The following is a 113,328-nucleotide window of genomic DNA, read 5'->3' as shown; positions in this document are numbered from 1 at the left end:
TACTGGGTGCAGAACACCGTCGAGCCGGTGTCGTGGCGGCGTTCAAGCAGTTCCAGCAGCATCGCGCGCACGTCGTCGTCGGGATGGTCCAACAGGCATTCATCGATCACGAGCAGCGAGAACGCGGCATACTTCCGCAGGAACTTCGCATGGCCTTGGGGTTTGTCCTTCGCCAGTGCCCAGGCTTCCGCGAGGTCGGGCATACGGATGTAGTGCGCACGGATCCTGTGCAGGCAAGCCTGCTTCGCCAGTGCGCAGCCGAGGAACGACTTTCCCGAGCCGGTGAAGCCCTGGAAGACCACGTTCTGCTGGCGCTGGATGAACGAGCAGGTCGCGAGCTGCGTGATCGTGTGGCGGTCCAGGCCTCGTTCCTCGACGAGGTCCAGGCGGCGCAGGTCCGCGTTCGGGTAACGCAGCCCGGCGCGGCGGATGAGGCCCTCGACCTTGCCGTGGTTGAACGTGGAGTGGGCCTCGTCCACGACCAGCTGGATCCGGTCCTCGAACGGCATCCCCAGCACCAACGCCTCATCCTGGGCCTCGATGGCATCCAGCATCGCGGTCGCACCCATCTCGCGCAGCTTCCGCTTGGTCTCGATATCGATCCCGGTCACTTCGCACCCCCTCCTGCGTAGTAGCCCGCGCCCCGCACGAATCCGCCGACTTCGGCGGGTTCCTCAGCACTCGGGCGGAGGCCCGTGGCCTTGTCCTGCCCGGTCACCAACAGCGGCTCCAGATGCGCGTAACGCGGTGACCTGATCCGTCCCGCCAGGGCGAGGGCGCAGGCGGCTTCGACCCGGGTCGCCGAGAAACGGCGTGAGAGCCGCAGAACGGCCAGCGCCGGATCCAGGCCCTGCTCGATGATCGGAACGGACTCGAAGATCCGCTCGACCACCACCACCGTGGCCGGCCCGATCCGCTCGGCCCAGGCACGAACCCGGGCCGCATCCCAGGGCTGGTAGCGGTCCCCGGCAGGCAGGTCCGCATCATGAGTGCGGTACTCATTCCTGGCGGCCTCCGGGAACAAGAGGTGGCTGCTGAGGCGCTGGGAGCCCTGGTAGACCTCCAGCGTCCGGGCCGTGATGCGCAGATCCACCTTGGCACCGATCTGCGCGAACGGCGCCGAGTAGAAGTTCCGCGCGAACGCCACGTGCCCGTTCCGGCCCACTCGGCGGCCGTAATGCCATGTCGAGATCTCGTAGGGCACCGCCGGCAACGGGGTCAGCAGCGGCCTCTCCTCCGCGGTGAAGACGCTGTTCCGGGAGCCGGGCCGCTTCTGGAACGGCTCCGCGTTGTAAGCCTCCATCCGCGCCTCGATGGCGACGGCGAGTTCAGGCAGCGTCGTGAACTGCTGATCCCGCAGCCCGGCGATGACCCAGGTCGCCACGTGGCTGACGGTGTTCTCCACGCTCGCCTTGTCCTTCGGCTTCTTCACCCGTCCCGGCAGCACCGCCGCCGAGTAATGCGTGGCCATCTCGCGATACGCATCGTTGAGCACGATCTCGCCCTCGCGAGGATGCTTGATCACGCCGGTCTTGAGATTGTCCGGCACGATCCTCGGCACCGACCCACCGAACGCCTCGAACATCGCCACGTGGGCCCGCAGCCACGAGGACTGCTTCATATCCAGCGACGGCCAGCAGAACGCGTAACGGGAAAACGGCAGGCAGGCCACGAACAAGAACACCGGCGCCCTCGCGCCGGTGATCGGATCCAGCAGCTCCATCGTGGGGCCGGACCAGTCGACCTCCACGCTCTGGCCCGCCTTGTGCCCCACGCGCGAGGCAGCTCCCGTGACCAGGACGTGGCGCTGGTAGGTGCGGCAGAACCGGTCATACCCCATCGCTGGCTCCCCGGCCGCCGCGGTCGCATCCACGTACTCGCCGTGCAGGAGCTTCAGCGTCACCCCGACCCTCGCCATCTCCCGATGGACTCGTTCCCAGTCCGGCTGGGCGAACACGCTCTCGTGCTCACCCCGGCCTGGGAACAGCTTCGCGTAAACCTGCTCGTCCTCGAGCTCGGCCACCCCGTCCCAGCCGATACCGGCCGCTTCCGCGGCGTCCAGCACCGCGGTGATGCTCTTGCGCGACATGCCCTGCGAGGCTGCGATCGCTCGCCCCGACAAGCCGTCCGCGCGCAGCTGCAGAATCAGCTTCGCTCTGATCTTCCGTACCATTCCAGATTGCTCCTTCCGCCGCGTGCCCAATACACGCGGCGGAGGGAGCGTAAGCAGGGTGGCCCCCGAGCACACCATCACTGGCCCCCACGCCCACTACCGGGCGAACAGCGGACTGGCCCCCAGACCCGCTACCGATGGACCCCAGCGAGGCGAATATTCAACCGGCGAGCTCCGCCGCGAGGCCGTCGAGCTCCGCCGTCGATGTCCTGTCGTCGATGTCGTCGAAGCGCTCCTGGGCCGCAACGATTCTCGACCGCACCTCGGGTCGGAGCTGGTTCGGCCCAAGCGCAGTGAAGTCCCGTTCAACCAGGTCAGGACGACGATCGGATACTCCCGAGGGGGTAGTCGTGAGCGCTTTGCGGCCACGGCGAACCCCTTCCAGGCCACCTACTTTCATCAACCGAGCAGTCTGGTCCCGGCCGATGTCCCAACCGGCCCGGCGCATCGCCTGGTGCATCTTGCGATACCCGTAGACGCCGTAGTTCTCGGCGTGGATCCGTCGGATCTCACCAATCAGCACCTCGTCGCGGAGGGCCCGGGCAGAGCTCGGGCGCTGCGTCGCGGCTCGATAGCTGCGGGAGGCGAGGAACCCACAGTCTGTCGCGCTGAGCACGCGGCAGAAGGCCTCGACCCCGAACTGATCACGGTGCACGTCGATGAACCGGATCATTTCGGCTGCGGAGGCTCTCGCGTGACATACGAGAGATCATTTCTCGCTCTTAACTCGCTCCTCCGCGTCCCGGAATGTACCGAAACGGGTAAACCTGCTGGTCAAGTAGCCCAGGCGGGGCTTGAACCCGCGACCGACGGATTATGAGTCCGCTGCTCTAACCAGCTGAGCTACTGGGCCGTGCGCCCTGTGCAGGGCCGCAACGAATCTACCATGATCTCGCCCTGTGACCTGGAGAGATACCGATGCTCACTGCGTTCGGCGCAGTGAGTTCTGTGCGAGTCGCTCTGCACAAGGTTCTGTGAGATGACCTGCGCTCGCTCAGGCACCCATCCGAGTGGCCGCGGCGCCTCCGGTGCGCGTGTCCCCGGCCCTCACCTCGGCGCTCTCGCGCACGACCTCCACGGTGGGCCGCTCCCCGGCGCGGGAGGCGTCCATCCATTCCTCGAACACCGAGCCCCCGGGAGCGGCGGCGCTGCGACGGAGCAGCGGATCCGGGCCGACGGGCAGAGCGATCGCCCGGCCGCGCGGCGCCGGGGGAGTGGACTCCCGGGCACCGGCGATCGCATCGCGGAAGGCCTCGCCGGCCCCCTTGATCCGCCCGTGCTCGTCGAAGAGGCCGAGCGTGTGCTCGAGCGGTGGGAAGTCTGCGAGGTCGCGGGAGACGTCGTGCGAGCACCACCAGGTGATGCCCCACAGCTCGGGACAGTCCAGGGAGGTCTCCACCGTGCTGCGCACGAACCAGGGCACGTCCGCCTCTTCGAGGATGCTCCGCGGAGCGCCGACCTCCTGCAGCCACAGCGGACGCTGCGGAGCAGGGGAGAAGGCCCGGGCGAGCTCGAGGTAGTACTCGGCGCGGTGTGCGACCTCGTAGGAGCGAGCGCCGTAGCGCTGGCCGGTGCCGTCGAAGATCCAGGAGTGCACCACGGTCGCGTCGCCGAGCTCCGCGGACTGGTCCGGGGTGAAGGCGTGATCATCCATGAACCAGGCGGCGTCGTAGTTCGCGACCGTGTGCAGGCCGCGCGGCGCTCCCTGGCGCGCGGCATCCAGCAGGGTCGCGGTCCAGGTACTCGCCTGCTCGACGTCCACGGCATCCGGGTCGGGATGGTTCGAGGCGGAGAACTGGTTGACCTCGTTGCCCAGTGTGAGTCCCAGGAGATTCGGCGCTCCGGCCACCCGCTCGGCCAGCGCACGCACCAACGCGGCGGTGGCGGTCACGACCTCGGGATCGGTGAACATGTTGCGGCGATGCCAGGTGGTCAGCCAGCTGGGGATGAAGTCGAAGCTCGACAGATGGCCCTGCAGGGCGTCGACGACGACGTCCAGGCCCACCGTCGCGGCGACGTCGACCACGGCGCGCACATCATCCAGGCCTCGTGGCCGGATCAGGGTGCGGTTGGGCTGGAGCAGCGGCCACAGGGGAAAGATGCGCACATGGTCCGCACCGAGGGAGGCGATCGCTGCGAGATCCTCGCCGACGGCGTCGAGGTCCAGGTCGAGCCAGGAGTGGAACCACCCCGTGCGAGGGGTGTAGTTCACGCCGAAGCGCACCGGGCGGGTGCCGGTCGGGTCCGGGGCGTGGGCAGACATCATCGTCCTTCCGTCGAACAGGTGTGGTGGTCGCCGTGCTGGAGGGAGAATCCTGGGTGGAGCGCATGCACGCGCCCACTGCCTCAGGAGGGCACTTACCTTCCAGCTGTTACTATAGCGCTCAAGTAGCGGCGTTCGGGGGTCGTGCGCCGAACTGCCGACCCAGGAGGTCGCCCGATGTCCACCAGAAACTCTTCTCCGGCGCCAGGCAGCGGCCGGGGCCAGCGGGTCACGATCGCCGACATCGCCCGTCGAGCGGGCGTGACCTCCGCAGCAGTCTCCCTCGCCGTGAACGGACGCCCGGGCGTCTCCGCCGCGACCCGCGAGCGCATCATGGACATCGCCCGGGAGCTCGACTGGGAGCCGTCGCCCGCGGCGCGGGCCCTTGCCGGAGCCCCTGTGCTCACCGTGGGCATGGTCCTCGCACGTCCCGCCGAGGTGCTCGGCAACGAGGCCTTCTTCGGGGCGTTCACCGCCGGGCTGCAGGAGGTGCTCAGCGCCCAGGACTACTCCCTGCAGATGAAGATGGTGGAGTCGCCGGAGGCGGAGATCGAGACCTACCGGCGCTGGTTCGCGCAGCGACGCGTCGACGGCGTGGTCATGGTGGACCTGCGGGTCGATGACCCGCGGATCCCGGCCCTGGAGGAGATCGGCCAGCCCGCACTGGTCGTCGGAGGGCCCGGCCATCACGGCTCCCTGCCCTCGGTCTACGTCGACGATGCCCAGGCGACGAACCTGCTCGTGGATCACCTCGCCTCCCGCGGGCACTCCCGGATCGCCCGCGTGGCCGGAACTGCCGAGTTCTTCCACACCGCACAGCGCGATCGGGCGTTCCTGGGCCGCTGCACCGAGCTCGGCATCGAGGGGAGCCTGCAGGACGCCGGATACGGTGCGCAGGATGCAGCGGTCGCCACGGCAGAGCTGCTCACGGCCACGCCGCCTCCGACGGCGATCATCTTCGACAGCGACGAGATGGCCCTCGCCGGCACTCATGTGCTGCTCGAGAGCGGGGTCCAGGTCCCCGAGCAGATCGCGGTGGCCAGCTATGAGGACTCGGCGCTGGCCCGCACGCACCGCCCGGCCATCACCGCGATCGGCCGCTCCGCGATCGAGTACGGACGGCTCGCCGCCACCCGGCTGCTGGAGATCATCGCGGCGAGCAGGAAGCGCCCCCAGGGCGACGCCACCGCGACGACCGCCGGCGGAGCGCCCGGATCCGAGGCCGCCGAGGTCAGGGCGATCGAACCCGTGCTCCTCGTGCGCGGGTCGACCGACCCGGACGCAGAACCGGCCTTGAGCACCCCTCCGATCCGAGGTTAGATAGGTCATACTCGCCGGTCGGAGCCGCAATCGGAGGTGCGACCGCCGAGGAGTCCTGCTATTGTTGCTCAGGTCGATCCCGCATAGCTCAATCGGCAGAGCATTCGACTGTTAATCGAAGGGTTGTTGGTTCAAGTCCAACTGCGGGAGCCACAGCAGGTACGCAGCCCCGGGGATCTCCCCGGGGCTGCGTTGTTCCCGCCCGATGGTTCTCGCGAAGGAGAGCACGATGCCCGCCGTCCCCGATGAGGTCTTCCCGATCCCGGACTCCGCCGGTCCCGACAGCGTCTGGGCGGACCGATCCGGTCCTCGCACCCTGGTGGGTCGCAATCAGCGCGGGGTCGAGATCCCGATCGGCAAGGGCGAGGGCGAGATCAGCCCCGGCGAGCTCCTGAAGCTCGCACTCATCGGCTGCGCCGGGATGTCCTCCGACGTCAACCTCGCCCGCCGACTCGGCGACGACTTCGCCATGCGGCTGTGGGCGCACGGCGACTCCGACGCCTCCGAGAACCGTTACCCCCGCATCGACGAGGAGGTCCAGCTGCCCCTGGACGGCCTCACCGACGCCGAGATCGCGTCGGTCAGCAAGGTCTTCGGGCGTGCCGTCGCCGCCGGCTGCACCGTCGAGCGCACCGTCGTCCCCGGAGTCGAGGTCACCCACACGATCCTCGGGGCCGATGACCTGCAGGGACACAGCGATCGTGACGGGCAGGAGCGCGCATGAGCATCCGCCCGATCCGCGTCGTCGGCGACCCGGTGCTGCGCACCACCTGCGATCCGGTCCGCACGATCACCGACGGCACCCGCGGCCTCGTGCGCGACCTCATGGACACGGTCGATGACGACGGCCGCGCCGGGGTCGCCGCGAACCAGATCGGCGTGAGCCTGCGCGCGTTCTCCTGGAACCTCGAGGACCACGGGATTGGCTGCATCCTCAACCCGGTCATCGTCGAGCTCTCCGACGAGCTGCAGGACGACGACGAGGGCTGCCTCTCCGTGCCGGGCCTGTTCTTCCCGCGCACCCGCTCCGCCTACGCCCGGTGCGTGGGCATCGACGTCGACGGCCAGGAGATCGAGCTGGCCGGCGAGGGGATCACCGCACGGCTGATCCAGCACGAGGTCGCCCATCTCGACGGCGAGCTCTACATCGACGGGCTCGAACGGTCCGTCAAGAAGAAGGCATTGCGCCAGATCAGGGAAACCCTCTAAGCTCTGCATCAGCAGTAGAAGCATGAGCAGTCCGGCATCTCGCATCACCCGGGCGGTTCCGATTCGTTGGGGAAGACGTATCGGAGACCGGAAGGAACGAGATGACTCAGGGCGTTCTCTATATTCACTCCGCGCCGCGAGCCCTCGCACCACATATCGAGTGGGCCGCCAACGGAGTCCTCGGTGTGCCCTCCCGCATCCGCTGGGAGGAGCAGTACGTGGGCCGAGGCCTCGTGCGCGCCGAGCTGACCTGGCGGGGCCGTGACGACACCGGTCCCCGACTCGTCAGCGCCCTGCGGGGGATGCACGACGTGCGCTTCGAGGTCACCCAGGAGGCGACCGTCTCGAGCGATGGTGCCCGCTGGAGCTGCACCCCGGAGCTGGGCATCCATCACGCGGCCACCGACCGCGCCGGCAACGCCGTCCTCACCGAGGACCATGTGCGAGGCTGCATGGACCGCGCCGGAGACGACGCCGGTGCTCTGCGCCGCGAGCTGTCGATCGCACTCGGCGAGGCCTGGGACGAGGAGCTGGAGATCTATCGCCACGCCGGCGAAGGTGTCCCGATGCGCTGGCTGCACCGCGTCAGCTGAGCCCTGAGTCCCGAACCCGGAACGCGGCTGCCGGAACGTATCCGGCAGCCGCGTTCTCTGCAACGAGCCCCTGCACAGGGCGGAGCACGATCACGCGCTGGTGAAGACCACTGCGATGTCGTGACCGCCGAAGCCGAAGGCATTGTTCAGCACGGCGATGTCCCCGCCGGGCAGATCCACCGGGGCGTTCTGTGCGATCCGCATCGGGGTCTCGGGATCGAGGTTCTCGATGTTGATCGTCGGCGGGGCGATGCGGTGGTAGGCCGCGAGCGTCGAGAAGATCGACTCGAGCGCGCCGGCGCCACCCATCAGGTGGCCGGTCATCGACTTCGTGGACGTGACCACGATCTGGTCGGTGACGCCGTCCAGGGCCGTCGCGACGGCGTTGAGCTCGCCGATGTCCCCGAGCGGGGTGGAGGTCCCGTGCGCGTTGACGTGCACGATGTCCTTCGCCGAGACCTCAGCATCCCCGATCGCCTCACGCACCGCGCGGGCCTGGCCCTCGGCCGAGGGGGCGGAGATGTGGTGGGCGTCCGACGCCATGCCGCGACCGGAGGCATAGGCGTACACGCGCGCCCCACGTGCGGCGGCATGCTCCTCGCTCTCGAGCACGAGGATGCCTGCGCCCTCGCCGAGCACGAAGCCGTCACGGTCCACGTCATAGGGGCGCGAGGCGGTCTGCGGGTCATCGACCCGGCCGGACAGCGCGCGGATGTTCGCGAAGGCTGCGAGCGTCATCGGGTGGATGCACGCCTCGGTGCCTCCGACGACGACCACATCGGCCCGGCCGTCGCGGATCATGCTCATGCCCAGGGCGACGGCCTCCGCGCCGGAGGCGCAGGCCGAGACCGGGGTGTGCGCACCGGCACGGGCCCCGAGCTCCATGGAGATCTGGGCGCTCGAGGAGTTCGCCATGAGCATGGGCACGGTGAACGGATTGACCCGGCGGGCGCCGCGCTCCCGCACCACGTCCCACTGATCCAGCGTGGTCCAGATGCCGCCGATACCGGTGCCGACCACGACGCCGAGCCGTTCGGGCTCGACCTCGGGGGAGCCGGCGTCGGCCCAGGCCTGACGGGCCGCGACCATCGAGTACTGGCCGGAGGGGTCCAGCTTCTTGGACTCGGGCCGCGTGAGGGAGTCGAGGGCGCCGGGGACGACCTGGCAGGCGAAGTCCACGGACAGGCCGTAGGTCTCCTTCCAGTCGTTGTCCAGCGTGCGGGCGGTCGACGTCCCGGCCAGGGCCGCCTCCCAGGTGGAAGCGATGTCGCCGCCGAGGGGATTGACGGTGCCGAGACCGGTCACGGCGACGCGAGAGCGGGAAGCGGACATACGGGCGGACCTCCGGGTCGGGGAGCGTGGTGCGAACGGCGACGCCCGGGACAGAAGTGTCCCGGGCGTCAGGAGGGGGTCAGGACTGCGCGCCCTCGATGAACTTGACGGCGTCGCCGACGGTGGCGAGGTTCTTGACCTCTTCGTCGGGGATGCGCACGTCGAACTTCTCCTCGGCGTTGACCACGATGGTCATCATGGAGATGGAGTCGATGTCGAGGTCGTCGGTGAAGGACTTCGCGAGCTGGACGTCCTCGGTCGCGACACCCGTCTCCTCGTTGACGATCTCGGCCAGGCCCGCGAGGATCTCGTTCTCGGTGTGTGCCATGGGGTTCTCCTTAGGTGAATGGATTGTGTGGCGGTGACAGACTACCCGCGCCGCCGCCGGTGTCCCGGCAGCCGCGACGATGTGGCCCGGGTGGCGTGATGCGCGCGACAGCCCGCCCGCACGCCGCGGGGATCAGGGGAGGATCAGCACCTGTCCGGCATAGGCCAGACCGGCGCCGAAGCCGAACTGCACGAGCACGTCACCGCTCGTGGCGGCGCCCTCCGCGAGGAGGCGATGCGTGGCCAGGGGGATCGAGGCGGCCGAGGTGTTGCCGGTCTCGGCGATGTCGCGGGCGATCACCACGCTCTCGGGCAGTTTGAGCTGCTTGGCGAGCTCGTCGACGATGCGCATGTTGGCCTGGTGGGGAACGAACACGTCGATGTCCTCCACCGTCAGGCCCGACTGCTCGAGCATCTCGCGGATCTTCTTCGCGGTGTGCCAGACGGCCCAGCGGAAGACGGTGCGACCATCCTGCTCGAGCGTGGGCCAGGGGCCGTCGCCGTCGCGGAAGTTCACGAGCGAGTTGGTCATCCGGATGGTGTCCCAGTTCTCGCCGTCGCTGCCCCACACGGTGGGACCGATCTTCGGCTCGTCGCTGGGGCCGACGATCGCGGCGCCCGCGCCGTCGCCGAGCAGGAACGAGATCGAGCGGTCGGTGGGGTCGACGAAGTCGGAGAGCTTCTCCGCCCCGATGACCAGCACGTGGCGGGCGGCGCCGGTGCGGACCAGGGCGTCGGCCTGACCGATGCCGTACGCGAAGCCGGCGCAGGCGGCCGAGATGTCGTACGCGATCACATCGGGGCGGCCCAGCTCGCCGGCCAGCAGCGTGGCGAGCGAGGGGGTCGGGTACGGGAAGCTGATCGTGGAGACGATGATCGCATCGAGAGTCTCCAGCTCGATGCCGGATGCCTCGATGGCTTCCTTCGCGGCGGTCAGGGACAGGTCCTTGACACCGACGTCCTTGCTGGCGCGGGTGCGGGTGATGATGCCGGTGCGCTGCTGGATCCACTCGTCCGAGGAGTTGATCGGCTCGATGAGGTCGTCGTTGGGCACGATGACGTCGCCGCGGGCGGCCCCATAGGCGAGGACCTGCGATCCCGGCACGGTGGGCCGGGGCTTCAGCGATACGGCCATGTCAGTTCTCCTGGTCCGCGGTGGGGGCGATGCCGGCGTGCTCGCGCACGAGTGCACGGGCGGCGTCGAGGTCGTCGGGGGTGTTGAGGTCGGCCAGGGCGATGCCCTTGAGGTCGCGCTTGGCGAGCCCGGTCAGGGTACCGGCCGGGGCGACCTCGATCATCGCGGTCACGCCGCGGTCGCGCAGGGTGGCCATGCAGGCCTCCCAGTCGACCGGGGAGGCGACCTGCGTGACGATCAGGTCGAGGTAGCGCGAGCCCTCCGTGACGACCTCGCCGCTCGCGTTCGAGACCAGCGGGACCGTGGGATCGGTGGGGGACAGGCTCGGGGTGAAGGCGGTGAGCTCCTCGCGGGCGCCCGCCATGAAGGGCGTGTGGAAGGCCCCGGCGACCTGCAGCGGGATGACGCGCGCCTTGGCCGGCCCGTCCTCACGGAGCGCCGCGATGGCGTCGAGTGAGCCGGCGGCCACGATCTGCGCGGCGGAGTTGATGTTCGCCGGGTGCAGGCCATGGCGCTCGATGACGGCCAGGACCTCGTCCCGGGAGCCGCCGACGACGGCGGCCATCCCGGTGGGCTCGGCGGCGGCGGCCGTCGCCATCGCCTGGGAACGCACCGCGACCAGACGCATCGCGTCCTCGTCGCTCAGCACACCCGCCAGCGCGGCGGCAGTCAGCTCGCCCACGCTGTGCCCGGCGATCACATCGGCACCGGGGAGAGATTCGTCGGCGTTCAGCTGGGCGGCGGCGACGATGCCGGCGGCGACCAGCAGCGGCTGGGCCACGGCGGTGTCGCGGAGGGTGTCGGCGTCGGACTCGGTGCCGTGGCGCAGAAGATCCACGCCCGCCGCCTCGGAGAGAGAGGCCACCGTCTGCTCGACGCCCGGCAGCTCACGCCACGGGCTCAGGAATCCGGGCTTCTGCGCCCCTTGGCCGGGGCAGACGATCGCGAGCACGGGAACCTCCAGGAGGGAGAGAGAGGAAAGAACGAGAAGGGAAGTGAAAGAAGAATGCCGGGCTCGTCATGGAGGAGGGCCCGGGGAGAACAGGACCACCGGCCCGCCCCTCCCGCAGGAGGGGCGAGCCGGTGGGGTGATCAGGACTCGCCGCCGAAGGAGCCGGACTGGCCCGCGTTGACGTTGGTCAGGTCGTACTTGTCGATCGCCTGACGCACGAGGGACGGATCGACCTTGCCCTCGCGGGCGAGCAGCTGCAGGGCCTTGACGACCATGGAGTGCGCATCGATCTTCAGGTGACGGCGGGCCGCCGGACGGGTGTCCGAGAAGCCCCAGCCGTCGGCTCCGAGCACGCCGTACTGGCCGGGGATCCACTCGCGGATCAGGTCCGGGACCAGGAAGTCGTAGTCGGAGGTCGCGACGAACGGGCCGTCGACGCCCTGCAGGCGCTGCGAGATCCACGGGGTGCGCGGGTCCTCGGGGTTCAGCAGATTGTGCTTCTCCGCCTCCTGGGCGTCCTTGCGCATCTCCGCCCACGAGGTCACGGACCAGACCGTGGCGCGGACGCCCCAGTCCTCGAGCAGGAGCTGGCGGGCATGGCGGGCCCACGGCACACCGACGCCGGAGGCGAGCAGCTGGGTCTGGGGCCCGTCGCCCTCGGGGGCGTCGTCGAGCACGTACATGCCCTTGAGGAGCCCCTCGACGTCCAGGCCCTCGGGCTCGGCCGGCTGCACCATCGGCTCGTTGTACACGGTGATGTAGTAGAAGACCTCCTGCAGGCGGTCGTCCTCGCCGTACATGCGCTGAAGGCCATCACGGATGATGTGGCCGAGCTCGTAGCCGTAGGCCGGGTCGTAGATGACCGTGCCGGGGTTCGTGTAGGCCAGGATCGGCGAGTGGCCGTCCATGTGCTGCAGTCCCTCGCCCGCCAGCGTGGTCTTTCCGGCGGTCGCGCCGATCACGAAGCCCTTGGCCATCTGATCGCCGGCTGCCCAGAAGAAGTCACCGGTGCGCTGGAACCCGAACATCGAGTAGAAGATGTAGAACGGGATCATCGGGAAGTCATGCGTGGCGTACGAGGTGCCCGCTGCGGTGAAGGCCGCGGTGGAGCTGATCTCGTTGATGCCCATGTGCTTGATCTGGCCGGAGGTGGACTCCTTGTAGGCCAGGAGCAGATCGCGATCCACCGAGAGATAGTTCTGACCGTCGGGGTTGTAGATCTTCGCCGTCGGGAACAGCGAGTCCATGCCGAAGGTACGAGCCTCGTCGGGAACGATCGGGACCCAGCGCTTGCCGGTCTCCTTGTCGCGCATGAGGTCCTTGAGCAGGCGCACGAGGGCCATCGTGGTGGCGATCTCCTGCTTGCCGGAGCCGCGACGCATCACCTCGTAGGCCTTGTCCCCGGGCAGGTCGAGCGCCTTGTGCTCGGTGCTGCGCGAGGGGACGGGGCCGCCGAGCTCTCCGCGACGGGACTTCAGGTACTTCATGACCGGGGTGTCGTCGGCCGGCATGTACAGCGGCGCGTCGTAGACGCTGCCGCTCTCGAGCTGCTCATCGCTGAAGGGGATGCGCAGCGTGTCGCGCAGTGCCTTGAGGTCCTCGAGGGTGAACTTCTTCATCTGGTGGGTCGCGTTGCGGCCGGCGAAGTTCTTGCCCAGGCGGTAGCCCTTGATGGTGTGGGCGAGGATCACGGTGGGCTGGCCCTTGTGGTCCATCGCGGCCTGGAAGGCGGCGTGGATCTTCTTGGCATCGTGGCCGCCACGGTTGAGCTTCCACCAGATGTCATCGTCCGAGAGGTCCTCGACGAGGGCCTTCGTGCGGGGATCGCGACCGAAGAAGTTGTCGCGGATGAAGGCGCCGTTCTCGGCGCGGTACGTCTGGTAGTCGCCATCGGGCGTGACGTTCATCAGGTCGATGAGCGCACCGTCGGTCGAGGACTCCAGCAGCGGATCCCAGCCGGAGCCCCAGATCACCTTGATGACGTTCCAGCCGGCGCCGCGGAACTGGCTCTCCAGCTCCTGGATGATCTTGCCGTTGCCGCGCACCGGGCCGTCGAGGCGCTGCAGGTTGCAGTTCACGACGAAGGTCAGGTTGTCCAGGTGCTCCTTGGCGGCAATGTGCAGCGCGCCGCGGGACTCGACCTCGTCCATCTCGCCGTCGCCGAGGAACGCCCAGGTGTGCTGCTCGCTGGTGTCCTTGAGGCCACGGTTGGTGAGGTACTTGTCGAAGGAGGCCTGCTCGATCGCGGCGACCGGGCCGATGCCCATGGACACCGTGGGGAACTCCCAGAAGTCCTGCATGGCGCGCGGGTGCGGGTAGGACGGCATCCCGTGCTCGCTGGAGAACTCCTGACGGAAGCCGTCGAGGTCCTCCTGGCCGAGCCGACCCATGAGGTAGGCGCGGGCGTAGATGCCGGGGGAGGCGTGGCCCTGGAAGAAGATGTGATCGCCGCCACCGGGGTGGTTGCGGCCGCGGAAGAAGTGGTTGAAGCCGACTTCGTACATCGTGGCGATCGAGGCGTAGCTGGAGAGGTGGCCGCCCACCCCGATGCCGGGAGCCTGCGCGCGGTGCACCAGCATCGCGGCGTTCCAGCGGTTGATGTTGCGCAGCTCCTTCTCGAGCTCCACATCCCCGGGGTACTGGGGCTGCTCATCGGCCGCGATGGTGTTGACGTAATCGGTCGCCAGGGAGTCGGGCAGGTGAAGATCCTGGTCACGGGCATGCTGGATCAGGCTCTGGACGACCTCGGAGGCGCGGTCCGAGCCGCGATGCTCGACGAGGCCGTCGAACGAGTCAATCCATTCCTGCGTCTCCTCCGGATCCGGATCCTGCGCATGACTGGGCAGGTTGATGCCGATGGGGCGAGGGGTCTCGTGCGAAGTCACGATGTCCTTCTCTCTACGGGAGGCGATGGACCGGCCGTGGGGAGCTGTGGAGCGCCGGTGGGCACGGCTCCTCGGCCTCGGTTCCGGCAAGCCTACCGTTGCGAAAGGCGCTGGGAGCCTTCACAAGTCCTCCCCACATGTGAGACGCCGAACACCCGCCACGGTGCTGGGAGTCCCACCCTCGTCGGTGCGACGAGGGTGGCATGCCGGGGGAGGGGACTGCGGTGTCCGGGCGCGCCCTCCTGGCTAATCTCACCCACGTGCCTGCTCGAAGTGCGGTGGGTCGGCTCGTGACATAGCATTGGGCCCGCACAGTTCGGTCCCGGCGCCCGCAGCGCCCCCGATGCTGCTGCGATTTCTTATCCCAACCTGTGAGGAGCTCTTTCTTGTCACCGTCGGCCGACGCCCCTTCGTCCAGCTCTCCTGCCGAGGCGCTGGCCTTTACCTCGGGTCAGATCGTGCAGGAATTCGGCTATGACGACGATGTCGATCTCGACCTGCGCGATGCGATCGAGGACGTCCTCGGTGACGAGCTCGAGGACGAGGACTGCCAGGAGATCGTCGACGGCGTCATCATGTGGTGGCGCGAGGGTGACGGTGACCTGACCGACGCCATGGTCGACACGCTCACGACCCTCGCACCGGGAGCTCCCGTGTGGGTGCTCACCCCGAAGGCCGGCCGCGACGGCCACGTCGCCCCGGCGGACATCCAGGAGAGCGCCGGCACCGCCGGTCTCCGCGTGATGAGCACGGTGAGCCTGGCTCAGGACTGGACCGGTACGCGCCTCGCGAGCCGCACCAACTGATCTCCCGCATGATCTGCACCCCGTTCGCGGGGTGCGAGCCCTCCCTCTGCGGAGGATGAGGGGCGTCCAGCCCCGCTCGGGTCGTTAGCTCAGTTGGTCAGAGCGCCTGGTTTACACCCAGGAGGTCGGGGGTTCGAGCCCCTCACGACCCACCCACGAGAAGGCCCCTGACCTGCACCGGGAGTGCGGAGTCAGGGGTCTTTCGGCGTCGTCGAGCGTATTTTGAGCACACGGCCGCGGGGAGTGCCGTGGCGACAGGGCAGGCTCCCGTCCGCTCCTGGGCACGACAGCGGGAACGCCCGCCCCGCTCAGCGCGAGACGACGTACAGCAGGACCAGTGCGCAGGGCACCAGCAGCACGAGGCAGCCCCAGATCTTCGCCGTCTGCCCGTCCCGCGCCTTCTGCTCCTCGGTGCGGGGCATCTCGCCGGAGGGGTATCCGGCCGCACGTGCCTCGTCACGGGTGCGTCGGCGCAGGGAGATCATCCGGTAGATCGCCACCGCGAGGATGCCGATGGTGGCGACGCCGAAGGCGAGCAGGATGAGGGTGTCGATGGCGAATCCTCCGAGAATGAACGGGACGGGCGAGGACTGGTGTGGACAGCGTCTCACGGCAGCCCGGCGCAGCCTGGACGGTTCCTATACTGGGATCAGCGTCGTGCGCGGGCCGAGCAGTCCCTTCCGGTCCTGGTCAGAGCCCCGCCCACGGCATCGCATGGAGGAGGAAACGCGCAGGTGAATGCACCGAGCAGACCGTTCGACATCGAGGCGATCCGGGCTGACTTCCCGATCCTGGGTCGCATGCTGGATCCGGAGACCCCGATGATCTACCTCGACGGCGGTGCCACCTCGCAGCGCCCCCGTCAGGTCATCGATGCCGAGGTCGCCTATCTGACCCACGACAACGCCGCCGTCAAACGCGGAGCGCACCGGATGGCGTCGGCGGCGACAGATGCCTACGAGGACTCACGAGAGACCGTCGCGCGCTTCCTCGGTGCCCCTTCGCCCGATGAGGTCGTCTTCACGAAGAACGCCACGGAGGCGCTGAACCTCGTCGCGTACTCCCTGGGCAACGGTGACGCCTCGACCCCGGCGCATCTGCGGGTGCGCGAGGGCGACGAGATCCTGGTGACCGAGATGGAGCACCACGCCAACCTGGTGCCGTGGCAGGAGCTCGCCCGGCGCACCGGGGCGACGCTGCGCTGGATCCCGATGGCCGATGACTTCACCCTGGATCTGACGGACCTGGAGTCGCTGCTCACCGAACGGACCCGGGTGGTGGCTTTCGCCCACCAGTCCAACGTGCTCGGCACCGTCAACCCGGTCGCGCGGCTGGTCGAGGCTGCTCGGGCCGTCGGCGCGCTCACCGTGCTCGATGCCGCGCAGTCCGCGCCGCACATGCCGTTCGACGTCGCCGAGCTCGGCGTCGACTTCGTGGCGCTGTCCGGGCACAAGATGCTCGGACCCACCGGCATCGGGGTGCTGTGGGGCCGCTACGAGCATCTTGCGGCCATGCCGCCCTTCCTCACCGGCGGCTCGATGATCGAGATCGTCCATCTCGACCATTCGACGTACGCCGAGCCGCCCGCCCGCTTCGAGGCCGGCACCCCGCCGATCAGCCAGGCCGTGGGCCTGGCGGCGGCCTGCGACTATCTCTCCGCCCTCGGCATGGGTGTCATCGCCGAGCATGAGCAGGCGCTGACCGACCGTGCGCTGCGCGGCCTGGCAGGCATCGACGGCGTGCGCATCATCGGCCCGGCGGCCGGGCCGGACCGCGCGGGCGCGGTGTCCTTCGATCTCGCCGGCCGGCATCCGCACGACGTCGGCCAGGTGCTCGACTCCCTCGGCCTCGAGGTACGGGTGGGCCACCACTGCGCGTGGCCGCTGCACCGCCGGTTCGGTCTGCACGGCACCACTCGGGCCAGCTTCTCCGTCCACACCACCGCCGCGGAGGTCGACGCCCTCATCGCGGGCGTCGCGCACACCGCCGACTTCTTCGGAGCGTTCTCATGAGCTCTGCCCTGAACTCCCTCTACACCGAGCTGGTCATCGAGCACGACAAGCGTCCCCTGCATGCGGGGCTGCGCGAACCGTTCCAGGCGGAGGTCCACCACGTGAACCCCACCTGCGGCGACGAGATCACGCTGCGCCTGCAGCTTTCCGGCCACGGCCACGGCCACGGCCAGGAGCAGCGCATCGAGGACGTCTCCTACGAGGCGATCGGCTGCGCCATGAGCCGCGCCGCCGCGTCGATCATGGCGGACCTCCTCATCGGGCAGACCGTCGATCAGGTGGAGCCCGTGCGTGAGCACTTCGAGGCGGCCATGGGATCCCGCGGCCGGATCGAGGGCGACGAGGCCCTGATCGGTGACGGCGTGGCCCTGCTGGGCGCGGCGAAGTTCCCTGCCCGGGTCAAGTGCGTCCTCATGCCGTGGAAGGCGTATCAGGCGGCGCTCGTCGAGATCCGGACTCTGGAGTCGTGATGCCCGAGCAGTCTGCGACCGTCGGCTCCGTCACCGGGATCCTGGAGGACGCGTTCCCGCTCGCCTGGGCGGAGGACTGGGACCGCGTGGGCCTGGTGCTCGGGCGGCGCACCGCCGAGGTCACCCGGGTGCTGCTGGCCGTCGATCCCACGGTCGCCGTGGCCCGGGAGGCGGTCGACCTCGGAGCGCAGCTGCTGATCACCCACCATCCGCTGCTGCTGCGGGGCGCGAGCTTCCTGCCGGCGGATCAGGGCAAGGGCGCAGTGGTCACCGATCTGCTGCGAGCCGGCACCGCTCTGTGGTGCGGGCACACCAACGTGGACCGGTCCACCCGCGGCACCGTCGGGGCCTGGATTTGCGCCCTCGACCTCCGCGATGCGCGCCCGCTGGCACCGGGCCGTGAGGCCGACGACGGCGCCCACGGCTCGGCACTGTTCGGTCTCGGTGCGGTCGGTGCTCTCCCGGCCCCGACGACCGTCGCAGCCCTGACCTCCGCGGTCGCCGACATCGTCCCGGCCACCGCGCGCGGCATCGTGCACACCGGGGATCCCGAGCGCGAGGTCCGCACGGTGGCCGTGTGCCCCGGCGCCGGAGACTCCTTCCTGGAGGCTGCCGTCGCCGCCGAGGTCGATGCGTACATCACCTCGGATCTGCGGCATCATCCCGCGCTCGAGCATCTGGAGACCGCCGCGGATCACCTCGCCGTGCCCGCACTCGTCGACGTCCCCCATGCGGCGAGCGAGGCCCTCTGGCTGCCTCTCGCGCAGGAGCTGCTCGCGGAGACCGCCCCGGAGCTGGAGGTGCTGATCAGCGAGCAGACCACGGATCCGTGGGGCGGCCGCGCCGGCTGAGGACACCCATCCCGCCGAACTCAGCCCACCCGGTCCACGACGACCAGCCGGTCGCCGTCGAGCTCGACCTGCAGCGCAGCGCCGAACGCGGCACGGACCACGTCGACGACCTCGTCGGCCGTCGTCGGAGTGTGCTCGGCCTGCACGAGCGCGCGGGTGACGAGCCCGCGGTACCGCTTCGCATCGTGGGAGATCACCTTCCGCACTCCTCCGCGCTCCTGCACGGGGGAGACCTCCAGCACTCGGACGCCGTCCGCACTGCGCATGGTCATCATCGAGCGGTAGGAGCCGGATCGGCTGTCGATGACCAGCGGGGAGCCGCTCGCGGCGAGCTCGGTGCGCAGGCGTGCGGCCACCGGCTTCAAGCGGGACGTCCACCAGGAACCAGCCCGGCCCAGGCGCGACACCGTCGAGGCTGCCGAGAGCCGGTAGGCCGGGATCCGGTCGGTCGCCGCGTCCACGAGCCCGAACAGCGCGCTCTGCACGAGGATCCGTCGGTCGTCGCCGAGGACGAGGGCGGGGTCCAGCTGGTCGTAGAGGACCCCGGAGTACACGGTCAGCGGCGCATCCGTCGGCTCCTCCTCGAGCTGCGCCATCCGCTCCACGAGCTCGGGGGAGGAGGCCGGGACGCCGAGCTTGTCCGCTCCGCCACGGGCCGCGGCGGTGCGCACAGCGGCGCGCAGCATCATGCGGCGGGAGTCGGTGAGCTCCGGCATCCCGAACGCGTCGAGATCGAGCGGCGCGGCCTCCGCGTGCACCGGGCGGGTCTTGGTCTCCGAAGGGGGAAGCAGGATCAGCACTCCACCATTCTCGGTCGCGGCCACCCGATCCGGGTTCCCGGACCCGCGAGACCTTCCGCACGTCAGGGCGTGGGGAGCGCTGATCGTGATGGCGGCCGACGGCACGGATCGGCGTAGACTCCGGGGCGGACCAGTCGGCCGGGCAGTCGCGTCCTCGGGGCTCACGCCTCGGGGCCGAGGAAAGTCCGGGCTCCATCCGGCACGGTGGTGGGTAACGCCCACCCGGAGTGATCCGCGGGACAGTGCCACAGAGAGCAGACCGCCGCCAGCGCCCCTCGGGACGCCGGCGGTAAGGGTGAAAGGGTGGTGTAAGAGACCACCGCGGCCTCGGTGACGAGGTCGGCATGGTAAACCCCACCGGGAGCAAGGTCAGACAGGGAATGTTCGAGGGCGCCGGCCCGAGTTCCCGGGTAGACCGCTGGAGGTCGTCGGCAACGGCGATGCGAGATGGATGGCTGCCGATAACAGAACCCGGCTTACAGGCCGGCTGGTCCGCCCCACGTCCTGACCCGGGCCGCGCATCCGTGCGCGTCCCGGGTCAGCGGGGACTCCTCGCGGCGAGGACCTCCTTCGACGAGCTACTTCGACGAGCTCTTCGTGTCCTTCTCGGACTACTTGTGCTTCTTGGGCTTCTTGTCCTCGGTGCCCTCTTCGCCCTTCTCCAGCGCCTTCTGCTCCTTGCGGGCCAGCACTGCGGCACCGATGATCCCGGCCTCGTTGCGCAGCTTCGCCGGGACGATCTCGGCCTTCAGATCCAGCAGCGGCAGGAACTTCTCGTGCTTCTTCGAGATGCCGCCGCCCACGATGATCTTCGTCGGCGAGAACAGGAACTCGATGTGGGAGAAGTACTCCTGCAGGCGCCCGCCCCAGGTCTCCCAGTCCAGGTCCTCCTTCTCGCGGATGGAGCTGGCCATGTACTTCTCGGCGTCGTCGTCGTGCAGCAGCACGTGCCCGAGCTCGGTGTTGGGGACCAGCTTCCCGTCCACGAACATCGCACTGCCCACTCCGGTGCCCAGGGTGATCACCAGGACGACCCCGGAGGATCGACGACCCGCCCCGAACTCCATCTCGGCGATGCCCGCGGCATCGGCGTCGTTGACCACGAAGACGTCGTGACCGGTGCGTTCGGTGAGCAGCGCATCGACGTCGGTCCCGATCCAGGCGTCGTCGACGTTCGCCGCCGTGAGCGCGACGCCGTTCTGGATGACGGCGGGGAAGGTGACGCCCACCGGCATGCCGTCGGCGATGTCGTAGGAGCTGATGAGCTCGGCGACCGTATCGGCGACCGCATCGGGTGTCGAGGGCTGCGGGGTCGTCAGACGGATCCTGTCCGCCACCAGATCGCCCTTCTTGAGATCGACGGGCGCGCCCTTGATCCCGCTCCCGCCGATGTCGATCCCGAACGCTGTGCGGTGCTTCGCCTTGGCCATCGCCACTCCTGATCGCGGTGAACCGGGCGGAGGGACCGCCCGGCGGGGCCCCGTCGTCGGGGCCCCTACGGTGCGTTCACGATACCGGGAGCAGGGCGTGATCGGCCCCCGGGTCCGGGAACCGGGCGGCGGGCCGTCGAGCGGGGGCGTCAGACGACGGTGAGGAGCTCGGGGCCCTCCGCGGTGATGAGCATCGTGTGCTCGAACTGGGCGGTGAAGGAGCGGTCCTTCGTGACCACGGTCCAGCCGTCGTCCCACTGCTCCCAGGACTGCGACCCGATCGTCACCATGGGCTCGATCGTGAAGGTCATGCCCTCCTCGATGACGTCGTCGAACAGGGGGGCCGAGTCGTAGTGGGGGATGACGAGTCCGTTGTGGAAGCCCTCGGCGACGCCGTGCCCGGTGTAGTCCTGCACCGACTCGTAGCCGTGGCGGGCCACGAACTTCTCGATCACGCGACCGATGACGTTGACCTGACGGCCGGGCTTGGCGACCTTCACCCCGCGCATCATCGCCTCGTGGGAGATGTCGATCAGCTGCTGCGCCCGCGGATCGATGTCTCCGACCGCGAAGGTGGCGTTGGTGTCTCCGTGGACGCCGTGGAGGAAGGCGGTGACGTCGACGTTGAGGATGTCCCCGGACTGCATCACCGTGGAGTCCGGGATGCCATGGCAGATCACCTCGTTCAGGCTGGTGCAGCACGACTTCTCGAATCCGAGGTAGCCGAGCGTCGAGGGATAGGCGCCGTTCTCGACCAGCACGTCATGCACCACGGCGTCGATGTGGTCCGTGGTGACGCCGGGCTCGGCGGCCTCACCGGCGGCCTGGAGTGCAAGGGCGGCGATGCGGCTCGCCTCGCGCACCCGCTCGATGATCTCGGGGGTCTGGACGCGGGGCCCGGAGTCGGAGACCGCCTCGTCCTTGCCCACGTACTCGGGGCGCTCGATGCGCGCGGGCACCGTGCGTCGGGGGCCGACGGTGCCGGGCACCAGCTCGTCGCGGCCTTCTGGACGGAACCACACCTGCTCTACAGTCATACCCACCAGTCTCTCATCGACGCGGAAGGAGACCGACGTGACCGACGGCACGGAGTTCTTTTACAACCTCAGCACGGGCAGCGTGGAGGAGGGTCGGCAATCACCGGCGACGGACCTGATGGGCCCGTACGCCTCGCGGGCGGAGGCTCAGCAGGCGCTGAAGACCGCTGCGGCCCGCAACGAGAAGTGGGAGCAGGACAACGATGCCTGGGAGGGCACCGACGAGGCGTAGTGCCTGGCGGGCATCGCCTCGCGGAACGTCCCGGGCAGGGCACCGCCCCGGTGACCACGAGCAGGTTCTCGCGGTCACCGGGGCGGTGTCATGCGGCGGGCGGAGCGCGGTGCTGATCAGTCGAAGGAGTGCTCGGGTCCGGGATAGGAGCGCTCGGCGACCTCGACCCGGTACTGCTCGGCGGCGTGGGTGAGGTCACGGCGCAGATCCGCGAACGCCTTGACGAACTTCCCGTGGAAACCGGACAGGCCCGCCATGTCCTGCCACACCAGCACCTGGCCGTCGCAGGACGGCCCTGCCCCGATCCCGATCGTCGGGACCGTCACCACCTCGGTGATGCGTGCGGCGACCTGTGCAGGGACGAGCTCGAGCACGATCGCGGAGGCGCCGGCCTCCTGGATCGCCAGGGCATCCTCGGCCAGCTGATCGGCTCCGGCGGCATCCCGGCCCTGGACCCGGTGCCCGGAGAGCGCATTGACCGACTGCGGGGTGAACCCGAGGTGGCCCATCACCGGGATCCCGGCCTCGACGAGCGCGCGGATCTGCGGCACGATCGCGCGCCCGCCCTCGAGCTTGACCATCTCCGCACCGGCGCGGATCAGCTCGACGCCATGGCGCACGGCGTCGGCCGGGCCGGTCTCGTAGGTGCCGAAGGCCAGATCCGCCACAATCAGCGGGCGGTGGACGCTACGGGCCACGGCACCGGTGAAGGTGAGCATGTCCTGATGGGTGGTCGCGGTGGTCGAGGAATGGCCGAGCACCGTGGTGCCCACGGAGTCACCGATCAGCAGCACGTCGATCCCGGCCGCCTCGAAGGCCTGCGCCGAGTACTGGTCGTAGGCCGTCAGCATCGAGAAGGGACGCCCGCGGTCCTTGGCGTCGTGCAGATGACGGATACGGACCTTGGCCGGGCCGACGGGGCCGGTGCCGGAGGGGGTGCTCACGATGTGCTCCTGGACGGGTGGCTGAGTGATGCGGACATCCTGCGGTCCTCGCGGGGACGGGTCGTCCGTGGCGGACCAGCGGGTGCGGCGCACGCTCAGCCTATCGGTGATGGGGAGTTCTCCCCCTGGCAGTCCGATAGTCGTTCATGCCAGAGTTGCCTCCAGTCGGTATCGGTGCCGGCGCCGAGATGGAGGATATGGAAATGACGTCGATCATGCGCAAGTCACTGCGGGGTGCGGCAACGGGTCTGGGAGCTCTCGCCATCGTCGCGGGCGCTTCGGGCTGCGGAAGCCTTCTCGGGGGAGGCGACGAGGGCGAGCAGAAGCCCGCGGACGAGAAGGAACAGCCCGCCGAGGATGACGGCGCCGCTGAGGACGACGGCGCGGCAGAGGACGACGGCGCGGCTGAGGATGACGGCGCTGCCGAGGACGACGGCGCTTCGGACGCGGGTGGGGATGACGCCGCGGCGGCCGGCGGCGACACCGCGGCCTCGGACGGGGGCGGGGACGTCGCCGCCTCGCTGAGCGACGAGGACCTGACGGCCGCGAGCGAGACGTTCGTCGTATTCCTGCAGACCCTCGATGACGACACCGCCGCCGCCTGCGAGATGATCTACGACCCCTCGACGAAGGGCGCACCCAGCGAGGAGTTCCTGACCGGTTGTGCACCGGGCCTGGAGGCCGGGTTCGAGCAGCAGGGGCTCGAGCTCCAGCCGGGCATGTTCGACGCGATCGATGCCTCCATGATCGAGCTGGCGGACAACGGCGACGGCACCGCAGCCGTCTCCATGGCCGGCCAGGAGATGGGCATGAACGTGATCAAGGCCGACGACGGCGAGTTCTACATCCAGGCTCCTATGTGATCGTCAGCCGCAGCGGTCGTCCTCGGACGACCACATCGCGCCCCGACATCCGCTGTGGATGTCGGGGCGTCGTGCTGTCGTCGGGCGGCGCATCCTGGGGCAGACTGAGCGCATGGAACATCTCCACGACGACGTCATCCGAACGGTCTCCGATCGCGACGTGCGGTTCATCCGCCTGTGGTTCTGCGATATCGCGGGGACGCTGAAGTCCATCGCGATCTCCCCGTCGGACCTCGAAGCGGCGTTCACCGAGGGCATCGGGATCGACGGCTCCACGATCGAGGGCCTCACCCGCAGCTACGAGTCGGACATGATCCTGCGCCCGGACCCCGGCACCTTCGAGCTGCTGTCGTGGCGCGGCGAGACCAACGCGACCGGCAGGATGATGTGCGATGTGCTCACCCCGGACGGCGAGCCGGCCGCTTCGGACCCCCGCCGCGTGCTGCGCGAGGCGCTCTCCCGCGCCGAGGAGAAGGGCCTGGAGTTCTACGCCCATCCCGAGATCGAGTTCTACCTCTTCGAGCAGCCGTACCGGCAGGGCGAGAGGCTGCGCCCGATCGACAGCGCGGGATACTTCGACCACGTGCACCGCGGGCAGGGGCAGGACTTCCGTCGGACCGCGATCCAGCACCTGGAGGCGATGAACATCCAGGTCGAGTTCTCACACCACGAGAACGGTCCCGGCCAGAACGAGATCGACCTGCGCTACGCCGATGCGCTCACCACGGCGGACAACATCGTCACCCTCCGCACGGTCGTCAAGGAGGTCGCCCTGTCGATGGGACAGGTCGCGACCTTCATGCCCAAGCCGATGATCGACCAGCCCGGCTCGGGCATGCACACCCACCTGTCGATGTTCCAGGGCGGCAAGAACGCCTTCCACGAGCCGGGCGCCGAGTACGGCCTCTCCCGCATCGGCCGGCAGTTCATCGCCGGGCTGCTGCGCCATGCTCCCGAGTACAGCGCGGTCACCAACCAGTGGGTGAACTCCTACAAGCGGCTGTGGGGCGCGCAGGAGGCCCCGAGCTACATCTGCTGGGGCCACAACAACCGCTCCGCGCTGGTTCGGGTGCCGTTCCACAAGCCCACCAAGGGGACCAGCTCCCGCGTCGAGTTCCGGGGGCTGGACTCGTCCGCCAACCCCTATCTCGCCTTCGCCGCCCTGCTGGCCGCCGGGATGGCGGGCATCGAGGGGGAGTACGAGCTGCCCGAGGGCGCCGAGGATGCGGTCTGGGACCTCTCCGAGCGGGAGCGCCGTGCCATGGGCATCGAACCGCTGCCCACCGACCTGTTCCGCGCGCTGGAGAACTTCGAGAGCTCGGAGCTGATGGCGGCGACTCTCGGCGAGCAGGTCTTCGAGTTCTTCCTGCGCGATAAGAAGCAGGAATGGGATCGCTACCGCGAACAGGTGACCGATCACGAGCTGGCCTCGACCTTCAGCCGGGTCTGAGACCCCGGGAGCTCCTGCCTGCACCTGCCCGCACCTGACCTCGAGGGAGCGCATATGACGATCGAACCACCCACGACGACCGGCGCCCTCGCTCGGCTGGGATTCAGCAGCACCGACCGTGTCCACCGTTTCCTCGCCGAGCCCGTGCTCGCCGCACTGGGCTCCCGTGGGCCCGCCCGCCTCGGGGCGACGGCCGACGGCGACGATGCCGTGCTCGGCCTGCTGCGCCTGGCGGAATCCGCCCACGAGAGCGGGCAGTCGGCGCTGATGGACGACTTCCTCGCCTCCGTCGGCACGCCCGGCAGCCATGGGGAACGGCTGATCCGTCTGCTGGGCACTTCGGTCGCGCTCGGTGACTTCCTCGCACGCCATCCCGAGCGGCTCGAGTCGCTGCGGGAGGGCGATGATCAGCTGACGCTGCCGGCGGCGAGGGTCCGCGAGATGCTGCTGGCGGCCGTCGACGCCGATCCGTCGGCCGAACTCCCGGTGGCGGGGGCGGGCGCGCGGGAGATGCGCGATGCGCTGCGCATCGCGTACCACGAGCGCCTGGTGCAGATCGCCGCCGCGGATGTCATGGCCCCCTCGCCGACGGCGCTGCAGCCCCAGGTCTCCGCGGCGATCAGCGATCTCGCCGACGCCGCCCTGGACGCGGCCGCGGCGATCGCCCGGGCGGCGGTCGACGGGCACGAGAAGGTGCGCTGGGCCGTGATGGCGATGGGCAAGACGGGCGCCCGCGAGCTCAACTTCATCTCCGATGTCGACGTCATGCACGTGGTCGCCCCGGCCCAGGACGTGGCCCCGGGGGAGCCGGCGGACGAGGAGGAGCTCGTCGTCATCGGATCAGCCCTGGCCCGCGAGCTGGCGCGGGCCTGCTCGGATCGCACCTCCGAGGGGTCCCTGTGGCAGGTCGACGCGAACCTGCGCCCGGAGGGCAAGGACGGCCCGCTGGTGCGCACCATCGATTCCTACGCGCACTACTACGAGCAGTGGGCGAAGTCCTGGGAGTTCCAGGCCCTGCTCAAGGCCCGCGCCGCCGCAGGTGACGCGGAGCTCGGCGCCCGTTTCGAGGAGCTCGTCGAGCCCTGGATCTGGCAGGCCTCCACCCGTGACAGCTTCGTCGAGGACACCCGTGCCATGCGTCGCCGCGTCGTCGCGCACATCCCGCGCGGTGAGGTGGACCGCAACATCAAGCTCGGCCCCGGCGGGCTGCGCGACGTCGAGTTCACCGTGCAGCTGCTGCAGATGGTCCATGGCCGCACCGACGACCGGCTCCAGAGCCGATCCACCCTCGAGGCCCTCGCGCGGCTCGGGGAGGGCGGGTACATCTCCCGCGGCCACGTGGTGGAGATGGACGACGCCTATCGCTTCCTGCGCTGCGTGGAGCATCGCCTGCAGCTGCATCGCCTGCGTCGCACCCAGGTGCTGCCCACCTCCGGGGCGGACCTGCGCCGCCTCGCCCGCACCATGGGACTGAGCCGGGACGAGTTCGACAGGCAGTACAGCCGCACCCGGCGCCGCGTGAGGCAGCTGCACGAGGAGATCTTCTACCGGCCGCTGCTGGTGACCTCCTCCCAGCTCAGCGACGGACAGATCGCGCTGACGCCGGAGTCGGCGAAGGCTCGTCTCGCCGCGATCGGCTATCGCGACGGCGCCCGCGCCCTCAGCCATATCTCCGCGCTGACCGGGGGCATCTCCCGGCGCGCGAAGATCCAGCGCCAGCTCCTGCCGGCCATGCTCGAATGGTTCGCCGACGGGATCGACCCCGACATGGGCCTGCTCGCCTTCCGTCGCATCTCCGACGAGATCGGCTCGGAGCACTGGTATCTGGGCCTGCTGAGGGACTCCGGGCTCGCCGCCAAACGGCTCACCCGGGTGCTCTCCGCCAGCCGCTTCGTCGGCGAGCAGCTCGAGAAGATCCCCGGTGCCGTGCGCTGGCTGGCCCGCGACGAGCACCTCAGGCCGCTGCCCCGCGACGTGCTGGGGCGTGAGTTCCTCGCCGTCATCTCGCGCGTGGACTCCGTCGAGGTGGCCCAGGACGTGCTGCGTCGCACCCGGCGCCGTGAACTGCTGCGCATCGCCCTGGCGCATCTGACCGGGGTGGCGACCCCGCGCGAGGTCGCCCGGGCGCTCACCGATCTCGCCGAGGCTGTGCTCGAGGCGGGGCTGCTCGTGGCCTTCCACGTCGTCGCCCTGGAGCGGGAGGTGGTCGACGAGGACACGGAGACCCTGGACGAGGTGGACGTGGTCGACGTCGGCACCGCGAAGCGGCTGCGTGAGCGGCGTTCCGATCCGGCGCGCGCGCTCGGTGTGGAGATGGCGATCCTCGCGATGGGCAGCTTCGGGGCCCGGGAGATGGGTTACTCCTCCGATGCGGACGTCCAGTTCCTGGCGCTCGACCGCGGGGCCGGTGGGGCGACGGGGGAGATCGCGATCGCCGTCGCCACCCAGACCCAGCGGATCCTCAATGCCCCGGCCGCCGGCGCGGACATGAAGGTCAGCGCCGATCTGCGCCCCGAGGGCAAGATGGGCCCGCTGGCCCGCAGCATCGAGGCGTGGACGACCTACTACCGACGGGACGCCCAGACCTGGGAGAAGCAGGCCCTGCTGCGCGCCCGTCCGGTGGTGGCCTCCGAGGCGGTCGCCGCCGGGCTGCGGGAGGAGATGGATCGGCACCGCTACCCGTCGGGCGGCCTGGACGCGAGCGCGCGGCGCGAGATCACCCGGATGAAGGCTCGCGTGGAATCGGAGCGGCTGCCCCGCAACGCCGAGCCGTCCCGGCACGTGAAGCTGGGCCGCGGAGGGATGACCGACGTCGAGTGGAGCGCGCAGATCCTGGCCCTGGACCACGGGCACGAGATCGAGGGCCTGCGCACCACGTCGACGATGGATCAGCTCGAGGCCGCCGCCGAGGCGGAGCTCATCACCGGACGCGAGGCGCGGGAGCTCACGAAGGCCTGGGACCTGGCCTGGCAGGTGCGTCGCTGCCTGTTCCTGTGGAAGGGCCGGGAGGGGGACGTGCTCCCGTCGGACCGCAACGAGCTGCGCGCCCTGGCCTGGCTGATCGACGGCGACGACTGCACCGCGTCGGACCTTGAGGAGCGGTACCTGCGCCGCACGAGGCGGGCCCGGATCATCGCCGAGCGCCTCATCTTCGGCACCGAGGAGTGAGGTCGACGAGACCGAACATCTTCTGGCGAGGTGACGTGGGCGCGGTGCGCGGCGCGTCCGTCCCCAGCGCCCCCGCCGCGACTCCGGCACGTCGTACCGTGGTCGCTGTCCCTGCACCCTGTGCGGCCTCCGCACGCCATCGCACTCCGTCGCACCCTCCTGAGGAGCTATGACCACCCCGAAGCTCAGCGCCGACACTCCGCGCGGCCGCATGTACCGACTCGAGCCCGACGGGCCGCTGCTGTACCCCTCGATCACGAATGTCGCGGGGATGCGGGCGAAGGACTTCCTGCAGGGCTGGTACGCCACCATGGCCTCGAAGCGCGCGCTGGAGATGTACTCCTGGCTGGACCGGAACCCCGATCGTGCCGCCGCCGAGATCTCCCGGGTCTCGCGGGACACCTGGGGCACCCAGAAGCGCATCGCCGCGGCCGCCCCGGAGTACACCCGCACCACCGCCGATTTCGGTACGCTCGTCCACGCCGCCTGCGAGCTGTGGGGCACCAGCGGCTCCCGGCCGTCCGACGCCGAGATCGGTGAGCTCGCCGACTCCATGCGCACGACGCAAGGGGCGTTCGTGACGGAGAAGGATCCGCAGGCGCTCATCGCACGGGCCGGCATCCGCCTGGACGGCTACGGTCGGTTCCTGGAGGACTACCAGCCCGAGTTCGTCGAGATCGAGCAGACGGTCGTGAACCACACCGTGGGCTACGCCGGCACCACCGATGCGATCGTGCGGATCGGCAACACGCTGCTCAGCGCCGATATCAAGACCTCCAAGAAGGTGCGCGGCGACTACGCGCTGCAGGGCGTGGCCGTGTGCCGCGCCGAGGAGCTCCTGGACGACGACGGCACGCTGCGCGAGATGCCGGAGCTCACGGGCGCGTTCATCATCCACCTGCCGGAGGCCGGCGGATACCGGGCCGTCCCCCTGCGCACCGGGGACGCCGAGTTCGAGGTGTTCCGCTCCCTGCGCAGCGCCTGGTCGTTCGAACCCGACGAGTGCGCGCTCGAGCCGAGCTCGGGGCCCAAGGATCTGCTGCTGTCGCTGCTGCGGGCCAAGGGTGGGATGGACGGGCTGGGCTGACCTGCCGGGCTGGCTGACCCGCCAGGCCGGTTGCCCCGCCGGCTCAGGCGGGTTCACGCACGTTCAGGACGTCGTCGTCACTCTGGCCGCAGCATGCCGGTGGCCCGGGCACGGGCGACCGCCTCGGTGCGCCGGGTGACGCCCAGCTTGTCGAAGACATGCACCAGGTGCGTCTTGACGGTGGCCTGGGAGAGGAACAGGTCGCTCGCGATCTGGGCGTTGGTGCGGCCGGCTGCGACCAAGGTGAGCACCTCGAGCTCCCGGGCGCTGAGCGAGGTGTCCAGGTGCCGCTCCCGCAGCCGCTGCGAGATCCGTGGATCGACCGTCCCTGCCCCGTCGGCCGCGCGGCGCACGGCGGCGACCAGCTCCTCGGCGGGGGAGTCCTTGAGCAGGTAGCCGCCGGCTCCGGCATCCATCGCGGCGGTGACGTCCTGGTCGTTGTCGTAGGTGGTCAGCACCAGCACGGTTGGCGGGGAGGCTGCCTGGCGCAGGGCCGGGATGACGTCCGTGCCGCGCTCCTGGCCGACCCCGAACTGGAGGTCCAGCAGCACCACGTCCGGGGCCGTGGAGCGTGCCAGCAGCACGGCTTCCTGCGGCGTCGCGGCCTCGCCGACCACGTCGAGGCCGTCCTCCGCGCTGAGCACGGCGATCAGTCCGCGACGGACGATCGCATGGTCATCGGCCAGGAGAACTCTGATCATGCGGACTCCTCAGGAGCAGGGATGGTCGGGCGGTCGAGGTCGACGGAGTCGTCGGGCGCGGGGTGGTCGGGCACGGAGTCATCGGGTGCGGCCGCAGGGTGGGGGAGCGGCATGACCACCTGCACGGCGGTGCCGCTGCCCGGAGCGGATTCGATGAGCAGGGTGCCTCCGGCAGAGGCGGCGCGGGCACGGGCGGAGCGGAGCCCGAAGCCCGCCACCTGTTCGGGGATGAAGCCTCGGCCGTCGTCGACCACGTCCAGCATCACCTCATCGCCGTGGACCTCGAGGGTCACCATGGTGCGCGAGGCCTCGGCGTGCTGGACCGTGTTGGCCAGCAAGGACTCGACCAGGCGCAGCACGGCACGGGCGGTGCTGCGGGGCAGGGCCTCGAGCTCGCCGTCCGTGATCTCGTCCCGCAGCGTGATCTGCGTGCGGCCCACCCGCCCGGCATCGGCCACGAGGCGCTGCAGCTCGTCGCGCAGGGCGGCGCCCGAGGGGACCTCAGGATCGGCGGCATCGACGAAGCGGCGGGTCTGCATGCCGGTGCGGGCCGCGGCGGCCCGGGCCTCCTGCACGAGCCCGCGGGCCTCCTGCGTGTCCTGGCGGTCCAGGGCGACATCGGCGGCGTCCAGCAGCAGATGGATCGAGAGGTTCGACTGCGCGACCGTGTCATGCAGCTCGCGGGCGATCCGGTCCCGTTCCGCGGCCGTGGTCGCCGCGCGGGTCTGCTCGGCGATGGTGTCCCGGGCGGTGGCGAGCTGGCGGGCCAGGCGGGTGCGCCGGTCGACCTCCCGCTGGAGGGCACGGACCGTGACCACCACGGCGAGGGCGACCAGCGCCCCGATCACGGGGCCGGCCACCTCGCCCGGCATCGGATCGGAGGACCACGCGGTGTACCCGAGCACGCCCACGGCCGTGACGAGCACGAGGACGATCAGACCGCCGACGAACGGCAGGGCGTAGAGCACGGCGAAGTCCAGGCCGAAGGCCACCCACACCGTCTCCGGGCCTAGGGCGAAGGTGCAGGCCCAGACGGCGATGCTCGGCGCGAGATATGCCAGAGCGCTCCAGGACCCGTCGGGGCCGGCCCGATGGCGCAGGGTGCGCCGGGCGCCGATGGAGTAGACGGCGGTGAACACGACGAGCAGGGCGACCATGAGCCAGCTGCGGGCGGTGGTTGGCGGGGCCAGGGCGAGGCCCGTGACCAGCATGACCAGGAGGTAGACGAGGGCATGGACGGCCCAGCGCAGGGAGGCGGCGAAGGGCGTCGGGGCGAGATCGGCGTGCGACACCTCAGGAGTCTGGTCGATCGCCTCGTGCTCGGTCATACCGCGACCCTATCCGGGGCAGGGCCAGGATTCCTCTTGCCAGGTGTTGAACACACGTATAGCGTGTTGAACAGTCGTTCAGCGGTCGGCAGTCCGGGCTCCGTCACGCACAGCTCCCGTCTCGCCTCTCGTACCGCGTCCCCTCACCCGTCCTCCGCCGGCACACCCTGAGGAGCACCATGGATCATCCACCTCCCTCCGACGAGAGGATCCTGAGCGCGGCGCTGCGACGCTTCGCGGTCGACGGGCTGTCCGCCTCGCTGCGACGCGTCGCCGAGGACGCCGAGGTCAGTGCAGGCCTGATCATCCACCATTACGGCTCCCGTGGCGCCCTGCTCGAGGCCTGCGACCGGCGTGCCCTCGAGGTCACCCGTCGGGAGAAGTCGAGCCTCTTCGCCGGAGGATCCGCGGAGCTGTTCGCCCAGCTCGCGCAGACCACGCGGTACGCCCCCGTCGTCGGATACGTGCTGCGGCGTCTTCAGGCCGGCGGGCCCCTCGCCGTGGAGCTGGTCGGCGACTTCGCCGCCGACGCCGTCGAGTACTTCGCCGACGGGGAGCGGGCGGGGACGATCACCCCCAGTCGCGATCCACAGGCGCGAGCGCAGGTGCTCACCGAGATGGCCCTGGGTGCCCTGCTCCTCCAGCTCCCCGCCCAGCGCGACCAGCTCGACCTCGAGGAGCTGCCCGCCTGGTTCGAGCAGTACTCCGCTCGGATCATCGGCCCGATCCTCGAGCTCTACAGCATCCCGTTGCTGGCCGATCGATCGATGCTCGACGCCTACCTGGCCGCTACGCAGGGCGACGACCCAGCACCGCAGACCATCCGACCACCAGCAGGAGAGACCTCATGAGCGCCGGACGCCGCCCGACAGCCAGGACAGCCACGACGGCCACGACCGCCGGCGCGTCGGGCGCGATCGACGCGGCGGTCGAGATCCGCGACCTCGGCAAGACCTTCGGGGCGACCCACGCCCTGGAGGGGCTCTCGCTCACCGTCCCCACCGGGCAGGTCACCGGATTCCTCGGACCCAACGGGGCGGGCAAGTCGACCACGATCCGTGTCCTGCTGGGCCTGCTCCGGGCGAGCTCCGGATCCGTCCGGGTGCTGGGCATGGACCCGTGGTCCCATGCTGTGCAGATCCATCGGCGGCTCGCCTATGTTCCCGGGGACACCAGTCTCTGGCCGAACCTCACCGGGGGAGAGGCGATCGACGTGCTCACCTCCTCCGAACGGTCGACGACGCATCGTCGACGCCGCCAGGAGCTCATCGAACGCTTCGAGCTGGATCCCACGAAACGCTGCCGCACCTATTCCAAGGGAAACCGCCAGAAGATCTCCCTCATCGCGGCGCTCTCGCGGGATGTGGACCTCTACGTCATGGACGAGCCCACGTCCGGGCTCGACCCCCTGATGGAAGCGATCTTCACCGATGAGGTCGACCGCCTGCGGAGCGAGGGTCGCACGGTGCTCCTGTCCAGCCACATCCTCGCCGAGGTGGAGAAGCTCTGTGACACGGTCACCATCATCCGCGCCGGTCGCGACGTGGAGAGCGGGACGCTGGCCCAGCTGCGCCATCTGACCCGCTCCACGGTCGCTGCGACCACGCATGCCGATCCCGGGGCGCTCTCGCGAACGCCCGGCGTGCACGACCTCGTCGCCGACGGCGGGCGGATCCGGTGCGACGTCGACGAGTCGGCGGTCCACGAGGTGCTGCCGATCCTGACCGCGATGGATGCACGGGGCCTCACCATCACCCCGCCGTCCCTCGAGGACCTCTTCCTGCGCCACTACGGCGACGACCTCGGTGCGGGCGCGGCTGGACCAGCAGGCAGCGCGGAGACCACCTCCGGGGAGGCGAGGACATGAGGACTGCTGCGGACCGTGCGACCAGCATGCGCCACAGCCACCTGCTCGAGGTCGGACCCGCCACTGCGCTGACCGGTCTGGGGACCCTCGTGCGCCTGTTCTGGCGCCTGTCCAGGCGCCAGATCATCCTCTGGGGGCTGGTCATGCTGGCCACCGTCCCTGCCTCGGTCGTGGCCCTCAAGGAGGCGTACCCCGACCAGCAGGCGCTCGATGCCCGGGCCGCCCTGCTCGGGAATCCGTCGGCCGTGCTGATGACCGGACCGGCGTTCGCCCGGGACCACTACACGCTGTGGGCGGCGGTCGCCAACGAGCTCTTCCTCTACATCCTCCTCGCCGGAGCGATCATGAGCATCCTGATGACGATGCGGCACACCCGCCTGGAGGAGGAGTCGGGGCGGTTGGAGCTGCTGCGGTCGCTGCCGATGGGTCGCCTCGCCCCCGCGGCGGCAGCCCTGGCGATCGTGGTGATCGCGAACCTCGCCCTCGGGGCCGGCGTGAGCATCGGTGTGCTGATCACCGGGGCGCCTGCCGTCGACGCCCTCGCACTCGGCCTCGCCACCGTGCTGACCGGGCTGGTGTTCGCCGGGCTGGCAGGGGTCGCCGCGCAGCTCACCGAGCACGCCGGGACCGCCTCCGGGCTCTCCCTCGGCGCCCTCGCCGTCGCCTTCCTACTGCGCGGGGTCGGGGACGTGCTCGACGCGGAGGGGTCGTGGCTGTCATGGCTCTCCCCGCTGGCCTGGGCCCAGCAGACCCGGGTCCTCGTGGACCTGCGGTGGTGGCCGCTCGCCGTCTCCGGAGCCGCGCTGATCGTGCTCCTCGTGCTCGCCGCCGCGCTCTCCCGGCGTCGTGACGTCGGTGCGGGGCTGCGCGCGGCCGCAGCCGGACCGAGCGGTGCCTCCCGCGCGCTGCGAGCCCCGGGAGGACTCGCACGGCGCCTGGTGACTCCGACGATGCTCACCTGGGCGATCGGGCTGTTCCTTTTCGCGATCGCCTTCGGGTCCCTGGCGGCCTCCCTCGAGGACATGGTCGACCAGCTCCCGACGATCGGGGAGTTCGCCCCGATCGATGTCGACGACCTCACCAGCTCTTTCACGGCCTACATCCTGCTGATGCTCGCTCTGGGGCCCGTGGGCCTGATCGTCGCCGGCGTGCTCCGGCTGCGCGCCGAGGAGCAGGAGGGGAGGCTGGCCGGGTTGCTGGTGGCCGGGACCTCGCGAGTCGACGTCGTCTCGCGATGGGTGCTGGTCGTGGCGCTCGAGGTCGTCGCCCTGCAGGTCCTGCTCGGTCTCGGCACGGGCATCGGGGTCTGGCTGGCCACCGGCGACCTCGCGTGGATCGGGGAGTGCCTGCTCGCCGCCCTCGTCTATCTGCCCGCCGAGGCACTCGTCGGAGCCATCACCCTGGCCCTGTACGGACTGCGGGCGCGATGGGCGGGCCTCGCCTGGCTCGTCGTCGTCTGGGCCGCGCTGGACACCTTCCTCGGCGATCTGCTGCAGCTGCCGGAGTGGTCGCGCGACCTGTCGGTGCTCCATCACGTGCCGTTCGTGCCCCACGACGACCTCGACGTGGTCCCGCTGGTGGTGATGGCCGTCCTCGCGCTCGCGCTCGCAGCGGTGGGCCTGATCGCCCTGCGCCGACGCGACCTCGTGGCGGGCTGAGCCCGGGCCGACAGGACGGGCCCCGGATCCGCCGCACGGCAGATCAGGGGCCCGTCCTCGTCAGAGCTGGACCTCAGCGGTCTCAGATCTGCCGTATCGGCCAGGGGACTCGAGGGAGCCCGGTGGCTCAGATGTCGTAGTAGAGCTCGAACTCGTGCGGGTGCGGGCGGTAGCGGAACGGATCGATCTCCGTGGTGCGCTTGAGCTCGATCCACGTCGAGATGAGGTCCTCGGGGAACACATCGCCCTCGGTGAGGAAGTCGTGATCGCGCTCGAGGGCATCGAGCGCGGCGCCGAGAGACTCGGGCAGCTGCTTGATCTGCTTGTGCTCCTCGGGGGGCAGCTCGTACAGATCCTTGTCGATCGGCTCGGGCGGCTCGATGCGGTTGCGGATGCCGTCGATGCCGGCCATCAGCTGCGCGGCGAACGCCAGGTACGGGTTGGCCGACGGGTCCGGCGCACGGAACTCCACCCGCTTGGCCTTGGCGGATGCACCGGTGACCGGGATGCGGATCGCTGCCGAGCGGTTGCGGGCCGAGTAGACCATGTTCACCGGAGCCTCGTAGCCGGGCACCAGGCGCTTGAAGGAGTTCACTGTGGGGTTGGTGAACGCCGTCAGCGAGGGGGAGTGCTCGATGATGCCGCCGATGTACCAGCGGGCGATGTCGGAGAGACCGCCGTAGCCGCGCTCGTCGAAGAACAGCGGCTCGCCGTCCTTCCACAGCGACTGGTGGGTGTGCATCCCCGAGCCGTTGTCACCGAACAGGGGCTTGGGCATGAAGGTCGCCGTCTTGCCGGCGTCCCACACGCAGTTCTTCACCACGTACTTGAACTTCATGACGTCGTCCGCGGCCTGGAGCAGCGTGTTGAAGCGGTAGTTGATCTCCTGCTGGCCCGCGGTGCCGACCTCGTGGTGGGCACGCTCGACCTGCAGGCCGGTCTCCTCCAGCACGGCGCAGATCTCATCGCGCAGATCCGCCATCTGGTCGTTCGGCGGAACGGGGAAGTAGCCGCCCTTCAGTCGGGTCTTGTAGCCCTGGTTGCCGCCGTACTCGGACTCGTCACGGTCCGTGTTCCACACGGCCTCGTCGGAGTCGATGCTGTAGAAGCCGGAGTTCACGGTGGTCTTGAAGCGCACGTCATCGAAGATGTAGAACTCGGCCTCGGCCGCGAACAGCGCGGTATCCGCGATGCCCGTCGACTTCAGGTACTCCTCGGCCTTCGACGCCACGGTGCGCGGATCGCGGGAGTACGGTTCGTCCGTGAAGGGATCCACGATCGAGAAGTTGACGATGAGCGTCTTGCGCTCACGGAACGGATCCAGGTAGGCGGTCTCCAGGTCCGGCACGAGCTTCATGTCGGACTCGTGGATCGCCTGGAACCCACGGATCGACGAACCGTCGAACAGCTGGCCGGTTGCGATGGCCTCCTCGTCGAACGTGCTCGCGGGGATGTTGAAGTGCTGCATGATGCCGGGCAGATCGCAGAAGCGGATGTCGATGAACTCGACACCCTCCTCTTCGATGTACTTGACGACCTCGCTGGGATTGTTGAACACATTTCCTCCATCCGCACCGTGGGGGCGCGTGTTGTGCTGACTGTCCCCGTGGGGTGATCACCGGGCCGAGCTCCGCAGAGCCCGGGAAGTCCGGGCAGTCCGGGCAGTCCGGGCCGGGGGCTCGGTGCATCCAGCTTATGCCGTGCGGCACCCGGCTCCGGGGGAAACCTGGATCTCCCAGCCGCGCGCACTAGGGTCGACCCGTGATCGATCGCAAGGACCTCGGCTCCTGGATGGAGGGTGCCCCGAGCACCCCGGACTACGTCAAGGGCTCCTCCCTCGGACTGCCCGCCGACGGGCCGGGATCCGTCGCCCCCTTCTGGCGCCGCCCGCTCTCGCTGCTGATCGACTGGGGCCTGTCCATGGCGATCTCCGCCGTGGTGTTCGACGCCGACGCCCTGGCCAACCTCCTTCTCTTCGTGAGTGTGAACGTGCTGTTCCTGAGCCTTTTCGGGGGCACCCCGGGCCAGTTCGTCATGCGGATCCGGGTGCACCCGGTGCGGGGCCGCACCCCGATGGTGCTGCGCGCCCTGACCCGCACCGGCGCGATGCTCCTGCTGCTGCCGGCCTGCGTGTGGACCCGTGACGCCCAGCCCCTGCACGACCTGGCCGCCGGCACCGCCGTGGTCCGGATCTGACTCCACCAGTCGTCCGCCCAGGCCTCGTCGCCGAGGGGACCCGGACGCTCGGTGCGCCCCAGGCACGCCGAGCAGGGACGGGCACGTTCCCTGTCAGATAGCTTTCTGACCTGCGGCGACACCAAATGTCACGATAAGGTTACGAAGGTAACGGAAAGATAACGGCCGCTCGATCCCGCTGCCGCGCAGCGGTCGCCGTCGAGCCCGCGCACGAGGAAGCCCCCCGCCGGCCGTGGGGCCGATCGGGGGGCTTCGTGCAGCAGCGTCCGTGCAGCGGCGCGAGGGCTCAGCGGCCGCGCATCGCCTTGCGATTGGGGCGGGCACGTGAGGGGTCCACGCCCTTGGGGACGGACTGGCGGATCGAGCGGTGCAGCGCCGCCAGGCGCTTGCTGACCTGAGCCGACTCGTCCTTCGTGAGGGTCTTCTTCATGCGGGTCATGTAGCTGGGCAGCTTGTGCAGCGCCACCTCGCCCTCCCCGTCGCCGACCACGATCTGATGGACCGGGACGTTGTCGTGCTGGAGCACGCGCCGGATGTTGCGACGCTCCTTCTCGAGCAGCTTCATCGAGAGCGACGAGGAGTCCTCGGCGACGATGGCGATGCCGGCACGCCCGGAGGCGCGGAACAGCATCTTCTGACTGCGGGGATCGACCTGCACGGGCTCTTCGGCCACGTCCCAGCCACGGCGGATCGACTGCATCGCCGCGAGCGCAGCGCCGGGCTGGCCCTTGATGCGGCTGAACGCGGCACGCTCGGCCTTGCGGGCCAGGATCAGCATGGCCACGAGCAGGCCGACGGCCAGGCCCATGAAGATGCCGTACCAGGGGCTGTTCAGCACGAGCCAGCTCACGAGCACGCCGACGACGACGGCCGCGAGGAGCGCACCGATCATCCACGGCAAGGTGGTGCGGTCCACCTCCTGGGTGTACTTGAACACCTCGATCATCTGCTTGAAGCGACCGGGCTTCTTCGTGCCGTCGGCCTTCTTCTCACCCTTGGCGGGTTTGGTCTCGCTCTTGCGGGCCATCATGTGTGGGGGATCCTCTCGGGGGCGCGCGAGCGTCAGCTCGCGGCGGCCTGGTTGCGGCGTGCGACGACGCTCGCTGCTTCTTGACGGGCGGGCTGGTTCTGGTCCAGGTGGCGCAGGTTCTCGGGGATCTCGCGTCCCAGCTTCTTCATCGACTGCGCCCACAGCTTCCCGGCGCGGTACGAGGAACGGACCATCGGTCCGGCCATGACGGCGAGGAAGCCCATCTCCTCGGCGGCCTCCGAGAGCTCGACGAACTCCTCGGGCTTCACCCAGCGATCGATGGGGTGATGCAGCTTCGACGGGCGCATGTACTGGGTGATGGTGATGATGTCGCAGCCGACGTCATGGAGGCGCTGGAGGGACTCGAGGATCTCCTGCGTGGTCTCGCCCATGCCCAGGATCAGGTTGGACTTGGTGATCATCCCGGCGTCCTTGCCCATCGTGATCACGTCGAGCGAGCGCTCGTAGCGGAACGCGGGGCGGATCTGCTTGAAGATCCGCGGGACGGTCTCGAGGTTGTGAGCGAACACCTCCGGCTGAGCCTCGAAGACCTGCTCGAGCGCCTCGCCGTTGCCCTTGATGTCGTCGATGAGCAGCTCGACGCCGGTCCCGGGATTCATGGTGTGGATCTGGCGGCAGGTCTGTGCGAACAGCCCGGCGGCACCGTCGGGCAGGTCGTCGCGGGCCACGCCTGTGATCGTGGAGTAGCGCAGGCCCATCTCCTTGACGCTCTGGGCGACCTTGAAGGGCTCCATGGGGTCCACGGCCATCGGCTTGCCGGTGGCGATGTTGCAGAAGTCGCAGCGGCGCGTGCAGGTGTCGCCGCCGATGAGGAAGGTGGCCTCGCGGTCCTCCCAGCACTCGAAGATGTTCGGGCACCCTGCTTCCTCGCAGACGGTGTGCAGTCCCTGGCCGTGCACGCGCTTCTTCATCGCGGTGTACTCCGGGCCCATCACGGCGCGCGTCTTGATCCATTCCGGCTTGCGTTCGATGGGAACTTCGGCGTTCCGTGCCTCGACGCGCAGCATGCGCCGGCCTTCGGGAGCAATGGTCACCCTCATGCCTCCTACATTCGACGTTTCGGGAAGTCTATCGAGCGCCTCGGGCCCGGGGCGCCTCATACGGCGTGTGCGGAGGTGCGGTGCGCCACGAGTTCGGTCATCGCCTCCGCCGCGGTGTCGACCACATCGGCGACGGCGATGCGTCGTCCCGCCTCCTGGCTGAGGCTCGTCACCCCGGCATCATCGATGCCGCAGGGGATCACGTTCCGCGCCCAGGAGAGGTCGTTGGCGCAGTTCAGCGCGAAGCCGTGCATCGTGGAGCGTTTGGAGACCCGCATGCCGATGGCGCACACCTTGCGTGCCTCCTCGCCCTCCGGCGCGACCCAGACCCCGCTGCGGCCCTCGACCGGGACGGTTGCGACGCCGTGCCGGGTGCACACCTCGATGAGGGTCCGTTCGAGATCCCGGACGAAGCCGACGACATCGATCGGGATGGGGAGCTTCACGATCGGATAGCCGACGAGCTGCTGAGGGCCGTGCCAGGTGATCTTGCCTCCGCGATCGATGTCCACGACCTCGGCGCCGTCACGCGGCCTCTCGTGCTCCGCGGTGAGCTTGCCGGCGGTGTACACAGGGAGGTGCTCGAGCAGCAGCAGCGTGTCTGGACGTGTCCCCGCCACGACCTCGGCGTGGATGCTCCGCTGCAGCGCCCACGCCGCGCGATAGTCGACCGGGCCCGCGGGCAGGCCGAACTCCTCGTGGCGGTCGCCACCAGGGAGGGATTCGCTGAAACCGAGTCGGATCACATCGAGCACGAGCTCAGGCTACTCCGGCTCCCACCAGTGCGTTGTGGATGACCACGGGGGCGCCCGCGTGCGATGGGGTTCACTGCGACCATGGACGACTTCGACGAAGCCCGGTACGCGCAGGGGCCGTCACCCCTGCCTGGCTCTCCGGTGCGGCCGCGGCACGCGGCGAGGGCGGCCGGCGAGGGAGCGGTGAGCGCATCCTCCTGGCTGCGCGAGGAGGAGGACGTGGTGGAGACGGTCCTTCCTCCGCACGGGGCCGGGGCTCCGGTGAAGGTGCAGGGGCTCACCGCCGGAGGCCGGATCCGGGTGCGGGCGGAGATGCAGCTGCTGGCGGCGCTCGAGGTCGCCGGGGCTCTCGCGGTTCCCGGCATCCTCTCGATCGAGGACGACGGCTATGTCCGGGAGACCGCACCGTCCCTGGATCCGCGGGGCGGGCGCCGTGCGGCGGAGATCGGCACGCCTGCCACGGCGGAGCGCGCAGGGACCCGACGGGCCCGGGATCAGCTCGATGCGCTGGTCGATGCCCTGCACCAGCGGGGATGGGTGCTCGGGGCGGAGGACGGGCAGGGGGTGGGCCTGCGAGAGGACGGCACCGTCGTGGTGCTCGATCTGCGGGGTCTGATGCCCCATGACGATCTCGCGTCCTGCAGGGCGGATCGGCGGTGGGTGGATTCCGTGCTCACCGACTCGGAACGGACGCTCCGGCGACGGATCCAGGAGCCGGGTCCCGCCGGGCTGTACGGGGGACTCGCCCCTGAGGGGGCCGAGCCGGCAGCGGAGCTCGCTGACACTGCTCCGCGCGGCACGCCCGGCGCGATCCCCGCGCCCAGAGACGTGGGGCATTCCGAGCCGGCTGCCGTGAGACCCGTGCTCCGTGCCGGACAGCACCTCGCGCCGCACGCTCAGGGCCCTCCGGACCTCTCGATCCCATCGGGGGACCCATCGATCCCATCCGGTCCATCGAGTCCATCGAGTCCATCGGGTGCATCGGACAGATCGCGGGCGACACGTGGACGTCTCCGCCGGCTCCTGCCTCGGCTGCGGGAGCCGCTGCTCGCCCGGCGGTCGCGCCGCACGGTGCTGACGACTGCAGCCGCGGTGCTGCTCGCGGGGTCGGTGCTCGGGACCGGCACCTGGCTCGTCATGCCGTCCACGGGCCACCAGCCGAGCGATCGGGCCACGGGGGCCGACGGAGCGACTGCTCCCGCTCCGCCGATCGACGATGCCTGGGCGCTGGCCGCAGAGCTCGCCGGGGCCCGCCACGCCTATGTCACGGGGCTGTCCTCGCAGCCCATCGCGACACCGGGGAGCGACGCCTTGACGGCCGACATCGCGGTGCGAGCGGCCTACGAGGGGTACACCGTCGACGGAGGCGGCCCGGTGATCCACGAGGCGGAGGTCCTGGAGGAGCCGACGGCGGAGGGCACGGCATTGCTGCGGGTGCTGACGTCCTCCGAGGAGGCGGAGCTCGTCGCGGCCGACGGGTCCTGGCGCCTGGTCCCGGCCACCGCGCAGGAGAGCATCGAGCTCGAGATCCGTTGGGACGGGACGGGGTGGAGGGTGCAGAGCACGAGGCCGACCCCGGGATGAGCACGCCGATCACCGGACGAGGGCCCGGCACCGTGAACGGTGCCGGGCCCTCGTCGATGGGCTCCTGCGGGGTGAGCGGCTGTCCAGAGGAAACCGCTCAGGGCATCAGAGGCCGAGCTCGGCCTCGAATGCCCCGTCCTCGAGGCGCTTCTTCATGAAGGTGAGGAAGCGTGCCGCGTCGCCGCCGTCGACCAGGCGGTGGTCGTAGGACAGGAACAGGTACATCATCGAGCGGATCGCGATGGAGTCATCGCCCTCGGCGTTCTGCACGACCGCCGGGCGCTTGGTGATGGTGCCGCAGCCCAGGATGCCGACCTGCGGGCTCGGCACGATCGGCGTATCCCAGAGGGCGCCGCCCGACCCGGTGTTGGTGATCGTGAAGGTCGCACCCTGCAGATCGTCCGGCGTGAGCTTGTTGCCCTTGGCCCGGGAGCCGAGGTCACCGATCTGGCGGGCCAGGCCTGCCAGGTTCAAGTCGCCGGCGTTCTTGATGACCGGGACCACGAGGCCGCGCTCGGTGTCCGCCGCCATGCCGATGTTCTCGGAGGCCGCGTACTTGATGGTCTCCTCATCGATCGAGGCGTTGACCTTCGGGTACGTCTTCAGAGCCTCGACGGCCGCCTGCATGATGAACGGCAGGAAGGTGAGCTTGGCACCCTCTCGCTGGGCGAAGGGCTCCTTCGCCGAGGCGCGCAGCTTCGCGATACGGGTCATGTCGACCTCGACCGCGGTGGTCAGCTGAGCCTGCCCGTGCAGCGACTCCATCATCCGCTTGGCCGTGACCTTGCGGATGCGGCTCATCTTCTCCTCGGTGCCGCGCAGCGGGGAGACCTCGACCTTGGCAGGTGCCGCTGCCACGGCGGGGGCGCCGGCAGCAGCCGGAGCAGGGGCCGACGCAGCGGCCTTCTGCGCATCGATCGCCTTCTGCACGTCCTGCTTGCGGATACGGCCACCCAGACCGGTGCCCGCGACGGAGGACAGGTCGACGCCGGCATCGGCGGCCATCTTCCGCACCAGCGGGGTCACATAGCCGGATGCCTCGGCGCCGGTGACGGAGTCGGCAGCCTTGGGTGCCGGGGCAGCAGCGGGAGCGGACGGCTCCTGGGACGTCTGCTCCGGTGCCTTCGGAGCCACGGTCTTCTCGCTCGCTGCGGGCTTCTCCGCCGGCTTCTCAGCGGGCTTGTCCTCGGACGTGGGCTCCTCGGCCGGCTTCTCCTCGGGCTCGGGGGCCGGGGCGGCGGGCTTCTCCGCCGGAGCGGAAGCCCCGGAGGAGTCGCCGACGACGGCCAGCACGGAACCGACCTCGGCATCCTCGTCCTCCTGGACGCGGATCTCGAGCACGGTGCCCGCGACGGGCGAGGGGATCTCGGTGTCGACCTTGTCGGTCGAGACCTCGAGCAGGGGCTCGTCGACCTCGACGGTGTCGCCGACGGCCTTGAGCCAGCGGGTGACGGTGCCCTCGGTGACGGACTCGCCCAGAGCCGGCATCGTGACGTCCTGTCCGGAGGCCGCGCCCCCGGCGGTCCCGGACTCGGCGCCGGCATCGGCGGGCTTCTCGTCCTCGCCGGCGGGTGCTTCCTCGTCGGTGGACGGTGCGGTGGTCTCGTCGGAGGCGAGGTCCTCACCGCTGTCGGAGGGCTCGTCCTGCTGGGCCTCGGACTCTCCGGCGTCGGCCCCGGAGTCGTCGGAGGACGACCCCTCGGAACCGGACCCATCGCCGATGAGGACGAGATCGGCGCCGACCTCGGCGTCCTCGTCCTCCTCGACCAGGATCTTCTCGATCGTGCCCGCGACGGGCGAGGGGATCTCGGTGTCGACCTTGTCGGTCGAGACCTCGAGTAGGGGCTCGTCGACCTCGACGGTGTCGCCGACGGCCTTGAGCCAGCGGGTGACGGTGCCCTCGGTGACGGACTCGCCGAGAGCCGGCATCTTCACGGTTTCAGACATGGGGATTCTCCTCTGGGGGACTCAGGCGTGTGCGTGCAGCGGCTTGCCGGCGAGGGCGAGGGCGGCCTCGCCCATGGCCTCGTGCTGCGAGGGGTGGCCGTGGATCAGCGAGGCGACATCCTCGGGGTAGGCCTCCCAGTTCACCATCAGCAGCGCCTCGCCCATGAGCTCGGAGGTGCGGGCCCCGATCATGTGCACGCCGATGATGGGCCCGTCCTTCTCGCGGATGAGCTTGATGAAGCCGGTGGTGCCGAGGATCTGCGACTTGCCGTTGCCGCCGAGGTTGTACTCGTAGGACTCGACGCCCTCCTCGCCGAACTGCTCCTTGGCCTGCTTCTCGCTGAGGCCGACGGAACCGATCTCCGGCTCGCAGTAGGTGATGCGCTCGATGCCGGACTCGACGATCGGGGCGGGATTCTGGCCGGCGATGCGCTCGGCGGCGAAGATGCCCTGCGCGAAGCCGCGGTGGGCCAGCTGCAGGCCGGGGACGATGTCGCCGACGGCGTAGATGCCGGGGACGTTGGTCTCCAGGGTCTCCTTGTTCGCGAGCACGAAACCGCGATCCATCTCGATGCCCTGGTCCTCGTAGCCGAGGCCCGAGGTGTTCGGGCCGCGACCGACGGCGACCAGCAGGTAGTCGCCCTCGAGGACCTTGCCGTCGGCGAGGGTGACCGTCACGCCGCTGTCGTTCTGCTCGGCCTTCTCGGTGAAGACACCGAGCGAGTAGGCGATGCCGCGCTTCTTGAACGCGCGCTCGAGCGCCTTGGAGATCGACTCGTCCTCGTTGGCGACCAGGTGGGGGAGGCCCTCGACAATGGTCACCGACTCCGCCCCGAGGGACTTCCAGATCGAGGCGAACTCGACGCCGATGACGCCGCCGCCCAGGATGATCGGGTTCTTCGGGACCTCGGGCAGCTGCAGAGCCGTCTCGGAGTCCAGGAAGCGACCACCCAGGTCGATGCCGGGGATCGACTTCGAGAAGGACCCGGAGGCCAGGATGATGTTCTTGGCGGTGAGCTCGCGCGTCCCGCCGTCCGTCTCGACCGAGACCGTCTTCGGCCCGCTGAGGCGGCCGAAGCCCTCGACGTACTCGACCTTCGAGGACTTCACGAGTCCCTGCAGTCCCTTGTAGAGGCGCGAGACGATCTTGTCCTTGAAGCCGAGGACCTTCTCGGCATCGATGGAGTTCAAGGTGAGGTCCAGGCCGACGGCCTTGGCCTCGGACGGGGCGTCGGCGAGCTCGCCGACGTGCAGCATGGCCTTCGTCGGGACGCAGCCTCGGTGCAGGCAGGTGCCGCCGAGCTTGTCCTTCTCCACGAGGGCGATCTTCTGGCCGAGCTGGGCTCCGCGCAGCGCGGCCGCATAGCCGCCGCTGCCACCGCCCAGGATCACGACGTCGAACTGGTCAGTGGATGTGTCAGCCACCTGTGTGCTCCTCGGTGTGTACGTTTCTCCGCAGCACGCGCTGACCCTGATGGCCGACGGCGCCGCCTGCGTGTCCCATGCTAGGCCACGAGGCGGCGCCGACAGGCCCGCTCCACGGGATGTTCCATGCCGTGGCGCGGCGAGGATCACTCGCCGGAGGCCGCCGCGCGGTCCTCGAGCACCTGCAGGACCGTGCGCACGCTCATACCGGTCGCACCCTTGCCCATGTACCCCAGGGGGGCGGAGGCGAAGCCGGGGCCCGCGATGTCCAGGTGGGCCCACTCGGTCTCGCCCACGAACTCCTGCAGGAAGACGCCCGCGGAGAGCGCTCCGCCGGGACGGTCCCCGATGTTCCGGAGGTCCGCGACGCGGCCGGTGAGATCAGCGCGCAGCTCCGCCGGGAAGGGCAGCGGCCAGAAGGGCTCTCCGGTGGTGCCGGAGGCCGTCATGACCACGTCGCGTCCGAGCTCGGTGCCCATCACCGCGGCGGTGCGCTTGCCCAGCGCCACCACGGCGGCGCCGGTCAGCGTCGCCACGTCCATCACCAGATCCGGCTTCTCAGCCACGGCGTCGACCAGGGCGTCGGCCATGACCATACGTCCCTCGGCGTCGGTGTTGAGCACCTCGACCGTCTTCCCGTTACGCATGGTGACCACGTCACCGGGGCGCTGGGCACCGCCACCGGGCATGTTCTCGGCGATCGCGAGATAGGTGGTGACCTTGACGTCGAGGCCGAGCCTGGCGGCGCCGATGGTCGCGCCGAGCACGGTGGCTGCGCCGGTCATGTCAGAGGTCATGTCGTCCATGCCGGCGGCAGGCTTCAGCGAGATGCCGCCGGTGTCGAAGGTGATGCCCTTGCCGACCAGGGCGACGGAGCTGCGGGCGCTCTGGGGGGCGTAGTCGACGCGCACCAGACGCGGCGGACGGGTCGACCCCTGGCCCACACCCACGATGCCGCCGTAGCCGCCGTCGGCGAGCTGCTTCTCGTCGAGCACGGTGACGGTGAGGGGCAGGCCCTCCACGAGCTCCTGGGTGCGGCGCGCGAACTCCTCGGGGTAGAGCAGGTTCGGCGGGGTGTTGACCAGGTCGCGGGTGAGATCGACGATCTCGGAGAGCACGGTGGCGCGCTCGGCGGCGCCCGCTGCCGACTCCTCGGAGCTCAGGGCGGTGACCGCCGTGAGGGCGCCCTTGGGGGCCGGGCCACCGGTGGCGGTCTTGTGTGCGACGAAGGCGTAGGCCCCCAGGGCTGCGCCCTCGAGGGCGGCGGCAAGCTGGTCGGCGGTGCCGCCGGGCAGGGCGATCGCGGCGGAGCCGACGCCGGCCAGAGCTCGGGTCGCCGCGCCGAAGGCGAGACGGAGGTCCTCGGCGGAGGTCGCGGCGAGATCCTCCTCACCGAGACCGACCAGCAGCAGGGAGCCGGCGCCGGTCAGCCCGAAGGACGGGATGCGGTGCACGTCGCCGCGGGCGGCGGAGGGGTCGAGACCGGCGATGGCCTCGGTGATCTCGGGTGCGCCGGGCACGCTCGAGGGGGCGTCGCCCGCTCCGCGGAGGAGGGGCAGGATGAGGACGTCGGCCTCGACGTCGCGCAGGGATGTATCGGTCACTGAAATGGTGGGCATGGTTCTATCGTAGAGGCGGCCCGGACCGGATGTCCGCGCCCCACGGAGCCACGTCGGATCGTCGACGACGGTGCCGTGCGCGCTCACGCGAGCGAGAACACAGGAACAGGACGGGCGGGTCGATGCTGGCACTGAGCATCCTGGTGTCGGTGGTGTGCTCCCTGACGGCACTGCTGGGGATCTACTACGCCGTGCGGGACCTCAGCGCGGATCTGGTCCTCCTCGGTGCCTGCGCACTGGTGGCCCTGGTCTGGGCGATCTTCGGGATCACGCTCGGCCTGCGGGACCTGGGCGGTGGACATCCCGAGGATCGGATCACCCTGTACGGCTATCTCCTCACCGGCTTCGCCATGGTGCTCGGCGGCGGCTGGGTCTCGCTGTGGGAGCGCAGCCGCTGGGGGAGCCTCGTCATCGCCGTCGTCTCGCTCGTGGCCATGGTGCTGCTGATGCGGCTCCATCAGATCTGGCCGGGAGGCTTCGCATGACCGACAGGGACACCCGCAGGGACACCGACCTCGGGACGACAGTCGCCGGCAGCAGCTCGCAGGGCTCCCGCAGCCCCCGCAGCGGGAGCCGTGGATTCGAAGCGGTGCTGATCATCCTCTATGCGCTCTTCGCCACCGCGGCGACGGCCCGCAGCGTGGTCCAGATGCTCCGGGACTTCTCCTTCGCCCCGGTCGCCTATCTGCTGTCCCTGGCCGCCGCGCTCACCTACATCGCCGTGAGCATCGCCCTGGTCAGGGGCGGGAGGCGCTCGCGCATCGCCCTGGTCCTGTGCCTGGTCGAACTCGTGGGCGTGCTGGGCGTGGGCACGCTGAGCCTGCTGGACCCGGCCCTGTTCCCGGACGCCTCCGTCTGGTCGGTGTTCGGCGAGGGCTACGGGTACGTGCCTCTGCTGCTGCCCGTCATCGCCCTGGTCTACCTCCTCCGCGGACGGCACCGCGCGCCGCAGACGGCGGACGACGCCCGCTGACCGCGTACGGTATCCCCGTGACCACGAACGACACCTTGCACGAGAGCACGCACGCCACCACGCGGCGCGGGCCGTACGCGGCCCTTTTCCAGCATGTCCTCAGCCGGCTCGACGCCGAGCAGGCCCACCGTCTCACCGTGAGGTCCCTGCGGCTGGCCCATTCCCTGCCCGGCGGTCCCGCAGCCCTGCGCACGCTCTTCAGGACGCCCGACCCGATGCGGGATCCGCGGCCCGCCCGGCGCGTGCTGGGCGTCGAGCACCGCAGTCCCCTGGGGCTGGCGGCCGGCTTCGACAAGGACGGCGAGATCCCGCTGGCACTGCTGGACATGGGCTTCGGCCACGTCGAGGTGGGCACCGTGACCGCGAAGGCGCAGCCGGGGAACCCGGCCCCGCGCTCCTTCCGGTTGATCCCGGATCGTGCCCTGATCAACCGCATGGGCTTCAACAACCATGGCGCCGGGGCGCTGGCGAAGTCACTCGCCGTCGCGCGCCGCACCGAGCGGGGACAGCGCGCCGTGATCGGCGTGAACATCGGCAAGTCCAAGGTGACCGCCCTCGAGGACGCCGCCGAGGACTACCGCTTCTCGGCCCGCATCCTGGCCCCCTATGCCAGCTATCTGGCAATCAACGTCTCCAGCCCGAACACGCCGGGACTGCGCGACCTGCAGACCGTCGACATGCTCCGACCCATCCTGGAGGCCGTGCTCGACGAGGCCCGCCAGGCGGAGCGCCGTCTGGGTCGCGATCTGCCCGTCCTGGTGAAGATCGCGCCCGACCTGCACGACGACGACGTGCGTGCCGCCGCCGAGCTCGCGACCGAGGTGGGGCTCGCCGGAGTGATCGCCACCAACACGACCATCGCACGGCCGGAGTCGCTGCGGACCGAGCGTGCCCGCATCGAGGCGATCGGCGCGGGGGGACTCTCCGGGCCGATGCTCGGCGATCGCTCGCTCGAGGTGCTCCGGCTCCTGCGCGGGACCCTGCCCGCCGAGTCGGTGATCATCAGCTGCGGGGGAGTCACCACGTCAGCGGACGTCCGCACCCGCCTCGAGGCCGGCGCCGATCTCGTGCAGGGCTACACGGCGATGATCTACGACGGTCCGTCCTGGCCCGGCCGGATGGCACGTGAGCTCGGCCCCCTCTCATGACGCGGTGCGTCCGGACCGTCGGCGGCTCGGCCTAGGCTGGGACCATGGACGAGGATCTCTTCTCGCTCGGCGGAGACGCGCCGGCGCCGCGCACGCTCTCTGATCGCAACGTCGATCACCGGGCGCCCCTGGCCGTCCGCATGCGTCCGCGCACCCTCGAGGAGATCGTCGGGCAGAAGTCCGCGCTCGAGCCCGGAAGCCCGCTGCGCCGCCTGGTCGCGGCCGATGATTCCCGGACCTCACCGAGCTCGGTGATCCTGTGGGGTCCTCCCGGCACCGGCAAGACCACGCTTGCCTATGTGGTGGCGCAGTCGGGGGACCGCGAGTTCGTCGAGGTCTCCGCGGTGCTCGCCGGGGTCAAGGACATCCGTGAGGTCGTGGACCAGGCCCGCTCCCGGCTCCGCACCGTCGGCCGCGAGACCGTCCTGTTCGTCGACGAGGTGCACCGCTTCTCGAAGTCCCAGCAGGACGCCCTGCTGCCCAGCGTGGAGAACCGCTGGGTGACCCTGATCGCCGCGACCACCGAAAACCCGTACTTCTCCGTGATCTCGCCCCTGCTCTCACGCTCCATCGTGCTCACCCTGGAGTCCCTCGAGCGGGCTGATCTCGACACCCTGGTGGATCGTGCACTGGCCGACGACCGCGGGCTCGGAGGGGCCGTCACCCTGACCGACGACGCCCGCGAGGCCCTGCTGCGGCTGGGCGGAGGCGACGCGCGCAAGATCCTCACCTCGCTCGAGGCCGCCGCGGCCGCCGCCCTCATGAAGGAGTCGCGCGAGATCGACGCGGCCGTCCTGGCCCAGGCCGTGAACCGCGCCGCCCTGCGCTACGACCGCGCCGGTGACCAGCACTACGACGTCACCAGCGCCTTCATCAAATCGATGCGCGGCAGCGACGTGGACGCCTCCCTGCACTATCTCGCCCAGATGATCGAGTCGGGGGAGGATCCCCGGTTCATCGCCCGCCGTGTGGTGATCGCCGCCGGCGAAGAGGTGGGGATGGCCGATCCGACCGCGCTGCAGGTCGCGGTCGCCGCGATGCAGGCGGTGCAGATGCTCGGCATGCCGGAGGGCCGGATCCCGCTCGCCCAGGCCGTCGTGCACATCGCGACGGCCCCGAAGTCCAACGCCTCCTACCGGGCCCTGGACGCCGCGATCGCCGACGTGCGCGCCGGCAAGGGGAGCGGGGTGCCCGCCCATCTGCGCGACGCCCACTACGCCGGGGCGAAGAAGCTCGGCCACGGGACCGAGTACCGCTACGCGCACGACGCGCCGCACGGCGTGGTGGCTCAGCAGTACGCGCCGGACGATCTCGTGGGGATGGACTACTACCACCCCACGGGGCACGGCAACGAAGCCCAGACCAGCCGACGGGTCGAAGCGCTGCGACGGATCCTGCGCTCTGCCGAGGGCTCCTGATCGGGCTCGTCGGACGAGGCGGAGCGCCCCTGCGTGAGCCGCTCTGGCGGCCGCTCTGTGGGCCACTCCACAGGAACTCGAGGTCACACCGACGGGTCAGGTCGTTGAGTCGACGCTCGACCTGCGGTAATCTTGGGTGTTGAATCCGCGGCTGCATGACTGGATTCACCACACGAACAAGAGGTATACCTCGTGACCAACGTCACCCGCGCGCGCCGCCAGGCGCGCCTCTCCCGAGCTCTCGGGCTCCCGCTGACCCCGAAGTCGGTCAAGTACTTCGAGAAGCGCCCGTACCCCCCGGGCGAGCACGGCCGTGCTCGCCGTCGGACCGAGTCCGACTACGCCGTGCGCCTGAAGGAAAAGCAGCGCCTGCGTGCTCAGTACGGCATCCGCGAGAAGCAGATGCACCGCGCCTACCTGGACGCCAAGAAGGAGCCGGGTCTGACCGGTGAGAGCATGGTCGAGCTGCTGGAGATGCGTCTCGACGCTCTCGTGCTGCGCTCCGGCTTCGCCCGCACCACGCTGCAGGCCCGTCAGGCCGTCGTGCACCGTCACGTCCTGGTCGACGGCAAGATCGTGGACCGTCCCTCCTTCCGCGTGAAGCCGGGCCAGACCATCCAGATCAAGCCCAAGAGCCAGGCCATGGAGTCGTTCCAGATCGCTGCCGAAGGCGGCAACTCGGACGTCCTGGCCTCGGTCCCCTCGTACCTCTCCGTCGAGCTCTCCGAGCTCAAGTCGCAGCTCGTCGCACGCCCCAAGCGTGCCGAGGTTCCTGTGACCTGCGAGGTCCAGATGGTCGTCGAGTACTACGCGCGCTGACCTCTCCACACTGCGGCGCGAAGGCCCCGGCGGGTGTACTCCGGTACCCTGACCGGGGCCTTCGTGTCCGTTCAGCTCGTCGGGCGGCCCTGTACGCCCTCCCCAGGTTTCCCCGGAAGGACCTCACCAGACCATGCGCACATCCGAGATCCATCGTCGCTGGCTCGACTTCTTCGCGACGAAGCAGCACGAGATCGTCCCCAGCGCCTCGCTGGTGTCCTCCGATCCGTCGATCCTCTTCACGATCGCCGGCATGGTCCCCTTCATCCCGTACATCGTGGGCACCGAGAAGGCCCCGTACGCGCGCGCGGTGAGCGTGCAGAAGTGCATCCGCACCAATGACATCGAGAACGTCGGTCGCACCACGCGCCATGGCACGTTCTTCCAGATGGCCGGGAACTTCTCCTTCGGCGACTACTTCAAGAAGGGTGCCATCGACTTCTCCTGGGAGCTGCTGACCACCCCTCAGGACGACGGCGGGCTCGGCTTCGATCCCGACTCCCTCTGGTTCACGCTGTGGGAGGAGGACGAGGAGTCCTATCAGCACGTCACCGAGGTCATCGGCCTGGACCCCTCGCGCGTCGTGCAGCTGCCGTGGGAGGAGAGCTGCTGGGACACCGGTCAGCCCGGCCCCGCGGGCTCGACGGGCGAGTGGCACGTCGACCGGGGTCCCGAGTACGGGCCCGATGCTCCGAGCGGCCGGGTGCCCGAGTGGCCGGGCAGCCCGGACGCCGAGGATCGCTACATCGAGATCTGGAACCTGGTGTTCGACCAGTTCCTGCGCGGTCCGGGCGCGGGCAAGGACTATCCGCTGCTCGGGGAGCTCGACCAGAAGTCGATCGACACCGGTCTCGGCGTGGAGCGGGTCGCTTACCTGCTCCAAGGCAAGCAGAACATGTACGAGATCGATCAGGTCTTCCCCGTGATCGAGAAGGCCCAGGAGCTCTCCGGTCGCGCCTACGGCGCCGACGAGGAGGACAGCGTGCGGCTGCGCATCGTGGGCGACCACGTGCGCAGCGCGCTGATGCTGGTGGCGGACGGTGTGCGCCCGAGCAACGAGGGCCGCGGCTACGTGCTGCGCCGGATCATCCGCCGTGCGGTGCGCTCCATGCGCCTGCTCGGCTACGCGGACCCGTCGATGCCCCATCTGCTGCCGATCTCCAAGGACGCGATGGTCGAGTCCTACCCGGGGCTCGAGGCGGACTTCGGGCGCATCAGCGAGATCGTCTACGCCGAGGAGGAGGCGTTCCGACGCACCCTCGTCACCGGCACCGCGATCTTCGACCAGTTCGCCGGCGCGGTGAAGACGGAGGGCGGTCGCAGCCTCGCAGGCCCCGATGCCTTCCGCCTCCACGACACCTACGGCTTCCCGATCGACCTCACCCTGGAGATGGCGCAGGAGGTGGGCCTGACCGTCGACGAGGAGGGCTTCCGCACCGCGATGTCCGAGCAGCGTGAGCGCGCCCGGGCCGATGCAGCCTCCAAGAAGTCCGGCCACACCGACACCGCGCTCTACAACCAGCTCCTGGGGGAGCGCGGCGAGGCCGTGCCCTTCGTCGGCTACACCGAGTCGACCCTCTCCACCACGGTCGAGTCCGTCCTCGTGGACGGCGCCCTCGTGGACTCCGTCCAGGCTCCGGCGGACGTCGAGCTCGTCCTCGCTGCGACCCCGTTCTATGCGGAGATGGGCGGCCAGCTGGCCGACCAGGGCCGCATCACGCTGGCCAGCGGCGGCATCGTCGAGGTCGACGACGTCCAGGCCCCGGTCAAGGGTCTGCCGGTCCACCGCGGACGGCTCGTCGAGGGCGAGGTGCACCCCGGCGCGGGCGCGGTCGCCGCGATCGACACGGCCCGTCGCGGCGCGATCGCGCGGGCTCACACCGCCACGCACATGGTCCATCAGTCCCTGCGCGAGGAGCTCGGGGACGGCGCCACCCAGGCCGGCTCGGAGAACTCTCCAGGGCGCATGCGCTTCGACTTCCGGTACGGGCAGGGCGTGCCGCGCAGTGCGCTGGCGCAGATCGAGGGCCGTGTGAACACGCTCCTCCAGGACGAGCTGGCGGTCACCGACCAGCAGATGCCGATCGACGAGGCGCGGGCGCTCGGCGCCCAGGCGCTGTTCGGCGAGAAGTACGGCGATATCGTGCGCGTCGTCTCCATCGGCGGCGACTGGTCGCGCGAGCTGTGCGGCGGCACCCATGTCGACTCCACCGGAGCCATCGGCACCGTCCAGCTCATGGGTGAGGCGTCGATCGGCAGCGGCGTACGTCGCGTGGATGCCCTCGTGGGCCTGTCGGCCTACCGGTTCCAGGCGCAGGAGCATGCGCTGGTCTCCCAGCTCTCGGAGATGCTCAAGGTGGGCTCCGCCGCGGATCTCCCCGAGCGGGTGAAGACGATGACCCAGCGCATGAAGGATATGGAGAAGCAGCTCGCAGCGCTGCGTGGCCAGCAGCTGCAGGCCGAGGCGGGCAAGCTCGCCTCGAGCGCCACGGACGTCGGGGGAGCGCGGCTCCTCGTCCACGACGCCGGCGAGGGCATCGCGGCCGGCGACCTGCGCACCCTGGCGCTGGATCTCCGCACGCGTCTGGGTGAGGACTCGCCCTCCGTCGTGGCCGTCGCCGGGCACGAGGACGGGCGCGCCGCGCTCGTCGTCGCGACCAACGCGGCGGCACGGGACCTGGGCCTGGCCGCCGGGACGCTGCTGCGCACCGCCGCCGAGGCGATGGGCGGCCGCGGCGGCGGCAAGCCCGACATGGCGCAGGGCGGCGGCGGGGAGCCCGCACGGATCCCCGATGCGCTCTCCGCCGTGCGCGGTGCGGTCGCGGCGACCCTCCCCGCATGACCGGGGCCGATGACCGGCACGAGGACCAGGGGCTTCCCCGGGGAGTCCGACTCGGGGTCGACGTCGGCGACGTGCGGGTCGGTCTGGCCCGCAGTGATCTCGACGGCATGATCGCGACACCGGTCGAGACCCTCGACCGGGCGAGCGCGACGCGCCGGGTCGCCGACGAGGCAGCCGAGGCGGACGCCCGTGTGATCATGGTGGGGCTTCCGCGCTCCCTGAACGGCACCGAGGGTCGTGCGGCCGAGAAGGCGCGAGCCTTCGTCGGCGAGCTCTCGGTGCTCCTCGAGGGCAGCGGTCAGGACGTCGAGATCCGCCTGCTCGACGAGCGGCTGACCACGGTCACCGCGCATCAGGCGCTGCATTCCGCAGGCCGGAAGGGGCGCAAGCACCGGAAGGTCGTGGACCAGGTCGCTGCCGTGATGATCCTCCAACAGGCATTGGACATCGAACGGTCCACCGGGCGACGCGCCGGTGAACTCGTCGAGTCGATCTCCGGTCGCACCCCATCAACCGATCAGGAGGACGACGGATGAGCGAGGACGAGAACTACTCGTTCGACGAAGTCGCCGAGCATCAGACCTCCGGTGGCACCCCGCACCGTGGTCGGCGGCGGGCGGAGACGCCCCCGCCGCCGAAGCGCGGGGGGTTCCTGCGTGGTGTCCTCCCCGTGCTGCTCGTGCTCGCCGTGCTCGGAGGCCTCGGTGTCGGCGGGTACGAGGGGTACCGCTGGCTCACGTCGAACGTCACCGTCGAGCAGGAGGCCCCGGAGTTCCCGGGCCCCGGCACGGGCGAGGTGGTCGTCGAGGTCGCCCCCGGGGACACCGGCACGGACATCGCCTCGACGCTCGTCGACAAGGGCGTCATCAAGTCGTCGGGCCCGTTCATCACCCAGTTCTCGAACACCCCGGATGCCGGGACGATCGAGCCCGGGGTCTACCGCGTCAAGAAGGAGATGACCTCCGGTGATGCGCTCGACGCGCTGCTGGACCCGTCGAATCTCGCCGGACACCGGGTGATCATCCCCGAAGGCCTGAACCTCTCCCAGATCTGGCCTCTGCTGTCCGAGGCCTCGGGGATCCCGGTGAAGGACTTCGAGGAGGCCGCGAAGGACTACACCGCCTACGGCATCCCGAAGAACTCGGCCGGGACGCTCGAGGGCTACCTCTGGCCGGGGCGCTATGACATCCCCGAGGAGGCCACCGCCGAAGAGGTCATCCAGATGATGTGGGACAGCATGGAGGAGCAGCTGACCTCCCGCGACATCCCCGAGGAGTCCTGGCACGAGACGCTCACGATCGCCTCGTTGGCCGAGCTCGAGGTGCGGGAGCCTGAGGACTACGGCAAGGTCGTCCGCACGATCCGCAACCGGCTCGAGGGCACGGGCGAGGCGAAGGGCACCCCGATGCCCCTGCAGTTCGACTCCACGGTGCACTACGTCACCGGCAAGGCGGCCAGCGTGGGCACGACCTCGAAGGAGCGCAGCAACGACAGCCCGTACAACACCTATGTCCACACCGGTCTTCCGCCAGGGCCGATCGGGGCCCCGGGCGCAGGGTCGCTGGACGCGGCAACGGATCCGCCGGCCGGCGATTGGCTGTACTTCGTGACGGTGAACACGGACACCGGCGAGACCAAGTTCGCCGCCACCTGGGCGGAGCACGAGGCGAACGTCAAGGAATGGCAGGACTGGGCCGACGCGAAGAAGGGCTGAGCATGAACGACAGGACCATCTGCGTCCCCACGGGGCCGCGCTTCGGGGTGATCGGCTCCCCGGTGCAGCATTCGCTCTCCCCGGTGCTCCATCGCACCGCCTACGAGGTGCTCGGCCTCGACGGGCCGACCTACGACCGCTTCGAGGTGTCCGCCGGTCAGCTCGCCGGCTTCCTGGCCGACGGTCCCGGCCGGGAGCTGTCCGGGGTCAGCGTCACGATGCCCGGCAAGCCCGAGGCCTTCGCCCTCGCCGCGGAGACCGATGCGACGTCCCGTGCGCTCGGCATCTCCAACACCCTGATCCGGCGGGAGGACGGCACCTGGCGCGCCGAGAACCATGACGTGTACGGGATCGTCGCAGCCCTGCGGGATCACGGCGCCCGTGCGCCGCGCACCGGTGCGGTGCTCGGCTCCGGCGCCACGGCGATGAGCGCTGTCGCCTCGCTGCTCGAGCTGGGGGTGCGGGTGATCCTGCTCAGCGCCCGCAGCCCGCACAAGCTCGCTCCTCTCGAGGCTCTCGCCGCCACGGAGAAGGTGTCCGTGCGTCACGTGCCCTGGTCGTCCAGCCAGCTGCTGCTGGATGCCGAGGTGGTCATCAGTGCTCTCGCCGTCGAGGGTGCGCACGCCGTCGCGGAGGAGTGGGAAGGGCGATCGTCGCTGACCGCGCCGACGCTGTTCCTGGACGTGCTCTACGATCCGTGGCCGGCGCCGTTGGCTGCCGTCATCACGGGCCTGGGCGGCGAGGTCGTCGATGGGCTCGAGATGCTCGCCCATCAGGCGGACCAGCAGGTCCGTTCGATGCTGGGCGTGCCGGCCGCCCCCGTCTCCGCGATGCTCCTCGCCGCACGCTCGGAGCTGGCGGGCCGGGGCACGGCGACGAGCGGGGCCTGACGCACGGACCCGCCCGAACCCCCGCTCTCCTCGGAACCGTCGGCGAGGTGCTTGTCCCGAAGGGTAAAGACGCAGTAAAGTCATCGACGTCGACCGGACCCTGTCGACACCGCCGGACGCAGCACGAGGACGTGACCCATGGACCTGGAGCGGGTATTCGCAGACAGCACCGACAGTGTGCTCGGTCGCCGTGCGGAGTCTCCGGAGATGATCGGTCCAGATCTCACCACACCTCTCCTGCGTCGGTGCACGGCCCTGGCCGCGCGAGCTCGCGTGGACCTCCTCTCCGGAGGTCGGCATGATGCCTGCGACGAGCTCGAGCACCTCCTGGTGGCGATCGACGCCTGGGACCGGTCGGGGATCGTGGATCCCGACCCGACGATGGTCGTCCTCGCCGCCGCCGCGCTGCAGGATCTCGGCGAGAGGCTCCCGTCCTCGGTCGCCAGCACGCTGGGCACTCGGATCACCGTGGTCCTGGACCTGCTGCACACCTTGATGGATTCGCGTCGCATCGACGCCCTGGCGTGATTGTCTTCACGTTTCTGCTGGCAGGACGCTTTTCGGTAGACGACCACCGTCTCCTGCGTGCTATATTTCTCGAGTCGCTACGGCGGTCACCTGTCCGGGTGGCGGAATTGGTAGACGCGCTAGCTTGAGGTGCTAGTGCCCGTATTAGGGCGTAGGGGTTCAAGTCCCCTCTCGGACACGGACGAACCCCTTCTGATCGGTGAGAACCGGCAGGAGGGGTTCTTTGTCGTGCGCACGGGACGACGCGCGGTGCGTGGGAAGATCGGTGCATGGTCCATGTCTTCCTCCACGAGCCCGCCATCGCCGGGAACACCGGCAATGCGATCCGGCTCTCCGCCGTCACCGGGGCGCGTCTCCATCTCATCGAACCGCTCGGCTTCGATCTCGAGGATTCCAAGCTGCGACGGGCGGGGCTGGACTATCACGACCTCGCCGACGTCTCGATCCACCCCGATCTCGACCAGGCGCTCGATGCGCTCCCCGGGGCCCGGGTGTTCGCCTTCACCGCGCGCACGGACGTCTCCTACGAGCAGATCGAGTACGCCCGTGACGACGTGCTGCTCTTCGGCACCGAGCCCACCGGCCTGCCGGAGGACGCGATGGCCCATCCCCGCATCACGTCCAGGGTCCGGATCCCGATGCTGCCGGCCCGTCGGTCCCTGAACCTGTCCAACGCGGTCTCGATCGCGGTGTACGAGGCCTGGCGTCAGCTCGGGTTCGACGGGGCCGGCGCATGAGCCGCCCCGACTCCCCGCATCGCAGCTCCCTGCCCGCCCGGCTCGAGCGTCGCAACGCGCTGTTCCAGCAGTGGCAGGCGCTGCTGGGCAACCGGACGAAGCGCACCCGCAGCGGCGAGATGATCGTCCATGGGGTACGCCCGATCAGCCAGGCGATCGCGCACGGCGCGGAGATCCGTGCCCTGCTGTCCGACGGCCGGGAGCGGCCCTCCCGATGGGCTCAGGAGCTGCTGGAGGACCCGCCTGCCCCGGTGGTCGTCCTCGCCTCGGAGCTCATGGCGGAGCTGGGGGAGCGCCAGGAGGGCGCCCCCGAGCTGCTGGCCGTGGTCGCCGTCCCGTCCGATGACCTCAGCCGGCTCGCGCCCTCGCCGACCGCGGTCGTGGTCGTCTTCGACCGCCCGTCGGGCCCGGGCAACATCGGATCCCTCGCCCGGACGGTCGATGCGCTCGGCGCAGAGGGCCTCGTGATCACCGGTCACAGCGCCGATGCCTGGGATCCGGCGGCGATCCGCGCGAGCACCGGGTCGATCTTCGCGGTGCCCGTGGTGCGCCAGGCCTCGCATCGGGAGGTGCTCGCCTGGGTGCAGGAGCAGCGCGAGCAGGGCGTTCCGTGGACCGTTGTCGGCCTGGACGAGGCCGGCGGCTTCGAGCTCGCGCAGACGGATCTGACCGGCCCGGTGCTGATCGTGGTGGGCAACGAGACGATCGGGATGAGCGCCGGCTGGCGCGAGGCCTGCGATGTGATCGCCGAGATCCCGATGGGCGGCAGCGCGTCCTCCCTCAACGCCTCCGTCGCGGGGTCCATCGCTCTGTACGAGGCACGACGCCAACGACGCTGAGGGGGGCGGGGCGGCGCGGACCCGGACGTCACGACCCCGCACCTCAGCCGCCGGTCCCGAGCGCCGCACCGACCAGCGGTGCACCGAGCAGGCCCAGGAACGGGCCGGCCAGCAGGATCGGTCCCACGGCGAAACGCACTCCCGAGCGCCTGGTCGCGAGCATCACGACGCCTCCGGCGAGCCCGCTGATCACCGCGATCCCCAGCAGCGACGCGAGGAGCACCTCGCCGCCGAGCGCCGCGCTCATGAGCACGACCACCGGCAGGGTCTTGGCATCGCCCATCCCCAGCAGCGGCGGGGCGACCAGCGCGAGGAGGATCGCTCCGGCGCCCAGCAGCAGGGCCAGGATCGCGGCCGTACGCAGCGTGCCCCGCGCGGAGGGCAGCAGGACGGCCTCGAGCAGCAGCGCGGCGCTCACCGCGAGGGTCATCCCGCCCACCCAGACGTTGGGCAGGCGATGCTCCCTGCTGTCGATCCAGGCGAGCACCAGCGCTGGCGGCAGATAGACGCCGAGCAGCACGGCGAGGGTGATCACAGGGAGCTCAGGAGGGTTGCCACGGTGCCATTGGACCAGAATCGACGGCCTCGGCGTCGCGAGGGCGGCTCCCTTGTGGACGGAGCCGAGCCCCGATCAGAGCACGGAGACGTGGTCGAGGGTCGATTCGACGCGGAGGATCCGCCGGCGCAGCCACACCTTCTTGCCACCGCCCAGGTAGAGGCGCGTGCGGGCATGCTCCCAGCGGCCGTACTCGGCCTGCTCCGTGAGCACCGCGCGCACCTGCGACACCGAGCTCTCCCGGGGGACCGTGATGATCTGGAACTCGTAGTCCTCCGCACGGCGCCCGCGTTCGAGCGGGAGGTCCCGCAGACCTCGCGGATCGCGCACGTGCTCGATACGTGCGGCCAAGGGCTTGTGGAGTCCGGACAACGAGATCCTCCTGTGATCGATGATCTGGCGGGACGAACGGGTCCACGATCCTGCCGCCACGGGGACGATATCGGACCGGGGACCTTGTGCTTCCTCTGTCCATTCTGCCGTCGGACGGGGTACCGTCCAAGCATGAACACGGATCCTCGCTCCGCTCTTGCTGCGCTGATCGCTGCCCTCGAACGACACTACGAGGCGGCCTCCGCCTCCCGCGGTGACGACGATCCTGCCCTGGACGCCGCCACCGAACAGCTGACCACTGCCTTCGATGCGTACGACGATGCCCTCTTCGACGCCTACGACATCGCCACGCCCCTGATCGTCTTCGACGCCGACGATGAGGACGACGACGATGACGACGACTTCGACGACCTCGATGACCTCGACGAGTACGAGGACGACGATGACGATGACGATGACGATGACGACAGCGATGAGGACGACGACGGGGACGATTACGAGGACAACGGCACCGGACGCTGACCTCGTGCTCTGAACCTGCACGTCATCTTCACCACTGGCTCCCACGCGGCGCCGGGCTCGACGCCCGGCGCCGCGTAGTCTGTCCGGGGCCGATGAGCGCGGATGAGCGCGTCGGGCCACCCCGATCGATAGCCGTCCCCGAGGAGTGTCCATGTCGTTCATCGAGGCGATCGTCCTGGGCCTGGTCCAGGGACTGACCGAATTCCTGCCGATCTCCTCGAGCGCGCATGTGCGCGTGGTCGGCGAGCTGATGGCCCCGGGCCAGGACCCGGGTGCCGCCTTCACGGCGATCATCCAGCTCGGCACCGAAACCGCTGTCCTGATCTACTTCTGGAAGGACATCACGCGGATCATCGGCAAGTGGTTCAAGGCCCTTGCCCGCAAGGTCCCGCAGTCCGATCCCGACGTGCGGATGGGCTGGCTGGTGATCCTGGGATCGATCCCGATCGGCGTCCTCGGCCTGCTGTTCGAGAGCCAGATCGACCATTCCCTGCGCAACCTCTACATCACCGCCACCATGCTGATCGTCTTCGGCATCCTGCTGGGGTTCGCGGACCGCATCGCGCCCCAGCGCAAGGAGCTCAAGGACCTCACGCTCCGCGACGGCATCCTCTTCGGCCTCGCCCAGGCCCTCGCCCTGATCCCCGGGGTCTCCCGTTCCGGCGGGACCATCACGGCCGGCCTGCTGCTGGGCTTCACCCGCCAGGCGGCCGCCCGCTACGCCTTCCTGCTCGCCGTCCCGGCCGTGTTCGCCTCCGGTCTGTACAAGGCCGCGAAGGAGGTGCCGGCGCTGCTGGGCGCCGATGGTCGCGCCGCCGCCGCGGCCGCCGGAGAGCCCTCCCTGATGGCGATTATCGTGGCCACGGTGGTGGCCTTCGCCGTCGGCTTCGCGATGATCGCCTGGTTCATGCGCATCATCGAGAACCACTCCTACCTGATGTTCGTGGTCTACCGGGTCGTCGCCGGTCTGCTGCTGCTGGGCCTCCTCTGGTTCGGGGCGGTGGACCCGCTCGGCGGCGCCTGAGACCCGTCCCACCCTCGTCATCCGCCCTGTTCCGGGACCGTATGATCGAACAGTGGAATCTTGGATCTCTCCGTCGCTCTCGCCCCTTCCTGCCTCCGGTGTGCCGCTGAAGCTGCACGACACCCGGACCGGTCGAGTGGCCCCTCTGGTGCCGATCACCCCCGGCCGCGCCCGTCTGTACGTCTGCGGCATCACGCCGTACGACGCGACCCACCTGGGGCATGCGGCCACGTACCACGCGGCGGACCTCATGCGCCGGGCGCTGGCGGACACCGGTCTCGAGGTCGAGGTCGCGCAGAACATCACCGACGTCGACGACCCGCTGCTGGAGCGGGCCGACCGTGACGGCGTGGACTGGCGGGAGCTCGCCGCCTCGCAGACAGACCTGTTCGCCGAGGACATGGAGGCGCTGCGGGTCATCGCTCCGGAGACCTATCTCTCGGTGAGCGAGGCGATGGACGACATCATCGCGACCGTGACCACCCTCCAGGAGCGGGGACGCGCCTATCAGGTCCCGACCCCGGATGCCTCCGGGGAGGACTGGTACCTCGACCTGGGCATCGACGGTGCCCTCGGTGACGTCTCCGGCTGGAGCGAGCAGCAGATGCTCGCGGTCTTCGCCGAGCGCGGGGGCGACCCGGAGCGCGAGGGCAAGCGCGGCCGCTTCGATCCGCTGGTGTGGCGCGCCGAGCGCGAGGGCGAGCCCGCCTGGGACGCCGGCGTGCTGGGGCGCGGGCGTCCCGGCTGGCATGTCGAGTGCGTGTGCATCGCCGAGCACGGTCTCGGCCTGCCCTTCGACATCCAGGCCGGCGGCAGCGATCTGATCTTCCCCCACCATGATCTGAGCGCAGCGCATGCGGTGGCCCTGGGCCGGGGCTTCGCGAACGTCTACACCCACAGCGGCATGGTCGCCCATGAGGGTGAGAAGATGAGCAAGTCGCTCGGCAACCTGGTGTTCGTGCACCGCCTCGTCCGCGAGGGAGTCGACCCGATGGTGATCCGTCTGGTGCTCATGGCGCACCACTACCGGGCCGACTGGGCCTGGTCGGATGACGGGCTCACCCTCGCGGCGAGCCGCCTGGAGAGCTATCGTCTCGCCGCCTCCCGCGGTGGTCATCACCCGCGGACCGTCGAGGCCCTGCGCGCCGCTCTCCGCGATGATCTGGACACCCCGACGGCTCTCGCCGTGCTCGACGGATGGGCCGCCTCGCAGGAGTCGGACGCAGCACCCGGATCACCGGAGGCCGCATCGGGCCCCGGCGACGTCCTGGCCGCCGCCGACGCGCTGTTCGGTCTCGATCTGCGCGGCTGAACCGGCCGGCGCAGCTAAACCGGCCGGTGCCGCGCGGCGCACTGCCCCGGGCCGTTCCGTCCGCGGACTCAGTCCGTCTCGCGCCGGCGGCGCAGGAACTGCTCGAACTCCTTGGCGATCGCGTCGCCGCTCGCCTCGGGGAGATCCGCGGCATCCTGAGCGCGCTCGAGGCGGCGCACGTAGTCGGCGACGTCCTCGTCCGTGCGGGCGAGCTCGTCAACTCCCCGCTCCCAGGCCTCGGACTCCTCGAGCAGCTCGTCGATCGGGATCGGTGCGCTGACCAGCGACTGCACCTCGCGAAGGAGGCCGAGCACGGCCTTCGGCGATGGGTTCTGCGAGACGTAGTGGGGGACCTGCACCCACACGTTGGAGGTGCGCAGGCCCGCGCTCGCGGTACGGCGGGCGAGGATCGTCGGGACGCCGACGGGCCCTGAGTACAGCTCGGAGCCCTCCACCGGCTGGGCCGACCCCGGCTCGATCGAGGAGGAGACCGGCAGCGGGCGGCTGTGCGGGGAATCCGCCAGCAGCGCACCGAGCGAGATGACCGAGCTCACGTCCAGCGCCTGCATCTGCTCGAGCACCTCGTCGCAGAAGCGCTTCCAGTGCAGGGACGGCTCGGGACCGAGGACCGTCACGATCTCCGGCCCGCGCGGCGGCTGCACGATCCGCAGCTCGGTGTCGGGCCAGTCGAGCACCCGCAGCCCGTCCTCGTCGGTACGGACCTCGGGCCGGTTGACCTGGAAGTCGATGTACTCCTCGGCATCGACCGCGCCGGCCGGTCGTGACGGCCACACCTCGAGCAGATGCTCGATCACCCCGCTGGCGGCCTCTCCCGCGTCGTTCCATCCGCTGAAAGCCGTGATGGCGATTCGACTCATCCCTCCATCATAGGCTCCATGGCGGCTTCCGAGCCGAGGCGCAGGACCACCGGATATCCTCGCTCTGCCCGGGGATCCGCCACCCCTGGCCGGAGGAGAGTCCACCCCATGAAGAGCCCCACGCTGCGACTCGGCGCACTGCCGCCGATCCAGGTCAGCCCGGGCACGCTCGTCACCGTCGCGGTGTTCGCGCTGATGCTGTACCCCTCGTTCTCCGACGGCAGCGGGACCTTCTCCGCGGCGGCTGCGCTGCCTGCTCTCGGCATCGCGCTGTTCCTCGTGCTCTCCGTGCTCATCCATGAGGTGGGGCACGCCGTGAGCGCCCGGGCGTTCGGGGCCACGGTCGACCACATCGCCCTGACCCTGTGGGGCGGGCACACGCAGTACACCGGCCGGCCGATGTCGGCTCCGGCGTCGATCGTCATCTCGCTCTCGGGCCCGGTCAGCAACCTGGCCCTCGCCGCACTCGCCACCGCCGCCGGCACGCTGACCGAGGCAGGGTCCACCGCAGACGTCTTCTGGTACCTCTGCTCCCGCCTCAACCTCGCCCTGGCGCTGTTCAACCTGCTTCCGGGCCTGCCCATGGACGGCGGCCGCGCCCTGGAGTCTCTGCTCGGCGGCGTGCTGCGCAACCCGCTGCTGGGCACGCGCGTGACCGCCTGGATCGGGCGCGGCATCGCCGTGCTCGTCGTGCTCATCCCGCTGCGGTGGATCCTGCAGAGCGAGGGAGCGGGCACCTTCCTGTTGCTCGCCCTGCTCTGGGCGATGCTGATCGCGGGAATGCTCTGGCAGGGCGCATCCCGGGCGCTCGGCGCGGCGACGCTGCAGTCCCGCATCGACGCGCTCGACGCACGCTCCCTCGCCCGCCCGCTGCGCCTCGTCGGGCCCCAGCAGATGCTCTCCGACCTCGGCCCCGCCTCGGAGCTCGACGCCCTCCTCGTCCTGGATCAGCGCATCGCCCGGCCGGGGGTCGTCGGTCACGTGCTGCGCATCCAGCCTGCGGCCGCCGCCGCGGTGCCGGACGGCGAACGATCCCGCACCCCGGTCAGCGCCGTGGCCGCACCGGTGGGGGAGATGGGCGCCCTGCAGGCCTCGCTCCGCGGCGACGACCTGGTCTCCGCGATCCTCGCGCGGCCGTTCCCCCTCTATCTCGTGCTCGAGGACTCGGGTCGGGCGCTGGGTGTGATCCTCAGCGACGAGATCAACGGCCTGCTGCGCGGGCGGTGACCCATGCGACTCCTGGGCGCGGACGTCTCACGCGGCGTCATATGCTGGACGCATGACTGATCAGCCGCAGCAGAGCGCCGCCACCGACGAGGCTCCGGCCACCGCCCGCCGAGACCTCGGACTCGGCCTGGATCGCACGGGGCCCTTCGCGGTCGGCGACAAGGTCCAGCTCGCGGACGTGAAGAACCGCCTGCACACGATCACCCTCAAGGAGGGCGGCGAGTTCCACACCCATCGCGGCGTGCTCCAGCACGACCTGCTGATCGGTGCTGAGGACGGCGTCGTCATCGAGGACGGCCGCGGCACGCGCTACCAGGCGCTGCGCCCGCTGTACGCCGACTACATGCTCTCCATGCCGCGCGGCGCCGCGATCATCTACCCCAAGGACTCCGCCCAGATCCTCATGTGGGGAGACATCTTCCCCGGCGCCCGGGTGCTGGAGGCCGGCGTCGGCTCCGGCGGCCTGACCACCGCGCTGCTGCGCGCCGTCGGCCCCGAGGGCACCGTGCATTCGATCGAGCGCCGCGAGGACTTCGCCGAGGTGGCCCGCGAGAACGTCGAGACCTACTTCGGTGGGCCCCATCCCTCCTGGGACCTCTCGATCGGGGACTTCCAGGACCTCGCCCCGACGCTCTCACCTGGTGAGCCCCAGGTGGACCGCGTGGTGCTCGACATGCTCGCCCCGTGGGAATGCGTCGAGTCGGCGGCCGAGGTGCTCGTCTCCGGAGGCGTGTACCTCGCCTACGTCGCCACCGTCACCCAGCTCTCCCGCACCGCCGAGGCGCTGCGCGATCATGGCGAGTTCACCGAGCCCTATGCCTGGGAGTCGTTCGTGCGGCCCTGGCACCTCGAGGGCCTCGCCGTGCGCCCCGAGCACCGGATGAACGCCCATACCGGGTTCCTGCTCACCGCCCGCCGCACCGCCCATGGCACGAAGGCGCTGACCCGCGTGACGCGACCCGCGCCCGGCTCGCATCTCGAGGAGGAGCTCCAGGATCCCGCCAACGACGGCTTCGGCGGCTCGGACTCGGAGTGGGGCCCGAAGGACGTGGGGGAGCTGGGCGTCGCGCCCCGCAAGCTCAAGCGCGCGCTGCGGGACATCCGCCAGGGCCGGGACCGCTGAGCGGCCCGGCCGCTGACCTGCCGACCGGAAGGAGAACCAGGACGATGAAGACGTACGCGGAGATGACCGCAGAGCTGGACAAGCTCGCCGCCCACAACGAACGGCTGGTGGGCGGGCTGCGCAGCGCCCGCGCCCAGATCGTCGAGCTCAAGAGCGACCTGGAGCGGGTGGGCGATCCGCCCAACACCTATGCGACCTTCCTGCGCCGCGCCGAGGGCACGACCCTGGACGTGCTCCACAACGGTCGCAAGCTGCGCGTGGCCACCGCCGCGAGCCTCGACCTCGAGGCTCTGGATCCCGGCACCGAGCTGCGGCTGAACGAGGCGCTCGCAGCCGTCGAGGCCGTCCCGGCCGGCGACTCCGGCAACGTCGTCCCGGTCGTGGAGGCCCTGGCGGACTCCCGGCTCCTGGTCGCCGTCGCCCCGGATGACACCCGGGTGCTGCGCCGCGCGGGCGGACTCACGCAGGAGACCCTCCATCCCGGCGACCACGTCCTCGTGGATCTCAAGGCCCAGCTGGTCATGGAGCGCATCGACCGCGCCGAGATCACCGACCTCGTCCTCGAGCAGGTCCCGGACGTCTCCTTCGACGAGATCGGCGGGCTCGGGGACCAGATCGAGGCGATCCGTGACGCGGTCGAGCTGCCGTTCCTCCAGCAGGACCTCTACCGCACCTACGGGCTGCGGCCGCCCCAGGGCGTGCTGCTCTACGGCCCTCCCGGCTGCGGCAAGACGATGATCGCCAAGGCGGTTGCCCACGAGCTGGTGCTGCGCAGCGCCGAGGTGCGCGGGGTGAGCGTCGCCGAGGCCCTCGAGAACTCCGCGTTCCTCAACGTCAAGGGGCCCGAGCTGCTGAACAAGTACGTCGGCGAGACGGAGCGCTCCATCCGTCTGGTGTTCGAGCGCGCCCGCGAGAAGGCCGCCGCCGACCATCCCGTGGTGATCTTCTTCGACGAGATGGAAGCGCTGTTCCGCACCCGCGGCACCGGCATGTCCAGCGATGTCGAGACCACCATCGTGCCGCAGCTGCTCGCCGAGATCGACGGCGTGGAGGGCCTGGACAACGTGATCGTCATCGGCGCCTCCAACCGTGAGGACATGATCGATCCCGCGATCCTGCGCCCGGGACGACTCGACGTGAAGATCCGCGTGCGCCGCCCGCATGCCCGCGCCGCCCGCGAGATCCTCGGCCTGTACCTCGATCCGTCCGTGCCGGTGCGCGAGGACCGCGAGCGGCTCCTGGACCTCGCGGTGCGCGAGATCTACGCCGAGGGTCCGGAATCGGCCTTCGTGCGCCTGGACTATTCCGACGGCGTGCAGGAGACGCTCCACTTCCGCGACTTCGTCTCCGGCGCGACCCTGCGCAACATCACCGACCGCGCCAAGAAGCTCGCCGTTAAGGAGCAGCTGTCCAGCGGGGCCGTCGGCCTGACGTCCCAGCACCTGGTCAGCGCGATCACCGCGGAGTTCATCGAGAACGAGGACATGCCCTCGGCCGCGCATCCCGAGGACTGGGCGCGCATCTCCGGGACCCGGGGCGCCGCGGGCCGACGGGTGGAGGCCGTGATCCCCCTCCAGGGCCGTTCCCGCGCCGAGGAGGAGGCCGCCCGATGAGCATCGACCGCCTGCTGACCACCGAGCGCGTGATGGGCATCGAGACCGAGTTCGGGGTGCTCCACGCCGACCTGGAGGACCGGGCCCGTGCGGGCGCCGGCAGCTCGATCCTGCTCTCCCATCTCGTGGTCGGGGCCTACGCCCTCCTGGACCCCCAGGAAGGGGAGAGGGGCCGCCGCGTGCGGTGGGACTACGGCGACGAGACACCGCTGCGCGATGCCCGCGGCTTCGAGCTGCAGCGCGCCGCCGCCCACCCCAGCCAACTCACCGACGAGGTGCGCGACGCCCACGTGCCCAGCGTCGAGATGGATGCCCCGCTGGCCGGCCCGGAGGTCGCCCCGGACGGGGACGACGCCGAGGTGCTCGCCTGGGCCGCGCAGCGCTCGCTGGGCAACGCCGTGCTGACCAACGGCGCGCGCTGGTACGTGGACCATGCGCATCCGGAGTACTCGGCCCCCGAGGTCATGCGGGCCCGCGAGGCCGTGGTCCAGGACCGCGCGGGAGAGGAGATCGCCCGCCGCTCGATGGGCATCCTCGCCGCTGCCGACGGCATCCCCGAGGTGGCGCTGTACAAGAACAACACCGACGGGAAGGGTGCCTCCTACGGCACCCACGAGAACTTCCTGGTCGATCGGGCGGTGCCCTTCGAGCGCGTCACCGCAGCGATGCTGCCCTTCCTGGCCACCCGGCAGGTGCTGGTCGGCGCCGGACGCGTGGGCCTGGGCACCCGGGGCGAGCGGCCCGGGTTCCAGCTCTCCTCCCGCGCGGACTTCATGGAGGCCGAGGTCGGTCTCGAGACCACTCTGAACCGGCCCATCGTGAACACCCGCGACGAACCCCACGCCGATCCCGCGCGGTTCCGTCGGCTGCACGTGATCATCGGGGACGCGAACCTGCTGGAGGAATCCACCTTCCTCAAGCTCGGCACCGCCTCCCTCGTGCTCGCCGCCCTCGAGGCCGAGCACCGCACCGGTCGCGCCATCCTCCCGGACCTGCGCCTGGTCGATCCGGTCGCCGCGGTGCGCACCATCAGCCACGACCCGACGCTGCGGGCCACCGTGGAGCTGGTCGACGGCCGCGAGCTGACCGCGCTCCAGATTCAACGGGCCCATCTCGACGCGATCGCCGCGGTCGCCGACCGTGACGACGCCGAGACGGCGCAGGTGCTCGACTCCTGGGCCGAGCTGCTGGACCTGCTCGAGCAGGATCCTGCGCTGGCCGCGGACCGCGTCGAATGGGTCGCGAAGCTGCAGCTGCTGGAGCGCTACCGCGCGCGCCACGGCCTGGAGTGGGGCGATCCGCGCCTGTCGATGATCGACCTGCAGTACTCCGACCTCCGCCCTGCCCAGGGACTGTTCGCCAAGCTCCGGGCCGCAGGAGCGGTGCGCACGCTCGTGGGCCAGGACGAGGTCGACGCGGCCATGACCACCGCTCCGACCTCGACCCGCGCCCATCTGCGCGGCGGCCTCATCTCCGCGCACCGTGAGCACGTACCCTCGGCCGGGTGGGATGCGATCACCCTCGCCGGCCCCGACAGCGGGTACCGCCTGCGCCTCGCGGATCCGCGCCTGGGCTCCGCCGCCTGGTGCGAGCTGCACGGCATCGACCTGACCACCGATCCCGAGACGATCCTCGACGCGCTGCGCCGGGCCGTCTCCGCGTCCTGAGGAGGACCCATGTCCCAGCAGTCCCTGAACGGCCCCGGCACCGGAGGCGAGGACGAGCAGAACGAGGTCGCCGCGACCGGCGGCCAGACCTTCGCCTCGGCGCAGGGCGCCGACGACCTGCTCGACGAGATCGACGCCGTGCTGGAATCCAACGCCGAGACCTTCGTGCGCTCCTTCGTCCAGAAGGGCGGTCAGTGACCCGATGAAGCGTCGCGTCGGAGGGTTGGAGACCGAGTTCGGTCTGGTGTGCGTGCGGGCCGACGGTTCGCGGGCCCTGGAGCCGGAGGCGGCCGCCCGCGAGCTGTTCCGCCCGGTGGTCGCGATGGGTCGTTCCTCGAACGTGTTCCTGCGCAACGCCGCTCGTCTCTATCTCGACGTGGGCTCCCATCCGGAGTACGCGACCGCCGAGTGCGACGACTGGTGGGAGCTGGTGGCGCAGGACCGTGCCGGGGAGCGGATCTTCGCCGACCTCACCACCCAGGCCAACGAGCGCCTCGCGGCCGACGGGCAGGATGCCCGCATCCACCTGCTGAAGAACAACGTGGACTCCGCGGGCAATGCCTTCGGGTCCCATGAGAACTACCTGGTGGACCGTCGAGGCGAGTTCACGCGGCTGCCGCGCTTCCTGCTGCCCTTCCTGGTCACACGCCAGATCGTCACGGGCGCCGGAGGGGTGGCCGCCCCTGCGGACGACGAGGACGGCGCGCAGTTCGTCTTCTCGCGGCGCAGCGATCACATGTGGGAGGCCGTCTCCTCGGCCACCACCCGCACCCGCCCGATCATCAACACCCGCGACGAGCCCCATGGCGATCCCACCCGCTTCCGGCGGCTCCACGTCATCGTGGGGGACTCGACCATGAGCGAGGTCTCCACCTACCTGCGCTTCGCGACCACCGACCTGGTGCTGCGGGCGATCGAGTCCGGGCGCACCCTGCCCGAGCTCGCCCTCCATGACGACATCTCCACGATCCGCGCTGTGGCCCGCGACCTCACCGGGCGGGAACCGATCGCGCTCGCGAACGGCGGCACGACGTCCGCCGTCGAGGTGCAGCAGCGGTGGCTCGACGCGACCGCGACCCTCGTCGAGGACGGCGACCGCAGGGACCGCGAGGTGCTGGAGACCTGGCAGAAGGCGATCGATGCGGTCGCCACCGGAGATCGCAGCTGGGCCGCGACCCATCTGGACTGGGCCATCAAGGAGCGGCTGTTCGGCCAGGTCACCGAACGTCGCGGAGTGGGCCTGGGCGATTCCTCGATCGAGCGGCTCGACCTCGCCTATCACGACATCGATCCCGGTCAGAGCGTGTTCCAGGCCCTCCAGCGCCGCGAGCTAGCACCGTCCCAGCTGTCCGAGCAGCGCATCGAAGCGGCCCGCGAGACCGCCCCGCGCACGACCCGCGCGCATCTGCGCGGCCAGGTCGTCACCGCCGCGCAGGAGCACGGCGTCGATCACGTCGTGGACTGGACCACCTTCCGCCTGACCCGGCCCGGCGCGATGCCCGTGCAGGTGCTCGACCCCTTCGCCACCTCGCTGCCCACGGTCGACGCCCTGCTCGAGGAGATCCGGAGCCTCGGCGGAGCCCGCAGCGCCGGCGGCACCGGCGTGCCCGGTGCGGGCGCCCAGCAACCCCCTGCAGTCTGAGAACCGGCGTTCCGGCGCCCCCGTACCCTGGACCCGTGCCCCGATCGGGGCCCGTCCTCTGAAAGGCCCTCTGTGATCCGCCGTCGTACCCTGCTGACCACCGCACTCGCCGCGACCGCCGCCATCGGCCTGGCCGCCTGCTCCGACGACGGCGAAGGAACCGGTGGCGCGTCCGACGGCGGCGGTGCCTCCGACGGAGGCGGTGGCGCCCCTGCTCTGAGCGGGGTCACCGTCAGCGAGGACCTCGGCGCCGAGCCCACGGTCGAGTTCACGGCGCCGCTGCAGATCTCCGAGGCCGATGCCGAGGTCATCGTCCCCGGGGACGGCGCGGCCATCGCCGAAGGCGACACCATCATCTGGCGCCACCTCTACATCGACGCCAGCAGCGGCGAGACCCTCCAGTCCTGGTGGCAGGGCGCACCCGCCGGCGGTGTCCAGGTCAACGCGGAGGCCGTGGGCCCGGCCGCCTTCGAGGTCTTCACCTCGATGACCGTCGGCTCCCGGTTCGCGATGGCCGGCTGGCAGCAGGACCAGTCCGGTCAGGCGCGCTCCCTGATCCAGGTGGCGGACGTCGACCGGGTCGTGGAGCCGCTGCGGGCCGAGGGCACGGCGGGCAAGCCCTCGGGGACCTTTCCGAAGGTCACCCTCGGCGACGACGGCGCTCCGGCGCTGGACGGTGCACCGTCGGGCGATGCCCCCACGAAGACCACCCGCGAGGAGCTGATCGTGGGCGCCGGCGACACGACCGTCGCCGGCGACTACCTGACGATGCACTACACCGGCTGGAAGTGGTCCGACGGCTCGCAGTTCGACTCCTCCTGGGACCGCAGCGCCCCGTTCTCCTTCGTCCAGGGGCAGGGCCAGGTCATCACCGGCTGGGACGAGAATCTGCTGGACCTCGCCGTGGGCAGCCAGGTCATGCTCGTGGTCCCGGCCGAAGAGGCGTACAAGGACCAGGGCGAGCTCGCCGGGGAGACCCTCGTCTTCGTCATCGACGTGCTGGACGCCGCCCACCTGACAGACTGATTTGGCACACTGGCCCCTGACCCACGTCACCTCGAGAAGGAGCACCCATGGATCGCAGCAAGCCCGAGATCGAGCACCCCGAGGGCCCCGCGCCCACCGAGCTGGTCAGCACCGACGAGATCGTCGGTGACGGCGACGAGGCAGGACGCGGCGATGTCGTGGACGTGCACTACCTCGGCGTCTCCCACTCCACGGGTGAGCAATTTGACGCCTCCTGGGACCGCGGCGAGCCGCTGCGCTTCCAGCTCGGCGTCGGTCAGGTCATCTCCGGCTGGGACCAGGGCGTGCAGGGGATGAAGGTCGGCGGCCGCCGCCGGCTCGAGATCCCCGCGTCCCTCGCCTACGGCGACATGGGCGCCCCGCCGGTCATCGCGCCCGGCGAGTCGCTGATCTTCGTGTGCGACCTGGTGGCGGTGCACAAGCGCTGACCACGTCCCGCACAGCAGCGGCGGGGGAGCCGGAGGAGGAGCAGGCGAGCCTCTTCGCGGCCCCCGCCGTTCCTGTTCCCGAACCCGCCCCGAGCGACCCGGGCCGCGACACCGCGGCCCGGGCCTCCGGCCTGCGCACGACCGCCGGGTTCGCGGTCGTCGACGAGCTGCCCGTGGCGAGCGTGCGCCTGGTGGGCGTGCTCCCGCACCTGGATCGCCCCTTCGAGTACGCGGTCACTCCGGACACCGCCGCCGCGGCGGCCGGCATGCGGGTGCGCGTGCGCTTCTCCGGCCGGGACACCGAGGGCATCGTGCTGGGTCGCCACGAGCACGCCTCGACGGACCGGGCGCTGGCGCCGCTGCACCGGCTCGTCTCCGAGGATGTCGTGGTGCCGCCGCCCATGATGCGCGTCGTCGAGGAGGTCGCCGCGCGGTGCGCCGGCACCGTCGGCGACGTGCTGCGCCTCGCCCTCCCCCCGCGCCACGCCCGCGCCGAGAAGTCCGACCGCGCCGCGGCCGAGAAGGACGCCGCGCAGGAGGTCGATCCACCGGAGACCGCCCCCCGGGACAGCGCAGCGGACGAGCCGGCACCCGACACACCCGACACAGACGAGGCAGACGAGGCAGACGGGGCAGCCGAAGCGGACGAAGCAGCTGATACGGAGGGCGCAGCCGGGACCGCTGCCGTCCCCACCGAGGCTCCGCCCGAGCCGCGCCCTGGTGACCGCTACCCGGGCCTGGGCGCGCTGCTCTCCCGGGCCGGGAGCGCCACCGGACCGGTGCCCCGGGCCACGATCACCCTGGACTCGGCGGACCCCTGGACCACAGTCACCGCCGACGCCCTCGCCGATCTGGGCCCCGAGCAGGGCGCGCTGGTCATCGCGCCGGACCGTCGGGATGTCGACCGGCTCAGCAGGATCCTCACCGAGCGCGGCATCGGGCACGAGATCCTCGCCGGCACCGAGGGCCCCGAGAAGCGCTATCGCACCTTCCGCCGCATCCTGCGCGGGGCGACCAGGATCGTGCTGGGCAACCGCTCCGCCGCCTTCGCCCCTGTGCAGGGGCTGGCCCTCGTGATCTGCTGGGACGAGGGCGACGACCTCCTCGAGGAGCCCCGCGCGCCGTACCCGCACGTGCGCACCGTGCTCCAGTGCCGCTCCCACGAGGAGCGCTGCGCCCTGCTGTTCCTGTCGGCGAGCGACTCGGTGCCGCTGCGGGCGCTCACGGACGCCGGCTATCTCGCGCGCCTCGATCCGGTCCCGGCCCCGGTGCGCACGGTGCGCCCCCACATCGTCGCCATGGACCAGTACCTGCGCGACCGCGAGGGAGCCTCGGGGCGCTCGCGCCTGCCGCAGGAGGCGATGCGCGTGATCCGCCGTGGCCTGGAGCGCGGTCCGGTGCTCGTCCAGGTGCCGCGCTCGGGCTATGTCCCCGCGATCGCCTGCACGTTCTGCGGCACCCGGGCGCAGTGCCCGCACTGCGCCGCCCAGCTCTCGATCGCCGGTCGCAGCGGGCACCTGCACTGCCGGGTCTGCGGTCGGCGCGAGGACGGCTACCGCTGCCCGGAATGCGACCGCACGCAGGTGAGGGCCATGGTCATCGGCTCCACCCGCACCGCGGAGGAGCTCCACCGCGCCTTCCCGGACTCGCCCCTGCGGGTCGCGGGCGGTGCCCATGACACCCTCGCCGACACGGAGGTCCCTTCCGACGCGATCGTGGTCGCCACGCCCGGCGCCGAGCCCGTGCCGCCGGAGCGCTTCGCCGCGGCGCTGCTGCTGGACGCGGACGCCATGCTGGGCCGGGCGGCCTTCGATGCAGATGTCGAGGCGATCCGGCGCTGGCGCAATGCGATCGCCCTGGTCCGCACCGCCGAGGACGGAGGAGAGGTGCTGATCGTCGGCACCGCGACCCTGCCCGCGATCCGGGACCTCGTCGCCCACCGCTCGGGCGCCTTCTTCGACCGGGTCCTCGCGGACCGTCAGGATCTCGATCTGCCGCCCTTCAGCCGGGTCGCGGAGATCGTGGGCGACAAGGACGCCTGCCGCCTCTTCCTGGAGAGCACCGAGCTGCCCGACGGGACCGACGTCTTCGGCCCCGTCGACCTCGAGGGGCCCGACGCCGCGGGCCGGGCCCGCGCCGTGGTGCGCCTGGACCCCCGACGCTCCCGCGAGCTCGCCGACGCCCTCCGCGGCGGAGTCTCCGCGCGGTCCGCGCGCAAGGCCCGAGGATCGCTGCGCGTGCGTCTCGATCCGCCCGACGTCTTCTGACCCGAGAGGCCGTCCGGGAATCCGAGAGGCCGTCGGGGAAGAAGTCCACGGATCGTGCCAGGTCCTCCCGTAGTGTGATCGTCCGCACCTGCACTCCACCGCGATGACGCGATGAAGGGACCACGCGATGCCTACCGACTCCTCGACCCCACAGAATCCTTCGGGCACCACGATCGATGACCGCGCTGCGCTCTCCGAGGGGGAGCGCGCTCCCGCCGAGGGGGGCCGCACGATCCTCATCCGCCGGCTCGGCCTGGGCTGCGGACTGGCCCTGGCGCTGATCGTCTACGCGATCATGCCGGCCGACGTCCCGCAGGGGGCGAAGCTCACCGCGGCGACAGCGGTGCTGATGGCCGTGTGGTGGATGACCGAGGCGCTGCCGATCCCGGCGACCGCTCTGGTCCCGCTGGTGGTGTTCCCGGTGCTGAACGGGGACGTGGGCTTCGACGACGTCGGCGCCTCCTACGGCAACAACATCATCTTCCTGTTCATGGGCGGCTTCATCCTGGCCCTCGCGATGCAGCGCTGGAACCTCCACAAGCGCATCGCCCTGGCGATCGTCGGCATGATCGGCACCAGCCCGTCCCTGCTGGTCCTCGGCTTCATGGTCGCCACCGGCTTCGTCTCCATGTGGGTCTCGAACACGGCGACCGCCGTGATGATGCTGCCGATCGGGGTGTCGGTGCTGCTGCTCGTGAACAAGCTGCGGCTCGAGGACGCCGCGGCGAAGGGCGAGGAGCCGGGGGAGGGCGTCGACCCGGATCCGACCTCGGACGGGCCCTCGAAGGCGGTGCGCTCGAACTTCGGGGTCTCGCTCATGCTCGGCATCGCCTATGCGGCCTCGATCGGTTCGCTGGCCACCATCATCGGCACCCCGCCCAATGCCCTGCTCGCTGCCCATATGAGCCAGGACTTCGGGATCACCCTCGGTTTCGGGCGCTGGATGATCGTCGGCGCACCGATCGCCATCGTGTTCATGATCATCGCCTGGCTCCTGCTGACCAAGGTGCTGTTCAAGCCCGAGATCACGGAGATCCCCGGCGGCAAGGAGCTCATCCGTTCCGAGCGTCGGAACCTGGGGAGGATCGGCTCCGGAGAGGTCCGTGTGCTCGCGATCTTCGTGCTCGCGGCGCTCAGCTGGGTGTTCGTCCCGCTGCTGTGGGATCTGGTGCTCGGCGCGGAGCCGCCGATCAGCGATGCCGGCATCGCCATGGTCGTCGCCCTGCTGCTGTTCGTGCTGCCGGCAGGCGCCGCCCGCGGGGTGCGCCTGCTGGACTGGGAGGCCGCGGTCAAGCTCCCCTGGGGCGTGCTGCTGCTCTTCGGTGGCGGTCTCGCGCTGAGCGCGCAGTTCAGCTCCTCGGGCCTGACGGAATGGATCGGCCAGGTGACCGAGCTGATCGGTGGCCTGCCGGTGGTGCTCGTGGTGATGGTCGCCGCGGCCGGGGTGCTGTTCCTCACCGAGCTGACCTCCAACACCGCCACGGCGGCGACCTTCCTCCCGGTGGCGACCGCCGTGGCCGTCGGGATCGGGATCGACCCGATGCTGCTGGCGATCCCGGTGGCGATCGCGGCGACGTGCGCGTTCATGCTCCCTGTGGCGACCCCGCCGAACGCGATCGCCTACGGCTCGGGGTATGTGCAGATCCCGCAGATGGCGAAGGCCGGCCTGTGGTTGAACCTGATCGGCATCGTGCTGATCACGGTGGCCACGATGACCCTCGCGGTGTGGGTGTTCGGCCTCGTCTACTGACGCTGCTGCGGAGAGGGGCGGAGCGTGGCGATCGCCGCCCCCGCCGCGAGCACCACGGCGATCGCGACCGCGGCCACCGTCCCCGGCCAGCCGGCGCCCTCGTAGACGTGCCCGATGGCCCAGCCCAGCACGCTGGAGCCTGCGTAGTAGGCGAGGTTGTACAGCCCGGTGGCCTGGGAGCGTGCCCCGTCGGAGCGGGCCCCTGCCCAGCCGCTGGCGATCGAATGCGCGGCGAAGAATCCCGCGGTCATCACCACCAGGCCGAGCAGCACCAGAGAAAGAGCACCGGCCAGCGTGATCCCCAGGCCCAGCAGCATCGTCGCCATCCCTCCGAGCAGCACCGGCAGCCGCCCCCGACGGGAGGCCAGCCGGCCGGCGAGCGGAGACGACACGGTCCCGCCGAGGTAGGCCAGGAACACCAGTCCGATCAGCCCGGCGGGAAGCAGGTAGGGCGGGGCGCTGAGGTGGAACGCGAGGTAGTTGTAGACCGCGACGAAGCCGCCCATCAGCAGGAAGGCGCACGCGAACAGCCCGAGCTGGCCGGGATCGCGGAGAGTCCTCAGCAGGCGCGAGGTGCGGGTCCCTCCGGCCCCCGGCCCGTCGAGCGAGCGCCCGACACGGCGCTCACGGGGCGCGATGAGCACGAACGCCGTGGCGGCGAGGGCGGCCAGCAGGGCGACGGCGGTCATCCCCGCCCGCCAGGAGAGCGCATCCGCGACCGGCGTGGCGACGAGCCGGCCCAGCAGACCGCCCACGGTGGTCCCGGCGACGAACCAGCCGGCGGCGATGGCGCGGGCGTGCTCCTGGACCTCCTCGGAGAGGTACGCCATCGCGAGGGCGGGCACCCCGCCCAGGGCGACGCCCTCGAGGACGCGCAACGCGAGCACGAGCTCGACGGTCGGCGCCCAGGCCGCGACGAGCGCGAGCACCGTCGCCGCGGACACCGCGATGACCATGGCTCGCAGCCTGCCGATCCGGTCGCCGACGAAGGACCAGGGGACCACCGAGAGCGCGAGGCCCCCGGTCGCGGCCGAGACCGTCAGCGCGGCCTGCTCCGCTCCGATCCCGAGGTCGGCGGAGATCAGCTGCAGGATGCCCTGGGGCGAGTACAGCTGGGCGAAGGTCGCCACGCCGGCGCACAGCAGGGCGACGAGCATGCGTCGGTAGCCGGAGGAGCCGAGGGCGTGGCCCGGTGTGACCTGTGCCCCCATCAGGTGGGGGTGGTGAGTCGGCAGGGCATGCCACCACTGTAGGCACCCAGGTCGCCCCGTAGACTCGGGCCATCATGCGTCTGCTCTTCGCCGGTACCCCTGAGGCCGCCCTTCCGTCCCTGCGCACCCTGCTCGACTCGCACCACGAGGTCGTCGGGGTGCTCACCCGCGCCGATGCCCCCTCGGGCCGCGGGCGAAAGCTCACCCCCAGCCCGGTGACGTCGCTCGCGCGAGAGGCCGGGATCCCGGTCCTGACCCCGCCGACCCTGCGGGTCGCGGCCGTCCAGCAGCAGATCCGGGAGCTGGCCCCCGATGCCGCTCCGGTGGTGGCCTACGGCAACCTGGTGCCGCAGGCCGCCCTGGACATCCCCGCCCACGGCTGGGTGAACCTCCACTTCTCGCTGCTCCCGCAGTGGCGCGGGGCGGCACCGGCCCAGCGGGCCGTGCTCGCCGGGCAGCGCGAGACAGGGATGAGCGTGTTCCGCCTCGAGAAGGGTCTGGACACCGGGGACCTGATCACGACGGCCCCGACCACGATCGGCGAGTTCGAGACGTCCGGCGAGCTGCTGGAGCGGATGGCCGAGGATGGTGCCGCGGTGCTGCTGCAGGCGCTGGATGCGCTCGAGGCCGGCACCGCGACCTTCTCCCCGCAGGATGACGCCCGGGCCACTCACGCCGCGAAGCTCTCCACCGCCGAGGCCCGCATCGACTGGACCCGCCCGGCCGAGGAGGTCAGCGCCCATATCCGAGGCATGAGCCCCCATCCCGGCGCCTGGACGACGCTGGCCGGCTCCCGCACCAAGATCCTCGGCGTCGAGGCGGCACCGGAGCACGAGGCGCTCGCCCCCGGGACGATCGCCACCACCAAGCGCCAGGTGCTCGTCGGCACCGGCACGCAGGCCATCGCCCTGTCCCGGCTCGCCCCCGCCGGCAAGAGACCGATGCGGGCCGCCGATTGGGCACGTGGCGCGGCGCTCCTCGCCGACGCCGCGTTCGCGCGAGGGGACCAGGACGAGGATCAGCAGCAGGGCCAGCAGCAGGATGGAGCACAGGCATGAGCGACGCACGACGGGGACCGGGACACGGGCAGGGTCGCGACGACCGCCGCGACGACCGCCGCGACGACCGGCGCGGGGGGCGACGTGATGACCGCCCGAGCGGGGGCCGCGACGACAAGGGCCGCGAGCGCTCCGGATCACGCGGGCAGGGCGGCCCGCGCCGCGGCTGGTCCGACTCCCGGCCCTCCGAGCGCGGTCGCCGGTCGACGCCCTCGCGGCAGGTGGCCTTCGAAGGGCTGCGCCTGGTGCGCGAGGACGACTCGTACGCGAACCTCGTGCTGCCGCGCCTGCTGCGCTCCGCCCGGGTCTCCGGCCGCGACGCCGCCTTCACCACAGAGCTCTTCTACGGCTCGCTGCGCGCCCAGGGCCGGCTCGATGCGATCCTCGCTGCCTGCGTGGACCGGCCCCTGGCCGACGTCGACCCGGCGCTCGTGGACGTGCTGCGACTGGGGGCCTACCAGCTCCTGGACATGACCGTCGCGCCCCATGCCGCGACCTCCGAGACCGTCGCGCTGGCCCGTTCGCAGGTGGGCGCCGGTGCCGCCAGCTTCGCCAATGCGGTGCTGCGCCGGGTCGGGGCGAAGACCCGTGAGGAGTGGATCGACGAGGTCGCCCCGGACCGGGAGAAGGATCCCACCGGGCATCTCGCCGTCGTCCATTCCCACCCTCGCTGGGTGGTGCGCGCTCTGACCGATGCCCTCGCCGGGCACGGACGCTCGCGGGACGAGATCGACGAGCTGCTGGCCGCGCAGAACGCCGCGCCCGCGGTCTCGCTCGTGATGCGGCCCGGCCTCACCGACCTCGACGAGCTCATCGACAACGGGGCGAGCGCCGGCCGGCTCAGCGTCTTCGCCGCCTCCTGGCCCGCGGGGGATCCCGGCGGCATGGACGTGGTCAAGGACGGACGGGTCGCCGTGCAGGACGAGGGCAGCCAGCTCGCCGCCCTCGCCCTCGCCCTCGGCGCCGACGACCTGGTCCGCGGCGACGACGCCCACTGGCTCGACCTGTGCGCCGGCCCCGGCGGCAAGGCGGCTCTGCTGGGCGGGCTCACCGTGGGGCACGACGCCGATCTGCTGGCCGTCGAGCTCCAGCCCCACCGCACCGAGCTCGTCGACCGGTCCGTGGCGACGCTGCGGGAGGCCGGCTGCGAGATCACGACCCTCACCGCGGACGGCACCACGATCGGCGCCGAGATGCCGGGCCGGTTCTCCCGGGTCCTCGCCGACGTCCCCTGCTCCGGGCTCGGCGCCCTGCGACGTCGCCCCGAGTCGCGCTGGCGCCGCACCCCCGCGGACATCGGCCAGCTCAGCACCCTGCAGCGGACGCTGCTGGGCTCCGCCCTGGACGCCGCGGCCGACGGGGGAGTGGTCGCCTATGTGACGTGCTCCCCGCACCTCGCCGAGACGCGCCTGGTGGTGGCCGACGTCCTCAAGGGCCGGGACGACGTCGAGAAGCTCGACGCCCGCGATGCCGTGCGCGCCGGGGTGCTCCCCGCCGCGCAGTCCACCCTCGACCTGGGTGACGGGCCCGCCGTGCAGCTGTGGCCGCATGTGCACGGCACCGACGCCATGTACATCTGCCTGCTGCGCAAGAACCCCGCCGACAGCTCCTCCGACAGCTCCGCCCCCGATGTGGAAGGGACCCCGTCCTCATGAATGCCGCGTACTCGACCGATGGCCAGTACATCCACCCCAGCATCCTCAACGCCGACTTCATGGACATCGGCACCGAGCTCGACAAGATCTCCACCGCCGACAGCGTCCACGTCGACATCATGGACAACCACTTCGTCCCGAACCTCACGTTCGGCACGAGCATGGTCGAGCAGATCGTGCGTCGCAGCGCGATCCCCGTGGACGCGCACCTGATGATCGAGGACGCGGACCGCGAGGCCCCCGCCTACGCGGAGGCCGGGGCCTCCTCGGTGACCTTCCACCTCGAGGCCGCGAGCGCCCCGATCAAGCTCGCCCGCGATCTGCGCCGCAAGAACGTCGAGGTCGGGGTCGCCCTGCGGCCGGCGACGCCGGTCGAGCCGCTGCTGGACGTCATCGGCGAGTTCGACATGCTGCTGCTCATGACGGTCGAGCCGGGTTTCGGGGGCCAGAGCTTCCTGGAGACCATGCTCCCCAAGATCCGTCGGGCGCGGCGTGCGATCAGCGAGGCCAACCTCGAGGTGTCGATCCAGGTCGACGGCGGAGTCAGCCGGGAGACCATCGAGCGCTGCGCGGACGCCGGCGCCAACGTGTTCGTGGCGGGCTCGGCGATCTACCGTGCCCAGGACGCGGCCGAGGAGATCTCCGCCCTGCGCGAACTCGCGCGAGCTCACACGGCGCACTGAGTCTCGACGCTCCGAGCGGGGCTATCCTTAACCCGTCACGACCAGTGACGTGCTCCGGGGTCGGTGAAATTCCGAGCCGGCGGTGACAGTCCGCGACCCGCTTCGGCGGTGGAGCCGGTGGAACTCCGGCACCGACAGTACAGCCTGGATGAGAGGCGCACGTCCTGCATGTCCCAGGGCGCTCTTCGCGCGCTCCGGATCCATGCCGGAACCCTTTTCCCCCGGAGCCACTGCATCCGACGGCGAAAGGACCGACATGGATCTTCTGCAGTGGCTCTTCGACGCGCGAATCGATTTCGCGGGCGGCCAGTTCATTCTTCTGCGCGAGGTGCTCGGCAACGTCTTCGGACTGCTCAGCGCTCTCGGCGGCATGCGACGCAAGGTGTGGGCCTGGCCCATCGGCATCGCCGGCAACCTCCTCCTGTTCACCGTGTTCATGGGCACGCTCTTCGGCAACCCCCAGGCGGTGGACCTGCTCGGCCAGGCCGGGCGCCAGATCATGTTCATCCTCACCAGCATCTACGGCTGGGTGCGCTGGCGGCAGGCGCAGCACGAGGGCGGCACCGCCGTCGAGCCCCAGTGGGCGTCGTGGCGCACCCGCATCCTTCTCGTGGTCGCCCTCGTCGGCGGCACGGCCGCGCTCACCCCCATCTTCCGGGCGCTGGGCTCCTACGAGCCCGTGTGGGCCGACGCCTGGATCTTCATGGGCAGCCTGCTCGCCACCTTCGGCATGGCCAAGGGCTGGGTCGAGTTCTGGCTGATCTGGGTGGCCGTCGACCTCGTGGGCGTCCCGCTGCTCCTGAGCGCGGGCTACTACGCGAGCGCCTTCATGTACGTCTTCTACGGGGCCTTCACCCTGATCGGCTTCTTCGTCTGGTGGCGCGTGCGCAACCGGCAGGACCATCGGAAGCGGGTGTCCGTGGAGACGGCGCACCTGGACCCGACGGTGCGCCGGGACTGACCGTGCACCCGCACCGACCGACGACCGGTGGGTGGTCGCCTTCGTCGATCACCCGCCGGGGCGAGTACCCTGGTGGTGTGAAGGATTTCGAAGCATTGTTCGCCGAGCTGACCGAGAAGGCACGCACCCGCCCCGGGGGCTCCGGCACCGTCCGCGAGCTCGATGCCGGTGTGCATCAGATCGGCAAGAAGATCGTGGAGGAAGCCGCCGAGGTGTGGATGGCCTGCGAGCACGAGACGCAGGAGGATGCCGCGATGGAGATCAGCCAGCTCCTCTACCATCTGCAGGTCATGATGGTCGCCAAGGGCATCAGCCTCGAGGACGTCTACCGGCAGCTCTGAGCCGCCGCACCCGCTTCCAGCTCCCCGACTCCCACCATCCCGTCCGCCCTGCGCGGCGTCCGACGACGCCCCACCATCATCACGGGCCGCTGTCGCGGCCGAGGAGGAACCGTGCTGCGCATCGCAGTCCCGAACAAGGGCGCCCTGTCCGAACCTGCCGCTGACCTCCTCGCGGAGGCCGGCTACCGCCGTCGCGGCACCGCCAAGGAGCTCGTGGTCGTCGACCAGGAGAACGACGTCGAGTTCTTCTACCTGCGTCCGCGCGACATCGCGGTCTACGTCGGCTCCGGCACCGTGGACGTCGGCATCACCGGCCAGGACATGCTGCTGGACTCGCGCACGCCCGCCCAGGAGATCCTGCCGCTGGGCTTCGCCCGCTCCACCTTCCGCTTCGCCGCGGCCGCCGGCCTCCATGAGGACGTCACCAGCCTCGCGGGCGCCCGGATCGCCACCAGCTACGAGAACCTCGTCGAGGACTACCTCGCCGAGCGCGGCCTCAGCGCCTCCGTGGTCCACCTCGACGGAGCGGTCGAGTCCTCGATCCGCCTCGGGGTGGCGGACGTGATCGCCGATGTGGTCGAGACCGGGACCACGCTGCGCCAGGCGGGCCTGGAGCCCTTCGGCGAGGCGATCATGACCAGCCAGGCAGTGCTGTTCTCCCGTCCCGGGATGGAGCTGGACGAGGCCGGCGCCCACTCCCTGGAGGTCCTCGAGCGCCGCGTGCGCGGCGTGCTCGTCGCCCGCGAGTACGTCATGCTCGACTACGACATCCCCAGCGCGCTCCTCGAGAAGGCCGTCGAGATCACCCCAGGCCTGCAGTCCCCGACGGTCTCCCCGCTGCACGGCGGGGAGTGGTCCGCCGTGCGCGCCATGGTGGATCGCCGCGCGGCCCACCGCATGATGGACGACCTCTATGACGCCGGCGCGCGCGCCATCCTGGTCACCGCCATCCAGGCCTGCCGCATCTGAGTCCGCGATGTCCACCACCGAGCCGGCGCCGAGCGCGGGGGAGGTGCGGCCCACCCTCGTGATGCGGCCGCGGATGGTGCGCGTCTTCGCGTACCTCACCGGTGTGATCGTGCTGGGCGGTCTGATCGTCGGGGCCGTGATCATGCCCGGCTTCCTGATCGGCGGCCGGCTCGGTCTGGTGGCCGTGGGGGTGATGATCTTCTTCTTCTGCCATCTCGAGGCGTCCGTGCGGCTGGTCGCGCGGCCCGACGTGCTCGTGGTGCGCAATGTGTTCCGGGCCCGCACGCTCGAGTGGGCGGAGATCGTGGACATCAGCTTCCCGATGGGCGACCCCTGGGCACATCTGGATCTGGCCGACGGCACGACCCTCGCGCTCAACGCCATCCAGCGCTACGACGGGAAGCGCGCCATCCGTACGGCGCACCGACTGCGTGGCCTCGTCCAGGAGCGCGGAGAGGCCCATCTCTAGATCGAGGCCCGTCCCTCGATCAGCGAGGGGGGATCAGGCCTGCCGCGCAGCGCCCGGCGAGGGCCGCGTAGCGGAAGGCCTCCGGGTCCTCCCCGAGACTGCGGCCCATGGTCGACAGCCGCACCGGCATCTCCTCGAGGGCATCGCGGAGCCCCTTCGCATCGATCTCGGCGAGCACGTGCTCGGTGCCGCGGGCCCGCGAAGGCTTGATGATCGAGGATTTCACCTGTTCACGTACTGACGCATGAAAAGCGTTGTACCGATGATCGCTGCGGGCGAGGATCGGAAGGTGCACCGGGGCGAGCGTCGCCCGGCCGTAGGTCGTCGCGGAATGATGGGACAGGCCCCGGTGGCGATCACGGGGATCGGCGTTGGAGACCCTCAGCGTCGCCACCGGCGCACCGCCGAGCGCGGCGGCGGCATGGAGATGCTCGGCGGCCTGCATGCCCGAGAAGCCCCAGCCGGTCCCTGTGCCCAGGTTCCCCGGTCCCTGGATCACGACGGCGATGTCGCCACCCACCACGTGCTTGGCCCCCAGCAGCGCCGAGTGCACGGTGACCGCCTCGAGGTCGCCGCCGAAGGACTGACCGGCGCTGATCACCGAGGCGAGCAGTCCGGCCTCCCGCAGGCGGGCGGTGCTGCGTGAGTACGCGGCCGGCAATGAGGCGCCGTCGGTGTGCACATAGACGATCTTCGCGCTGTGACGCTCGGCGCGGATGCCGGCGACGAGGGCCGGCAGGGACGAGTGGAGATCCGCGACGAGCACCGGCATGCCGCCGAGGTCCTCCGCGCCCTGCATCGTCGCGTAGTGCTCGCCCTCGGGGTCGTCGATCGCATCGACCATGGTCTGCATCGGCGTGTAGCGCGCCTTGACCATGTGGCCGGCGATCTCCTCCGGCGCGGGGAGCACATCCAGGCGTGCCACCACAAGGGCGTCCCCGCCGGTGCCGAGGCCGCGCCGCAGGGCGTTGGTGTTCAGCAGCACCGATTCGCCCAGGGCCGGGGTGCCGGTCAGCTCCGGATAGGCGATCGCCGACACGGTCTCCGCCTCCACAGAGGCATCCGCGCCGCGTCCGTCCCTCTCGATCTCGACCTGCAGGCGGTCCACCCCACGCCATGATGACCTCGAGCCGGTGACCGTTGCCCGTTCCCAGTGCAGCATGGGTCCAGCCTAGAGCCCTCGGAGCCCTTCGGCGGCTACGCTGGGCCGGTGGCCTCCAAGAGTGTGGAAAGACTTCTCAACGTCATCATGACGATCGGCTCGCGCCGCCGGATCGACCGCGCGAAGCTCTTCGCCGTGATCCCCGACTATGCGCGAGCGACCTCCGAGCAGGCCGCCGAGCGGATGTTCGAGCGCGACAAGGCGGCGATCCTCGAGCTCGGGCTCCCGCTGGTCACCGACCGCGACGTGCTCGACGAGAACACCGTCTACTACCGCATCGATGCCGCGGAGTCCGGCGCCGTCCTCGACCTCAGCACGCAGGAGTACACCGTGCTGCTGGCCGCGAGCCGCGCCTGGGACGATGCCGCCGCCGGGGGAGCGGCGCGCCGGGTGCGCTCGAAGCTGCTCAGCCTCGGTCACGACGCCGACCCGGATCTGCTGCGGCGCACCCCCCGAGGCGCGGTCGAGTCCCTGCCGGTGCTCTCGCCCCTGCTGGAGGCCGTCACCTCCGCCCGCTCCGTGAGATTCACCTATCGCGGCACCCAGGGTGCCCCGGCCGAGCGGTTCGTCGAGCCCTGGGTGGTCGGTGTCCACGACGGGCACTGGTACGTGCACGGCTGGGATCGCGACCGCTACGCGCCGCGCCTGTTCCGCGCCTCCCGCATCGAGTCGTTCCCGGTCGAGGGTCCTCCGGCCCTCGAGCCGCGTCCCGAGCGCACCGAGCTCGCGACCGTGCTGGACGCCCTGCAGGACAGCGACGACCGGGCCCGCGCCGTGCTCGAGGCGGCGCCGTTCAAGGCCCTCGCCCTGCGGGACCGGGCCGGAGCCCCGCTCGAGGCGACGCGCATCACGCTTCCCGACCTGCCTCGGCCCGCCGCCCGTCGGCTGCTGCTCGCGAACATCCGCTGGCTCGAGCTCGTGGAGCCCGCGGCCTGGCGCGCCGAGGTCGCCGAGGTGCTAGCGAACATCGCCGTGGCCCATGAGGGAGAGGGCGACACCTCCGGGATCGCGGCCGGCGCCGTGCGCACCGCGCCGCGGATCCGCACCACGCCCACCGGGAACGACACCCTCTCGAGGCTGATCTCCGAGGCGTCCTATGTGATGAGCCGCGGCGAGGTCGACCTCGACGAGCTGTCCTCCGCGCTCGGCATCTCCGAGAAGCAGCTGATCACCGACCTGCAGGTGCTCTTCGTCTGCGGGGACATGGGCACCGGCTGGGAGGACTTCATCGAGGCGGAGTGGGAGCACGGTGTGGTGCGCGTGCGCAACGCCGAGCCCCTGCGTCGCGCGCTGCGGCTGAGCGCCGTCGAGATCACCGCCCTGCTCGCGGGTCTGGCCGCCCTCGAGCCCTCGGCCGGGGACACCGAGGGGATCGTGGCCAGCGCTCGGGCGAAGCTGCTCGCCGGCGTGACCGAGCAGGCGAGATCCGTCGAGCCCGTCGAGCCGCCCACCCGCGCCGAGCTCGCCGAAGCCGCTTCTGTGGACGAGATGGCCTCCCGCACCGCAGATCGCGCCGAGTCGATCCTGGCCGCGGTCCAGCAGGCGATCCAGGCCGACGACAGCGCCGAGGAGGCTGTGGGCTCTCGGCTCACGATCCGCTACTCCTCGGTCGACCGCCCGGGCACCAGCGTGCGCCGGATCCGCCCGCTGCGGATCGAGACCGACGGGTCGCGCTCCTACCTGCTCGCCGATTGCGAGCTCGCCGGGGCGCAGCGCAGGTTCCGCCTGGACCGGATCGTCGAGATCCTGCCCGACGACACCCCGCAGGCCCGGCCGGATGCCGGGGAGGGACCGAGCCTCGGAGGCCGCCTGGACGGAGAGGTCTGGCTGCGCCTGGACCCGCCGGGGCAGTGGGTCGCCGAGTCCTTCGGCGCTGCCGAGATGCGCGACGGGGACGACGGCGTCCTCTATGCGCGGCTGGACCGTCCGGTCCGCGCAGCGCTCGTGGACGCGGTGCTGGAGTCCTCCGGAGCGGTCGAGGTGCTGTCCCCGGCCGATCTGAGAAACACGATCGTGACCGTGGCGCAGGTCGCGGGCGCACGTCACACCCAGCAATAGCCGTTACTCTGGAACGGCCCGCCGAGCGGCGGGCCGGCTCGCTCACCGAGCGGTCCGTCACGCGCCCCATCCACTGTGGGATGATGTGTGCGCCCGTGCAGATCGCGGCGCAGTTGAAAGGGAATTTCATGGGTATGTTCAAGAGCCCCTGGGCGATCGTCGTCGTCGTTCTGGTCGTCGTGCTGCTGTTCGGCGCCAACAAGCTTCCCGGTCTCGCACGCAACATGGGCAAGTCCATGCGCATCTTCAAGACCGAGGTCGAGGAGATGCGCGGGGACGACAAGAAGGACGAGGACGACGACATCGACGAGCCTCGTCGCTCCGCCCGCGACGACCGTCCCCGTGACGACCGTCCGCGTGATGACCGTCAGTACAATCCCCGCGACGAGGCCGAGCGCGAGCCCGTGCGCCCGCGCGAGGACGGCGACTCCTACCGTCGCGACTGAGCATCTCGTCGCACACTGACGTCATCGGGTCCGGGCGAGGAATCGCCCGGACCCTGAATGCTGGGAGGAAGCAGACCCGTGGCGAGTGATACGCAGGGACGTGAGCAGGACGCCAAGCGCCGCTCGCGCCGGGACCCCGAAGGCCGGATGGCTCTCGGGGAGCATCTCGTCGAACTCCGCAACCGCCTGGTGATCAGCGCGATCACCGTGCTGCTCCTCGCGATCGTCGGCTGGTTCGTCTTCCCCTGGGTGTTCGAGGCGTTGAAGCGACCCTTTGCTCTTGCCTCGGAACAGGGGCTCAAGGCCAACTTGAATTTCCAGAGCATCGGAAGCGGTCTCAGCGTCAAGCTCCAGATGTCGGCGTATGTCGGCTTGCTGCTCTCCTCGCCGATGATCATGCTGCAGATCTGGCTCTTCGTGATGCCGGGCCTGCATAAGAACGAGCGCAAGTACGCGGTCGGCTTCTTCGGCTCCGCGATCCCGCTGTTCTTCATCGGCTGCGCCGCCGGCTACTGGGCCGTCAACCAGCTCGTCCCCGTGCTCCTGAGCTTCACGCCGGATGCCGACCAGGTCGAGCAACTGATCACGTACGACGAGTACTTGAACATGCTCGTGAAGACGATGCTCGCGTTCGGCATCGCCTTCGTGATCCCGGTGGTCATGGTGCTGCTGAACTTCCTCGGCATCGTCCGCGGCAAGACGATGCTCAAGGCCTGGCGCTGGATCATCTTCCTCAGCGTCCTGTTCACCGCCATCATGGTTCCCACTCCCGAGCCGATCACCCTCCTGGCGATGTCCGCGGCCATGGCGAGCCTCTTCTTCGCCGCCATCGTCATCGCCCTCCTCCACGACCGCCGCAAGGGCGTGGATGAGGAGGACGAGCTCGACGACGACCAGGCGAGCAGCCTCGACGATGGCCCCTCCTCGCTCGATGAGGACGACGGCCGGTGAGCAGACTCCGGGTCGGGCTGCTCTCGAACCCGACAGCGGCCCTGGGCACAGCTCGACGGGTCGGCCGGCAGGTCGGCGACCTGCTGCGGCTCGCAGGGATCTCGGTCGTGGACCTCTCCGGTCCCTCCGCGCACGTGGCACGGGCCCGGGCGGAGGAGGTGCGCGATACTCTCACCGCCCTCGTGGTCGTCGGCGGCGACGGCACCGTCGCCCTCGGCGCCGAGATCGTCGCCGGCAGCCCCGTCCGCCTGGGGATCGTCCCGGCCGGCAGCGGCAATGATCTGGCTCGGGCCCTCGGCCTGCCCCTGAACGACCCGGAGGAATCCACCCGGATCCTCCTGCATGCCCTCTCGCGCCCCGTGGTCACGGTCGACGCCATCGAGGTGGTCTCCACCGGGGAGCACGCCCTGCCTCACCGCTCCATCGCGCTGGGCAATGTGAACCTCGGCTTCGACGCGCTGGTCAACGCCCGTGCCAACAGCTCCCAGCACTCCCACACCGTGCGCTACAAGACCGCCGTCCTGCGGGAGCTGCCCGCCTTCAAACCCTTCCCCTACTGGATCGAGGTCGACGGCGGCCCGCGCCAGGAACTCGACGCGTCGATCGTCACCATCAGCAACTCCGGGATCTTCGGCGGCGGGATGCGCATCGCCCCCCAGGCCCGCCTGGACGACAGCTCGCTCGAGCTGATCACGCTCGAGGGGATCGGCCGTGCCGAGCTGCTCAGATTCTTCCCGCGGGTCTTCCGCGGCACCCATACGTCCGTCCCCGGCTTCGCGATCCGACCAGTCCGCGAGGTCACGATCGGGCTGCGCCATGGACGAGCTCTGCGCGCCTACTCCGACGGGGAGGCCCGCACCCTGCTTCCCCTCACGGCCCGGATCCTGCCCGGGGCTGTGAGGCTCCTGGCCGATCTCACCCCGGAGGATGCCTCATGACCTCTCCCTCTGAGCAGTACGCCCGCTGGGCGGCGGAAAAGGAGCTCGCGGCTTCCGAGCTCGGCGCCTTCACCGACCGGTACGAGTTCGCGCTCGACGACTTCCAGCTCTCCGGATGCCGGGTCCTCGAGGGCGGCAGCTCCGTGCTCGTCGCCGCGCCGACGGGGGCCGGCAAGACGGTGGTCGGGGAGTTCGCCGTGCACCTGGCGATCGCGCACGGTCGCAAGGTCTTCTACACCGCTCCCATCAAGGCGCTGTCGAACCAGAAGTTCGGCGAGCTGGTCGACTGGCTCGGCCACGACCGGGTGGGCCTGCTGACCGGTGACACCTCGATCCGGCCCGATGCCGACGTCGTGGTCATGACCACCGAGGTGCTGCGCAACATGCTGTACGCCGGCTCGTCCCTGCTCGAGGGTCTCGGCTTCGTGGTGATGGACGAGGTGCACTACCTGGCCGATCGCCTGCGCGGACCGGTGTGGGAGGAGGTCATCATCCACCTCGACCGCTCGGTGCAGCTGGTGGCCCTCTCGGCGACGGTCTCCAACGCCGAGGAGTTCGGCGCCTGGCTGCAGGAGGTGCGCGGTGCCACCGAGATCGTCGTCTCCGAGACGAGGCCGGTGCCGCTGTGGCAGCACGTCGTCATCGGTGACGAGCTGATGGACCTCTTCGTCGACGCCGACGGGGAGGCCGTGGTCTCCCACGGCCCCGGCGTGCGCGGCGACCGGCAGGTCAATCCGGAGATCGAGCGGATCACCTCCTTCTCGCTCCCCGTCGACGAACGCTCCGGCGGCCCCCGGGGCCGGGCCCCCAGCGGCCGCAAGGGCACCCGGGGTCGGCACCGCCCGCGCGGCTCCGGCCAGCACAAGCCGCCGCATCTGCGCACAGGCGGCGGGCCCGGCAGCACTCACGGGAGCAATCGCCCGAGCACGGTCCCGCGGCCGGCCCGTCGGCCCGAGGTGATCGAGATGCTCGACGACGCCGACCTGCTGCCGGCGATCATGTTCATCTTCTCCCGGGCGGGCTGCGAAGGGGCGGTGCAGCAGTGCACGCGCGCCCGCCTGCGGCTGACCGACGAGACCGAGCGCCGCGAGATCCGCCGCGTTCTCGATGAGCGCCTGGACGGCATCGGCGTCGAGGATGAGGAGGTCCTGGGGATCCCCGCCTTCCGCCGCGCCGTGCTCGACGGCTACGCCGCCCACCACGCCGGAATCCTGCCTCTGCTCAAGACGGTGGTCGAGGAGCTGTTCGCCCGCGGCCTGCTCAAGGCCGTCTTCGCGACGGAGACCCTCGCGCTGGGCATCAACATGCCCGCGCGATCCGTGGTGCTCGAGAAGCTCGTGAAGTTCAACGGGGTCGAGCACGCCGACCTCACTCCGGGGGAGTTCACCCAGCTCACTGGGCGCGCGGGTCGCCGCGGCATCGACACGGAGGGGCACGCGATCGTGGTCGCGGGCGGCCGGTTCGACGCCCACGCCGTCGGCTCCCTCGCCTCCCGCCGCACCTATCCGCTGCGCTCCGCCTTCCGGCCCACGCCGAACATGGCGGTCAACCTCCTGGACCGCTTCGACCTCTCCAGAGCCCGCGAGACGCTCGAGACCAGCTTCGCCCAGTTCCAGACGGACCGCTCCGTGGTGGGCCTGGCGCGTCGCGCCCGCGAGCTCGAGGACACCGCAGAGTCCTATCGCGAGGCCGTCACCTGCGACCGGGGCGACCTCTCGGAGTATGCGGAGATCCAGGAGCGGATCACCGCGAGGGAGAAGACCCTCTCGCGGGCCCGCGCCGCCGCCGACGGCGACCGCACCCGGTCCGTGCTCGGCTCGCTGCACCGCGGTGACGTGATCGCGCTTCCCGGAGGCAAGCGCCGCGGCTACGCGGCCGTGCTGGGCGTGGACCGCCACGTGCTCGGCGGCCCCCAGGTCGATCTGCTCGACACCGAGGGCCGTCGGCGCAGCCTGCGACCCGGCGACGTCCCGTCCCCGCCCGCGGTCATCGACTCCCTGCGCCTGCCGAGCCAGGATTCGCTCGGCAGCGGCAAGGTGCGCAAGGACACCGCCGCCGCGCTGCGCCGGTCCCTGTCCGGGCGCGACGACCCTCGCCGCGAGGTCCGCGCCCGCGTCGACCGCACCCCGTCCACCGCCGCGAACGACGAGGAGCTGCAGCGGCTCAAGGCAGCTCTCGCAGAGCACCCCTGCGCCGACTGCCCGGAGCTCTCCTCCCATCTGCGCTGGGTGGGGCGCTGGCGCAAGGCCCGCCTCGATCTCAGCGGCGTGCAGCGCCGCATCGAGGGACGAACGAGCTCACTGGCCCGTCAGTTCGACCGGCTCACCGACCTGCTGCAGGAGCTCGGCTATCTGGAGCGCGAGGGCGAGGAGCTCGTCCCCACAGCCAGCGGCCTGCGGCTGCGGCACCTGTTCAGTGATCGGGATCTGCTGATCGCGGAGTGCATCGAGCACGGCGCCTGGCAGGGGCTGGACCCGGCCGGTCTGGCCGCGGTGGTCTCAGCGGCCGTCCACGAGGCCCGTCGGGACGACCGCGCCCCGGAGGCCATCGCGGACCCGGCGGTCGACGCCGCCCTGGCCGCGTCCGCCCGGATCGCCGCCGACCTGCAGGTCGCCCAGTCCCGCCACGGGCTCGACGCGACCCCGCCCCCGGATCCCGCGATCTCGGCGATCGTGCACCGCTGGGCCCGCGGCGACCACTTCGCCGCAGCCCTGAACGGGAGCGATCTGCCTCCCGGTGACTTCGTGCGCCATTGCCGTCAGGTCATCGACCTGCTGTCCCAGCTCACCTCAGACCAGCAGCTCGGTGCCGCGGCACGGGCGGCGATCGCGTCCGTGCGCCGCGGGCTGGTCGCCCAGGAGATCGATCGATGAGCTTTCTCCCAGGCGCGCACGACATCCTGGGGGACGTGACCGAGACCGACCGCGCCGCTCAGCCCATCCAGCCAGCCCAGCCCGTGCTCTACACCGGCATCGTGCTCTACAGCAACCAGGATCCCGAGGCCTCGGCGATGCTCGTCTCCGGCGGTCTGATCGCCTGGACGGGCCCCGAGGACACCGCCCGGGTGATCCATGACGATGCACAGATCGTCGATGCCACCGGCTGCCTGGTCACCCCCGGGTTCGTCGATGCCGCCGCCACTGCCGACGGCTCGGCGCCGGATCCGGGGATGGACGCTGACGCCGCCGCCCGTGGGATCGTGCTGCGACTGCCCGGTCCGACGGGGGAGCGCGACGGCGTGCGGGTCATCGCCCCGGCCACCGAGGACGCCGACTATCTCGACCTGGCCTCTGCCGGGGTCCCGGTCGCGTTCGGCTCCGCCGGTGATCCCGACGCCGCCGATCCGTGGGACTGGGTGCGCGGCGCCACCCGTCGGCCGCCCGCGGACCAGCGGATCAGCGACCGCGCCGCCTTCCTCGCGGCCTCCCGCGGAGGCCAGCGGGTCGCCGGCGCCCGGCATCCGGGCACCCTGCAGACGGGCATCGAGGCGACCTTCGTGATCTGGGAGCCGTGGGATCTCACCGTCCAGTCCCGTGCCGAACGGGTCGACTCCTGGTCCACGGATCCCCGTTCCCGCACGCCGCTGCTGCCGGACCTGGATCTGGGCACCCCTCGGGCACTGCGCACCGTGGTCGGGGGGCGGATCGTCCACGACCGGCTCGGGCAGGGGAGGGCATGACGCCGCAGCCCCGGGACGACGTCGATCCGACGCCCTGGCCCGCGGCGCTGATCTGCGGGGCGGCGGGCGGCCTGGCTGCACTGGCCGCCTTCCCGCCGTACGGGATGTGGATGCTGCTGCCCGTCTCGTTGGCCCTGCTCTCGGCGGCCCTGCTCACCCGGTCCGGGTGGGTCGCGGCGCTGGCCTCGCTCGCCTGGGGCGTCGCCTTCTTCGTCCCGCTGACGGCCTGGGCGAACACCTATGCCGGCACAGCGCCCTGGATCGCACTGGGTGTCTTCGAGGCCCTGTTCATCGTCCTGTTCGGCCTGCTGGCCCGCGTCGTGCTGGTGCGTCGCGGTCTGTGCCCCACCTCGGCGCTGGTGGTCTCCGCCCTCTGGGTCGGGGTCGAGACGCTGCGCAGCCACGCCCCCTGGGGCGGTCTGCCCTGGGGCGCCTCCGCCTTCGCCCTCGGCGACTCGCCGCTGCTGAACCTCGGTCCGTGGATCGGGATGGCCGGCCTCTCCTTCGTGGTCGCCTTCCTGGGGCAGATGATCCTGCACGGCGCGCTGTCGCTGCTGGGGCGTCGTCACCGCGGCCTGACCGGCTTCGCCGGCGTCTGGCCCTTCGCGCTGGCCGTCGCAGCGATCCTGGCGACCGTCGTGGTCCCGCACCCCGTCAACCGCGCCCCGGTGGACCGGCCCACGATGACCGTCGCCGGGATCCAGGGCTCCATGGAACGGATCGATCCCGCCACGATGGTCATGCCGGACGACGTGTTCGAGAACCATCTCGCCACCACCCGCACCCTGATCGAGTCGACCTCCCTCGAGGGCCGGCAGCTGGACCTGATCGTCTGGCCCGAGGACTCCACCGGCTATGACCCCCGGCAGGATCCCTGGATGGCGGACCAGCTGACCGCGGCCGCGGCCGACGCCGGAGCCCCCGTCCTCATCGGCACCCAGGCCGCGGTCGGGGAGTCCGAGCGCCTGAACCAGTCGGTGCTCTACACCTCCGACGGATCCACCCCGTACGCCTACTCCAAGCGGCACCCCGTGCCCTTCGGCGAGTACATCCCGTCCCGCGACTTCTTCCGGACGCTGTCCGACAAGGTCGATCTCGTCGCCCGCGACATGATCCCCGGCGAGGAGGTCGGGGTCATGGGCATGGGCGAGCTCGGCGTGGGAGAGGACTCCGTCGGCGTGCTGATCTGCTTCGAAATCGCCTACGACAACCTGGTCACCGACGCCGTCCACTCCGGCGCCGAGGTGATCGTGGTCCAGTCCAACAACGCCCTCTTCGGCGATTCCCACGAGGCGATCCAGCAGCTCGCCGAGGCGAAGGTGATGGCGGTGGTCTCCGGCCGCAGCGTCGTCCACGTCTCGACCGTCGGCCAGTCCGCGATCTTCACCCCCGAGGGCCGACGGCTGGACTTCGTGGGTCATTGGGAGCAGGGTGCGGTCCTCGCCGACGTGCCTCTGCGCACCGGGATCACCCCGGCCGTCGCCGGCGGCCCCTGGATCGCCGTGGGGATCTCCGCCCTCGGTCTCCTCGGCCTGCTGGGCGCCCTCTCCGGCCGACGACGCGCGCTTGCCCCGGCCCCCGCCCGCCGACGCCCGAGGAGCTGACCGTGCGACCCTCCACCGCCCCGCTGCCGCCCACCCTCGTCGTGATCCCCACCTATGACGAGCGCGAGGCGCTGCCCGGCACGCTCGCCCGACTGCGCGCGGCGGTGCCCGCCGCCCATGTGCTCGTCGTCGACGACTCCTCGCCCGACGGCACCGGGGACTGGGCCGATGACGTCGCCGCCCGGGACGAGAACGTCCACGTCCTGCACCGCGCGGGCAAGGAAGGTCTCGGACCCGCTTATCTGGCCGGCTTCGCCTGGGGTCTCGAGCGGGGCTACGAGCAGCTCGTCGAGATGGATGCGGATGCCTCCCACCGCCCCGAGCAGCTGCCGTCCCTGCTCGAGGCCGTGCGGCGCGGGGCGGATCTGGCGATCGGTTCGCGCTGGATGCCCGGCGGCCACGTGCACGACTGGCCGCTGCGCAGACTGCTGCTCTCGCGCGGGGCGAACGTCTACGTGCGGGCGGCGCTGGGGCTCGGGGTCCGCGATGCGACCGCAGGCTTCCGGGTGTTCCGGGCCGAGCTGCTGCAGGGGCTCGTGCACGGCGACGTCGCGTCCCAGGGGTACTGCTTCCAGGTCGACATGACACGTCGGGCCCGGGCCGCGGGAGCCGTGATCAGCGAGGTGCCCATCGATTTCGACGAGCGCACCGAAGGGGCCAGCAAGATGTCCCCGCGCATCGTGCGCGAAGCGCTGGTGCTGGTCACGCTCTGGGGACTCTCACACCGCACCCAGCAGGCTCTGAACCTCCTGCGTTAATCTGGGTGACCCCGAGAGCCACAGGAAGGGATCTCGTATGAGCACCGCACCGGGCGCCGCCCCTCGCCCCACCGCAGAGACCTCCGGGTCCACCCGCAGCAGCTCGCGCTGGGGAAGGCTGCTCCCCGCCGCGATCGTCGTGCTGGGCCTGCTCGAGCTCACGATCCTCGTGCTCATCGGCGTCAACACCAGCCTGTGGTGGTCGGTGCTGATCATCGCTATCGGGTGGGTGATCGGCGTGGCCCTGCTGGTCGCCGCCGGACAGCAGTCCTTCGTCCGGCTGCGCTCCCTGGTGCGGGCCGTGCGTGGTCACGGGGACATCCAGGACCACCTCTCGCGCCCCGCCTTCACGCTGCTCTCGGCCGTGTTCTTCTTCTTCCCCGGGATCCTCACCGATCTCATCGGACTGGTGCTGCTGGTGACCCCGGTGCAGCGCAGGTCGGTCGCGGCGATGGGCCTGGGCGGCGGATCCGCCGGTGCGCGCAGGGTGCTCTACCGCCGCTCCGGGGAGGGAGTCATCGACGGGGAGATCATCCTGAACGCACAGAAACCGCCGCGCGGCGGCGACGACAGCACCCCGCCGACCATCTCGCAGGGCTGACTGCCCGCACCGGACAGAGCACAGCGCCCCCGCTCCGCCATCACGGCAGGAACGGGGGCGCTGTCCGTGCAGCGTCTCAGAGGTTGCGGCGCTGGTGCAGCTTGCCGGCTCGCAGGAGCGCGAGACGCTGATCGAGGAGCACCTGCAGGTCCTCCTCGCTGCGACGCTCGAGCAGCATGTCCCAGTGGGTGCGGATGGGCTTGCCGGGCTTCAGCTCCGGGCGCTCGTGGTCACGCAGCAGCGCGGAGGCGCCGCAGCGGCACTCCCAGACGGCCGGGACATCCGCCTCGACCGAGAAGGGGAGGACGATCGTGTGTCCGTTGGGGCAGTCGTAGACCGACTCCTGACGGGGTGCGGCGAGGACGCCTTCGTCGGTCTCCATGGAGAGGGAGCCCAGTCGGGTGCCTCGGAGGCTGCGGCTGTTCATGCGGTTCTCGCTTCCTGCCGGGGGATGGTGGTGGGCGGGCGGGGTCCCGCCCGATGAGGTCTATGGGGTGACAACGCCCGAGGGCCCGGAAATGTTCCGCGGTGTCGAGGAGCGCTCACTCGCCGTCGATCAGCTCGGAGAGCAGATCGACACGATTGCTGATAATACCATCCACCCCGTTGACCAGGAGATTCCGCATGGTCACAGGGTCATCGACGGTCCACACATGCACCTCGCAGCCCGCGCGATGGGCGGCGGCGACGTTGGCCGCGGTGACGATCGGCAGCCCCTGGTAGCTCTCGGGCACCTGGAGCGCCGCATAGGGGGCCAGGAGCCGCCGGATGAGAGCATCCGGGGCCTCGGCGGCCCGGGCGGCCAGGAAGGACGCGATGACGGGGCGCGCCGGGCTCCGCACCGGAAGGATCCCGGTGGCGGCCTGCACGGTCCGCACCGTGCGGCGCACGACGGCGTGGTCGAAGCCGGCGATGCACACGCGGTCGGCGCTGCGCGTGCGGGCGATCGCCGCGACGGCCGGTCCGATCGCAGAGGCCGCCTTGACATCGATGTTGATCGGCACGTCCCGGAAGGTCCCAAGCACGTCCTCGAGCATCGCGAGGGGCTCGTCCCCGCTCAGGCGCACCGCCCCAGCCTCGGCGGCGGTGAGCTCGTCGATCCGTCGCTGATCCCCGGCAAGGCGGGCCAGGTCCTCGTCGTGCACGGCCAGGGCCAGTCCGTCGGAGGTGGCGCGAGTGTCTGTCTCGAGCATGTCCGCGCCGGCGGCCAGGGCCGCCTCGAAGGCGCGCAGGGTGTTCTCGGGGACGTCCAGCGCGAGTCCGCGATGGGCGATGCGGCGCGGTCGGGGTCCGGGCAGGAACCGGGAACCGGGGGCCGGGGGACGATCACCCGTCCCGGTGGTCGATGAGTGCATCTTCTTCCTCCTCGTCCTGACCGCGCGGCCGAGAATGGGCGGCCCGGCGCGGTCGATGATCGGTGGTGGTGCGGGCAGGAGCACCCTCGTCTGCGGTGCCGTCGGCGCTCGCGCCCTCGCCCTCGGCCTCGTCCAGGTCCTGGATCGTGCGCCGCGTGCGATAGATCAGCGCCGCCGGGAAGAACAGGGCGAAGATCCACCATTGGAACGCATAGGAGAGGTGGGGGCCGAGCCCGGTCTCGGGGTCCGGCAGCGCCGCGGGCCGCGGGTCGGACGGATCCTCCGCCTCGAGGTCGCCGTACGCGCCGCGGACGAGGGTCCCGTCGTGCTCCGGCAGCAGGCCGTCGATCTGCGGAGGGTTGACGGAGTGGACCTGGCCCGGGGGGATCTCCCGGTCCAGCGTCGGCTCCGCGGGCCGCAGCCGCACGGTGATCTCCTGCTCGCCCTCGGGGACCGGTGGTGCGGAGACGGGCTCGGAGACATCTCCCTGGGAGTTCACCCAGCCGCGCACGACGAGCAGGGTGGTCCCGTCCTCGGTGCGGTAGGGCACCAGCTGCCAGAAGCCGACCTGGCCGTCGAGCTGGCGGTTGCGCACGTACAGCAGGCACTGCGCATCGGTGCAGTAGCTGCCGCGGAGGGTGACCGGGGTCCAGTCGTCCTCCGGGGCGAGCGCCGACTCCGGGGAGGGGAGGACGTCCTGGAGAGGCACCGGCTCCGCGTCGAAGTTCGCGTGGATGACGTCGGCGACATCGCGCTTGTGCTCGAAGCGCCCGAACTGCCAGAACCCGAGGCCGATGCAGAGCGCGGAGGCGAGCAGCACGGCGAGCACGGCGAACAGGGTCTCACGGCTGACGAGGACGCGCCGGAGGGTGGAGCGTCGGGTCATCCGAGGACCGGCGCATCCGTCGCGCTCCCGGCGGCGAGCATCGAGACCTCGTGGATCCCGTGGTCCATGAACCCGGCGGATTCGGCGATCCTGCCCGGGAGGTCCTCGATCGCGAAGTCGACCAGCAGCACGAACATCACGGCGGTCAGCGCGGCGAGCACGAAGCCGAGGGCGGTCACCGTGATCGTCACGCCCAGGCGGAGCTTCGGGCGGTTCCTGACCGGCTTCGCCGGCGGGAAGCCGTAGTCCTCGTCCTCGAGATGGTTGTCGGACCACATGCCGGGGTTGATCACGGAGACGGGATAGGTCTCCACCCGCTCCCGGGGCCGGGCGCCGCTGGCCGGGACGTCCTCGGAGTCCAGCAGCGGAGAGCCGCCGGTTCCCTCAGCGGCCTCCGGCACCCACAGCCGCCACCCGGCCGGGATCGGGCCCCAGGTGTACTGGGGTCGGAAGTCCGCCGGCGGGTTCCATCCGTCATGCGGTGGTTCCGGCCAGTTCGGCGGGGGGTTGAAACGCTGGGTCACGCAGGGATGTCCCAGGTGTACACGTCGACGTAGTTGTCGTACTGGAGCGTGTTGCCCCCGGCTCGCACGAAGTCGTAGAGGAGGACGATGGTGTAGGTCTCGCCCTTCGTGAACTCGTAGCTCGAGTCGTAGTCGCGACCCGAGTTCGCGAGCCCGTAGCTCTCCGAGGATTCGTCCACCGCGCCGCCGTACGGGGTCATCACCTGGAAGTAGTAGGCCGGGAACGCCATCTGGCCCTCGGTGACGGTCAGCTCGGCGGTGACGACGAGGTACTCGCCGTTCTTCGCCTTCTCGACGGTGCCGCCGTAGCTGCTGGGGAGATCCTCGGCCTTCTTCCATTCCGTCTGGACGGCGAGGCTCCCGGAGCCGTTCTCTCCGGTGATCTCCTTCGCCTCGGCGGCATCACCGATCGCGGGCAGGTCAGTGGTCGGCTCCGGCGAGACCGGCTCCTCGGAGTCGGAGGTGCTCTCCTCCTCGGGAGTGGTCTCCTCCTGGGAGGTGGTGGTCTCCCCGTCACCGCCGGCGGTCTTGGAATCGTCGCGGAACAGGAAGATGCCGCCGACGACCGCGACGATCAGCGCGACGACGAGGAACAGCACGATGCAGCCGACCCACCAGAAGCGGGCGATCGCCCCCTTCTTGGGAGCCTCCCCGGTGGCGGTGGTGGCGGTCCACCCCGAGTCCGTCGCCGGGCTGCCCGCCATCGAGTTCGCGGAATCCTGGCCGAACGCGGGTGACGCCGGGTAGTCGGACCCGGAGGGAGTGCCATAGCCCTGGTGCTGCTCGTCGTATCCGGCCGTCTGCGCGGACGCCGGGGACCCATAGGGGGCAGGGGACCCGTACGGAGCGGGCGCAGCGGTCCCGTACGGCTCAGCGTCCGCCACCGGCTCCGCCGACTCGTACGGGGCCTGCTGGGCCAGATCGGCCTCGAGGTCCGGTCCCGGGTACTCATCGGTCGCAGGAGCCTCAGCGTCCTGTGCAGAAGGATCCTGCTCGGGAGCGCCCGAGACCACGGTCCCGGCCTCCGATGCGTCCTGGGCGGCCTCCGCCTCCTGAGACGGCGACGGGACGGGCTGCTCGTCCTCCGGAGCGGAGGAGATCACGGTGCCGTCGTCGGAGTCGTCGGAGTCCGGCATGTCCTGGGGCTCAGCATCCTCCGGCACGGACGGCTGCTGCGCCGGCCCGGCGGCAGGCGCCTGATCCTCCTCCTGGATCCAGAAGTTCCAGCCCTCCGGCGCGGGTCCCCACGACGGATCCGGCTGCCATCCCGGGGGCGGGCTCCATGAGGCGTCGTCGATCTGCCAGTTCGGCGGAGGATTGAAACGGTAAGCCATCTGGATAGCACCTTCCGAGGCTGAAGTTCGTGGCCGGGCTTCCCCCCAAGGATCCCGGTGTGGTCTTGCCCGTATCGTAGAGCACTGCGGCCTGCCGAGACTGCATGGTGCATCTCGGGGCCCACCCCACGAAAAGTTCTCCGCAATCCCGCAAGGAGCCCAGATGTCCGACGCCATCACCGAGCCGCGCAGTGTCCTGATCACGGGAGGCAGCCGGGGAATCGGCTACGCCATCGCCGAGGAGTTCCTGCGCCGTGGCGACAAGGTCGCGGTCACCAGCCGCTCCGGGCAGGGCGGCCCTGAGGGCGCGCTCACCGTCGCCGCGGAGGTCACCTCCGGCGAGAGCCTCGACGCCGCGGTCAAGGCCGTCGAGGAGGCTCACGGGCCGATCGAGGTGCTCGTCGCCAACGCCGGGGTCACCGATGACCAGCTGCTGCTGCGGATGAGCGACGAGTCCTTCGAGACCGTCCTGGACACGAACCTCACCGGGTCCTTCCGCACCGTCAAGCGGGTCATCAAGTCCATGATGCGCAAGAAGAAGGGGCGCATCGTGCTGATCGGCTCGGTGGTGGGCCTCTACGGCTCGCCGGGACAGGTCAACTATGCGGCGTCCAAGGCCGGTCTGCTCGGCATCGCCCGGGCCACCACCCGGGAGCTGGGTTCGCGCGGCATCACCGCGAACGTCGTCGCCCCCGGCTATATCGACACCGAGATGACCGCGGCGCTGGCTGAGGACGTGCAGGCCTCCTACAAGAAGGCGATCCCGGCCGGTCGCTTCGCCGACCCCGAGGAGGTGGCCCGCGTGGTGGCCTTCATCGCGAGCGACGAGGCGTCCTACATCTCCGGTGCCGTGATCCCCGTCGACGGCGGCCTCGGCATGGGACACTGATCCGGTTCCCCGGTCCGAGGACCGCACCCCACAACGAAGGCGTGAACGTACCCCCATGTCATCTTCCGACCCCGCCAGTCGCCTCCTGCTGCTGATGCGTCACGGCAAGGCGGACGCCGGCTCCGGACAGCCGGACCACGAGCGTCCCCTCGCCGAGCGCGGGCTCACCCAAGCACGACTGGTGGGGGAGTACCTCGCCTCTCAGAACGTGCACCTGGCACAGGTCCTCGTCTCCGACTCGCTGCGCACCACGCAGACCTGGCAGGCCGTCCTCTCGCAGATGCCGGGCTTCGACGGCGCCGTGTCCTTCGAGGACGAGATCTACCTCGGCGGGGTCGGCGAGGTCGTCAACCTCCTGCACGGGGTCGACGACCAGCACGGCGCCGTGATGGTCATCGGCCACGAGCCGACGATGGCCTCGCTCATGGCACTGATCGGCGACGACGACTCCGATCCCGGATCCGTCGCGCAGGCACGGCTGGGCATGCCCACCGGCGGCATGGGAGTGCTCTCGGGACGCCTCGAGCACTGGTCGGACCTCGGGGAGGACTCCCTCACGCTGCACACCATCGTGCGCCCCTGAGAGGTCCTCTCAGCGGGCCGCGGCGAGCAGGTGCGGCCAGGCGTCCAGCAGGGACTCCCCGTCGAGGGCCACGTCGGCCACCTCGCGCAGGGTCGGCTTCGCCCGGAAGGCGATCCCGGTCCCCGCGGCCTGCAGCATCTCGCGGTCGTTGGCGCCGTCGCCCATGGCGACGATCCGTGCGGCGGGGACGTCGTAGGTGGTGGCCAGCTCCTCGAGCATGCGCCGCTTCGCGGCGCCGTCGATGATCGGGCCCGACACCTTCCCGGTGAAGTGGCCGTCCACGATCTCGAAGCGGTTCGCGAGCACATGATCGATGCCGCTGTTCGCGGCCAGCTCGTCGATCACCTCGTGGAATCCTCCGGAGACGAGAGCCGTGATCCAGCCGTCGGCCTTCGCACGGCGCACCAGCTCGAGCACTCCCGGCGTGGGCACCAGCACTTGGCGCACCTGCTCCAGGACCGACTCGTCGAGCCCCTCGAGCAGCGCGACCCGGGCGCGCAGCGACTGCGCGAAATCGAGCTCCCCGCGCATCGCGGCGGTGGTGATCTCCTCGACCTGATCACGCACCCCGGCATGCTCGGCGACGAGCTCGATGACCTCCTGGGTCAGGAAGGTCGAATCGACGTCGGAGACCAGCAGCCCGGTGACCGCCGGGCTGCCGGATGCTGCGGCGGTCACGGTTCGAGGACCGTGCCCTTGCCGATCACGGTGATCCCGGAGTCGGTGACCACGAAGCCGCGGGCCCGGTCCTTCGCGACGTCCAGACCGATCTGGGTGCGCGGCGGCACCACGACGCCCTTGTCGATGATCGCGCGGTGGATCTGGCAGTGGCGGCCGATGGACACGTCGTCCATGATCACCGAGTCCGAGATGCTGGACCAGGAGTTCATCCGCACCCCGGGGGAGACCACCGAGTTCGACACCTGGGCCCCGGAGATGACCACTCCGGGCGAGATCAGGGAGTCCACCGCCGTGCCCACACGGCCCGGGCCGGCGTGCACGAACTTCGCGGGCGGCTCGTTGCGGTGGCCGGTGTAGGTGGGCCAGTCATAGTTGTAGAGGTTGAACACGGGGTGGATCGAGATCAGATCCATGTGCGCCTCGTAGAACGCGTCCAGCGTGCCGACGTCGCGCCAGTAGTCGCGGTCGCGGTCGGTGGAGCCGGGCACGACGTTGTGGATGAAGTCGTAGACGCCGGCGGAGTCCTGGTCCACGAAGTAGGGGACGATGTCGCCGCCCATGTCGTGCTTGCTGTCGTCGTCCTCGGCGTCGCGCGTGACGGCCTCCATGAGGGCGTCGGCGGTGAAGACGTAGTTGCCCATCGACGCGAGGACGGAGCCGGGATCGTCGGCGAGCCCCTCGGTCACCGTCGGCTTCTCGACGAAGGCCTTGATCGTGGTGGGGTCTGACGGATCCGTCTCGATCACGCCGAACTGGTCGGACTGCTCGACCGGCTGGCGGATCGCGGCGACCGTGCAGGCCTTGCCGGATTCGATGTGCGCATCGACCATCTGGGAGAAGTCCATGCGGTAGACGTTGTCGGCGCCGACGACGACCACGTACTCCGGCTTCTCGTCATGGATGAGGTTCAAGGACTGGTAGATCGCGTCCGCAGAGCCGCGGAACCAGTGCTTGCCCATGCGCTGCTGGGCGGGCACCGGGGCGACGTAGTTGCCCAGCAGCGAGCTCATGCGCCAGGTCTGCGCGATGTGCTTGTCCAGCGAGTGCGACTTGTACTGGGTCAGGACGACCATCCGGAGATAGCCGGAGTTCGCGATGTTCGACAGCGCGAAGTCGATCAGGCGGTAGATGCCCCCGAACGGCACAGCGGGCTTGGCCCGGTCGAGGGTCAGCGGCATCAGCCGCTTCCCCTCACCGCCGGCGAGGACGATGGCGAGGACCTTTTTGGACGACATAATGCGAGGATAGACCAGACGTGGCACTGGTCACGCCCCCTCGGGGATTTTCGGACGCTCGCTGGAAGCCTGAAGCACGAAGGAGTCGGACATGCGCGTGGATCTGTTGACGAAGGAGTACCCGCCCGAGGTCTACGGAGGTGCCGGGGTGCACGTCGCCGAGCTGACCCGGGTGCTGCGCCCGTCCATCGACGTGCGGGTCCGGGCGTTCGGAGCGGAGCGTGAGGAGGAGGGCACCTCCTCCTACAGCGCGCCGGCCGAGCTCGAGGGCACCAACGCCGCCCTCTCGACGCTGGGCACCGACCTGCTCATGGCGGCCGACTGCGCCGGGGCGGACCTCGTCCACTCCCACACCTGGTACGCGAACTTCGCCGGGCACATGGCCTCGCTGCTGCACGGGGTGCCGCACGTGCTCTCCGCGCATTCGCTCGAGCCGCTGCGTCCCTGGAAGGCCGAGCAGCTCGGCGGCGGCTACCGCGTGAGCTCCTTCGCCGAGCGCACCGCCTATGAAGGGGCGGCCGGCGTCATCGCCGTCTCCGGCGGCATGCGCGAGGACATCCTGCGCGCCTATCCCTCGGTCGACCCCGACAAGGTCCATGTTGTCCACAACGGGATCGACATCGAGGAGTGGTCCCCGAACCCCGAGACCTCCGCCCTGACCTCGCGAGGCATCGACCCGGACGCTCCCACGATCGTCTTCGTCGGCCGGATCACCCGTCAGAAGGGCCTGCCCTACTTCCTGCGCGCCGTGCGCGAGCTGCCCGCCGACTACCAGGTGGTGCTCTGCGCCGGCGCCCCGGACACCCCGGAGATCGCCGCGGAGGTCGACGGCCTCGTCGGCGAGCTCCACGCCGAGCGCGGCAACGTACACCTGATCACCGAGATGCTGCCCCGCCACGAGCTCACCCAGATCCTCACCCACGCCACCACCTTCGTGTGCCCCAGCGTGTACGAGCCGCTGGGCATCGTGAACCTCGAGGCGATGGCCTGCGGCACCCCGGTGGTCGCCTCCGCCACCGGCGGCATCCCCGAGGTCGTGGCCGACGGGGAGACCGGCTACCTGGTGCAGCTCGAGCAGGTCACCGACGGCACCGGCACGCCGGTCGACCCCGACCGCTACGTCGCGGACCTCACCGCGGCGCTCGTGAGGATGGTCTCGGACCCGGAGCGGGCCCGCGAGATGGGCGAGGCCTCCCGGCATCGCGCCGCCGAGCACTTCTCGTGGACCTCGATCGCCGAGCGCACGCTCGAGGTCTACAGGACGGTCATCGCGCAGGGCGTCTGATCAGGAGGCGATCCGCTCGACGGCCTCGATGAGCGCCCCGCGGGCGACATCGTGCAGCTCGTCGAGCAGCCCGCGCCGGGCGAGCGCCTCGGCCAGGTGCACGGTGTGCCCGTGCCCGTCGTCGATCTCGGACCGGGTCAGCAGGAGAGTGCGCGCGGCGAGCACCAGCAGATGCGCGTCCCCTGCGTCGACATGGCGGGGGAGAGCCGTCGAGATCCAGGTGGCCGGGATCCTGGCCGGCTCCACCGGCTCGTCCGGCACCAGATCCAGCTCGATGCTGCCGTCGGCCGCCCGGCGCAGCGCACGCAGCAGCTCCTCGCGGGCATGACCGGAGCTGGCCGCCGGCGGGACCTGAGTGCCCACGGGCGCGGCGTGACGTACCCAGCTCACCGCGTTCATGCTCCCGCTTGGATGCCCCACGGGCGTGACGACCGGGATCAGCGTGTGGTCCGCGATCCCGGCGGCGGTCACCACGATCGCCGATTCCGCCTCGATCGCGGCAGGTATCGCCGCCGGCGGGCCGACGAGGCCGGCGATGCGACCGGGCGCGGGGAGCGCCAGGCGCAGCTGGGCGAGGGGGAGCCGGCGCAGCCCGGTCATCCAGTCGAAGAGGTCCACCCCCTCGTCGCCGGGTCCGCTGCGGCCCACGCCGTAGCTCATGTCGGCGGCGTCGTCGGGCCCGAGGTCACCGTGCAGATAGGTCGAGGCCCACAGGGCCAGCACCGCGGCCCGGGGCAGCGCGACGAGGTCCCTGCCGGCGGCCGCCTCGCTCACGCGGCCCCGTCCGCCGCCGCGACGAACACGGCCTCGCGCTCTGCGGTGTCGACGGAGTCGAGGCGCACCCGCACCACCTCGCCCAGCGCCGCATCCATCGGCACCCAGGCGGTGACCGGGGGCTCGGAGAGCTGGACCTCGACGCGGGTGGGCGTGCCGTCGTTCCCGTCCTTCGCCGGACTCGCCTCGCGCCGCTCGATCACGGTCGCCTCGAAGGTCTCGCCCGTCCAGGCGGCGAGCGCCGCGGCCTCCACCAGGTCGATGGCCCGGCGCTCGAGATCGCCGGACCGGGCCCCGGTGACCCGCATCGCCTCGGGGATCTCGGCGAGCGCGGCGAGCAGCTCGGCCGAGGGCTCCGTGCCCTGCACATGGGCGTGGCACACGAGCAGCACGAAACGATCCACGAGCCGCCGCAGGGGCGCCGTCGTATGCGCATAGGGAGCGGCGATCGCGGCCTGCTCCGGATCCTCCGGGACCTCCTCGGCGCTCGTGAACGCCGCATACGAGGCGCCGCGGAAGAGTGCGGTGGCGTGGTTGAGCAGCGCGAGATGCGCCGGCTCGTGCCAGTCCAGCGACCGCAGGAAGTCCCCGTAGGCCTGGTCGGTCGCCCACGGGATGCCGAGCACCTCGGCCTGACGGCGGAAGCGGTCCACGGCGCTGTCCTCAGCGGGCGGCATGGTGCGCAGGATCCCGGAACCGTGCTCGAGCATCAGCTGCGCCGCGGCCATCCCGGTCATCAGCGAGATCTGGGCGTTGGCGTCCTCGATCGGTCGGGGTCGGCGCCAGGTCAGGCGCACGTGGTCGCCGTCGGCGACGACCTCCTGCTCGGGCACGTTCAGGCTCGCCCCGCCGCGGGCGGACTCCAGCTGCGCGCGTAGTGCTCCGATCTCCTGCAGCAGGACCATCATCGGGTGGCCGTTCCCGTGCTCGAGATCCTCCTGCACCTGGTCATAGGCGAGCTTCTCGACCGAGCGCACCTGCGAGCGCTCGAGGTCGATCGTCCGCACCTCGCCGGCGGCGTCCAGGTCCAGGACCCACACGAAGGCAGGGGAGGACTGGTCGGGGAGCAGGGAGGCGACTCCCTCGGAGAGCACCTCGGGGTGCAGGGGGATGCGCCGGTCCGGGAGGTACAGGGGCTCCCCACGACGGCGCGCCTCCTGGTCCAGGGCGCTGCCGAGATCGACGAACCAGGGAACATCCGCGATCGCATAGAGCACGCGGAACCCGTCGTCGGTGCGTTCGAGGTGCATCGCCTGGTCGAGGTCGGTCGAGCTGGCGGGGTCCAGGGTCACGAAGGGCACCTCGGTGCGGTCCGTGCGCGCGGAGCTGTCGAGCTGCCGGCCGGCGGCCTGCTCTGCCTCGGCGAGGACCCCGGCGGGGAAATCGAGCGGGATCTCGTCCGCGGCGGCGGCCAGGAGGGCGTCGATCCCCTCGCGGATCACGTCGGCGGCGACCGATCCTCGCGGGGCGGTCAGGGACACGGGGCGGTGCGACACTACGGCCTCCTGGAGGGGTGGTTCGGGCCCGGCCAGCTTACGGGGATCGAGCGGGCGAACGGGAAGGGTCCAGGAGGTCACAGCACGGCGAAACCTGAGGCCTCCCGAGGATTTCCTGGGCATTCCCGGGACGGGATCTCCGCAGGCCGATAGCGTTCCGGAGGCGCCAGCGAGCGCTCTCCCGATCCCCGACCTCGTGAAGGACCTCTCGTGCCGCTCCATCCCGGCTCACGCATCCGCCTCCTCACCGCCGCGATCGCCGCCGTCGGGGTCCTCGTCACCGGTCCAGCACTGGCCGAGGTCCCCGCGGCGAAGGACGGCTCCGGTCTGCAGCTGGACACCGCCTCCAGCGCGCCGGATCTGGTGACCGGCGGCGACGCCCTGATCGAGATCTCCTCCGAGCACAACGTCCCGCACGACCGCGTGGAGGTCACCCTGAACGGGGAGGACGTGACCTCGGCCTTCACCTGGGACGAGAACCGCGAGGTGCTGGTCGGCCGCGTCGACGGCATGGACCTGGGCGAGAACCTGCTGCGCGCCGCGCTCCCGGGGCAGGCCCGGGGCGCCGACGAGCTCACGGTGATCAACCATCCGGACGAGGGACCTCTGTTCAGCGGCCCCCACGAGCAGCCCTTCGCCTGTGAGACCCAGGATTTCGAGGTGCCCGGCACCGACGAGACGCTCGGCGAACCGCTCGACGAGAACTGCTCGATCGAGGACCGCGTCGATCACGTCTACTACACGACTGCCGGCACCTGGGAGGCGTTCCCCGAGGACGCCACCGACTACCCCGACGACCTCGCGCGCACCACGACCGACGAGGAGATCGAGGTGCCGTTCATCGTGCGCCTCGCCCACGGCACCGCCAACCGCGGCATCTTCCAGCACGCCGCGCTGCACGATCCGCTCACGGAGGACCCGGTGACCCCGGCGGCCCGGCCCGCAGGCTGGAACGGCGAAGTGGTCTACACCCTCGGCGGCGGATGCGTGGACGGCTGGTACCGCCAGGGGCCGACGACCGGCGGGGTGCTCGACCCGCGGGTGCTGTCGAAGGGCTACGCCATGGTCTCGTCGTCCCTGAACGTGTTCGGCAACAACTGCAACGATCTGCTCACCTCGGAGACCGCCCAGATGACGAAGGAGGAGTTCATCGAGACCTATGGCCGCGACGACTTCACCATCGGCCTCGGGGCCTCGGGAGGCTCGTACCAGGGCCACCAGGCCGCGGACAACTACCCCGGGATCTTCGACGGCATCGTCGTCGGCGCCTCCTTCCCGGAGGTCGGCTTCGGCACGATCGATTCCATCACCGACGCCCGACTGCTGCAGAACTACTTCGCGGGCGGCGCCGACGTCGACTGGACGCAGGAGCAGAAGCGACAGGTCACCGGGTTCCAGACCCTCGCCACCATGGACAACGTCTCCGGCGGCGCGCTGCGCATCGATCCGCGCGAGTTCTGCCCGCCGACCCTGCCCCAGGAGCAGCGCTACGACCCCGAGACCAATCCGACCGGGGTGCGCTGCGACGTCTACGACCACACCGCGACCATCTACGGCACCGACCCGGCCACGGGCTTCGCACTGCGGCCGCTGGACAACGTCGGCATCCAGTACGGGCTGGCCGCACTGGCCGACGGGACCATCGACGTCGAGCAGTTCCTCGACCTCAACGACGCCATCGGGGGCTACGACCAGGACGCGAACTTCCGCCCTGAACGCTCCGTCGCCGACCTCCCCGCCGTCGAGGCCGCCTATCGCACGGGGCGCCTGACCGATGGCGGCCAGGGACTCGCGAGCACCCCGGTCATCGACTACCGCGCCTACGCCGACGAGAAGCCGGCGGGGGACATCCACATCAGATATCACACCAGCTCGATGCGGGAGCGCCTGCGCGACGCGAACGGCTCGATCGAGAACCACGTCAGCCTGCTCGAGGACGACCGGTACGGCCTGTTCTCGACCAAGAGCCCGCTGCTGATGCACGCCCTGACCGAGATGGACGCCTGGCTCACGGAGCTCGAGCCGACGGACGACCTCCAGGACCGGCCCACGCTCACGGAGATCGGAGCGGCTCGCCCGGACTCCCTCGTCGAGGGCTGCATGGATCAGGGCGACGAGCCCGAGTTCCACGCGATGACCCTGGACCGCGATCCCGCCTCCGCGTGCGAGCAGCTCTACCCCTCGGCGAGCTTCCCCCGGGAGGTGGCCGGTGAATCGGTGAAGGCCGACGTCATCGCCTGCACCACGTCGGAGCCCGTACGGGCCGAGTACCCGGTCGAGTTCACCGACGAGCAGTGGGAGCAGCTCCTGGCCGCGTTCCCCGACGGCGTGTGCGACTACACGCTCCCGGGGCGCGGCGAGGTCGAGCATGCGGGGACCTGGCAGCGGTTCTGACGATAGGCTCGGAGCATGTCCGTCGCAGCAGCCTCCCTGACCGATGTCGTCGTGCGCCGCAGCGGGCGCAACATCCTCGATTCCGTGACCCTCGAGATCGCCGAGGGCGAGCGCTGGGCGGTGCTCGGCCCCAACGGCGCCGGAAAATCGACGCTGGTGCGCCTGCTCTCCGCCCGGATGCATCCCACCTCCGGCACCGTCGAGATCATCGGCGAGCAGCTCGGCAAGGTCGACATCTTCGAGCTGCGCCCCATGATCGGTCTGGCCAGCCAGGAGCTCGCCGACACCATCCCGGTCGAGGAGACCGCGGAGAACGTGGTGGTGACCGCCGGCTACGGCGTGGTGGGCCGCTGGCGCGAGCAGTACGACGAGATGGATCTCGAGCGGGCCCGCACCCTGCTCGCGGCTTTCGGCGTCGGCGATCTCGCCACGCGCATGTTCGGCACCCTGTCCACCGGTGAGCGCAAGCGGGTGCTCGCCGCCCGCGCCCTCATGACCGACCCCGAGGTGCTGCTGCTGGACGAGCCCGCCGCCGGCCTGGACCTGGGCGGCCGCGAGTCGCTCGTGCGCACCCTGGGCCGCCTCGCGAAGGACCCGGCGACGCCGGTGACCGTGCTGGTCACCCACCACGTCGAGGAGATCCCGCCGGGCTACACGCATGTGGCGCTGCTGCGCGAGGGCGGCGTCGTGGCCGCCGGCCCGATCGAGGAGACCCTCACCTCGCAGAACCTCACCCGCACCTTCGGCCTGCCGCTGATCGTCGAGCAGCGCGGCGAGCGGTACACCGCCCGCTCCCTCTCGCTGGACTGACCCGGCGGTGGAGCACGCACAGCTACAGCGGATCACCGACCTCGGCGATCCGGCCCTGGACGACTACCTGCGCATGACCGACGTCCGGCTGCGCTCGCGCGTCGAGGTCGAGCGCGGCCTGTTCATGGCCGAGAGCTACGAGGTCATCTCCCGGGCGGTCGACGCCGGGATGGAGCCCCGCTCCTTCCTCATGTCCGAGAAGTGGAAGGACAAGTTCGCGCCGTTGTACGAGCAGTTCCCCGAGGTGCCCGTGTATGTGGGCGACGGGGACCTCATCGAGCAGTTCACCGGCTTCCACCTGCACCGCGGCGCACTGGCCTCCATGCAGCGCCCGGTGCTTCCCGAGGTCGCGGAGGTGCTGCGCACCGCTCGCACCGTCGCCGTGATCGAGGACATCGTCGACCACACCAACGTCGGAGCCCTGTTCCGCTCCGCCGCGGCGCTCGGGGTCGACGCGGTGCTGGTCACCCCGCAGTGCGCGGACCCGCTCTACCGCCGCTCCATCCGGGTGTCGATGGGCACGGTCTTCCAGGTGCCGTGGACGCGCCTGGAGGCCTGGCCCCGCGACGGCGTGGAGCTCCTGCACGAGGCAGGCTTCGACGTGCTCGCGCTCGCCCTCACCGACGGCGCCGTCGCGCTCGAGCACCTGGACCTGGGACCGGATCGCAAGGTCGCCTTCGTGCTCGGCGCGGAGGGCCACGGGCTGAAGCCCGCCACCCTGGCAGCGGTCGACCAGCACGTCGTGATCCCGATGGCCGGGGGAGTGGATTCCCTGAACGTCGCCGCCGCCAGCGCTGTCGTGTTCTGGCAGCGCCGCGCCGCGCTCATCGCCTCCGGCGCGCCAGCAGGCTGATCGCGTTCGGCAGGCGGCCGTCCCAGGCCGCCGCCGGGTTCTCGTCGTCCGGCATCCAGAACGGATCCGGATGCTCCGCCAGGTGCAGGAGCTCGAACCCCGCGCCGAGCACCGTCATCACGAGCTGCGCGAGGGTGCGCTGGTGCTCCGTCGCCCCGCGGGCCGGGAAGGTGTCGTTGACGTGGCTCGCGGCGAAGTAGCTGCGATCCTCCCGCACCCTCGCCTCGTCGTGGTCCCAAGCCCACAGCGGCACCAGCGGATGCCCCTCATAGACGAACAGATGCCCACCTGGCCTCAGCAGCCGGTGCATCTCCGCCGCCCACGCGTCGAGATCGGCCATCCAGATCAGGGCGCCCTTGCCGGTGTAGACCAGATCCGCACTCTGCGCGGGTCGGCCGGTGTCAGGCAGCTCGGCCAGCTCGTATCGACACTGCGCGCCCAGCTCGTCGGCCCGACGCTGGGCGGCCGCGACCGCCGTCGGGCTGTAGTCGAGCCCGAGCACGGAGTGCGCCCCGAGCCGGATCAGGGCGTGGTCGTCGAGTCCGTGCCCGCTCTGCGGATGCAGCACCTCAGCATCCTCGATCAGAGGCCGGAGCTGCTCCTCCTCGATCGGCAGCAGCCGCGCCGTGCGGGCCTGCTCGAGATGCTCCGCGTACTCCCGCACATGCTTCGAGGAGGCCTCGTCCCAGGCTCGTCGGGTGTCGTCATAGGTGCTCATCACCCGAGGCTAGAGCGCCACGGAGCGTCGAGCGAGGGAATTCGTCCCGGATCCGTCGACGTCCGTGGCCGACAGTCAGTTGCGGGAGGACGAGCAGGCGGCGGCGACCTGCGCAGTGAGCACCCGGACCGGCTCGGGATCGTCGAGCTGCACGAACAGGACCCGATCACCGAACCAGGACGTACACCTCTCTACAAGCTGAAACGACTGTTGCATCGCGAACAGCTCGTTGAGACGATAATGATCCTCCTCCTGGAGATCACCGAGGGGGACGAAGGGGTGGAGCACTGTCACGTGCGCGGGGATCCCGTCGGCCGCAGCTCTGTCGAGCCGCCCCCGATGCCTCCCGACAGCGCTCGCGGCACCCGGGACCCTCAGCAGCAAGGCTGTCTCGTCGGTACTCTCCGTCGTCGCCATATCCTCGTCCTCAGTTCGCGATCTCGACCGTGATGAACTGCGGGAAGGTCAGCGTCGACCAGTACGACTCCGCCGCCTGGCCTGCTTCTAGGTAACCGATCTGCACGAGCCACGCGACCAGGACCATGCCATGCGTCGCGATGACGAGGTCGCTCCCTGGGTGGGCTTCGACCGCCTGGGCGAATCGTCGCCCCGCCTGGTCCGGAGTCTCCCAGTCGCGATGCCGATCGTCGAGCTCCCCGTGGATCCACGCTCCACGCCTCTCGGAGGAGAACTCATCGAAGGGTTCGCCCGGCCTGTGCACCTCACAGAATCCGATGTCTGCTGCCGGCTCTCTTCCGGCCATCAGTCGGGCGGTCTCGATCGCCTTCTGCTCCGTGCTGCTGAGGAGGATGGAGCCCGCGGGCAGCTTGTGACGCATCGAGCGGGCGGCGGCCCGGCCCTCAGAGCTCAACGTCCAGTGCGACGGCGGGAGCTGAGGGTCCGGGATCGGCATGGCGTGACGCAGCAGGTGCACCTGCCGTGTCCGCCCGGGCCCCCGCTCGCCGCCGCACGCCATGATCAGAGCGTGATCTGCAGCTTCACGTCCGTCGGGCGTCCTTCGAGGAAGCGCTCGAAGGCCTGCACGGAGTTGTCGAAGGTGAAGGTCTCCGAGACGAAGCGGGAGAGGTCCACGGCATCGCTCGCGGCGAGATCGATCGCCTTCTGGTAGACGTTCGCATACCGGAACACCGTCTCCAGGGAGATGCCGCGGCTCTGGGCGGTGGCGATGTCGAAGGGCACCGGGTCCACGGGCATGCCGACCAGGACGATGCGGCCGCCGGGGGCGGGCAGCGACCAGAGATTCTTGTACGCAGGAGCGGCACCGGTGGCCTCGAAGACCACCTGCGGCCCCCAGCCGCCGGTCTCCGCACGGACCCGTTCGCCGAGGTCCTCCTTCGTGGCGTCGACCGGGACGATTCCCTCGAGCCCGTCGAGCAGGGCGAGCTTCTCGGGGAGGACGTCGCTGATGTAGACCGTGCTGGCGCCTCCGGCGCGGGCGGCGATCGCAGTCATGATGCCGATGGTGCCGGAGCCGATGACTGCTGCGACGTCACCGGGCTTGATGCCGGCCTTGGTGGCGGCGAACATGCCCACGGAGAACGGCTCGATGAGGGCGCCCTCGGCGAAGCTGAGGTTGTCGGGGAGCTTGTAGGTGTACGCGGCGGAGTGGATGACCTCGTCGGTCAGGCAGCCGTCGACCGGCGGGGTGGCCCAGAACTGCACGGCGGGGTCGACGTTGTAGTTGCCTTCCTTCACCGCGCGGGAGGATGGGTCCGGCACGCCGGGCTCCATGGCCACGCGGTCACCGGGGGAGAGGTTGGTGACGCCTTCGCCGACCTCGACGACGGTGCCGGCACCCTCGTGGCCGAGGATCATCGGCTCTTCGACGACGAAGGGTCCGATCTTGCCGTCGGTCCAGTAGTGCACGTCGGAGGCACAGATCCCGACGGTGTGCATCGCGATGCTGACCTGACCCGGACCAGGGGAGCCGACGGGCTCGACCTCTTCGATGGACATCCGGTTCTTCTCCTGCAGCACGAGCGCGCGCATGGAACTCCCTTTCGACGTGATGTGTCCGAGGCCTCATGATCGCAGAGTCCTGGCACGTCAGGACGGGAGGCTCGAGGTGTGAGCAGGCGCGGACCTGTGGGAGAACGCGGTACCGGGAGCGTCGCCGATTCTGCCGGGGCACTCGGATGGCGGACGGCTCGGTCGCCGGGT

At 70.5% G+C, this 113,328-nt stretch carries 107 protein-coding genes, 4 tRNA genes, 1 other RNA gene and 1 riboswitch (2 of these 113 running past the window's edge); of the genes, 69 read left to right on the top strand and 43 right to left on the bottom strand.

The window, feature by feature from the left end:
* The 5 genes from ABD093_RS05110 to ABD093_RS05090 form a co-directional block, all read right to left on the bottom strand.
* A protein-coding gene (locus ABD093_RS05110) for an ATP-binding protein (RefSeq protein WP_343922862.1) crosses the window boundary here: on the bottom strand, positions 1 to 611 show its 5' portion. 136 nt of this gene lie to the left of the window's left edge; 611 of the gene's 747 nt are visible here — the first part of the coding sequence; its start codon is at positions 609 to 611; its stop codon lies off the left edge, out of view.
* Positions 608 to 2,173: an IS21 family transposase gene (gene istA, locus ABD093_RS05105; protein WP_343922904.1), complete on the bottom strand. Its 1,566-nt coding sequence runs from the start codon at positions 2,171 to 2,173 to the stop codon at positions 608 to 610. The genes ABD093_RS05110 and istA overlap by 4 nt, the downstream gene beginning before the upstream one ends.
* Positions 2,174 to 2,333: 160 nt before the next feature.
* A complete protein-coding gene (locus ABD093_RS05100) occupies positions 2,334 to 2,846 on the bottom strand; it encodes an IS3 family transposase (RefSeq protein ID WP_343922860.1) in 513 nt (170 codons plus the stop codon).
* A gap of 106 nt (positions 2,847 to 2,952) precedes the next feature.
* A tRNA-Ile gene (locus ABD093_RS05095) sits at positions 2,953 to 3,026 on the bottom strand.
* A 141-nt stretch (positions 3,027 to 3,167) separates the two neighbouring features.
* Complete coding sequence (locus ABD093_RS05090) at positions 3,168 to 4,439, bottom strand: glycoside hydrolase 5 family protein (protein WP_343922858.1); 1,272 nt, start codon at positions 4,437 to 4,439, stop codon at positions 3,168 to 3,170.
* Between the two features lie 174 nt (positions 4,440 to 4,613).
* Between ABD093_RS05090 and ABD093_RS05085 the strand changes: the two genes are divergently transcribed.
* The 5 genes from ABD093_RS05085 (at position 4,614) to ABD093_RS05065 (ending at position 7,558) form a co-directional block, all read left to right on the top strand.
* Positions 4,614 to 5,756 (top strand): LacI family DNA-binding transcriptional regulator, encoded by a 1,143-nt coding sequence (locus ABD093_RS05085; RefSeq protein WP_193119394.1) that lies wholly within the window; start codon positions 4,614 to 4,616, stop codon positions 5,754 to 5,756.
* A 77-nt stretch (positions 5,757 to 5,833) separates the two neighbouring features.
* Positions 5,834 to 5,909, top strand: a tRNA-Asn gene (locus ABD093_RS05080).
* A gap of 76 nt (positions 5,910 to 5,985) precedes the next feature.
* Entirely contained in the window at positions 5,986 to 6,480 is a 495-nt protein-coding gene (locus tag ABD093_RS05075) for an OsmC family protein (protein WP_193119395.1), read from the top strand.
* Positions 6,477 to 6,965 carry a peptide deformylase gene (locus ABD093_RS05070; RefSeq protein ID WP_343922855.1) on the top strand — a complete coding sequence of 163 codons (489 nt, stop codon included), beginning with the start codon at positions 6,477 to 6,479 and terminating at the stop codon, positions 6,963 to 6,965. The genes ABD093_RS05075 and ABD093_RS05070 overlap by 4 nt, the downstream gene beginning before the upstream one ends.
* Positions 6,966 to 7,066: 101 nt before the next feature.
* Positions 7,067 to 7,558, top strand: a complete 492-nt coding sequence (locus ABD093_RS05065; protein ID WP_193119397.1) for a DUF3145 domain-containing protein — start codon at positions 7,067 to 7,069, stop codon at positions 7,556 to 7,558.
* A 90-nt stretch (positions 7,559 to 7,648) separates the two neighbouring features.
* Here the strand turns inward: ABD093_RS05065 and ABD093_RS05060 are convergent, their stop codons facing one another.
* From ABD093_RS05060 to aceE, 5 genes are all read right to left on the bottom strand, one after another.
* Positions 7,649 to 8,890, bottom strand: a complete 1,242-nt coding sequence (locus ABD093_RS05060) for a beta-ketoacyl-[acyl-carrier-protein] synthase family protein (protein ID WP_193119398.1) — start codon at positions 8,888 to 8,890, stop codon at positions 7,649 to 7,651.
* Between the two features lie 79 nt (positions 8,891 to 8,969).
* Positions 8,970 to 9,218 (bottom strand): acyl carrier protein, encoded by a 249-nt coding sequence (locus tag ABD093_RS05055; RefSeq protein WP_193119399.1) that lies wholly within the window; start codon positions 9,216 to 9,218, stop codon positions 8,970 to 8,972.
* A 132-nt stretch (positions 9,219 to 9,350) separates the two neighbouring features.
* Complete coding sequence (locus tag ABD093_RS05050) at positions 9,351 to 10,352, bottom strand: beta-ketoacyl-ACP synthase III (RefSeq protein WP_193119400.1); 1,002 nt, start codon at positions 10,350 to 10,352, stop codon at positions 9,351 to 9,353.
* A gap of 1 nt (position 10,353) precedes the next feature.
* Positions 10,354 to 11,304 carry an ACP S-malonyltransferase gene (locus tag ABD093_RS05045; protein WP_343922851.1) on the bottom strand — a complete coding sequence of 317 codons (951 nt, stop codon included), beginning with the start codon at positions 11,302 to 11,304 and terminating at the stop codon, positions 10,354 to 10,356.
* A 140-nt stretch (positions 11,305 to 11,444) separates the two neighbouring features.
* Positions 11,445 to 14,189, bottom strand: a complete 2,745-nt coding sequence (gene aceE, locus ABD093_RS05040) for a pyruvate dehydrogenase (acetyl-transferring), homodimeric type (protein WP_193119402.1) — start codon at positions 14,187 to 14,189, stop codon at positions 11,445 to 11,447.
* Between the two features lie 386 nt (positions 14,190 to 14,575).
* Between aceE and ABD093_RS05035 the strand changes: the two genes are divergently transcribed.
* On the top strand, positions 14,576 to 14,995 hold the full coding sequence (locus tag ABD093_RS05035) for a DUF3052 domain-containing protein (protein ID WP_193119403.1): 420 nt from the start codon (positions 14,576 to 14,578) through the stop codon (positions 14,993 to 14,995).
* A gap of 78 nt (positions 14,996 to 15,073) precedes the next feature.
* Positions 15,074 to 15,147 (top strand) — tRNA-Val (locus ABD093_RS05030).
* A gap of 156 nt (positions 15,148 to 15,303) precedes the next feature.
* On the opposite strand, the gene ABD093_RS05025 is transcribed toward ABD093_RS05030, so the two are convergent.
* Positions 15,304 to 15,606, bottom strand: a complete 303-nt coding sequence (locus ABD093_RS05025; RefSeq protein WP_193117085.1) for a hypothetical protein — start codon at positions 15,604 to 15,606, stop codon at positions 15,304 to 15,306.
* 123 nt (positions 15,607 to 15,729) lie between these two features.
* Here ABD093_RS05025 and ABD093_RS05020 point away from each other — a divergent pair, with 123 nt between their 5' ends.
* From ABD093_RS05020 to ABD093_RS05010, 3 genes are read left to right on the top strand one after another with little or no spacing between them, the layout of a single operon-like run.
* Positions 15,730 to 17,007 carry an aminotransferase class V-fold PLP-dependent enzyme gene (locus tag ABD093_RS05020; RefSeq protein WP_343922847.1) on the top strand — a complete coding sequence of 426 codons (1,278 nt, stop codon included), beginning with the start codon at positions 15,730 to 15,732 and terminating at the stop codon, positions 17,005 to 17,007.
* Complete coding sequence (gene sufU / locus ABD093_RS05015) at positions 17,004 to 17,477, top strand: Fe-S cluster assembly sulfur transfer protein SufU (RefSeq protein WP_343922845.1); 474 nt, start codon at positions 17,004 to 17,006, stop codon at positions 17,475 to 17,477. The genes ABD093_RS05020 and sufU overlap by 4 nt, the downstream gene beginning before the upstream one ends.
* Positions 17,477 to 18,328 carry a Nif3-like dinuclear metal center hexameric protein gene (locus ABD093_RS05010; protein WP_343922843.1) on the top strand — a complete coding sequence of 284 codons (852 nt, stop codon included), beginning with the start codon at positions 17,477 to 17,479 and terminating at the stop codon, positions 18,326 to 18,328. Before sufU ends, ABD093_RS05010 begins: the two co-directional genes overlap by 1 nt.
* Before the next feature lie 20 nt (positions 18,329 to 18,348).
* Here ABD093_RS05010 and yaaA read toward each other — a convergent pair whose 3' ends face one another.
* Entirely contained in the window at positions 18,349 to 19,128 is a 780-nt protein-coding gene (gene yaaA / locus ABD093_RS05005; protein ID WP_343922841.1) for a peroxide stress protein YaaA, read from the bottom strand.
* Positions 19,129 to 19,258: 130 nt separating this feature from the next.
* On the opposite strand from yaaA, the gene rnpB reads away from it, so the two are divergent.
* An RNA gene (rnpB, locus tag ABD093_RS05000) (RNase P RNA component class A) lies at positions 19,259 to 19,623 on the top strand.
* 116 nt (positions 19,624 to 19,739) lie between these two features.
* On the opposite strand, the gene ppgK is transcribed toward rnpB, so the two are convergent.
* A complete protein-coding gene (ppgK, locus tag ABD093_RS04995) occupies positions 19,740 to 20,558 on the bottom strand; it encodes a polyphosphate--glucose phosphotransferase (protein WP_343922839.1) in 819 nt (272 codons plus the stop codon).
* Positions 20,559 to 20,707: 149 nt separating this feature from the next.
* Positions 20,708 to 21,595: a type I methionyl aminopeptidase gene (gene map, locus ABD093_RS04990; protein ID WP_343922837.1), complete on the bottom strand. Its 888-nt coding sequence runs from the start codon at positions 21,593 to 21,595 to the stop codon at positions 20,708 to 20,710.
* Between the two features lie 37 nt (positions 21,596 to 21,632).
* On the opposite strand from map, the gene ABD093_RS04985 reads away from it, so the two are divergent.
* Positions 21,633 to 21,827, top strand: coding sequence for an SPOR domain-containing protein (locus ABD093_RS04985; RefSeq protein ID WP_343922835.1), 195 nt, complete (start codon positions 21,633 to 21,635; stop codon positions 21,825 to 21,827).
* Between the two features lie 116 nt (positions 21,828 to 21,943).
* Here the strand turns inward: ABD093_RS04985 and panB are convergent, their stop codons facing one another.
* On the bottom strand, positions 21,944 to 22,771 hold the full coding sequence (gene panB, locus ABD093_RS04980; protein ID WP_319021542.1) for a 3-methyl-2-oxobutanoate hydroxymethyltransferase: 828 nt from the start codon (positions 22,769 to 22,771) through the stop codon (positions 21,944 to 21,946).
* A gap of 203 nt (positions 22,772 to 22,974) precedes the next feature.
* Here panB and ABD093_RS04975 point away from each other — a divergent pair, with 203 nt between their 5' ends.
* The 4 genes from ABD093_RS04975 to ABD093_RS04960 all read left to right on the top strand — a co-directional run bounded on the left by ABD093_RS04975 (position 22,975) and on the right by ABD093_RS04960 (position 29,339).
* The gene (locus ABD093_RS04975; protein WP_343922833.1) at positions 22,975 to 23,634 is read left to right on the top strand and encodes a hypothetical protein; all 660 of its coding nucleotides are present in this window, start codon (positions 22,975 to 22,977) and stop codon (positions 23,632 to 23,634) included.
* Positions 23,635 to 23,746: 112 nt separating this feature from the next.
* Positions 23,747 to 25,084 (top strand): glutamine synthetase family protein, encoded by a 1,338-nt coding sequence (locus ABD093_RS04970; protein WP_343922831.1) that lies wholly within the window; start codon positions 23,747 to 23,749, stop codon positions 25,082 to 25,084.
* 54 nt (positions 25,085 to 25,138) lie between these two features.
* Entirely contained in the window at positions 25,139 to 28,252 is a 3,114-nt protein-coding gene (locus tag ABD093_RS04965; RefSeq protein ID WP_343922829.1) for a bifunctional [glutamine synthetase] adenylyltransferase/[glutamine synthetase]-adenylyl-L-tyrosine phosphorylase, read from the top strand.
* A gap of 169 nt (positions 28,253 to 28,421) precedes the next feature.
* A complete protein-coding gene (locus tag ABD093_RS04960; protein WP_343922827.1) occupies positions 28,422 to 29,339 on the top strand; it encodes a hypothetical protein in 918 nt (305 codons plus the stop codon).
* A gap of 77 nt (positions 29,340 to 29,416) precedes the next feature.
* On the opposite strand, the gene ABD093_RS04955 is transcribed toward ABD093_RS04960, so the two are convergent.
* Positions 29,417 to 30,040, bottom strand: coding sequence for a response regulator (locus tag ABD093_RS04955; RefSeq protein ID WP_343922825.1), 624 nt, complete (start codon positions 30,038 to 30,040; stop codon positions 29,417 to 29,419).
* Positions 30,037 to 31,368, bottom strand: a complete 1,332-nt coding sequence (locus ABD093_RS04950; protein WP_343922823.1) for a sensor histidine kinase — start codon at positions 31,366 to 31,368, stop codon at positions 30,037 to 30,039. The genes ABD093_RS04955 and ABD093_RS04950 overlap by 4 nt, the downstream gene beginning before the upstream one ends.
* Positions 31,369 to 31,547: 179 nt before the next feature.
* Here ABD093_RS04950 and ABD093_RS04945 point away from each other — a divergent pair, with 179 nt between their 5' ends.
* From ABD093_RS04945 to ABD093_RS04935, 3 genes are read left to right on the top strand one after another with little or no spacing between them, the layout of a single operon-like run.
* Entirely contained in the window at positions 31,548 to 32,219 is a 672-nt protein-coding gene (locus ABD093_RS04945) for a TetR/AcrR family transcriptional regulator (protein WP_193117100.1), read from the top strand.
* On the top strand, positions 32,216 to 33,235 hold the full coding sequence (locus tag ABD093_RS04940; protein ID WP_193117101.1) for an ABC transporter ATP-binding protein: 1,020 nt from the start codon (positions 32,216 to 32,218) through the stop codon (positions 33,233 to 33,235). The genes ABD093_RS04945 and ABD093_RS04940 overlap by 4 nt, the downstream gene beginning before the upstream one ends.
* Positions 33,232 to 34,893 carry an ABC transporter permease gene (locus ABD093_RS04935; RefSeq protein WP_343922819.1) on the top strand — a complete coding sequence of 554 codons (1,662 nt, stop codon included), beginning with the start codon at positions 33,232 to 33,234 and terminating at the stop codon, positions 34,891 to 34,893. Before ABD093_RS04940 ends, ABD093_RS04935 begins: the two co-directional genes overlap by 4 nt.
* A 127-nt stretch (positions 34,894 to 35,020) precedes the next feature.
* Here the strand turns inward: ABD093_RS04935 and glnA are convergent, their stop codons facing one another.
* A complete protein-coding gene (gene glnA / locus ABD093_RS04930; RefSeq protein WP_193117102.1) occupies positions 35,021 to 36,451 on the bottom strand; it encodes a type I glutamate--ammonia ligase in 1,431 nt (476 codons plus the stop codon).
* 203 nt (positions 36,452 to 36,654) lie between these two features.
* Here glnA and ABD093_RS04925 point away from each other — a divergent pair, with 203 nt between their 5' ends.
* Complete coding sequence (locus ABD093_RS04925; RefSeq protein WP_193117103.1) at positions 36,655 to 37,089, top strand: RDD family protein; 435 nt, start codon at positions 36,655 to 36,657, stop codon at positions 37,087 to 37,089.
* A gap of 286 nt (positions 37,090 to 37,375) precedes the next feature.
* On the opposite strand, the gene ABD093_RS04920 is transcribed toward ABD093_RS04925, so the two are convergent.
* From ABD093_RS04920 to lipB, 3 genes are all read right to left on the bottom strand, one after another.
* Positions 37,376 to 38,119, bottom strand: coding sequence for a DUF4191 domain-containing protein (locus ABD093_RS04920; protein ID WP_343922817.1), 744 nt, complete (start codon positions 38,117 to 38,119; stop codon positions 37,376 to 37,378).
* 32 nt (positions 38,120 to 38,151) lie between these two features.
* Positions 38,152 to 39,174 (bottom strand): lipoyl synthase, encoded by a 1,023-nt coding sequence (lipA, locus tag ABD093_RS04915; protein WP_343922815.1) that lies wholly within the window; start codon positions 39,172 to 39,174, stop codon positions 38,152 to 38,154.
* Between the two features lie 62 nt (positions 39,175 to 39,236).
* Positions 39,237 to 39,935: a lipoyl(octanoyl) transferase LipB gene (lipB, locus tag ABD093_RS04910; RefSeq protein ID WP_343922813.1), complete on the bottom strand. Its 699-nt coding sequence runs from the start codon at positions 39,933 to 39,935 to the stop codon at positions 39,237 to 39,239.
* 183 nt (positions 39,936 to 40,118) lie between these two features.
* On the opposite strand from lipB, the gene ABD093_RS04905 reads away from it, so the two are divergent.
* Complete coding sequence (locus tag ABD093_RS04905; RefSeq protein ID WP_343922811.1) at positions 40,119 to 41,519, top strand: hypothetical protein; 1,401 nt, start codon at positions 40,119 to 40,121, stop codon at positions 41,517 to 41,519.
* A 105-nt stretch (positions 41,520 to 41,624) separates the two neighbouring features.
* Here ABD093_RS04905 and sucB read toward each other — a convergent pair whose 3' ends face one another.
* The 3 genes from sucB to ABD093_RS04890 all read right to left on the bottom strand — a co-directional run bounded on the left by sucB (position 41,625) and on the right by ABD093_RS04890 (position 46,510).
* Positions 41,625 to 43,466 carry a 2-oxoglutarate dehydrogenase, E2 component, dihydrolipoamide succinyltransferase gene (gene sucB, locus ABD093_RS04900; protein WP_343922809.1) on the bottom strand — a complete coding sequence of 614 codons (1,842 nt, stop codon included), beginning with the start codon at positions 43,464 to 43,466 and terminating at the stop codon, positions 41,625 to 41,627.
* 21 nt (positions 43,467 to 43,487) lie between these two features.
* Positions 43,488 to 44,891, bottom strand: a complete 1,404-nt coding sequence (gene lpdA / locus ABD093_RS04895) for a dihydrolipoyl dehydrogenase (protein ID WP_193117108.1) — start codon at positions 44,889 to 44,891, stop codon at positions 43,488 to 43,490.
* A gap of 146 nt (positions 44,892 to 45,037) precedes the next feature.
* Positions 45,038 to 46,510, bottom strand: a complete 1,473-nt coding sequence (locus tag ABD093_RS04890; protein ID WP_343922807.1) for a leucyl aminopeptidase — start codon at positions 46,508 to 46,510, stop codon at positions 45,038 to 45,040.
* A gap of 122 nt (positions 46,511 to 46,632) precedes the next feature.
* Between ABD093_RS04890 and ABD093_RS04885 the strand changes: the two genes are divergently transcribed.
* From ABD093_RS04885 to ABD093_RS04825, 13 genes are all read left to right on the top strand, one after another.
* Complete coding sequence (locus ABD093_RS04885) at positions 46,633 to 46,995, top strand: hypothetical protein (RefSeq protein WP_193117110.1); 363 nt, start codon at positions 46,633 to 46,635, stop codon at positions 46,993 to 46,995.
* Positions 46,992 to 47,483: a hypothetical protein gene (locus ABD093_RS04880; protein WP_226849904.1), complete on the top strand. Its 492-nt coding sequence runs from the start codon at positions 46,992 to 46,994 to the stop codon at positions 47,481 to 47,483. Before ABD093_RS04885 ends, ABD093_RS04880 begins: the two co-directional genes overlap by 4 nt.
* A gap of 17 nt (positions 47,484 to 47,500) precedes the next feature.
* Positions 47,501 to 48,631 carry a quinone-dependent dihydroorotate dehydrogenase gene (locus ABD093_RS04875; protein WP_319021543.1) on the top strand — a complete coding sequence of 377 codons (1,131 nt, stop codon included), beginning with the start codon at positions 47,501 to 47,503 and terminating at the stop codon, positions 48,629 to 48,631.
* A gap of 44 nt (positions 48,632 to 48,675) precedes the next feature.
* Positions 48,676 to 50,049 (top strand): replication-associated recombination protein A, encoded by a 1,374-nt coding sequence (locus ABD093_RS04870; protein ID WP_343922804.1) that lies wholly within the window; start codon positions 48,676 to 48,678, stop codon positions 50,047 to 50,049.
* Positions 50,050 to 50,241: 192 nt separating this feature from the next.
* On the top strand, positions 50,242 to 50,868 hold the full coding sequence (gene rpsD / locus ABD093_RS04865) for a 30S ribosomal protein S4 (RefSeq protein ID WP_193117112.1): 627 nt from the start codon (positions 50,242 to 50,244) through the stop codon (positions 50,866 to 50,868).
* 133 nt (positions 50,869 to 51,001) lie between these two features.
* Positions 51,002 to 53,710 carry an alanine--tRNA ligase gene (gene alaS / locus ABD093_RS04860; protein ID WP_343922801.1) on the top strand — a complete coding sequence of 903 codons (2,709 nt, stop codon included), beginning with the start codon at positions 51,002 to 51,004 and terminating at the stop codon, positions 53,708 to 53,710.
* A complete protein-coding gene (gene ruvX / locus ABD093_RS04855; protein WP_343922799.1) occupies positions 53,707 to 54,246 on the top strand; it encodes a Holliday junction resolvase RuvX in 540 nt (179 codons plus the stop codon). The genes alaS and ruvX overlap by 4 nt, the downstream gene beginning before the upstream one ends.
* Positions 54,243 to 55,424: an endolytic transglycosylase MltG gene (gene mltG / locus ABD093_RS04850; protein ID WP_343922797.1), complete on the top strand. Its 1,182-nt coding sequence runs from the start codon at positions 54,243 to 54,245 to the stop codon at positions 55,422 to 55,424. The genes ruvX and mltG overlap by 4 nt, the downstream gene beginning before the upstream one ends.
* A 2-nt stretch (positions 55,425 to 55,426) precedes the next feature.
* Positions 55,427 to 56,314 (top strand): shikimate dehydrogenase, encoded by an 888-nt coding sequence (locus ABD093_RS04845; protein WP_193117116.1) that lies wholly within the window; start codon positions 55,427 to 55,429, stop codon positions 56,312 to 56,314.
* A 207-nt stretch (positions 56,315 to 56,521) separates the two neighbouring features.
* Positions 56,522 to 56,842 carry a hypothetical protein gene (locus ABD093_RS04840; RefSeq protein WP_343922795.1) on the top strand — a complete coding sequence of 107 codons (321 nt, stop codon included), beginning with the start codon at positions 56,522 to 56,524 and terminating at the stop codon, positions 56,840 to 56,842.
* Between the two features lie 92 nt (positions 56,843 to 56,934).
* Positions 56,935 to 57,020 (top strand) — tRNA-Leu (locus ABD093_RS04835).
* 91 nt (positions 57,021 to 57,111) lie between these two features.
* Positions 57,112 to 57,579 (top strand): tRNA (cytidine(34)-2'-O)-methyltransferase, encoded by a 468-nt coding sequence (locus ABD093_RS04830; protein WP_193117118.1) that lies wholly within the window; start codon positions 57,112 to 57,114, stop codon positions 57,577 to 57,579.
* Positions 57,576 to 58,418 (top strand): RNA methyltransferase, encoded by an 843-nt coding sequence (locus ABD093_RS04825; protein ID WP_193117119.1) that lies wholly within the window; start codon positions 57,576 to 57,578, stop codon positions 58,416 to 58,418. The genes ABD093_RS04830 and ABD093_RS04825 overlap by 4 nt, the downstream gene beginning before the upstream one ends.
* A 43-nt stretch (positions 58,419 to 58,461) precedes the next feature.
* On the opposite strand, the gene ABD093_RS04820 is transcribed toward ABD093_RS04825, so the two are convergent.
* Both ABD093_RS04820 and ABD093_RS04815 read right to left on the bottom strand, forming a co-directional pair.
* Complete coding sequence (locus tag ABD093_RS04820; protein WP_319021544.1) at positions 58,462 to 58,953, bottom strand: hypothetical protein; 492 nt, start codon at positions 58,951 to 58,953, stop codon at positions 58,462 to 58,464.
* 96 nt (positions 58,954 to 59,049) lie between these two features.
* On the bottom strand, positions 59,050 to 59,346 hold the full coding sequence (locus ABD093_RS04815) for a DUF5703 family protein (protein WP_226849906.1): 297 nt from the start codon (positions 59,344 to 59,346) through the stop codon (positions 59,050 to 59,052).
* Between the two features lie 132 nt (positions 59,347 to 59,478).
* On the opposite strand from ABD093_RS04815, the gene ABD093_RS04810 reads away from it, so the two are divergent.
* From ABD093_RS04810 to mshC, 3 genes are all read left to right on the top strand, one after another.
* The gene (locus tag ABD093_RS04810) at positions 59,479 to 59,829 is read left to right on the top strand and encodes a DNA primase (RefSeq protein ID WP_193117120.1); all 351 of its coding nucleotides are present in this window, start codon (positions 59,479 to 59,481) and stop codon (positions 59,827 to 59,829) included.
* A 151-nt stretch (positions 59,830 to 59,980) separates the two neighbouring features.
* Positions 59,981 to 60,853, top strand: coding sequence for an undecaprenyl-diphosphate phosphatase (locus ABD093_RS04805; RefSeq protein WP_343922791.1), 873 nt, complete (start codon positions 59,981 to 59,983; stop codon positions 60,851 to 60,853).
* Positions 60,854 to 60,905: 52 nt separating this feature from the next.
* Positions 60,906 to 62,165 (top strand): cysteine--1-D-myo-inosityl 2-amino-2-deoxy-alpha-D-glucopyranoside ligase, encoded by a 1,260-nt coding sequence (gene mshC / locus ABD093_RS04800; protein ID WP_343922790.1) that lies wholly within the window; start codon positions 60,906 to 60,908, stop codon positions 62,163 to 62,165.
* Between the two features lie 68 nt (positions 62,166 to 62,233).
* On the opposite strand, the gene ABD093_RS04795 is transcribed toward mshC, so the two are convergent.
* Positions 62,234 to 63,043 (bottom strand): PAC2 family protein, encoded by an 810-nt coding sequence (locus ABD093_RS04795; protein WP_343922788.1) that lies wholly within the window; start codon positions 63,041 to 63,043, stop codon positions 62,234 to 62,236.
* Between the two features lie 108 nt (positions 63,044 to 63,151).
* Between ABD093_RS04795 and ABD093_RS04790 the strand changes: the two genes are divergently transcribed.
* The 10 genes from ABD093_RS04790 to ABD093_RS04745 all read left to right on the top strand — a co-directional run bounded on the left by ABD093_RS04790 (position 63,152) and on the right by ABD093_RS04745 (position 75,786).
* The gene (locus tag ABD093_RS04790; protein WP_343922786.1) at positions 63,152 to 64,270 is read left to right on the top strand and encodes a site-2 protease family protein; all 1,119 of its coding nucleotides are present in this window, start codon (positions 63,152 to 63,154) and stop codon (positions 64,268 to 64,270) included.
* A gap of 52 nt (positions 64,271 to 64,322) precedes the next feature.
* A complete protein-coding gene (locus tag ABD093_RS04785) occupies positions 64,323 to 65,393 on the top strand; it encodes a tRNA (adenine-N1)-methyltransferase (protein ID WP_343922784.1) in 1,071 nt (356 codons plus the stop codon).
* Between the two features lie 44 nt (positions 65,394 to 65,437).
* Positions 65,438 to 67,006 (top strand): proteasome ATPase, encoded by a 1,569-nt coding sequence (gene arc / locus ABD093_RS04780; protein ID WP_193117126.1) that lies wholly within the window; start codon positions 65,438 to 65,440, stop codon positions 67,004 to 67,006.
* The gene (dop, locus tag ABD093_RS04775; RefSeq protein ID WP_193117127.1) at positions 67,003 to 68,673 is read left to right on the top strand and encodes a depupylase/deamidase Dop; all 1,671 of its coding nucleotides are present in this window, start codon (positions 67,003 to 67,005) and stop codon (positions 68,671 to 68,673) included. The genes arc and dop overlap by 4 nt, the downstream gene beginning before the upstream one ends.
* A 9-nt stretch (positions 68,674 to 68,682) precedes the next feature.
* The gene (locus ABD093_RS04770; protein WP_193117128.1) at positions 68,683 to 68,871 is read left to right on the top strand and encodes a ubiquitin-like protein Pup; all 189 of its coding nucleotides are present in this window, start codon (positions 68,683 to 68,685) and stop codon (positions 68,869 to 68,871) included.
* Positions 68,872 to 68,875: 4 nt separating this feature from the next.
* On the top strand, positions 68,876 to 70,315 hold the full coding sequence (pafA, locus tag ABD093_RS04765) for a Pup--protein ligase (RefSeq protein WP_193117129.1): 1,440 nt from the start codon (positions 68,876 to 68,878) through the stop codon (positions 70,313 to 70,315).
* A gap of 72 nt (positions 70,316 to 70,387) precedes the next feature.
* Positions 70,388 to 71,341, top strand: a complete 954-nt coding sequence (locus ABD093_RS04760; RefSeq protein WP_343922781.1) for an FKBP-type peptidyl-prolyl cis-trans isomerase — start codon at positions 70,388 to 70,390, stop codon at positions 71,339 to 71,341.
* Positions 71,342 to 71,388: 47 nt separating this feature from the next.
* A complete protein-coding gene (locus tag ABD093_RS04755) occupies positions 71,389 to 71,769 on the top strand; it encodes an FKBP-type peptidyl-prolyl cis-trans isomerase (protein ID WP_343922779.1) in 381 nt (126 codons plus the stop codon).
* Positions 71,739 to 74,036, top strand: a complete 2,298-nt coding sequence (locus ABD093_RS04750; protein ID WP_343922777.1) for a primosomal protein N' family DNA-binding protein — start codon at positions 71,739 to 71,741, stop codon at positions 74,034 to 74,036. The genes ABD093_RS04755 and ABD093_RS04750 overlap by 31 nt, the downstream gene beginning before the upstream one ends.
* 127 nt (positions 74,037 to 74,163) lie before the next feature.
* Positions 74,164 to 75,786 (top strand): SLC13 family permease, encoded by a 1,623-nt coding sequence (locus ABD093_RS04745; protein ID WP_343922775.1) that lies wholly within the window; start codon positions 74,164 to 74,166, stop codon positions 75,784 to 75,786.
* On the opposite strand, the gene ABD093_RS04740 is transcribed toward ABD093_RS04745, so the two are convergent.
* Positions 75,780 to 76,997, bottom strand: a complete 1,218-nt coding sequence (locus ABD093_RS04740; RefSeq protein ID WP_343922773.1) for an MFS transporter — start codon at positions 76,995 to 76,997, stop codon at positions 75,780 to 75,782. The genes ABD093_RS04745 and ABD093_RS04740 overlap by 7 nt on opposite strands.
* A 74-nt stretch (positions 76,998 to 77,071) precedes the next feature.
* Between ABD093_RS04740 and fmt the strand changes: the two genes are divergently transcribed.
* From fmt to ABD093_RS04705, 7 genes are all read left to right on the top strand, one after another.
* Positions 77,072 to 78,055, top strand: a complete 984-nt coding sequence (gene fmt, locus ABD093_RS04735) for a methionyl-tRNA formyltransferase (RefSeq protein ID WP_343922771.1) — start codon at positions 77,072 to 77,074, stop codon at positions 78,053 to 78,055.
* Positions 78,052 to 79,710, top strand: coding sequence for an RsmB/NOP family class I SAM-dependent RNA methyltransferase (locus tag ABD093_RS04730; RefSeq protein WP_343922769.1), 1,659 nt, complete (start codon positions 78,052 to 78,054; stop codon positions 79,708 to 79,710). Before fmt ends, ABD093_RS04730 begins: the two co-directional genes overlap by 4 nt.
* Positions 79,707 to 80,393 carry a ribulose-phosphate 3-epimerase gene (gene rpe, locus ABD093_RS04725; RefSeq protein WP_193117136.1) on the top strand — a complete coding sequence of 229 codons (687 nt, stop codon included), beginning with the start codon at positions 79,707 to 79,709 and terminating at the stop codon, positions 80,391 to 80,393. Before ABD093_RS04730 ends, rpe begins: the two co-directional genes overlap by 4 nt.
* A gap of 46 nt (positions 80,394 to 80,439) precedes the next feature.
* Positions 80,440 to 80,557: riboswitch (FMN riboswitch) on the top strand.
* Positions 80,558 to 80,649: 92 nt separating this feature from the next.
* On the top strand, positions 80,650 to 81,354 hold the full coding sequence (pnuC, locus tag ABD093_RS04720; RefSeq protein ID WP_193117137.1) for a nicotinamide riboside transporter PnuC: 705 nt from the start codon (positions 80,650 to 80,652) through the stop codon (positions 81,352 to 81,354).
* Positions 81,355 to 81,431: 77 nt separating this feature from the next.
* Positions 81,432 to 81,695 carry a phosphoribosyl-ATP diphosphatase gene (locus ABD093_RS04715; protein ID WP_193117138.1) on the top strand — a complete coding sequence of 88 codons (264 nt, stop codon included), beginning with the start codon at positions 81,432 to 81,434 and terminating at the stop codon, positions 81,693 to 81,695.
* Between the two features lie 111 nt (positions 81,696 to 81,806).
* Positions 81,807 to 82,664 carry an ATP phosphoribosyltransferase gene (gene hisG / locus ABD093_RS04710; RefSeq protein WP_343922764.1) on the top strand — a complete coding sequence of 286 codons (858 nt, stop codon included), beginning with the start codon at positions 81,807 to 81,809 and terminating at the stop codon, positions 82,662 to 82,664.
* 7 nt (positions 82,665 to 82,671) lie between these two features.
* Positions 82,672 to 83,133, top strand: a complete 462-nt coding sequence (locus ABD093_RS04705) for a PH domain-containing protein (RefSeq protein WP_343922762.1) — start codon at positions 82,672 to 82,674, stop codon at positions 83,131 to 83,133.
* Positions 83,134 to 83,152: 19 nt separating this feature from the next.
* Here the strand turns inward: ABD093_RS04705 and ABD093_RS04700 are convergent, their stop codons facing one another.
* Positions 83,153 to 84,295 (bottom strand): DUF3866 family protein, encoded by a 1,143-nt coding sequence (locus ABD093_RS04700; protein ID WP_343922760.1) that lies wholly within the window; start codon positions 84,293 to 84,295, stop codon positions 83,153 to 83,155.
* Between the two features lie 48 nt (positions 84,296 to 84,343).
* Here ABD093_RS04700 and ABD093_RS04695 point away from each other — a divergent pair, with 48 nt between their 5' ends.
* The 9 genes from ABD093_RS04695 to ABD093_RS04655 all read left to right on the top strand — a co-directional run bounded on the left by ABD093_RS04695 (position 84,344) and on the right by ABD093_RS04655 (position 95,330).
* Positions 84,344 to 86,353 carry a helix-turn-helix transcriptional regulator gene (locus ABD093_RS04695; protein ID WP_343922758.1) on the top strand — a complete coding sequence of 670 codons (2,010 nt, stop codon included), beginning with the start codon at positions 84,344 to 84,346 and terminating at the stop codon, positions 86,351 to 86,353.
* Between the two features lie 128 nt (positions 86,354 to 86,481).
* Entirely contained in the window at positions 86,482 to 86,799 is a 318-nt protein-coding gene (gene tatA, locus ABD093_RS04690; protein WP_343922756.1) for a Sec-independent protein translocase subunit TatA, read from the top strand.
* A gap of 78 nt (positions 86,800 to 86,877) precedes the next feature.
* Positions 86,878 to 87,750, top strand: a complete 873-nt coding sequence (tatC, locus tag ABD093_RS04685; RefSeq protein WP_319021547.1) for a twin-arginine translocase subunit TatC — start codon at positions 86,878 to 86,880, stop codon at positions 87,748 to 87,750.
* Positions 87,747 to 88,688 (top strand): diacylglycerol/lipid kinase family protein, encoded by a 942-nt coding sequence (locus ABD093_RS04680; protein ID WP_193117143.1) that lies wholly within the window; start codon positions 87,747 to 87,749, stop codon positions 88,686 to 88,688. Before tatC ends, ABD093_RS04680 begins: the two co-directional genes overlap by 4 nt.
* The gene (locus tag ABD093_RS04675; RefSeq protein WP_343922753.1) at positions 88,685 to 91,561 is read left to right on the top strand and encodes a DEAD/DEAH box helicase; all 2,877 of its coding nucleotides are present in this window, start codon (positions 88,685 to 88,687) and stop codon (positions 91,559 to 91,561) included. Before ABD093_RS04680 ends, ABD093_RS04675 begins: the two co-directional genes overlap by 4 nt.
* Entirely contained in the window at positions 91,558 to 92,367 is an 810-nt protein-coding gene (locus ABD093_RS04670; protein WP_343922751.1) for a hypothetical protein, read from the top strand. Before ABD093_RS04675 ends, ABD093_RS04670 begins: the two co-directional genes overlap by 4 nt.
* A complete protein-coding gene (lnt, locus tag ABD093_RS04665) occupies positions 92,364 to 93,971 on the top strand; it encodes an apolipoprotein N-acyltransferase (RefSeq protein WP_343922749.1) in 1,608 nt (535 codons plus the stop codon). Before ABD093_RS04670 ends, lnt begins: the two co-directional genes overlap by 4 nt.
* A gap of 2 nt (positions 93,972 to 93,973) precedes the next feature.
* Positions 93,974 to 94,729 (top strand): polyprenol monophosphomannose synthase, encoded by a 756-nt coding sequence (locus tag ABD093_RS04660; protein WP_193117146.1) that lies wholly within the window; start codon positions 93,974 to 93,976, stop codon positions 94,727 to 94,729.
* Positions 94,730 to 94,766: 37 nt separating this feature from the next.
* Entirely contained in the window at positions 94,767 to 95,330 is a 564-nt protein-coding gene (locus ABD093_RS04655) for an FxsA family protein (protein WP_193117147.1), read from the top strand.
* Between the two features lie 76 nt (positions 95,331 to 95,406).
* Here the strand turns inward: ABD093_RS04655 and ABD093_RS04650 are convergent, their stop codons facing one another.
* The 5 genes from ABD093_RS04650 to ABD093_RS04630 form a co-directional block, all read right to left on the bottom strand.
* Positions 95,407 to 95,757 carry an RNA polymerase-binding protein RbpA gene (locus tag ABD093_RS04650; RefSeq protein WP_193117148.1) on the bottom strand — a complete coding sequence of 117 codons (351 nt, stop codon included), beginning with the start codon at positions 95,755 to 95,757 and terminating at the stop codon, positions 95,407 to 95,409.
* A 115-nt stretch (positions 95,758 to 95,872) separates the two neighbouring features.
* A complete protein-coding gene (locus tag ABD093_RS04645) occupies positions 95,873 to 96,685 on the bottom strand; it encodes a glycerophosphodiester phosphodiesterase family protein (protein ID WP_193117149.1) in 813 nt (270 codons plus the stop codon).
* Entirely contained in the window at positions 96,657 to 97,571 is a 915-nt protein-coding gene (locus ABD093_RS04640) for an SURF1 family cytochrome oxidase biogenesis protein (RefSeq protein ID WP_343922746.1), read from the bottom strand. The genes ABD093_RS04645 and ABD093_RS04640 overlap by 29 nt, the downstream gene beginning before the upstream one ends.
* Complete coding sequence (locus ABD093_RS04635; protein ID WP_193117151.1) at positions 97,568 to 98,095, bottom strand: hypothetical protein; 528 nt, start codon at positions 98,093 to 98,095, stop codon at positions 97,568 to 97,570. Before ABD093_RS04635 ends, ABD093_RS04640 begins: the two co-directional genes overlap by 4 nt.
* Entirely contained in the window at positions 98,092 to 99,429 is a 1,338-nt protein-coding gene (locus tag ABD093_RS04630; protein WP_343922744.1) for a hypothetical protein, read from the bottom strand. The genes ABD093_RS04635 and ABD093_RS04630 overlap by 4 nt, the downstream gene beginning before the upstream one ends.
* Before the next feature lie 163 nt (positions 99,430 to 99,592).
* Between ABD093_RS04630 and fabG the strand changes: the two genes are divergently transcribed.
* A complete protein-coding gene (fabG, locus tag ABD093_RS04625; RefSeq protein WP_193117153.1) occupies positions 99,593 to 100,318 on the top strand; it encodes a 3-oxoacyl-ACP reductase FabG in 726 nt (241 codons plus the stop codon).
* Between the two features lie 55 nt (positions 100,319 to 100,373).
* The gene (locus ABD093_RS04620) at positions 100,374 to 100,901 is read left to right on the top strand and encodes a SixA phosphatase family protein (RefSeq protein ID WP_193117154.1); all 528 of its coding nucleotides are present in this window, start codon (positions 100,374 to 100,376) and stop codon (positions 100,899 to 100,901) included.
* A gap of 9 nt (positions 100,902 to 100,910) precedes the next feature.
* Here the strand turns inward: ABD093_RS04620 and serB are convergent, their stop codons facing one another.
* Positions 100,911 to 101,579 carry a phosphoserine phosphatase SerB gene (gene serB / locus ABD093_RS04615; protein ID WP_193117155.1) on the bottom strand — a complete coding sequence of 223 codons (669 nt, stop codon included), beginning with the start codon at positions 101,577 to 101,579 and terminating at the stop codon, positions 100,911 to 100,913.
* Positions 101,576 to 102,817 carry a glucose-1-phosphate adenylyltransferase gene (glgC, locus tag ABD093_RS04610; RefSeq protein ID WP_343922741.1) on the bottom strand — a complete coding sequence of 414 codons (1,242 nt, stop codon included), beginning with the start codon at positions 102,815 to 102,817 and terminating at the stop codon, positions 101,576 to 101,578. The genes serB and glgC overlap by 4 nt, the downstream gene beginning before the upstream one ends.
* Positions 102,818 to 102,908: 91 nt before the next feature.
* Between glgC and glgA the strand changes: the two genes are divergently transcribed.
* Positions 102,909 to 104,102 (top strand): glycogen synthase, encoded by a 1,194-nt coding sequence (gene glgA / locus ABD093_RS04605; protein ID WP_343922739.1) that lies wholly within the window; start codon positions 102,909 to 102,911, stop codon positions 104,100 to 104,102.
* Here glgA and ABD093_RS04600 read toward each other — a convergent pair whose 3' ends face one another.
* Both ABD093_RS04600 and ABD093_RS04595 read right to left on the bottom strand, forming a co-directional pair.
* Positions 104,103 to 104,876, bottom strand: coding sequence for a hypothetical protein (locus ABD093_RS04600; RefSeq protein ID WP_343922738.1), 774 nt, complete (start codon positions 104,874 to 104,876; stop codon positions 104,103 to 104,105).
* Positions 104,873 to 106,372, bottom strand: coding sequence for an RNB domain-containing ribonuclease (locus ABD093_RS04595; protein ID WP_343922737.1), 1,500 nt, complete (start codon positions 106,370 to 106,372; stop codon positions 104,873 to 104,875). Before ABD093_RS04595 ends, ABD093_RS04600 begins: the two co-directional genes overlap by 4 nt.
* A 210-nt stretch (positions 106,373 to 106,582) precedes the next feature.
* Between ABD093_RS04595 and ABD093_RS04590 the strand changes: the two genes are divergently transcribed.
* The 3 genes from ABD093_RS04590 to ABD093_RS04580 are packed head-to-tail and all read left to right on the top strand — an operon-like array spanning position 106,583 to position 110,429.
* Entirely contained in the window at positions 106,583 to 108,766 is a 2,184-nt protein-coding gene (locus ABD093_RS04590; protein WP_343922735.1) for a DUF6351 family protein, read from the top strand.
* 15 nt (positions 108,767 to 108,781) lie between these two features.
* Entirely contained in the window at positions 108,782 to 109,576 is a 795-nt protein-coding gene (locus ABD093_RS04585) for an ABC transporter ATP-binding protein (RefSeq protein ID WP_193117160.1), read from the top strand.
* 7 nt (positions 109,577 to 109,583) lie between these two features.
* A complete protein-coding gene (locus ABD093_RS04580) occupies positions 109,584 to 110,429 on the top strand; it encodes a TrmH family RNA methyltransferase (protein ID WP_319021549.1) in 846 nt (281 codons plus the stop codon).
* On the opposite strand, the gene ABD093_RS04575 is transcribed toward ABD093_RS04580, so the two are convergent.
* The 5 genes from ABD093_RS04575 to ABD093_RS04555 all read right to left on the bottom strand — a co-directional run.
* Complete coding sequence (locus ABD093_RS04575; RefSeq protein WP_193117161.1) at positions 110,401 to 111,147, bottom strand: class I SAM-dependent methyltransferase; 747 nt, start codon at positions 111,145 to 111,147, stop codon at positions 110,401 to 110,403. The genes ABD093_RS04580 and ABD093_RS04575 overlap by 29 nt on opposite strands.
* 75 nt (positions 111,148 to 111,222) lie before the next feature.
* Positions 111,223 to 111,564 (bottom strand): 2'-5' RNA ligase family protein, encoded by a 342-nt coding sequence (locus ABD093_RS04570; RefSeq protein WP_193117162.1) that lies wholly within the window; start codon positions 111,562 to 111,564, stop codon positions 111,223 to 111,225.
* Between the two features lie 10 nt (positions 111,565 to 111,574).
* Positions 111,575 to 112,081, bottom strand: a complete 507-nt coding sequence (locus ABD093_RS04565) for a histidine phosphatase family protein (RefSeq protein ID WP_193117163.1) — start codon at positions 112,079 to 112,081, stop codon at positions 111,575 to 111,577.
* Positions 112,082 to 112,125: 44 nt separating this feature from the next.
* Positions 112,126 to 113,157, bottom strand: a complete 1,032-nt coding sequence (locus ABD093_RS04560; RefSeq protein ID WP_193117164.1) for an NAD(P)-dependent alcohol dehydrogenase — start codon at positions 113,155 to 113,157, stop codon at positions 112,126 to 112,128.
* A 170-nt stretch (positions 113,158 to 113,327) separates the two neighbouring features.
* Position 113,328 carries a 1-nt sliver of an HNH endonuclease gene (locus tag ABD093_RS04555; RefSeq protein WP_343922729.1) on the bottom strand. Its footprint extends 1,730 nt past the window's final position, so only 1 of the gene's 1,731 nt is visible here; its start codon lies beyond the right edge, outside the window; its stop codon straddles the right edge of the window (only 1 of its three bases is visible, at position 113,328).

Source organism: Brachybacterium tyrofermentans, from assembly GCF_039526165.1.
Taxonomy (GTDB): domain Bacteria; phylum Actinomycetota; class Actinomycetes; order Actinomycetales; family Dermabacteraceae; genus Brachybacterium; species Brachybacterium tyrofermentans.
Note: the sequence above shows the minus strand (reverse complement) of the source record. Positions and strands in the feature narration are given on the sequence as shown.

Coding starts and splice junctions, on each gene's coding strand:
- istA (WP_343922904.1), bottom strand. CDS start 2,173: ATGGTACGGAAGATCAGAGCGAAGCTGATTCTGCAGCTGCGCGCGGAC.
- ABD093_RS05100 (WP_343922860.1), bottom strand. CDS start 2,846: ATGATCCGGTTCATCGACGTGCACCGTGATCAGTTCGGGGTCGAGGCC.
- ABD093_RS05090 (WP_343922858.1), bottom strand. CDS start 4,439: ATGATGTCTGCCCACGCCCCGGACCCGACCGGCACCCGCCCGGTGCGC.
- ABD093_RS05085 (WP_193119394.1), top strand. CDS start 4,614: ATGTCCACCAGAAACTCTTCTCCGGCGCCAGGCAGCGGCCGGGGCCAG.
- ABD093_RS05075 (WP_193119395.1), top strand. CDS start 5,986: ATGCCCGCCGTCCCCGATGAGGTCTTCCCGATCCCGGACTCCGCCGGT.
- ABD093_RS05070 (WP_343922855.1), top strand. CDS start 6,477: ATGAGCATCCGCCCGATCCGCGTCGTCGGCGACCCGGTGCTGCGCACC.
- ABD093_RS05065 (WP_193119397.1), top strand. CDS start 7,067: ATGACTCAGGGCGTTCTCTATATTCACTCCGCGCCGCGAGCCCTCGCA.
- ABD093_RS05060 (WP_193119398.1), bottom strand. CDS start 8,890: ATGTCCGCTTCCCGCTCTCGCGTCGCCGTGACCGGTCTCGGCACCGTC.
- ABD093_RS05055 (WP_193119399.1), bottom strand. CDS start 9,218: ATGGCACACACCGAGAACGAGATCCTCGCGGGCCTGGCCGAGATCGTC.
- ABD093_RS05050 (WP_193119400.1), bottom strand. CDS start 10,352: ATGGCCGTATCGCTGAAGCCCCGGCCCACCGTGCCGGGATCGCAGGTC.
- sufU (WP_343922845.1), top strand. CDS start 17,004: ATGAGCTCTGCCCTGAACTCCCTCTACACCGAGCTGGTCATCGAGCAC.
- ABD093_RS05010 (WP_343922843.1), top strand. CDS start 17,477: ATGCCCGAGCAGTCTGCGACCGTCGGCTCCGTCACCGGGATCCTGGAG.
- ppgK (WP_343922839.1), bottom strand. CDS start 20,558: ATGGCCAAGGCGAAGCACCGCACAGCGTTCGGGATCGACATCGGCGGG.
- map (WP_343922837.1), bottom strand. CDS start 21,595: ATGACTGTAGAGCAGGTGTGGTTCCGTCCAGAAGGCCGCGACGAGCTG.
- ABD093_RS04975 (WP_343922833.1), top strand. CDS start 22,975: ATGACGTCGATCATGCGCAAGTCACTGCGGGGTGCGGCAACGGGTCTG.
- ABD093_RS04970 (WP_343922831.1), top strand. CDS start 23,747: ATGGAACATCTCCACGACGACGTCATCCGAACGGTCTCCGATCGCGAC.
- ABD093_RS04965 (WP_343922829.1), top strand. CDS start 25,139: ATGACGATCGAACCACCCACGACGACCGGCGCCCTCGCTCGGCTGGGA.
- ABD093_RS04960 (WP_343922827.1), top strand. CDS start 28,422: ATGACCACCCCGAAGCTCAGCGCCGACACTCCGCGCGGCCGCATGTAC.
- ABD093_RS04955 (WP_343922825.1), bottom strand. CDS start 30,040: ATGATCAGAGTTCTCCTGGCCGATGACCATGCGATCGTCCGTCGCGGA.
- ABD093_RS04950 (WP_343922823.1), bottom strand. CDS start 31,368: ATGACCGAGCACGAGGCGATCGACCAGACTCCTGAGGTGTCGCACGCC.
- ABD093_RS04945 (WP_193117100.1), top strand. CDS start 31,548: ATGGATCATCCACCTCCCTCCGACGAGAGGATCCTGAGCGCGGCGCTG.
- ABD093_RS04940 (WP_193117101.1), top strand. CDS start 32,216: ATGAGCGCCGGACGCCGCCCGACAGCCAGGACAGCCACGACGGCCACG.
- ABD093_RS04935 (WP_343922819.1), top strand. CDS start 33,232: ATGAGGACTGCTGCGGACCGTGCGACCAGCATGCGCCACAGCCACCTG.
- ABD093_RS04920 (WP_343922817.1), bottom strand. CDS start 38,119: ATGATGGCCCGCAAGAGCGAGACCAAACCCGCCAAGGGTGAGAAGAAG.
- sucB (WP_343922809.1), bottom strand. CDS start 43,466: ATGTCTGAAACCGTGAAGATGCCGGCTCTCGGCGAGTCCGTCACCGAG.
- ABD093_RS04890 (WP_343922807.1), bottom strand. CDS start 46,510: ATGCCCACCATTTCAGTGACCGATACATCCCTGCGCGACGTCGAGGCC.
- ABD093_RS04885 (WP_193117110.1), top strand. CDS start 46,633: ATGCTGGCACTGAGCATCCTGGTGTCGGTGGTGTGCTCCCTGACGGCA.
- ABD093_RS04880 (WP_226849904.1), top strand. CDS start 46,992: ATGACCGACAGGGACACCCGCAGGGACACCGACCTCGGGACGACAGTC.
- ABD093_RS04870 (WP_343922804.1), top strand. CDS start 48,676: ATGGACGAGGATCTCTTCTCGCTCGGCGGAGACGCGCCGGCGCCGCGC.
- alaS (WP_343922801.1), top strand. CDS start 51,002: ATGCGCACATCCGAGATCCATCGTCGCTGGCTCGACTTCTTCGCGACG.
- ruvX (WP_343922799.1), top strand. CDS start 53,707: ATGACCGGGGCCGATGACCGGCACGAGGACCAGGGGCTTCCCCGGGGA.
- mltG (WP_343922797.1), top strand. CDS start 54,243: ATGAGCGAGGACGAGAACTACTCGTTCGACGAAGTCGCCGAGCATCAG.
- ABD093_RS04845 (WP_193117116.1), top strand. CDS start 55,427: ATGAACGACAGGACCATCTGCGTCCCCACGGGGCCGCGCTTCGGGGTG.
- ABD093_RS04840 (WP_343922795.1), top strand. CDS start 56,522: ATGATCGGTCCAGATCTCACCACACCTCTCCTGCGTCGGTGCACGGCC.
- ABD093_RS04830 (WP_193117118.1), top strand. CDS start 57,112: ATGGTCCATGTCTTCCTCCACGAGCCCGCCATCGCCGGGAACACCGGC.
- ABD093_RS04825 (WP_193117119.1), top strand. CDS start 57,576: ATGAGCCGCCCCGACTCCCCGCATCGCAGCTCCCTGCCCGCCCGGCTC.
- ABD093_RS04810 (WP_193117120.1), top strand. CDS start 59,479: ATGAACACGGATCCTCGCTCCGCTCTTGCTGCGCTGATCGCTGCCCTC.
- ABD093_RS04805 (WP_343922791.1), top strand. CDS start 59,981: ATGTCGTTCATCGAGGCGATCGTCCTGGGCCTGGTCCAGGGACTGACC.
- ABD093_RS04795 (WP_343922788.1), bottom strand. CDS start 63,043: ATGAGTCGAATCGCCATCACGGCTTTCAGCGGATGGAACGACGCGGGA.
- ABD093_RS04790 (WP_343922786.1), top strand. CDS start 63,152: ATGAAGAGCCCCACGCTGCGACTCGGCGCACTGCCGCCGATCCAGGTC.
- ABD093_RS04785 (WP_343922784.1), top strand. CDS start 64,323: ATGACTGATCAGCCGCAGCAGAGCGCCGCCACCGACGAGGCTCCGGCC.
- arc (WP_193117126.1), top strand. CDS start 65,438: ATGAAGACGTACGCGGAGATGACCGCAGAGCTGGACAAGCTCGCCGCC.
- dop (WP_193117127.1), top strand. CDS start 67,003: ATGAGCATCGACCGCCTGCTGACCACCGAGCGCGTGATGGGCATCGAG.
- ABD093_RS04770 (WP_193117128.1), top strand. CDS start 68,683: ATGTCCCAGCAGTCCCTGAACGGCCCCGGCACCGGAGGCGAGGACGAG.
- pafA (WP_193117129.1), top strand. CDS start 68,876: ATGAAGCGTCGCGTCGGAGGGTTGGAGACCGAGTTCGGTCTGGTGTGC.
- ABD093_RS04755 (WP_343922779.1), top strand. CDS start 71,389: ATGGATCGCAGCAAGCCCGAGATCGAGCACCCCGAGGGCCCCGCGCCC.
- ABD093_RS04745 (WP_343922775.1), top strand. CDS start 74,164: ATGCCTACCGACTCCTCGACCCCACAGAATCCTTCGGGCACCACGATC.
- ABD093_RS04740 (WP_343922773.1), bottom strand. CDS start 76,997: ATGGGGGCACAGGTCACACCGGGCCACGCCCTCGGCTCCTCCGGCTAC.
- fmt (WP_343922771.1), top strand. CDS start 77,072: ATGCGTCTGCTCTTCGCCGGTACCCCTGAGGCCGCCCTTCCGTCCCTG.
- ABD093_RS04730 (WP_343922769.1), top strand. CDS start 78,052: ATGAGCGACGCACGACGGGGACCGGGACACGGGCAGGGTCGCGACGAC.
- rpe (WP_193117136.1), top strand. CDS start 79,707: ATGAATGCCGCGTACTCGACCGATGGCCAGTACATCCACCCCAGCATC.
- pnuC (WP_193117137.1), top strand. CDS start 80,650: ATGGATCTTCTGCAGTGGCTCTTCGACGCGCGAATCGATTTCGCGGGC.
- ABD093_RS04705 (WP_343922762.1), top strand. CDS start 82,672: ATGTCCACCACCGAGCCGGCGCCGAGCGCGGGGGAGGTGCGGCCCACC.
- ABD093_RS04700 (WP_343922760.1), bottom strand. CDS start 84,295: ATGCTGCACTGGGAACGGGCAACGGTCACCGGCTCGAGGTCATCATGG.
- tatA (WP_343922756.1), top strand. CDS start 86,482: ATGGGTATGTTCAAGAGCCCCTGGGCGATCGTCGTCGTCGTTCTGGTC.
- ABD093_RS04675 (WP_343922753.1), top strand. CDS start 88,685: ATGACCTCTCCCTCTGAGCAGTACGCCCGCTGGGCGGCGGAAAAGGAG.
- ABD093_RS04670 (WP_343922751.1), top strand. CDS start 91,558: ATGAGCTTTCTCCCAGGCGCGCACGACATCCTGGGGGACGTGACCGAG.
- lnt (WP_343922749.1), top strand. CDS start 92,364: ATGACGCCGCAGCCCCGGGACGACGTCGATCCGACGCCCTGGCCCGCG.
- ABD093_RS04655 (WP_193117147.1), top strand. CDS start 94,767: ATGAGCACCGCACCGGGCGCCGCCCCTCGCCCCACCGCAGAGACCTCC.
- ABD093_RS04650 (WP_193117148.1), bottom strand. CDS start 95,757: ATGAACAGCCGCAGCCTCCGAGGCACCCGACTGGGCTCCCTCTCCATG.
- ABD093_RS04645 (WP_193117149.1), bottom strand. CDS start 96,685: ATGCACTCATCGACCACCGGGACGGGTGATCGTCCCCCGGCCCCCGGT.
- ABD093_RS04640 (WP_343922746.1), bottom strand. CDS start 97,571: ATGACCCGACGCTCCACCCTCCGGCGCGTCCTCGTCAGCCGTGAGACC.
- ABD093_RS04630 (WP_343922744.1), bottom strand. CDS start 99,429: ATGGCTTACCGTTTCAATCCTCCGCCGAACTGGCAGATCGACGACGCC.
- fabG (WP_193117153.1), top strand. CDS start 99,593: ATGTCCGACGCCATCACCGAGCCGCGCAGTGTCCTGATCACGGGAGGC.
- ABD093_RS04620 (WP_193117154.1), top strand. CDS start 100,374: ATGTCATCTTCCGACCCCGCCAGTCGCCTCCTGCTGCTGATGCGTCAC.
- glgC (WP_343922741.1), bottom strand. CDS start 102,817: ATGTCGTCCAAAAAGGTCCTCGCCATCGTCCTCGCCGGCGGTGAGGGG.
- glgA (WP_343922739.1), top strand. CDS start 102,909: ATGCGCGTGGATCTGTTGACGAAGGAGTACCCGCCCGAGGTCTACGGA.
- ABD093_RS04585 (WP_193117160.1), top strand. CDS start 108,782: ATGTCCGTCGCAGCAGCCTCCCTGACCGATGTCGTCGTGCGCCGCAGC.
- ABD093_RS04575 (WP_193117161.1), bottom strand. CDS start 111,147: ATGAGCACCTATGACGACACCCGACGAGCCTGGGACGAGGCCTCCTCG.
- ABD093_RS04570 (WP_193117162.1), bottom strand. CDS start 111,564: ATGGCGACGACGGAGAGTACCGACGAGACAGCCTTGCTGCTGAGGGTC.
- ABD093_RS04560 (WP_193117164.1), bottom strand. CDS start 113,157: ATGCGCGCGCTCGTGCTGCAGGAGAAGAACCGGATGTCCATCGAAGAG.